Genomic DNA, 115,343 nt, shown 5'->3' on the forward strand with positions numbered 1-115,343 from the left:
GCAAACTCTACATCTGAAACCGGAAGCAAGTATGATGGGAGCCATTCAGGTTTATATTTTCAAAGAATCTGGAAAAATTGTTGAGACTACCACGCTACACAAAACCTACCTGACTCAGGTCTTTGAAATTGATGTACAAAATCTGAATCGTGGACTTTATTTTGTAAAAATGATAAATGACAACACCACAGCAACATTTAAGATGAGTAAAGAATAGTGTTAAAATTGACAAAAGGACATAGCCCCAGGTGAAATCGGGGCTATTTTTTTGTTCAAACAATTGATTTCCAAAGATTAAAACATTTCTGCAATTTGTTCGAAAAAGCCAGAGTAGCTATCTTGATCATCAAACACATTCGTTCAAATCATGGTTAAGAAGGTTTTTTCCATTCTCTTCATTGTAGTATTCTTGAGTATTGTTGGTGTCTACTGGTATACTCAGTCACTTATGCCCAATTATTCCGGAGAATTTAAGTTATCCGGTTTGTCCAACGATACGGAGGTACATTTCGATGCATACGGTATTCCACACGTGTACGCCGACAATGAGATAGATGCCTATAGAGCTTTGGGTTATGTACATGCACAAGACAGGTTGTGGCAGATGGAAGTGGTCAGACGTATTGCACCCGGGAGACTTTCTGAAATCTTTGGTAGCAAACTTCTGAAAACGGATAAGTTATTTCGAGCCTTGGGTATTCAGCAGTACTCAGAACAGTCATTAGCAACCTTTGAAGCAAGTGGTGACCCTAAAATAAAATCTGCGGCAAAGGCGTATCTGGATGGAATCAATACCTTTTTGAATGAAGGACCTACACCCATTGAATTCACCATTTTGGGCATTGAAAAAACACCGTTCACATTGATAGACGTGTACAACACCATGGGTTATATGTCTTTTAGTTTCGCTGCTGCGCAAAAAACGGAACCCATCGTTACCAGAATATTGAATGAACTTGGAGAAGACTATTTGAAGGACCTGGATGTAGCCAGCAATACTTCGGGGGCTCTTATGAATTCTTTTTCGACGGCTGCGGCCATGGATGAGATGGCACTAGCAATAGATGAAATTTTAACCGGTCTACCGGCAGCACCTTTGATTGGGAGCAATAGCTGGGTGATTGGCCCCGATAAGACTAAGTCCGGTAAAGTGATTTTGGCCAATGACCCGCACATAGCCTTTTCGCAACCAGCAGTGTGGTACGAAGCCCATTTTGAAACGGCTGAGACCTCCTTCTATGGTTATTATCTGGCAGGATATCCATTTGCGATAATGGGACACAATAGAAAATATGCTACAGGCCTAACCATGTTCGAAAATGATGATATAGACCTGTATTTCGAGAAAGATAATCCTGACAATGCTGCGCAATATATTTTCAAGGAAGAAATAAGAGACTACGTGACTAGAAAAGAAAACATTCTCGTGAAGGATTCAGCAATGGTGGAAATGGTAATCAAACATACTCATCATGGCCCGGTAGTAAACGAGGCACTTGAGTTGAATGAAGACCTGCCCCCTGTATCTCTATTTTGGGTATACACCCAAAAGCCTGGAGAGATATTGGAAGTTACCTATGGCTTTTCTCACCTCAAAGACTTCGCCGATGCACGAAACAATGTGGCCAAAATCCATGCGCCAGGTCTCAATGTTATGTATGGCGATACCGATAACAACTATGCACGCTGGTCCTCTGCCCATCTGATACAAAGACCTGCGGAAGTAAATTCAAAGTTGATTCTCGATGGTGTCTCAGGTGAAAACGAAATGCTGGGATACTACGATTTTAGTTTTAATCCCAAATCAGAAAATGCACCATGGGGCTATGCATATAGCGCCAACAACCAACCTGATACTACCCAGGGCCTAGTGGTTCCTGGCTACTATTTACCAGAGGACAGGGCCAGAAGAATCAAACAATTGCTAAACGCCGATAAAAAATGGGATGTGGAAGATACCAAGCAAATGATGCTTGATAACACCTCCAACAATTCGCCCGAGGTAGCTGAATCAATATTGGAAGCCATAGACACTAAACTGGTTAATTCTAAGAATGAGGAAGAAGCAATTCATATATTGTCTGAATGGGATGGGGAATATAGATTGAATGCCATTGCACCCACCATTTACAACAAGCTTGTTTATAAAATTCAGGAAGGTCTATTTGTGAATAAACTAGGTCAGAAAGGATTTGAGGCCTTCATGAAGACTCACCTGATGAAAAGAAGTTTCCAGCCACTATTTGCAAACGACAGTTCTGTCTGGTGGGACGATCCAAACACAGAAATGATCGAAACCAGATCCTCAATAATCACCGCTGCATTTTCAGATGGCATGATGGAATTAGAAAAACAATTGGGAGCTGATATCTCTCAATGGAATTGGGGAAGTGTTCACACCCTGGAACATGGACATGTATTAGGTTCGGTTGAGGCATTGAGAAAGTATTTCAATGTGGGTCCCTTTCCCGTTCCCGGAAACAACGAAGTGATCAACAACTATTTATACAAATTCTCAGCCGATGGATGGTACAAGACTTTCGCAGGCCCGTCGACCAGAAGAATCATTGATTTTGCAGACGTAGAAGGCAACAGTTGGAGTATTTTGCCAACTGGCAATTCCGGCAACATCTTCTCCCCGCACTACTGTGACCAGGCGCAGATGTACGTAAATGGGGAATTCAGAAGACAGCTGATGAACAAAGAAGAAATCATGAAGCAATCTAAAGGAGCTTTGGTACTCAAACCATAAGGCGCAGTGTGGAAATCCGATGTGTCACTTCAAAAGCTTGGAACTTTAGTTTTCAGAAATGTGAAAACTAAAGGGTTACGCCATCTATATTAGTTCTACTACAGGATCAGATGAATAATTTGCATCAAGATTTTATACATTTCATGGGGCTAAAGCTTATTCTTGCGACTCAATAGTTTTATCAGTTTTACAACATATCGAATGATGAACAAGTTATCCTTAGCAGCCCTTGCGCTGCTCATCTTTGCATTTGCCTCGCAAGCGCAAAAACACGAAAAAAATTTAAGAACCATTTTTGATGAGGCACTGACCAATGGACAGTCGTATCCGATGCTTGAGTATTTATCTCTGAATATCGGACATCGCCTGAGCGGTTCGCCTTCAGCTGCCGCAGCCGTAGAATACACCAGACAGCAGATGGAGCAATTGGGCTTTGACAAAGTCTTTCTGCAAGAAGTGATGGTACCACACTGGGTACGCGGTCAGAAAGAAATCGGAAGAATTGTAAATGCAAAGACCTTCGGTACAAAAGATGTGAACGTAATTGCATTAGGCAATAGCGTCGGCACAGGTCCCAATGGACTTCTGGCCGAAGTAATTGAAGTACAAAGTCTCGATGAATTAGAAAAACTAGGTAAGAAGAACATTGAAGGAAAAATTGTCTTCTTCAATAGACCCATGGACCCAAAGCACATTCATACCGGTCACGCCTATGGCGGTGCGGGAGATCAGCGTGTAAAAGGCCCGTCAGAAGCCGCTAAGTATGGTGCCGTTGGGGCCATCAACAGATCGTTGACATTGGCACTGAACGATGTACCACATACAGGCTCGCTGATTTATGAAGAAGGTATTCCACAAATTCCAGCTGTGGCCATCAGCACGATTGGCGCCGATTACCTGAGTAAGACTTTGAAGGCGAATAAGGGCCTGAAGTTCTACCTAGAAACAGATTGCGAAATGCTGCCCGACGTGTTGTCGTACAATGTGATTGGTGAGCTAACCGGGTCAGAACTACCTAATGAGTACATTGTAGTCAGTGGTCATCTCGACTCCTGGGATGTAGGTGACGGCTCTCACGATGATGGTGCAGGTTGCGTACAGGCCATTGAGGCGGTCAGGATTTTTAAAGCCACAGGCATTCGCCCGAAGCGTACCCTTAGAGCGGTGATGTTTATGAATGAAGAGAATGGCCTTCGAGGAGGCAAGGAATATGCCCGAGTAGCCAAAGAAAAAGGTGAAAAACATGTGGCAGCTCTTGAGTCTGATTCAGGCGGGTTTACGCCGAGAGGATTTGGTATCAATGCTTCTCAGGAAGCCATTTCAAGGATACAAAGCTGGAGTAGCCTGTTGGCTCCGTTCGATCTGAGAAAAATTGTGAAGGGTTACGGTGGAGCAGACATCAATCCCATGGAAGACCAGGGAGTCGTTTTGATTGGGTTGATGCCAGACTCACAGCGCTACTTTGATTATCATCATACGGCCGATGATACTTTCGATAAGGTAAATAAGCGAGAGCTTGAACTTGGTGCTGCAGCTATGGCTGCCTTGATATATCTTATCGACCAGGAGGGAATCTAGTGATTCATTCCGTCATTGAAAGCGAAGCGCTACGGATTGAATTTTTAACTTGCACTATGGCTCGTGTCCTCACGAGCCATAGTTATAGCCAACAGGTACAACTTATAATCTTGAATTAAAATGCCCCATTTTATCATACACTGTTCAGAAGGAATCACCAGAGTTCACTCCAAAAAAGAAATCATGGAGCAAGTCTACAATCAGGCCGTAGCCAGCGAGTTGTTCGCCAAGGGCGACATCAAGGTTCGTGTGCAGTCGTTCGACGAGTTCATCGCCGGTGAAGGTTCGGATGATTTCATCCATGTCTTTGGCAACATCATGCAAGGACGCACAGACGAACAAAAGTCCAATTTATCCCGTCGAATCGTGTCTGCGCTCAATGGTCTGTTTCCGCAGGTTCCTATTATATCTATGAACGTCAGGGATTTTGAAAAGGCGAGCTATTGCAACAAGGCGATGGTTTAGGCTTTAGAGCCAGACTGTTTTTAACGAACGTGTCAACAATGGATCGCGACCATGGTTGACCCCCAGTAGTTTTTGGATGGTTCCTGCACTTGGTTCCTTCAAACATCTTGTAGGCGTGTCTTAGGGATTGGCTTTTTTGGCAGTAGCTCATTAACTTTCTATTCTTAACTGAGTTACGAACCTCACGATCAATCCAGGGGTAAGTGAAGTTCATGGCACCCACGATGCGCTACGGCAAATGAGTACTTATACCAGAAAAACACAAATAAAAGCCGACTGTCCAATGGAACGGACACTGAACATTATTTCCGGAAAATGGAAACTCGCCTTACTGTGCGAACTAAACAGAAGAAATGCCAGACTAAGTGATTTTGAGAGGAAAAACCCCGAAGCTTCTAAGAGAGCTTTGACTCAGCAGCTTGGTGAATTGGTCAGGGATGGTATCGTCCATAAAAAAGATTTTGAGGTGTACCCAAAAAAAGTTGAATACTCACTTACTGAGCTGGGAAAAGAGCTGATGCCCGTGATTGCTAAATTGGGCGAGTTCGGAGAAAAATTATAAAATCGGCAGAAAGTCATAGGGGTGAATTCACCCCTTATTGCTATTCAACATGGCCAATCATAGTTTTGTTTTCACTATGATTGAAATAATGAATCGGCAACCACTGACTCAAAAAATATTTCCCCTTGTGCTTATCCTCCTCTGGTCTTGTGGCAAGCGCCAAGAAATATCTACTTCTACTGAAAAGGAGCAGGTGACCCATGAACAAGGAGATTACGATTTCGTCATCACAGAAAAAGCACTTTTCCCCGAGGGTACTGCTTTCGACCTAAGTACTCATATGGTTTATGTGGGAAGTATTTACAAACAAAAGATTATCGGGATTTCATCGGAAGGGAAAGTCACTGATTTAATTACGAAGGAAAGGTTTGAGAGTCTCAGCCCGCTGGGCATGGAAATGGACCCTCGCACGAATACGCTGTGGGTATGTGCAGCCGTAGCACCTATCGTGAAGCACCCAACAGGTACTAAACGTCAAGCTGCCATTTTGGCTTTTAACCCTACCACCAACCAACGGCTAAAAAAATATGTGCTAGCGAACAATGAAGATGCGCTGTTGAATGATATCACCATGGACAGCAAAGGCAACATATATGCCACCGAAACAATGGGAGGAAAAATTTTTACGATTGATTCAGTTACTGAACAACTGGTCGTGTTTTGTGACTTAAAAGAATACAGTTTTCCTAACGGCATTATTTATCATCACCCTCAAAAGTGCCTCTTTGTGGCGACGGACGAAGGGATAATTAGAATAGAATTGGCATCGAAAGAAGTCACTTTGATCAAGACTGAAAACGAAATAAATACTTCCACAATTGATGGGCTAGCCATATATGAAAACTACTTCTTAGGCCACCAAAGCACCAAAATCTCCAGGTTTTATTTTAACAATGAAATTTCGAAGATTACGGATGTAGAGATTTTTGATTCAGGAAATGATTTTGATTCGAGTACGACGGGCGAGATTGGCAATGGGTACTACTACTATATTGTGAATTCGCAGATAAAAAGCGGAGTAAACCGAAAATTAAAAACAATTAAACCTCTGGATAGTTTGGAAAATGTGATCATCAGGAGAAAGAGACTCTAATTAGGGTCACTGAGTAAACATACCGGCAATTCAAACAATTTTTATCATGAAAAATCTCATCTACTTTTTTTTCTTAGCGCACCAATTCATCTGTGCAGTTCCAGCAAATAGCCAGGACAATGACATGCAGTCATTAAAGACAACCTATGCAAGTTGGATAAAAGCCTGGAACGACAGCGATGCCGCTGCCGTGGCTGAAATTAGCTGGGGCAATTATGGATTTGGAAGAGACGTACCATTTCTTCGTAAAGGAACTGAAGACAAGGCTATCTACCTTGAAAATATTCGTAGATACATGGACTCAATGACTAAAATCTCATATCAAGAGCATTTCACTGATTATCGAATTATTGATGGTGCTGGATTTGTAGACAGCTATTATGCGCAAACTACCCAGCAATTGAACGGCCCACTAAGATCTGTTTATGGTCGTCAGTCTTTGGTTTTTATTAAGAAAAATGGAAACTGGCGAATGGTGCATTATCACAGGTCTGCCCTGCCCAATGAGTTTATCCGTTGAAACTCATAAAGTGCATTGGACTCAATAGCCATTGACGTCTTCTAAAAAAAAACGGCACCTCCATATGGAACTCGTGTAACAAGTACTTTGTCTTGCGGACTTCTTTGGATGTAAGTGGTTTACTATTAATTTGGCAGTAGAAATAAATAGTACTCAAAGCAAAGCAACACTTCACCAAAAAATGAAAAATCTCCTGAAAGAGCATTTTGATTTTCAAGACCCGGAGATCAAAAAGCTCAATGGCTACCACAATATCAATTATCTGGTGAGTAATCATTCGACAAAGTACATCTTCAAGACGTATCCTTTCGACGAAGAACTACTAGCTATTCTCGAAGCAGAAAACGAAACCCTCAATCACCTGAAAGAGAAAGGGGCTGATCAATTTCCAATCCCTGTTCCATTTACAAATGGTGGGTTTATTGAAGTATTGGATCTGGATGGAAAGCCTACTATATGCAGGATGCTCTCCTTCATAGAAGGTGATTTTTTAGGCGACACTAAGTCCTCCGAAGAACTGCTAAAATCACTCGGGACCTTTCTTGCCCGATTAGACATTCAGCTTCAAGATTTCAATCACTATACACTCAGAGCAAGGCAGTGGGAATGGGACCTTCAATATCTGCATCTCAACAAAAAATATCTCAATGACATACCTGATGAGCACGAAAGAAGCATTGTCAATTATTTCATTCAGCAATTTGAAGAAAATGTAACACCCATCTTACCAGAATTAAGAAAACAGGTCATTTATAATGACGCCAATGAGTGGAACATACTGACTAAAAACGGTAAAGTTTCCGGCTTAATTGATTTTGGTGACCTAGCGCATTCACCTTTAATTAATGAGTTGGCCGTAGCCATCGTCTATGCCAGCTATGAAGAAGAGGCTCCAATGGAGTCGGCATTGGTTGTTCTAAAAGCATATCATGAGGTGCTTCCTTTGATGGAAGAAGAAATTCGGGTATTGTACTATTTGATCGCCGCTCAACTTTGTATCAGTGTATGCAATTCAGCGCATGCGCGCAAAACGGACCCTGACAATCAATACGCTACCAGCAGCGAAAAGCAGGCCTGGTCAATGTTGCACAAATGGCTCGCCATCAGTCCGCTTGCTGCTGAAAATCACTTTAGAAACACGCTTGGCCTTCCTGTTAACCAGGTAAGAACAACCGAAGAAAACATCACTCGCAGGCACCAGTTTATCAGCCCGGTCTTGTCAATGAGCTACAGGCAGCCTATATCCATGGAGCGGGCCACATTTCAATACATGTATGATACCGAGGGCAATACCTTCCTGGATGCCTACAACAATATTCCACATGTAGGTCATTCGCACCCTAAAGTGGTAGCTGCCGGCCAAAGACAGATGGCTCATTTGAATACCAATACCAGGTATCTATATGACCTGCTGCCAGCCTATGCAGAAAAGTTGTTATCGAAATTCCCTGACTCACTCAATAAAGTCTTTTTTGTAAATTCGGGAAGCGCAGCCAGCGATTTGGCGATGCGACTAGCCTATGCGCATACCGGACACAAAAAAATCATGGTCATGGAGCACGGCTATCATGGCAATACCCAGATGTCTATGGATATCAGCGATTATAAGTTCAGTAATAAAAAGGGCCAGGGGCAAAAAGACTACATCCTTAAAACACCAATTCCCGACACCTATAGAGGTAATTATACCCAAAACGATGGCACTGCCGGTCGCCAATATGCCAAAGACGCAGTCCAAAACATAGTGCAGTCCGAATTACACATAGCGGCCTTTATCACCGAGCCGGTTGTCGGATGTGGAGGACAGGTGCCTTTGGCCAAGGGATATTTGAAAGAAATCTATCCTGCCATCAGAAAGCAAGGCGGGATTTGCATCAGCGACGAAGTACAGACCGGCTTTGGTCGGTTAGGCGATCATTTTTGGGGTTTTGAGGCGCAGGAGGTCGTTCCGGACATGGTGATTGTGGGCAAACCCATGGCCAATGGCCATCCAATGGGGGCGGTCATCTGCACAAACGAAATCGCAGAATCATTCAGCAAAGGAGTTGAGTTTTTTAGCTCTTTTGGCGGAAATCCTGTTTCCTGTGCGATCGGATTATCCGTGCTGGAAGTAATAGAAGAGGAGAAGTTGCAGGAAAATGCTAAAACCGTAGGGGACTATTATAGGTCACTTTTTAATGATCTTCGGGACGACTTCCCATGCATCGGGGATGTAAGAGGTTCGGGGTTGTTCATCGGGGTGGAGATTGTGCAGGACAATGCTATGGAACCAGACGTCGAACTGGCTCATAAGATCAAAAACGGGCTTAGAGACAGGCATATACTTATCAGCACCGACGGGCCGCATGATAGCGTCATTAAAAGCAAACCACCGCTCTGCTTCACCAGGGAAAATGCGAAAGTTGTGGTGGAAAACATTAGAGAGGTATTGCACGGGCATTATAGTTCAAAATAGATATCAGAGGTCATTATGAAATTGAGGTATTATCAGGTAGATGCTTTTGCAAATGAGATTTTCAGTGGCAACCCGGCTATCGTCGTTGAAGTGAAGAGCTGGCTTGACGACCAAACGCTACAGAATATTGCCAGGGAAAATTCAGTAGATGCCACTGCATTTTTTGTGGTCGGTGAGTCAGAGATTCAATTGAGATGGTTCACACCTGATCTCGAATTGGATTTATGCGGCCACGCAACACTAGCTGCAGCTCATGTTTTGAAGAAGGAATTGAATTACGCGAAGGATTCGATCACTTTTCAGACTAGCGCTGGGTTGTTGTACGTAGAAGTTGAAAAAGACCTCTATACACTTGACATGCCTTCTCGAAAACCAGTGAAAACCGTGCTGCCGGAATTCATTGCTCAGTCCTTAAGTAAGCAACCGATAGAGGTCTTGAAAGCACGAGATTATATTTTGGTCTATGGTAGTGAAAATGATGTGCGGGACATTCAGATTGACCAGGTATCCTTTAATAAAGTAAACATTGATCCGGGAGGTGTCGCGATTACGGCTAAGGGAGATCGCTCCGATTTTGTTTCAAGATTCTTTGTTCCTCAGGCGACCATCTTTGAAGACCCGGTAACGGGATCGGCACATGCTTCCTTAGTCCCGTATTGGAGCGAGAAACTAGGCAAGCAGGAGCTATTTGCCGTACAATTATCTGAACGGCAAGGGAAATTACATTGCAAGGACCATAAAGGCAGAGTTTTGGTTTCAGGTCATGCGATTACTTACTCAGCAGGTGTTTTAAATATTTCTTTAAAGTAAGACGAGATGTACATAAGCCAGGAGACAAAAGAAGAAACTGAAAAAAGACTCAAGAAAGTCCTGAGAGCTGCAACCTTTAAAGTTTACGCAGAACCCTACTACTTTAGAGAGGTACCTGTTGATGATTTTCAATTTGATTCCAAGGCACTGGCGATGGTCAAAGACGATGAGGTCTGGAGTTTGCTGGTTCCGGTCGAGAAAGAGGGTACGGAAAACTTCAAGATCTTCAGTTTTCACTTTGAGGAGGGGCTGGACAACAGCGGCTTTGTCGGGTGGTTGGCCACCAAAATAAAGGAAAAGTTGGGTTCCGGCATATTTGTGGTTTGCGGGCAGAACTCAAACCAAGGTGGAATCTTTGATTACAACGGATGTCCGATCGAAATTGCCGATGAGGTCATCCATTATATTGAAGAATTGAAAGAATCTAAGAATTGAAAATCTTTAAAAAAGCACTTGTATCCAGCCGATAAGGATATGAGTACTTTTTGTTTTACCTTGAATGGTAATCAATTCTTCAGATATGAAAGAAATCATAACAACACCCGAAAGCAGATTTGAAAATTTACCTGGCTACGATTTTTCACCCAACTATCTGAAAGTAGAAGAAGGATTAAGGCTCCACTATTTGGATGAAGGCCCGGCTGACGGCCCCATCGCCCTGCTGCTGCACGGGGAACCCAGCTGGTCGTATCTGTATCGAAAAATGATTCCGACACTGGTCGAAAACAATTTTCGGGCGATCGCTCCCGACCTGATCGGCTTCGGTAAATCAGACAAGTTGGTCAAGAAAGAAGCTTACAGTTACCAAGCCCATATGCAGTGGATGACCACGTTTGTGGAGCAGCTGGATTTAAAGGACATTACCCTCTTTTGTCAGGATTGGGGCGGGTTGCTTGGTTTGCGACTGGCTACCGAAAAACCCGAACGGTTTGCAGCTATAGTGGCTTCTAATACCTCTTTACCCACGGGACAAATTGCCATGCCCGAAAGCTTCATGAAGTGGAGAGAGTTCTCGCAAAACTCTCCCGATTTTGAAGCAGGCAAGGTCCTCAATATGGCAACGGTGCAGGACCTCAGCCCGGAAGTCATCGCTGCCTACAACGCCCCCTTCCCTTCGGAAGATTATAAGGCAGGGTCCAGGATCTTCCCAATGCTCGTGCCAGTAGATGCCGACGACCCGGAGTCTAAAAACAACCAGGTCGCCTGGAAAAAATTGATGCAATGGGAAAAGCCCTTCCTGACTCTCTTTGCAGACTCGGACCCGATCATGAAAGGCGCAGAAATACCCATGCAACAAATGATTCCCGGAGCGAAAGGCCAAGATCACCAAATCTTGCATGCGGGTCATTTTATACAGGAAGAAAAAGGGGAGGAATTGGCAGAATTGATTGTGGCGTTTTATCAAAAGAATTTTGACAAGACTCATTAGATCACTTTCTATTCAGCCGTATATGACAATTTTACTTTTTGAAGCACGTTCGAACATACAGAAATGACAAGAAAAGAATTTATTAAGATCTGCGGGATTCTCGGTGTGAGCCTCCCCTTTCAAGCGGCTTTCAGCGCCTGCAATAAAGATGACAAAGGCAGTTTTTCCGAAAAGGTAATCATTATCGGTACTGGTGCTGGCGGTTTGTCCGCGGGCTATTTGCTCAACCAGCACGGAATAGAATTTGAAATACTGGAAGCTTCGGCTACATATGGCGGGAGAATGAAAAGGACCACGGACTTTGCTGACTTTCCCATACCACTTGGAGCAGAGTGGCTCCACACAAAAACCAGTGTTTTTCAGGAAATCGTCAATGATGACGCTCAGACAGTAGAAGTGAATACCGTAGGCTACGATAGCCAGGTAGATACCGAAGGCAATTGGGACAATGGCCAGTTGACCGTGAACGAGTTGGTTGATTCCGACCGCAAGTTTATTGATTCCACCTGGTTCGATTTTTTTGACGAGTACATTGTGCCTTCGGTAACCCAGAAAATCGTATATAACACGATTGTTCAGTCCATTGATTATTCTGGCGAACAGATCATGGTCAAGACTTCAAATGGAGAATATACGGCCGACAAGGTGATTGTGTCCGTACCGTTGAAAATCCTTCAGGATGGCGATATCAGCTTTACACCGTCCCTTCCTGAAGATAAATCGGCGGCTATCAATAGCGCCACCGTTTGGGAGGGCTTCAAAGCATTCATAGAATTCTCTGAAAAGTTTTACCACACCGCCACCTCCTTCAACATTACGCCTGAAACCGATGGTCAAAAACTCTATTACGATGCCTCCTATGGACAAGATACAAGTCAAAATGTACTTGGGTTGTTCACGGTTGGCAAACCAGCCCTGGATTATATTTCGCGCTCCGGAGATGAGCTGAGGGACTTTATTCTGAAAGAACTTGATGAAATATATGACAACAAGGCCACCGCTTCCTATGTTAAGCACATGGTGCAAAACTGGAATGACGAACCCTTTATTAAAGCGGGCTATCTCAGCGATCATGAAGACTGGAGAAAAGTGAGAACCCTCGGGGAGTCTGTAGCTGATAAAGTATATTTTGCCGGCGGACCCTATACCGATGGCGAGGATTGGGTTTCAGTACACGCTGCGGCACAGTCCGCCAGGAGCACCGTAGACGAATTGGTGAAATAAACTCAAATGACATTGAAAGAAGAAAATATACCACCGGCTTTCTCACATCTGAGCCCTGATCTTGTTTCCGAAATAACTGCGACAGCTATTCGCAAAGAGATTCCAAAAGACACTGAAATCTTACGCGAGGGGCAGTATGTCAAAGTCATCCCCATTGTGCTGGAAGGACTGATCAAAGTGTTTACCAGGCATGAAGGCAAGGAGTTGCTGCTCTACTACATCCGACCCAATGAAAGTTGTATCATGTCGTTTTCGGCCAGCCTGAAAAATGAACCCAGTAATATCTATGCGGTCACCGAAGAAGATACCAAGGCCATGCTTTTACCGGTTGACAAAGTAGCTGATTGGACCAGGCAGTTTCCCGATATCAACACCCTCTTCTTCCAGCAATACAACCTGCGCTACGGCGAACTGCTGGAGACCATTCATCACGTGCTCTTCGACCGGATGGACAAGCGGCTCTATGACTACCTGCAAGAGAAGGTGAAGCTGACCAACAAAAACCCGCTGAAACTCTCTCATCGCCAGATTGCCAACGAACTCGGTACCGCACGAGAAGTCATAAGCCGTGTCATGAAAAAACTTGAAAGCGAGGGCAAACTACAACAACTCCCCAACAGCATAAAAATCTTGTAGGCCGAGTTTAAATCAACGAAAACGATCTACATAACCGTCATTCAGAGGCTTTTAGGGTGGTTTGCGGGTTGAAGCCGTAAGAATCTTCCTGATTATGAGACGCTCACGCCTCTATTAGCTGCTCGCACAGCTTAAAAAGGACTCAGTGTGACGGTTGATGATGCTATAACGGAACTCAAATTTCTTAACCCGGTGACCAAAGTCACTGCACCACCGATTTCCCGTCCCTAGTTTTGACAAAAAGAATCAACATGAACAAGGCTTTTAAATTCTTATTGGTTTGTGCGACCTGCCTGACGCTGGTTATGGGCGTAGTTCTCTTGGTTCAGTATTTGTCAAACTAAAACTTAATAGTCATGAAAAAGAACATGGGAAATGCAGACCGGGTGCTCAGAATATTGATCGCGCTCGTCATCGGTACTTTATACTTCACTAATATCATATCAGGGGCCTTAGGACTTGTTCTACTCGTGTTGTCGGTAGTATTTGTCCTGACCAGTTTGGTGAGTTTTTGTCCGTTGTATGCGATTTTTGGGATGAGGACTTGTAAGGTGAGGGAGAAAGGTTGATGGTTCTTATGAGCTCATAGGTCTTATTTGATCAAAGTATGATAAGGTGCGTTTATCCTGCCAACGGTAGCTGGATAAACGCACCTTTTGTGTAAATTGAAGGCGATCCGTCATCACGGGTGATAGTGAGAATCACCTAGACGATTCTTGTTATTCAATAGTTACCCTTCCGCAATATCAATACTAAATGAAATCTCAATTACTCATAATTACTTTGTGTCTCGGAATGCTGCTCTCATGTAACCACAACAGCAGGATCAATGACCTTGAAACCAAACTAGCAAGCTCTGCGACATCATACTCGATGAACAACGAAACTCCTGCAAACTCCATTCTGCAAACTCCTATCAAATCCAAAAGAAATTTCTACTTAGTCGAATATGGAAACTTTAATGAATACTTTGAAAAATTGGAAAGTAATATCAAAATGATCCGAGAAACTAGAACGAGCTACCGTAGAGATGGCACTCCGAAAGTTTCTGACGAGCACAATTATTTTTACAACAAAAATGGTGTTCTAAACTTATACACTTTTAAAACACCAGATCATTTTAGCAGGGAGGGGAGGAAAATCTTCCAATATGACAAAAAGGGAAACCTATCAAAGATTATTTCTTCAGATTATGTTAAGTATGGAAAAATCAACGACATACCTATTGACAAACTTGGCAACCTTAGATTTGACACCAGTGAATTTCCAATTTATTTAGAGGTCTACTTCTCATATGACGAACAAGATCGCCTTATTCAAGAGTTTTGGAACGACGATGAAGATAAGGAACTATTGAAGTGTCAATACTTCGAAAACGAGCCATATGTCATTCGAACTTCATACATTAACTCGACTCCTGATTCAATCGGTGACATTGGTTCAATAGACAGTTTGTTTTTTGATGCAAAACTCAATTGCATTCAACATATCCATAACTATTATGCAGGAGAAACATTACAAGAAAAGAGAAAATGGTGGTACGAAAATGGCCTAATAAAAACGTACACAGAACTAGGAGAGTACGAATACTCTAATCCAGATTCAACTATTTATCAATATAATAAATTGGGAAATTGGATCGAAAAGTTAATTTTCCGAAAAAACAGAGACATACAACACACATGGAAAGCAGAATATAAGGTTGACTCGAAAGGAAATTACACAGATGCCAATTTCAAGTATTTAGATAAGATCAGAGAAACAGTTAAGAGAGAAATTGAATATTGGGAATAAACGAAGGAAACAGATGCTAAAAACCCCCAATCGTCCTCGTTTAGCGAAGCGTAACGAGGATGTCTGAGATGGGCGTTTGCAACGCACGTGTTACAACCCATATTTTGCTGAAATCAGCTAACTCACTTCAATTGTTGAAAGAAGTCTTTGATATTAACATCAAGTGAGTTTAGAATACGAACCAGCGTTTTCATGGTTAGATTGACTTCCCCCTGTTCGATATTCCAATAATGCGACCTGCTGAACTTATTCTGTATGGCGAACTTCTCGTAATTCTTGATCCCCTTGGATTCTCTAATTGATCGAATCCCTGCCCCAATTCTTTTTTGTAACACAAATGCGTTGTTCGGTATTTCTGAATTCTCCATTAGAATTCAAAGATTAAGATTACGCTCTTTTTAAAGTACTCTTTATATAGAGTGTTTTTGCTATCTTTGTTTACATTTGATTGGTTAATGAAATTGATATGATAACTGAACAGTCCAAAATTTTTGAAATTCCTAAGTACTCAAATACAACAGAGAAAATGTTGAAAGAATTTGTAGAGCTTATTGACTACCTTGATATTCAAATATTCAGAAGAAAAATGCGGACATTGGTCTTCCACTTTATCTCAGCCGAACCTGGAAATCTAACTGGTGAATTTCAAAAGTTCGCTGAGCAACTTCCAATTTTCTTTGATTTTTTGGACTTGGTCGAAGATGAACTCTCGAAGAAAAAGACGGCATAGGACAATTGCAGATACTTGATACTGAAAGTCAAATGCCATACTTTAGTTGGTATTAGAAATGAAAAGACTCCTATATTCTTTCATACTGCTCTTGCCACTTGTCTCTTATTCTCAAGAAGTATCAACGGTTGTTAACATTGATTCACTTGATAAGGTAATTATCATCGACCATCAAAATTTTAATTATGAATGGTATTGCGGTAGGCGATATGAGATCGTAAGGAATAACCATGGGTTTGAGATGAGGCAGGTAGAACAATATAGTAGTCCCTATTCCTTTGGCCAAACCGACAAGACTATTGAAAATGACTCGCTCGATTTCGATAATATGAAGACCCTGGAAGCTCTGGGAATTTCAGTTGACGAACCAGATACGTTGATTGAATTGGCTAACAAAGTTATTTCAACCAAACAGAGTTATTGGGCTCAGAAAATTACCATGGCGAATTCTATGGATACGGTAAAAATTACGTCATTTGACCCGGACGTTTTCATTGAATTAATCTCGGCTGTCAATGACAAAAAATCCAGAAGTATTACTTCTATCCCGAACAATCTGGGTATTGATTCGATATGGATTTCAAATCATGGAGAAAGGCTATTCAATTTGTACAAGCTGGAAGATGTGGAACCTACACCAGATCAAAAAAAATACTGTTTGTCGTGTTTCCGTGATCCGAAGAAAAGAATGATTGCAATAGCCTCAGCAGTTCATGGTCATCCTAACACCTACGACTATCCATTTGTTGAATTACAGTTTATTGAAAAAAGAGACACACTCTTTCTATCTACCGATATTCCAAATCCGTATAGCATTCCATGGTTGTTAAATGATTCCACTAAATACTTTAATCCTAAAATATCCGTATTGGCTGCCGAACTTCTTCCGGATTTGGAATATTCTAATAAAAAGCGGTTATCAGGTAACTTTAGTAGTTCCCATTTCTTTAATTCTTTAGAGAAGGCATTTGCCAAAAGAATGATCTATAAATATTGCACGGAAATCAACGAAAAGAAAAAGCGGCGAAGAAAAAGGATATATCTCGATCAGGAAAAGACTGAGGTAGTCCAGAAATGAAAGTATGGTGACGTAGAAAACTAAAAACCCATTACATTGGGTGTAATTAAAAAAATCAATAGCCGCATTCTGTATCCGGATGAGATATGGGAAGGCAGCACTTCTGAATCAATGGAAATAGTAGTTTCATCTTTAATCATTATTGGTACAATAGCTGCTATCGCTACGATAATCAAATACCCGAAGGACACATGGAATACGATATTGTCATTTTTTCTATGGCCCTTCAGAAGAGCGTGGGATTACATACTCTTAGTTCTAATACCAATTGGCTTACTCATAATTTTTGTTGAAGACAGACTTGGAATCAACTTCTTAAGCAAGTTTATCAATAAAATTTACGGAGGGCGAACACATAAGACTGAAGGGCGAAAAAATCTAAACTTTAAAAAGTTCAGCAAATTCATTTTGGTGAATTCCACATCAATGGAACTCGAACAACAGCTAAAGGAGGCCGATGAAACTTGTCCAGAAGTAACGATAGAACGATCTCAAGTTTATCGAACTGAAAGCTATTCAATCATTGAACTACCATCAATTGGTTTCTATGGATTCAATTTCATGATTCAGTGGTTAACTGAATTTGTAAAATCTGTTGAGGTCTATGGATTTGCCAATAGTGGAAGAAGCCAATTCTTAACTTTCGTTGATAAGAACAGTGAGAATGATCTAATCGGCCTAACAAATACAGGTAAAAAATTCTTTGTTAGTATGTACGATGACCTTGACAACAAGCAATTTCTGAGATTGAATCAATCCATTGAAGTTGAAACAAAACTAACCACTGAATCACTAGAACAACTGATTGAAAAAGCCATGTGATATGCAGTACTGAACATCCCCTGCTAACCTTATCAAATTTCCCGGATGACGAAAAAGTATAAATATATTCTCTTTGCTTGGTGCGGTACATGGTCCCTGATTATGGGGCTCATGGTGGGATATGGGTTTATATATCATCCGGATTCAAAATATGTTTTTTCAGCCATCGTGTATATCATCTATGCGATTATTATGGTCTTAGGTGTACGAAAAATTTCCGCTAAGTCCCGCCAGCCTCATTGACTTTTAGATTCTTACGCTATGCCAAATAATCATCTTCCGGAAGATGCTCTTTCATCCACTCAACCAGACCCAGTTTGGTGAGATTTTGTCCGTTGTATGCGCCGTTTGGGATTAGCGCTTGCAAGGTGAAAGGGAAGGATTATACGGGCTCCTCGATCTTATTTAATCAAAGTATGATGAGGTGTGTTTATCCTGGTATATCAGAAGGATAGACACACCTTTTGCGTAAATTGAGGACTAGATAAAGGTCATTAATACTTGTTAGCTGCAATTATGAAGAAACTACTGACCCTATTAATATTTAGTCTTACATTTCAATCGGCATTTTCTCAGGATAAAATGATCGTTGAACAATCGGTTTGTGACTCGTACAATACCGACCCTTATGAATTAAAAGAAAGGATAGTTAATAAGGAAGTTAAAAATGACACATTAATCATAGTGCTTGGCAAACGAGAGATTTGTTGCGCAACGTTTACGGCTGACTATAAACTTGAAAATGATACTTTAAAGATTAATTACGAAAATACAGGTGATGAATGTTTTTGTACCTGTTTTTATGAATTGACTTTTAAAATCCCTAACAAAAAACTTGATTCCCTTCAAATAACATTCAACGGACTTCAATTTGAACAAACAGATAGGGGACTAACGGAATATGTTACAAAAATTGACACCCTAGAAAATGGAAATGTTTTAAGGTCAAAGTACGAAAACGATGAATTGATTCTTGAAATTGAAGACCAAGATTCGTTTAAAGTGTATAGACAATATTACAAAGGATTATTACGACAAGAAAACAGAAGAAAATGAGCGATAAATTGACAGAATACATCGATGGCTTTGTATTCCCTGTTCCTCGAATTTATTTGGACGAATACAAAAAGGCGGCTGAAAAAGTAGCAGAAATCTGGAGCGCTTGCTTATTATGAATATGTTGGGGAGGATTTGAATTTAGAGGGAACACGCTCATTCATTGAGGCAGTAGATGTGAAGGATGATGAGGTAATTGTATTTGGGTGGGTTGTATTTCCTTCGAAAGAAACTCGTGATTTAGCAAATGAACAAGTTCCAAACGACTCAAGAATGTCAGACCTGGTTGCTCCATTGACTCAATCTACAAGATTGATTTTTGATGCCAGTAGGATGGTTTATGGAGGATTTCAGCCTCTTGTTCAATTCAATTAATGATAACGGATAGCCCGGGCCGTTGAGATACGTTCATTCAAAAAAATCCCAATCGTCCTCGTTTAGCGAAGCGTAAGGAGGATGCTCAATCGAGCTCAAAACCCATTAATTCTGAAAGCCCAACCTCTAGACAATCCGTGAGCACAATCAGAAAATCCAGGTAACAATCTTCCTTTCCATTTTCCGTATCTGCTATTAAGCGCTCCTCTACTCCGCACACATGAGCTACCTGAGATCGAGATAAATCTTTGGCGATTCTAAGTCGTTTTATGCGATCGCCCAATTTCTTTTGATACAGTTTGAATTCTATTTCGGTCATTATCTTGTGTTAACTATAGCGAACACAAGATAATAAATAATCCCAGATATTCGCAATAGTGAACACGCAAGAAGAAAAATATTTCAAGAAGCTGGGAGATAGGATCAAACAATTGAGAGAGGAGAAGTCTTTTGATCAGAAGGCCTTTGCCTTTTATTGTGACATCAGCAGGACTCAGGTTTTCATGATCGAAAACGGAAAAACAAACCCCCGACTTTTGACAATGATGAAAATTGCGAAGGGGTTGGGTATTTCTGTGAATGAGCTGCTGGATATAAAATAGATGAAATCAGTAAATTAAATTGTTTTAATTCTCTGCTCTCTTACCCTGCGAGCACAGGAATTACTAAATCCTAGTAGGATTGTTGCATGGGGGTAGATTGAAAAGCAGATAAGTATGACCGCCTGTGATGGCAATTAACTTTACTTTTATGAATAGACTAATCCTTACTACTCTTGTCCTGTTATTGCCATCAATGCTTTTTGCACAAGTTGACCCATATGAAAAATGGGACAAGAATTATACTGAAATTGATTTGTCTGAATTGCTAAATTCAGAGCAAATGTATGCTGACAGTATCGAGTCTAATTTTGATGAGACCCAGCAATTATATTTCCGCGCTGAAAAATACCGGTTTGTGGCAACATTTACGGGTAACTGGAGAGCGTTCTCTGACCAGCGCGAATCAATAATGAGCTTCGTCTTTAAAATGATTGGGGTTGATCAAAGTATTACGCGCACAATCAAAAATGAAATTGAATTGGTGTGTCAGTTTGGAAAAATTTGGATGCCTATTCAGCCACAGCTTGAAAAATCATTTAAGAAAGAAGTCAAGAAAAACGCTGATGTTTATCTCTATACCCTTTTTCTGAATAGCCATTCTTCTAAAGGATTGAGTAACATTTTCTTTGTCTCCGAGTTCATTAGTGAACAGAATTGATCACATTTTTTTAACTGTGCGATAATGGCTGAAATGGACGTTAACGATAATTAAAACTTCTATGTTAACAGCAATAAAAAACTACCAATTATTCTTTTTGATTTGTCTTACAATTCAATCGTCATTTGGCCAACAATTGAACTCAGGTCGCATATATACTGGTGCTGAACAGGTAGACGCATATGTAGATTACCTCAGAGGCAAGAAAGTAGCTGTTGTTGGAAACCAATCTTCTGTTGTAGGAAATCAACACCTGGTCGATACCCTGTTGGCACTTGGAATCCAGATTGAAAAAGTTTTCGGACCTGAACATGGTTTCAGAGGAAATGCAAGTAATGGCGAGCACGTGTCCGACGAAATGGATTTGGCAACGGGCCTACCGATAATATCATTGTATGGAAGCAAAAAGAAGCCCTCCGAAGAGGATTTATTCGATATAGATATTGTCCTCTTCGATCTGCAAGATGTTGGTTGCCGATTCTTTACACACATCAATCTGCTGAGAGATGTCATGGAAGCCTGTGCTGAATTCGATAGGGAAATTATGATCTTGGATCGACCCAATCCAAACGGATACTTAGTTGACGGGCCTGTTTTAGATATGACTCTCAAATCAGGAATCGGTCAATTTCCTATTCCTATTGCTCATGGGTTGACCCTTGGAGAATTCGCGAAAATGGTTATTGGAGAAAATTGGATGAAGAATAGCCAACGATGTAGGCTTACGATCATATCATTAAAGAATTACAGCCATGATATGGAGTATATTCCAGCCATTAGTCCCTCGCCCAATTTAAATACAAGCACGAGCATATACTTATATCCATCCACCTGCCTGTTTGAGGGGACCATATTAAACCATGGAAGGGGCACTCATTTTCCATTTACTGTCCTCGGAAGTCCAAAATTTAAAGGCACTTTTGATTTCAATTTCGTCCCTCAAAGTATTCCCGGAATGTCAAGCACTCCTCTTTTTATGGATGAAACCTGTTATGGCATTGATTTGAGAAATACCGACATTAAAAAATTAAAAGAAACGAAAAAACTGAATTTGGAGTGGCTGATCAATCTTTATAATCAGTACCCTGAAAAGGAAAAGTTCTTCGATCAGTCATTTAGCCGTCAGATAGGAAATATTGATTACCTCGCTGGAACCAAAGAGTTTAAACAGCAAATTATTGATGCGGTATCAATAGAAGAAATTCGAGCTTCCTGGGAACCGGAGTTATCCGATTACAAGAAGATTCGAGAAAAATATTTGCTCTATCCTTGATCAATAATTGGTACTCCCGGATCTATTTGATCATAGCATGGTGAAGTGCATGTTATAGTAAGATTTAATTGTCCGCATTTGAATGTGATTATAAAATAAGAGCTTCTTTCAAGTCAACCTCCATCGTTTTGAATTCACAATCTGTCCAACTATTTGGATGCACCACCGCACCGAGCTAAAAGTCCTTTCCAACTTTCGGCCATCTTTCCGTGTCCTATACCTATGAAATCAATGGGCATAGCACTTTTTTTGGCCTTAGGAGTCCTGATGGCTATTTCGTGTAACGAAGAAACTAACGGGATTCAAATCCCACTTACGTTTAGACTTGGTGGTGAAGCCAATGGCCTAAGTGAGGGGAAAAAAGTCAAATGTGAATGCGATCAAATGGGAGAACTCAGTGCTTCGTACAAAATCAAGAATGATACGGTAATATATGAAGGTTCAATGGGAGGATCATTTTCGAGAACAGTGCTGAATGATGACGAAAATGGAATTTCATTAGCGCCTGATACATATGGTGAAATTATTGTGAAGCTACACAAAGATTCTGTTTGGATTTTGACCCCAGTTAATTTCAATACGGGCAGTCGTTTTTATGAAAATCTAGCAGCCTTCAAAGGAGTCAAAAAGGATGGCCAAATTTTTGGACAATGGAATTGTGCACCATTTGACATATTTGAAGGCGGTTGGGTAGACACAGTTGGAACGGTTTCCGGGTCCTGGTATATTGAAGATTCACCATAAACTGATCCCTTTCTTTTCAAAAGAACCCCTGGCATGTTATACAGCCAACTACATGATCTAGTTCCTCTTCCCAGACCAAGACCCTTTTGATATTCATGTGTTAAGGCCCTATTTGTGCGCCAAGATCGACGAATAACCACTTTTGAGGAGGATTCTACCTTGTGGCTGTGTTACGCTCCAATCTAATTTTGAAGCATCAAATGTTAATTAAAAAAAACAATTATTATGACGCAAAAAACAAAACACCTCTTACTAAAAACACTATTGATTGGCTTGCTCATTCAGACGGGATTCTCTTCTGTATCATTAGGACAATCAAAAGAAGAAAAGATAGATCAAGCAGTGAGCCTCTATGCAGACTATGGCAAGTTCAATGGCTCTATACTCGTATCTGAAAACGGTAAGGTCATCTACAAGAAGGGATTTGGAAAGGCCAACATGGAGTGGAATATTCCAAACCAGCCAAATACCAAGCATAGAATAGGGTCCATCACAAAACAGTTCACAGCGATGCTGGTATTACAGCAAGTGCAACAAGGAAACCTGAGTCTGGATGACGTGATTACCGACCATCTTTCTAATTATCCAAAAGCGACCGGTGACAAGATTACTCTGCATCATCTGCTTACGCATACCTCAGGTATCCCCAATTACACGTCGTATGCTGATTTTTTCAAGAATGAAACCCGAAATCCTTATCAACCTGAAGAGTTTATTAAGCTTTTTTCAGATTCTGCCTTGCACTTTACTCCCGGGAAGAAATTTGAATACAGTAATTCAGGCTATTTCTTATTAGGTGCTATTCTGGAAAAAGTGACTGGCAAACCCTACGAACTAGTTTTGCAAGAAAATATTCTAACCCCACTTGGGATGACCAATACCGGGTTTGATCACTACGCTACTATTTTGAAAAACAGAGCAGCAGGATATGAAAAAGAAGGCTCTGGCTATAAAAATGCCGATTACATAGACATGTCGATCCCGTATGCGGCTGGATCCATGTACTCCACGGTAGAAGATTTATATCTTTGGGATCAGGCATTGTACACGGAACAGCTGCTCTCATCAAAATACAAAGAGTTATTATTTACCCCTTTCATACCCGCATGGAGTAGCAGCTATGGTTATGGGTGGTTCATTATGCAACTACCTATTGGTGGAGGAAATGATCCTTTATTGATTCATCAACACGACGGAGGAGTCAACGGTTTTCATACCGTGATATCTCGTATTCCATCGGAGAAGCACATGATTGTGATGCTCAACAACACAGGCCATGCGGCTTTGAATGACATCAATCTTGCCATCAATGCCATACTACATGATTTGCCTTATCAGTTGCCAAAGAGGTCTTTCGCTAAAACACTCTGGGAAGTTGTATCTACCAAAGGTTTTGAAGCCGGACTGCAATGGTTCAATGAAAACAGAAACGCTACAGACTATGAACTCAATGAGTATGAAATCAACGTAATGGGCTATCAATTGCTAAATATGCAAAAAACAAAAGAAGCCATCATCGTATTTCAACTGAATGTAGATGCTTTTCCAGAATCCTGGAATACCTATGACAGTTTAGCAGAAGCATATATCCAAGATGGAAATGAAGAAATGGCTGTGTTATATTATAAAAAGTCGCTGAAGCTAAATTCCAAAAACACCAATGCCAAAAAATACATAAAGGCACACAAATCCTAATCAACTATTCGATAAGGCCAAGCCATGAAAGAGTACCCTGCAAATCGTTGGGCCTCTTTCATGGCTATATTTCAACTTATGGATAGAATCATTTCGGCAGGTGGTTTAATTGTCTTCGTTTAACGAAGCATAACGATGATGTTTGAGATGGGGATGTTGTTGGCATAAGGCACACAGGTGTCGAGTAGATTTGCTATTTTAGAAGGTATTAAGCAAGCACTGGCGCACCTCCTTGTATCTGGACTAACACTAACAAATGAAGATATACTCACTTTTATTAATTACCGTATTAGCCATCTATTCATGTGGTTATGATGAACAAAATATAGCTGAAGATTTATATTATTTAGCAGAGGAGACGAATCCATCCCAATACTTTGAGATATCACCTGATAGCGACACTGTACTGATTGGCTCGTTAGGAACTAAGATTTACATTAAGGCGAATTCTTTAACTTTTGATGATGGAGAATTGACATCTTCTGAAGTTACCTTAAAATTGAAGGAGGTATATTCTAAAGCGGATATGATACTTAACGGGTTGACAACAACGTCAGATGATAACCTTTTGGAGTCTTCAGGAATGATAAATATCACAGCCTCCAGCGAAGGACGGAATTTAGAATTGAATGTAGAATATCCAATTAGAATCCAATTCCAAAAAAAATCAGAACGCTCTATGATGCGTACCTACCTTGGTAATTTAGATTCTACAAGAATGAATTGGATATTGGATACTAACAATGTCTATGACACGATTAAGTATAGCACAAGGGTTGAAATGATAATTCATTTGGATGTTCCAGAGGATGTGGTGACTGTTATGGATGTTTTATATGGCTTAGTCGGCTTGGATACTATTGAAATCAAAAGGACACCTGTTTTTGATAACCAGGATTCCACTTTTTATTATCAACCGTTCTACGAAATACATGCCACCAGTCTTAACTGGATTAACTGCGATTATTTTAATGAATCAAAGAACAATACAAATGTTCTTGTTAAGAAAATTGAAAACACTAAGACTCTTAATTTTTTAGTTTTCAAAGATATTAACTCAGTTATGGGTCCTTGGGATTATGACGAGAACAACATAATGTTTAGGAATGTCCCACACGGCTCTCAGGTAACCATAGTAAGTATAGGTAAAAAGGATGCTGATTATTTATTGGCTACTAAGGATATCATTGCGGGTCAAACGAATCAGGAAATAGGACTTGATTATGAGAAACATAGCTTAGAAGAAATAGACAAAAAAATAAAAAGTAGTTTCTAGATCTAGAATTGCAGCAGGGATACCTTTCTACACAAGCACCTACATTTTTTTTTACTTTGGAGGATAAGCAACAAGGCACTATCTGCGTTACACAATTACCGAAACACGCATGAAGACAACACTACTATCTATAGCATTATTGATGGCTTTCAATCTCTGCTTTTCTCAAACAGCGGTTGACCCAATTGAAATTTCAAAGCATGCTCTTGAATTGACAAAGCAACGCGTGACCTATGACCCCAGCTATTTCGCGATTGACTATCCAAATGGCGATATACCCAGTGACAAAGGCGTGTGCACAGACGTCATCATTCGCACATACCGAAAAGTTGGGGTCGACCTACAAAAGGAAGTGCACGAAGACATGAAGGCCAGCTTCAGTAGTTATCCTGAAATTTGGGGGCTAAAAACAACAGACAAAAGTATAGACCACCGGAGAGTGCCTAATTTAATGACCTACTTCAAACGAAAAGGTGCTGAAATACCAATTTCCGATCAAGGGAAAGATTATTTGCCCGGAGATATTGTTTGTTGGAATCTCGGAGGAGCCACCACCCACATCGGAATAGTCGTTGACAAAAAATCAAAGGACGAAAAGAGGAATTTAATTGTGCATAACATTGGTGGCGGTCAGGTTATAGAAGATTGTCTCTTTGACTATAAAATCATTGGACATTATAGATATTATGAATAAGCTTCTCCAAACATCCTCGTTTATCGAAGCATAACGAGAACAATAAAGAGACACACGCGTTCCTATTGCACTTAAAGCTTAAAGGCGGGTGAACAAAGAATGAATTTTTTTTCTGGAGTTATCCATATCGCACGAGGGGAAAAATATATTTCCCCGAGTTCTCCGCACCGCGAGAGGCTGGAAAATAAAAATCTTTGAGTAATCAGTGCCGCGAGAGCCAAAAAATATTTTTCTTAGAGTTATCCACGTGACGAGAGGGAAAAAATTTGCATTCCTTGAATTATCCACGTGGCGCGGGCCAAAAAATAAATTTCCTGAAGCAATCCATGTGGCGGGAAGGAAAAAATAAATTTCCTGACCTCCTCCGCATGACGAGAGCGAAGATCTGAGGCCTACTGTGGGTTACCAAGCGCAGTCCGACAAGAGATCAATGTATTCTGGTGATATGCCAATGGAAGATTGCCTCCCTTTTTTTAATTTGAAGCTGGTATCGGTTGTTCCACTTAAAATCTGAAATGATGAGAGTATTTATATTTTTAGCCCTCATGTTTATTGGCTTCACTAGCTATGGGCAGAAAGAGGAGAGACTAACGACCATAGGCTTTGTTCAAATCTTAAATGACAACAAAGAAGAAGCGACCTATTATTACCAAAACAATTGGTTGGTCCTTCGAAAGATGGCCATTGAAAAGGGATACATCCATTCTTACCAAATACTAGAGGTACCCAAGGATGAAGGCGAACCATTCGACTTGATGCTCATTACAACCTTCTCTAATGAAGAGCAGTATGCGCAACGCGAAGCGAATTTTAACGAGTTGATCGAAGAGAAAGGACCGGTAAAATTGATGAATGACAAGCAGCCTTCTGAGTTTAGGAAAACGCTATTCAATAAACGGAGGATTCGACAGTGGAAATGAGCAAGAGACCCTCCTTTGTATCGCAATAACCCCCCAATCGTCCAGCCGGTTATTTAAGAGTAAGACTGATGTTTCACCGGCGGAATTCAGACAGTCTTTTAACTGAAGACGGATATGAGATAGCGTATTTGAAAACCTCGCTGCCAGACATATTTCCTCCTCAAAATTGATTAACTTTAGAGTAAACCTTTCCAAAATGAGACCTAACCTGGCACTTCTTCTGGTCTGTTTTTTAGTGACTACCGAATTATACGGTCAGACCCAATTCCTTGTCATAACCAACAAAAAAACCAATGTGACCCGGAAAATTAAAGAAGGAAAAGTGGTTTTTGTGCACGATATCCAGGGCCCTTTTTCAAAAGGCAAACTGGAGATCCTAAACGACTCAACGATAAAGGTGAACCAGATTCATTTTACCTTAGCAAACATCTCAAGGGTAAAACGAAAAACGACACTTTCAAAAGTCGCGGGTGGAATATTTGTGACGGTTGGCACTATTTTTTTTATCCATGCTGCGTCGGGTCAGGCAAAGGGTTATATTGATTTAACTGGAGCCTTTAATTTCTTAGGCACAGTCTCATCCTCTGTGGGCGTCACTGCACTAATTGTTGGTGGAAGATATCACAAGAAAAAGTGGCGATATAGGATTGAATCAAAGTAAAAGCTATTACAAGACGACACATGAATTTATTTCATTCAAAGCCCTGCACAAGCCGCCTCAATTTTACGTTTGCGAAAAGGTAGGTGTTATCCAACCCTCAATCACTAAACCCAAAAGCCTGGATCAGCTAGAATACTAAGAGATTGACTTTTTATACGTAAAATAGATGGAGATGAATCAACGACTTTATAGAATTATCCTACCGGTAAACGATATTGAGAAAGCCGAAGATTTCTATTCTAAAATATTAGAGCAAAAAGGAATAAGAGTTTCACCAGGTAGACACTACTTTAATTTAGGAGGAACAGTTTTAGCCTGCTACGACCCCGTGGTAGACGGCGATGAATGCGGGGAAGGTTGGAAGTTTCATGAAAACCAGTACATATATATAGCTGTAGAAAGCATTCAAAAAGTATTTGACAAAATGAAGGACCTGGACTGCAAATCTCTTGGCGAAATCGAGCAGATGCCTTGGGGCGAAACACTTTTTTATGCAAATGATCCGTTTGAAAACCCGATTTGCTTTGTGGATGAAAAGACCATCTTCACAGGACAGGAGTAAATCTACACTACTATCCATATCAATCAAGACATAGGTAATTGCAGTAGTCCCTCAGGAGAAGATGAACAGCAAAAATGAAGCGGTTTTGCTATCTTGACGGCTGATTAAGATCTGGGAAGGCACATGACCATATCCAGGCCTTCAACATAGCCCATAAACAACATGTTAAGAACCAAACTCTTCTTGCTCACTTTAGTCGTGGGAGGATTGGGATGCCAAAGCCAAAATCAAATAGCGCCCATAAACCTATCAGAACTAACAATAGCCGAAATACATTCAGCGTATGAAAAAGGGGGCTACACCAGCGAACAATTGGTGACTGCCTATTTGGATCGCATAGCAGCATTTGATGGAGAGACCAATGCGCTGACCACGATCAATCCGAATGCATTGTCGATTGCCCAAGAACTGGACCATGAGTTTCGCGATACAAAAACACTTCGTCCGCTACATGGCATCCCTATTATTGTAAAAGACAACATCAATACCAAGGGACTCCCAACCACCGCCGGCGCATTCGCGCTTCAGGATTTTATACCAGAGGAGGATGCCTTTATTATGAAAAAACTAGTGAAAGCCGGTGCAATAATTATAGCCAAATCCAACATGGCAGAATGGGCTTTTTCTCCCATGCACACTGAAAGTTCTACCGGTGGTATCACACGCAATCCTTACAATCTCGATCACGTGCCCGCAGGTTCGAGCGGAGGCACCGCAGCGTCCGTAGCTTCCAATTTTGGAACGGTTGGGCTAGGTACGGATACAGGGAATTCTATTCGGGGTCCTTCCTCTCATTGTTCCCTGGTGGGTTTTAGAACAACCCTTGGCTTGATCAGTAGAAATGGCATTGCTCCGCTTTTTCTCAGAAATGATGTAGTCGGTCCGATGTGCCGTACGGTAGAGGATGCCACGCGAGTCATGGAAGTGATGACAGGTTATGACCCTGAGGACCCAATTACCAAATATGCGGAAGGTAAAATCCGAAATGGCTATCAGCAGTTTCTCATTAAAAATGGACTGGAAGGAGCCAGAATAGGTGTACTAAGAGAACTCAGCGAAGACGGTATTGATCCGGATATAAAGCCCTTATTTGAAAAAGCGATTTTGGATTTGGATTCATTGGGCGCTGAAATCATTGATCCAATCGACATTCCTGACTTTTCTACTTTGAGAAAAAATCAATGGTGTTCCATGTTTAGGACGGATATCGAGTCTTACCTGGCGACTTATGTCAAAAGGGATACTTTAAAAACCCTGGAGGATGTCATTAGAATCGGAACTACTTCCCGGTTTTCAAAAGATCGCTTGGCAGGATCTGCTGAGAAAAATGATAGATGGGGTGAAGGACCAGAGTGCCAGGATGCCTACAATGACGAGTTGAGAATTGCCTTTCGCGAAGCCATCGAAAATGTAATGGATTCTTTGAAATTGGACGCCATTGTATACCCGACCTGGAATCAGAAACCTGCACGAATAGATTTTTTCGAAGAAGAATACGGCGGAGACAACAATCAGGTCATTGCGCCCCATACCGGCCAGCCGGCCTTTACCGTACCTATGGGTTTTGTGCCGGGCAACTTACCGGCCGGACTTCAGTTTTTGGGTAGAATGTACGACGAATCCACCCTAATCAAGTTGGCCTATAGTTACGAGCAGGGAACGAAACACAGAAAAGCCCCAAAGCTCATCCAAACTCAGAAAAATACCGTTAAGTAAATAGGTCTCCATGACTGTAATTATCCTTACCAACTGCTTTTAGCATTTTATGAGCCTGATATTTGAAACACAAAACTTTGTGGTAGAAGCGGAAGAACGACCGCTGGTATCCAGAGAAGATGGCGGGCACATTGCCATCAACCCAAAGGTCCGACTGAACGACCGCACACTGCTGACGCCGGCCCTGGCCATTGAACAAATGTACCTGACCATGCTGATAGGAGAGGCCATGACCACCGGGCTAGCAAACCGCGGCATTGACATTGGCAGACTCAACTACCAGGACAATGGCAACTGGGGGGTGTTCAAACCCGAAGGACCTTTTTTGCATGTGCATATTTATGGTAGAACCAAAAGCGCGAAGATTCAGAAGTACGGAGAGGCTTGTTCATTTCCGTTTCGAGAGACCGGATTCTATGATGACTTCGAACCGTTGAATGCGGGGGATGTTGCTGAAATTCGAAAACAAATTGACCTGCTGCAGAAAACCGAAAAGTATGCCTTAGCTAATTGGTCGCCTGAATTATCATTTTTATAAATGGATACACTTCCTTTCGCCTTAGTGCTGACTTCCATTTTCACTCATGCTTATTGGAATTATTTGATTAAGAGCTCACAGAACAAGCATGTGTTCACGGCCTTGAGCAAACTGGCAGAGATTACGATCTTCTCGATTCCTGCGGTCTACTTCTTAATGACTACCGGGTTCAAAATGGAATTTCTGCTACTCATTTCAGTGGCTGCTTCTATTACTTTTTTGAATTACTTCTTCCTGGCTAGCGCCTACAAACATGGCGACCTTTCTTTGGTTTATCCCGTGTCTCGATCAAGTATCCTTTTTCTGCCCATCATCGCTTTTTACTTTATTGATGAAAGGATTGATATCGTAGGCCTATCTGCTATTCTGATGATTTTGCTTGGGACCTTTGTCATGCATATGGAGTCACTGGACAAACGAGGGATTCAGACCATTGTCAAAAATGTGAATAATAAAGGCAGTGCTTACGCGATATTGGCAGCCCTGGCCGTGGCCGGTTATACACTTTGGGACAAGATTTCTATTTCCAAAATGGAACCCTTTTTGTATTTCTATTTGTATACGTTTCTGGTGGCAATCCTATACAATACAACCACATTTCTCAAATTTGACAAAGAAGAAATTAAAAAAGAATGGAGTCTCAATCGCTCTGAAATTATCCAGGTCGGTTTTTTCAACAGTTTTACATACATCCTTATACTGACGGCTCTGACCATGAGTAAGGCTACTTATGTAGGTGGACTCAGGCAGTTGAGCATTGTAATTGGTGCCTTTCTGGGTTATAAATTGCTGGGAGAAAAAATGGGTTTGCCAAAAGTCATCGGAATAGCCATTTCGGTCGTAGGAGGTAGTTTGATCTATTTGGCGAAATGATTCTTAACACGCTTTGTCCAATACGGTTATTTGGTAAGGGCATTTGAATCAGATAATTTTGAACAAATTAACAAAAACTCACTCGGGTTTTAGATGTGCCTGACCATTATGTAGCAATATGAAATCAGCTTCCTTAACACCAACCATAGCACTATCAATTGTGGTAAACCTTCTTTTTGCTATGAGCGAATCCTTGGCTCAAAGTGGAAAATGGGACGTATATATGGCTCAATATGAAAATGGTTCAGGCTCTACCACGGTTAACATGGATTTAATAAACTCTGCACCTAAGGCTGAATTACCATTTGTGCTCATTACTGGAGTGACAATTGAAAATTGTCGTGATGATGGATTCCCAAATGCTGAAGAATTTAAAAATCTTTATGAGATTTCTGACGCAGTTGGAGAGAGACTACAAGAATTAACAAAAATTGAACTTGCAGGAACGTTTACTTACCGATGCGAACGTTTGGATTATTTATATGTAAGCGATACATCTTTGATTAGAGAAGAACTTATCACGCTGTATCAAACGAAGTTTGCGGCATATAAGTATTATGTTAATATTAAAACTGATGCCCATTGGGAAGCATATCTGCAATTCCTCTATCCAAATGAGGTGACACAAGAATATATGGCCAATGAAAAAGTCTTGATGCAATTGCAACAGGCTGGAGATGACTTAACAAAGTCTCGAAAGGTAGACCACTGGCTATACTTCGCGACTGAAGAGAGCAAAAAAATGTTTCTTAAATACGTCAAAAAGAAAGGGTTTAGGGTAGAAGGAGAAGATAAAATAGGCGGTTCCGAATTGCCTTTTCAACTTCACATATCACGCAATGACCCTGTATCACCAAATGAGATATCCAGTTTGACATTGGATTTAAGAAGAAGGGCTGAGGAATTCAAAGGCGATTATGATGGTTGGGAGACTATCGTTATCAAAGAATAAAATGGTCAGACCAAATCCCAAACACCATGATTAAAAGAACAATAACTACCGCTTTCTTCCTCTCCTTATTTTTCAGCTGCTCCCAAAAGAAGCCTTCAGAAGAGCAAAAACAAACGGTCTTATTTGTGTGCACGCACGGCGCAGCCAGAAGCCCTATTGCCGCTGCTCATTTCAACAAGTTGGCTAAAGAAGAAGGACTGAATTATGAAGCGATTTTCAGAGGGACGGAGCCTGATGAAGTACTTACAGATGGAACAGTCAGTGGTCTAAGTGCAGATGGCTTTGATGTAGACCAATGGAAACCTCAACTGGTCTCCAAAGATGATGTGAGGGAAGCCGATAAAATTGTGACCTTTGACTGCTCTCTTCCTGACTTTGAGGTTCCCGTTCAAGCAGAACAATGGAATGGAACGCCTCCCATCAGCAAAGATTATAATATAGCTCGCAACGCTATCTTAGTGGAGGTTGATCAGTTGGTTAGAAAATTAAAAATCGAAACCATGGCCAACAATTGACATTGGAGCTTTCACTTAAGACCTCAATGATTTGAAAACAGATCATTTTACCATACCCCTGCCTTAAACGAAGACAAGCAAATGAAAATATCGGAGAAGGAGTTTGAGAACCTATATAAGGAGAATCTACCCAAACTTAAATCTTTCATTTACAGACTGGTTACAAACAGAAAGGATGTCGAGGATCTTTCACAGGAAGCTTTCATTAAGGCCTTCAAAAAGATAGATTCATTTAAGGGAAATTCGAGTTTCAGAACCTGGCTATTTGCTATTGCTACTAATCTGGCGAAGGATCATCACAAGGCAAAAAAAAGGTGGGCACGGAATGCTCAAGACAACTGTAGCTTGTCGATTAAGGAATCTCATAAACTTCAAGAAGAGACGATGGAGGTTTATCATAATTCAGGTCTTGGAAAGTATGAGATAAAAAATCACATAGATTATTGCTTTACTTGTGTCATGAAATACCTACCGCTAGAACGGCATATTGCAGTGATGCTTGCTGATATTTACGATTTCAAGGTGGCGGAAATTTCAATCATTTTGAACAAGACCATAGGGTCGGTAAAACATTTGCTGCTCAATGGAAGGAAAACTATGCGGGGTGTTTTTGATGAAGATTGTACGCTTATAAATAAAACAGGAGCCTGTTGGAAATGCACGGAGTTGAGCAATAGTGGTAATTCTAAAGCTGAGACACTACGTAAAGTTAATGAGTTGGAGCTTGTAGCATCGGCCAATGATGTTTCCAAAGAGAAGCTTTATGAGCTAAGAGCAACATTGATTAAGGCAATTGACCCCTTGAATAGTAGCAGCCATCAGCTCCATGACTATTTGCTCCAGCAAACAGACTTTGCACAGGACAAAAATTATCCGCCGACAGAAAAGATTTGCGGTGAGATCGAATAGATTGTCCGACCGTTTTTGATAGCTCAATCGTCTAAAATGATATACATCAAATTAGAAGATTATGTCAAAAAGTTATTCAAAAGTACTGGAAGTCTCTGCAAGTGCTAAATCAGTTTACAAAGCCCTTACGCAAGAGGTCGATAAGTGGTGGACGGTTCATTCTAACCCTACTGAGCAAATCGATGACGAACTAAAAGTTAGGTTTGGGGAGACTACATACAAAACAATGAAAATTACCAAAGCAGAACCGAACAAGGTTTTACATTGGTTGGTTACAGAAGCATTCATAGACATTCCGGAACTCATCCTAAAGGACGAATGGGTGGGAACCACAATGAGTTGGAAAATTGAAACTATCGAAAAAGGAAGCAAGATCACTTTTGCTCATAAAGGGCTGGTGCCTGCATTCGAATGCTACGAGATTTGCCAGAGCGGTTGGGATCATTTTCTCAGCAGTTTGAGTTCTTACTTAAACACCGGAATTGGGAGTCCGCATGGTGTCGAGGATTAACAATAAAAGAGCCCGAAAGGGCTCTTTCTATCATTCTTAATGTGGATTCCTTATTAAGCTAGCCTACGCCTCAGCAATTCTCGTCAGGTTCAGCAATCGAAATAGCTCTGGGTATACCTTTTCTGATTGCATCATATTGTTCTTTTTCCAACGGAATTTCCTTATCAAGTTCTAAATAGTTTTTGCCAAACATGGACTGACTTCTTTCCTGATAGATTTTATTGAACCCTTCTTGTATATAGACCCAATTTTGTAAGTAAGAGCCATATGTATCCGAATCACCAAACTTAGTGTTTACCACATAGTTGGATTTACCTTTAGCCATCTGTTCTTTTACAAAGTCATAGACTTCCTCTTGAATCATTACGTCAGCCTGTTCTCCTAGATAAATCTTTAGAATGTCAATGTCATGCGCCGCAGCATAGGCTTCATCTATATGAGGCAACTGAGGAACTCCTGGGATATTATGCCCTTTCATTGGTGCAAGCAACATGGGAGACTCGACAGTTTGCCCCAGGGCTGACATGCCCAACTGAAGCACTTTACGCCTGTTGATTTTTCTCAGCTCAGTCTGAATCGCACGAATCATATTCATTTTTTGATTTCGATCTACTCTGAGCGCAATAATGCCATTTTGCGTTAATCCTGAAGCAGTGATCACTTTGGCTATTTCATCTATTTCGTGTTTGGCGCCATTTATAGTCAGTTGATTGTCAACAACTGTGAAATTAACAAGGTCTGACTCTGAAGCATAATAGACACCTTCCCGTCCAGCTATGACTGGTAGGTTTACTTCATCTGTCAAACTGTGGGCTACCAAACCTTCTGATGCTATTGAAAGTTGTTCATCGGCTATTGAATTGCACTGTACAACGACCGCACTAAAAGCTGTTGCGCATACAAGGACCAGAGCTACTTTTACTTTGCCCATAAATCCTGATTTTTTGTTTTTCATCATGGTTATTCTCTTTTTTATAAATGATAAATTGAAATTGTGAACCAACCCATATGAGTTGTTGCTGATCAATTGTCTCAAAAGCAAGGTCTGGTACTCAACTAAGGAATAACCCTCATTTATTATATTGTTATCTGCTATATATTCATGTGCTGTTTTTAGAGATTTAATGAGCCGCCAGATCACCGGGTTGAACCAGAGAAAGGCCGCTACTAGTTGAACAATAATTAAGTCTAAAGAATGCCGCTGTCGGACATGCGTACGTTCGTGAGCGAGAACATGATCGAACTCTGACGAGCCTATCATTTCATCAGGCACAAACACATATTTTATGAACGAAAATGGCGCGATTGGACTACCCACCTTCACTATTGTGAGATTGTCGTGGTGCTCACAAGAATTGTCACGAACAAGGCGATAGATCCACTGTATCGTCCAAATCGTCCGAGACAGGCAGACTACCACACCAATCAAATAGATAGAGACGAGGGCCCAAATACCCAATTGGGTTCCGTTTAGATTTGTTATGAGTAAGGTCGTGTCGGCCTCGGACGCGTTGATAAGCCCGGAGTGATTCTGATAGGACCATTCTTCAAAGGCATCATAATAGGACAATCGGGCTTTGCTGATTTCCTCTATCGGCTGTTGTACCACAGCTACTTTGGGAGGATCAAAATCAAAACTCAAAAGAGGGAAAATAAGACTAAAAGCCACGATTGAAAGCAAATAGAATCTGTTGAGCGAAAAGAAGGTTTCCTTTCTTAGCACGACGAGATAACAGGCATAGAGGCAGATGAGCATGACGCTGGATTCCACTAGGTATAATATGATCTTATCCATTATTCTACTTTTTTAATATTCAGACATCTTCAATCTTCACTTAAATAATTCGTTGGGCTGGTTTTATAGATTCTCAAAGAAAATCCAAAGGCGATTGCCATGATCAATATCAGCACCGCCAACATTGGCATAAACAGATGAGGGATACTGAAGTTTACCTGGTAAATAAATTGGCTTCTCCATTGGTCCAGAAAATATAGCGCCACAGGGGTAGAAAGAACCGTTGCTGCCAACAAAACTACGAATTGCTCCTTCATGATATACCTCCAGTTATTTGCTAGTGTGGCTCCTAAGACTTTTCTTATGCTGAAATCCTTTTTCTTTTGATCAACAGTATAAGCCAGATAGCTAAAAAGACCCAGGAAGCTAATGGTTATCGCTATCAGCGAAAAACTTTTGCTCACAGCGGAAAGCACATGCTCTTCTTTTAGCAACTTTTGATTAAAATCGTTTTCCATAAAGTGAGCAACCAGGTTTGTTGGCATATTAAGGTTCTCCAATGTACTATTCAGTAATTCTCTCATCTGATTTTGATTGATTCCTGAATAGCGTATCATCATATTTCTAAGGGCCATTGGATTGTTCAATGTCATCATGACAGGTGAAACCTCTTCTTTCAATGAGCGACTATGAAAATTTTTGGCCACGCCTATGATCCGAACAGGCTTACGTCTAAACTGAAATGTGCTGGCCATAGATTCTTCTCCACCAAGGAGTTCCAGCGCTTTTTCGTTAATGATTACCCCTTGCTTATCAGACTCGAGATCACCATTAAAATTTCTTCCTGAAAGTAGATCAATTTCTAAAGTTGGAATATAATCTTGATCAACACCAATCCAGTAAATGCGATGATTCTCTTGTGAGTCAAGATTCTTCAACGACATAGAATTGTATTCTCCAATGCTAGGGAACACAGCCATTCCGACGGATTGTACAACAGCGTGTTGTAAAAGAGATTGACGAAGGTTTTGCCAGTCATCAAATGCTATATTATCTGGTCGCTTTATGGTCAGGACCTTTTGATAGGAGTATCCAACTTCGGTCTCCTTCAAAAGATTGGTTTGCTGATAAATCACAAGAGCATAGGTGATGGAGAATAACGTAACCATTAGCTGCAAAGTCAGAAGCAATTTTCCCAGGTTAATAGCCTTGTCTCCGGTGTGCCACTTGCCCTTCAAGCCTTTTTGCGTGTCATACCGAAATATTTGAAAGGTAATCATAGATATAAGAATAGCGATGAAAAGAGAAACACCTACAAAGCAAGACAAGAGTAGTACAGGATTATGAAACTGAGATGGATCAAATTCAAAAGAATCATGAATGAGCCCCTTTATTAAATGTATAACACCGACGGATAAAACAGCTGCAAAAATAATTGCCGTTAGAGTCTCTAGAAAAAGAGACTTGATGATGGCACGTTTGGTTGTTCCCAGTACTTTGCGAGTTGTGATCTCCCTGATTCTGGAAAGAACCTGAGTAAAAGAGAGGTTAAGGAAATTGAAAAGAGTGACTAGAAGAATGAGGAATCCTGTCGAGATCAGAATGGTCAAATATGTTTTGTCAAACTTGGCAAAGACGTCAAATTCTGATGCCTCGCTCAAGTGAATGTCAGTGATTCCCTGTAATGTGTAGGCCACCTGAGAATTTTTATCTCGGTTAAGAAATTCGTCAATGACGCGTGTCTCCGACACCGTATTAGTTTTTAGAAAGGTATTGAACACAGTCCACGGACTTTGAACATTCCAGAATATGGTACTGGCTCCTGAAATTAAGTAGTCAAATTCGAGGCTGGCATTTGTAGGATTATCTTCAATAATACCCGTAATGGTCACAGGGACTTTGTTGCGCCCCATCTGTAAGTAAACCGTTTCGCCTAGTTCAAATGCTGAAGGTCCGAATATCTTTTTTGCCAACGATTCTGTGAGTACAAGGGAGTTGGGATGAGAAAGTATTGATCTAATATCTCCTTTTATTGACTGGTAATCAAAAACGTTGAAAAATTCAGTATCCACGCATAATCCACTAGATTCTGTCAATGCGATATCCTTATATTCAAAGGTGATATCAACAGGTGTTTTCATAAAGTGAGTGACAGAAACGTTAGCAAAATTTGTAATGAGGGTTTCTTTGAGTGTTCCTTCCGTTAAAGCAATTGTTCGCCCGTCAGCTTCCGTTCTTAATACTCTATGAACCTTTTGGCTATCAGAGTAAAATGTATCAAAGGACTTATGCAGGCCTACAAATGAGAAAATAATCAAGCTGGAAGAAATACCCAGGATCAAAGAAAACTGACCGATCAGAAAACCTGTTTTATTTCTACTAATTCTTCTGAGTAGTTGTCTCATCGTTTTTCTGCGATTTTAGTTCTTCAAGCATTTTCATTACTTCGTCTAGTTCCTTTTCATCCAGCTCCTTGCTCTCCGAAAAGAAATTGACCACCTTGGTGAGTGAATTACTATAATAATCTGACACCAACCGGGACAGCTGTCCTTTACTGTATTCGTCTTTTGTAATCAGTGGATGATACTGGTGTGAATTGCCATAAGCAGTATAGCCCACGATTTCCTTCTGAACCAGCACCCGCACGATTGTCGAGACTGAATTGTAGGGCGGTTTAGGGTCGGGGTACCGGTCGATGATATCCTTGATAAAACCTTTTTCGATACCCCAGAGGATCTTCATGATTTTCTCCTCTGCCTTAGTTAAAGTGACCATTGCTATATGAGTTTAATTTAATCAGCTATGCAATATTGCAACTTAATATTAAGTTTACAAACTTATTTATAAGTTATTCAACGTAATTATAAGTTATTTCCTTCCCTTACTTGAAAATTCAATGACCGAATGGGAAAAATATTTTTCCTTTCACTAATGGAAACGTTCAAATAATGTCGTCTTCTTTTAAGTTAATTTTGACGAGGCTGTGAAAATGATTATTCTTGAAAATAGACCTAACTCAAATTGTTTTCATTTCACACCTTACTCTCAATTCGATGACACGCGATGAACACCTCAGTTTCTGTAAAAAATGCCATAATCGTAAATTTAATCCTGATCACGGCCTAGTCTGTACACTTACCGACCAAGTGGCTGATTTTGATGGCAGCTGTGAGCACTTTGATCATGATGAATCGGTTATTGAAAATATTGAAGTCGAAAACAAACTAACCACGCAGATTGTTTCAGAGTTACCAGATGAAATTGTCGAAAAGTATCGGGCATATCAAGATATTTCATATGCTATCATAGGAGGGTTTTTTCTATCCATTGTATGTGCCATGCTGTGGGCTGTATTTACAGTTAGTACACAATATCAAATTGTGTACATGGCAATTGGTGTCGGCTATTTAGTAGGACGAGGCATACGCTTCTTTGGTGCAGGAATAGACCCAATCTTTGGTTTTATAGGCTCTTTCTTTGCTTTTCTTGGTTGTGCTCTTGGCAATCTTTTTAGCCAAGTCGGCTTTATTGCCGAAGCAGAATATCTCGGATTTATTGAAACCCTTATGCTTCTTGATGGTGATACAATCCAAGCGATTTATATGGAATCATTCAATCCAATGGATATCCTTTTTTATGCTATGGCCACTTTTGCCGGATACAAATTTGCCTTTCGCCCAATCCCAAATGACGTGCTGAAGTTAGCCGATGTCAGGCCGGAAAAGGTCCAGCTTAGATTACCTCTGGTGTTAGTCTGTCTAGCCGTCATTGGTCTATCCTGGCATAGTTTATCAAAAGGTGTATCTGGCAGGCAACAATATTATTATGAAGATGGCCAAACAAGATCAGAAGGAGAATATATAAATGGGTTAGAAGAAGGTTCATGGTTTTATTATCACGAAAATGGAAGACTCTATCTCATGGCCGAATACAAGAATGGGATTGAATCCGACGAATGGCAATGGTACTATGAAGACGGCACTATAATGCAAATTGGCCACTATAACAATGGTTTATTCGATCAACTGTGGAAGTCTTTCTATCCAAATGGGGTACTTGCAGATTCCTCCGTTTACCAAAATGGAAGAAAACATGGAATTTCTCGTAACTATTTTGAAAATGGCCAAGTCAGCCAAACTGGAATTTATAAAAGAGACAGGCAACAAGGACTTTGGACCATGTATTATGAAAATGGGGTAAAAAGTGCAGAAGGCAATTTTGTTGATGGAAAACCTTCAGGCATTTGGAAGGTTTGGGATGAAAAAGGGAACCAAATACAGGAATTGGAACATCTAACAGATGAGAAATTGAAGTTATGGAAAGTATGGGGTAAGAATAATAATCAATTGGTCAGGGATGGAAATGGGACCTATAAAAATTATGACAATGGGGGAAACCTGACTCAGCAAGGAGAGGTGAAAAATGGAGATAGGACTGGGGATTGGATAAGCTATTTTCCTGATGGAAGTATCAAAGAAGAGGCCATTTTTAAAGATAATGAATTCATCATTCAAAATGCCTGGTCTGAAAGCGAGCAGTTGATCAAAGACGGTGAAGGTAATTATGTAAGTTATTATCCCGAATCAGGAAAAGAAATGGAAAAAGGCCAACTTAAAGAAGGGAAACGTCATGGAAATTGGCAGATCTTTCATCCCAACTCAATTGTGATAAGTCAGGACCTCAACTATAAAAATGGGAAACTTGACGGGAAAGGCACCATCTATTTCGCGAACGGCCTCCCGCAATCTGAAGGAGCCTGGAAAGATGGCAAGCGACTTGGAAAATGGATCTGGTATTATGAATCAGGGGTTAAACAATGCGAGATTAATTACGAAAATGACAAAAAACAGGGTGCACAAATTTTTTGGAGTGAATTAGGAAGAGAGGCTAAAGAGGAAATTTATGAAGATGGAGAACTGATCAGTGAGAGATTATTATGATTTCGATTATTTCAACTCATTAAAAGGTGCTGGAATTGGTAACCTGAACAACTAGAACCTGAAGGTGATCACAGGGTTAAATTGTTTTTGATATGTGCCTGTCAACAATGTCAGCAAATGAGATAAACGCTCTTTTTGATTAACTTAACCAATACCCAGCAACAAACTACTCCAGTTAAACTACGCCTACTTAAAAACATTGACCATGAAACAAGCAGTAATCACCTTTTTAGCATTTCTGATATGTATCAGTTGCACTACCTCGGTCCAAACAGATAAAAACCAGGAAATGAAAACAAACTATCTTGACTATGCCGACCGTGAGGACAAATTAAGCGGAGGGGTAAGGATGATTCCTATCCAAACACCGGCCGGTGAATTCAAGGTATGGACCAAACGTGTTGGAAACCACCCCACAATGAAAGTGCTCTTGTTGCACGGAGGCCCGGGAGCTACGCATGAATACTTTGAATGCTTTGATTCTTTTTTCCCTCAGGCCGGAATCGAATACTACTACTATGATCAATTGGAGTCTGCCTATAGTGACCAGCCATCCGATAGCAGCTTGTGGAATATTGATCGCTTTGTGGATGAAGTGGAGCAAGTCCGGATTGCTTTAGGATTGGATAAAAGCAATTTCTATCTACTTGGTCATTCCTGGGGTGGAATTTTGGGTATCGAATACGCTTTGAAGTACCAGGAAAATTTGAAAGGACTCGTTATTGCCAATATGGTGTCCTCCATCCCCTCTTATATGAAATATGCAAATGAAGTATTAGGGCCACAGCTAGACCCTGACGTACTTGCTGAAATTAGAGCACTCGAAGCCAGCGAGGATTATGCCAATCCCAGGTATGCAGATCTGGTTTTTACCCATTACTATCCTAATCATGTAATCCGAATGCCGCTGGATCAATGGCCAGATCCTGTCAGCAGGGCATTTGCCAAAATAAATACAGATATGTATGTGACTATGCAGGGACCAAGCGAATTTGGGGTAGTAGGTGACGCCAAATTGAAGAACTGGGACAGAACTCAGGATTTGTCGAAAATTTCAGTTCCTACATTGACCATAGGAGGTGCTTATGACACCATGGATCCCAAACATATGGAATGGATGGCTTCTCAAGTTCAGAACGGAAGCTATTTGCACTGCCCTAATGGAAGTCATATGGACATGTACGATGATCAGGAGACCTTCTTCGCAGGCCTGATCAAATTTATTAAGGACGTAGACCTATGAGGCGGTTTCTCTTGATTTCACTCGTAATTTTGGGTACTGCCATGCTCAAGGCTCAAAACACTGATATATTCGATGAGGTCAGTTTTGTCACATCAGACGGGATCAAAATAAGTGCCTCTTATGGCCTGTCGGAATCTGATTCTCCACTCCCAGCCATTATTTTGATTCACCAGGGAGGCTCTTCCAGAGAGGAGTGGTTTGAACTGCCATTAGTAAATAAATTGATCCAAAAGGGATATGCCGTTTTAGCCTACGATGTCAGGATCCATGGCCGGTCAGGCAAGGACAAAGGGAATTTGACTGATCTATTCAATAACCCTAAAAGAGCCCCATTGGACCTGAAGGCAGCCATTCGGTACTTGGAACAGGATCAGCGAATCGATTCAGAAAGGATTGGAATTATAGGAGCCTCTATCGGGGCCAACCTGGCCTGCGTAGCCGCTGCATCAGACCAGTACAACGTCCAATCCATAGTCTCTATTTCCGCGAAGGTAAGTGCTGTGGAAAGCCTAAGCGGCTCGGAAAATCCTTTGACGTACAGCAATGCATTTTTAATGGCGTCCATGGAAGAACAGGGAGGATTGCGCAAGGATTGGGCTAATGAATTGTTTGACAAAACTAAAGGACAAAGAGCCATTAAAATTGCTCCTGGTGATAAACATGGATCCTACATTTTAAGGGAACATCCGGCTATAGGAAAAGAAATTATTGTGTGGTTCGGAAAAACTTTGTAATTAGTACATGTTTTGGGTTTCACCAAAGAACAAGGTATGGACTGTCCTTGAATTTAAGTATTCATTGCATTCCGAATGTGTTCCTGATACTGCATCGCACAGACGATATTCCCTTCCGTGTCTTTAAACTTGATTAACCAACCTACATGAGGAATCTCAGTTTTCGGCATCAGGATCTTACCGCCATGATCTAAAACAAGTTGGGCTACGGCATCGACATTATCGACGCTGATACTACATTCAAATCCAATGACTTTTTCCTCTGTCAGTTGATATTTCCGATCTTGGAGAGCTCCAATGAGCCGGCCATTCTCTCCAGACTCTGAGCTGACTTGAGCAAAGCCGGAAGAGTCATGATTGTTGAAGACCCAATTGAATACATTCCCATAGAATGATATGGCCCGATCCATATCTTCGGTGAAAACTGCAAAATGACTGAGTTGATTGCTCATAATTACCCTCCTCTTTGTTTTTTTGAAGAACTATGACCGACAAGGAATTTCCAGACTCCTTGTTCTTTTTGAAGGAGCACGGTCATTGCCCCATTAATATTGAAACTAAATCCTGATTTCATCTCTGCGACCTGTTCATACTCGGCAAAAAGCATAACAGACCCTTCGTCGAGCACCTCAACTTCACTCTTCAAGATCTCGAGATTGGTGGATTTTAGAGATTGTACCAACCCGGTGAGGGCTACCATCAGTGCCTCCTTATTGGCATACTGAATACGACCATCCTCTACCCAATAAAATCTTGGGTCATCGGAGTAAAACGTCAAGAGTTCTTCCCCGGATAGCTCGTTCATAGACATGACAAACGATTCAAAACGATCAGCTACCTGTATAGCAATTTTCTCTTTATCGTAAGAGTTCTTTGGCTTTTCACAAGCACTCATAGCAAGAATTAATATTAGTGGCAGTGTCTTCATACGTGAATATTTTATATCAAATTTCGATTGTTTTCTTTATCTCAACAGCATCCAGAGAATTACTTATTTCTGTTCGAAGCACATGCAAATTTCCATGTGTGCAGGTTACAATTTTGAGCTCTTTTTCAAAAGCTTTTATTTTGCCGGGCGCCACTCCAAGTAATTCTTTGTAAGAGCGATACATATGGGCGCTGTCCCAAAATCCCGTTTCAATAGCCGTTCGTCCGATTGGATTTCCCTTCAATACCAGGCCTAGTGAATCGACGACTTTCATCCAGAGAATAAAATTCTGTATGGGTTGACCGACCTGCTCTTTGAATATATGCCTCAATCTGCTTTCAGACAAACACACATGCTCGGCCACAGCCTTGACCTTGAATTTCTTGTTTGGTGTACTGGTTATATACCTGATGGCCTGACGAATTCTATCATCCAATTCCTTAGGAGAGTCATCATGAAGGAGCGTTTTCAGTATAAACTGACAGCCCTCTAATAATCTTTTGCAATCATTGTTAACTAAGAGTTTTTTAAAGAACCGGGCACTTAATTTTGATAATACAGGATCGTCAAAGCTTGCTATCCCGACATTCAACAAATACCGATCGGTCAACTCTTTGGCAAAACGGCTGTCCTTATCAAGATAAATGAATAGCTGTATGCTTCCACAGCTATCGAGCTGATGCATATGTCCGTTTTTAATGATTGCAGCGGAATAACTGGTCCAATCAGAAGCAATATCCTTTAGTTTAAATTGCCTGTCAATATCAAAAACTAATTGTAAAGTATTGTGCAAATGAGGATCCGTGTGAAAAGAAGTACCCCAAAACATGGAGAGCCCATTCCAAACATATAGCGCTGAGGTATCGCCTTCGTTTCCTTTATTCATTTAGTAATCAAATACTTTAGGACAAGTTACGGGAATCCTACTTTGTGAAATTGTAAAATCTGGCTGAATATACTTTTTTATCGATACGAGAATAAAACCTCAACCAAAAATTCCATAAATCCCGCTGTCCATGGGATGCTTGCAAACCGTGTTTGAATAGAATACATTTATAGAGATAAACAACGTACCTAACGGCCTAATAAAATGTCAGGAATAATTATCCAGGGAATAAAGTTTGACGAGAAATCGTCCTATCAGAAAGGTCCGGCCTCGGCGCCACCACTTATCCGGGAAGCGTTGTATTGCGGATCAGCCAATCTTTTCGCCGAGAATGGGGTCACAATTGAAAATGACACCATCATCGACAAAGGGGATTTTGATATCTCAGAGTATTTTGAAATTGAGCAAATAACTACTGGCCATTTAGCAACTGATCATAAGATCCTCACGCTTGGAGGGGATCATTCGATTACTTATCCAATCATCAAGGCACATCATAAAAAATATCCAAAACTAGATATTCTGCACATTGATGCGCATGGAGATCTGTATGATTCCTTTGAAGGAGATAAACATTCTCATGCTTGCCCATTCGCCAGAATTATGGAAAATGGCTTGGCAGCGAATCTGGTGCAAGTAGGGATTAGAACGCTGACCACGCACCAAAAAGATCAAGCAGAAAAATTCAATGTAGAGATTCATCAAATGAAAGATCTGGATCTTAGCAAAATTCCAGCATTCGAAAACCCACTGTATATTTCGCTGGACATAGATGCATTCGACCCTGCATTTGCCCCGGGAGTCTCCCATCACGAACCAGGGGGCTTGTCTTCAAGGCAGGTGATAAATTTGATTCATAATTTAAAAGGAAAGGTAATCGGAGCAGATATTGTAGAATACAATCCGAATAGGGACTTTCAAAAGATGACCGCTTTTTTAGCTGCCAAAATGATGCGAGAGATATTAGGTAAGATGTTATAAAAGCGTCGGCGTCAATTTTTTTTTCACCCAGGTGTAATAATCTTTAACCAAAGCCACTAAACAAAACAAAAACGGTGAGCAAGGACTTTTATACCTCTTCTATTTTACCATTTTCGGCGATAATCATAAAGATCTGTCGGGCCTATACCAACTCGCAGGAAGATTTCGAAGATTACTACCAAGAGGTCTGTTTGCAGGTTTGGAGGAGTAGAAAGAGCTTCCGGGAAGAGTCCAAATGGTCCACCTGGATATACCGAATATCACTCAACGTTTGTTTGACTTTATTAAAGAAAAAGAAAAACAGCGAAGTGCACTTGGCTGCTGATTATACCTTGATGGATATATCAGAAGAAAACCCTGCTTTTGCAGATGAAGCTCTTAATCAATTGTATAAGGCGATCAGGCAGTTGTCCGAGGTAGATCGCGCAGTGATCTTACTCTACCTGGAAGAGAAGACCTATCAGGACATTGCTGATATCATAGGCACAAACACCAATAATATTGGTGTACGAATCAAACGAATTAAAGAACGATTAAAAAAATTATTAAATGGAAAAGTCAATTGAAAGCATCTGGAAAGAAGGGTTTTTGGAAAGCAATGCATTGATAGCACCTAAGATCAACGATCTGTACAATCAAAAATCGAAAGATTCCATTGACAAGTTCAAGAGAATGGGAAAGATTAATTTGTACGTCATAGGTGCCACGGCATTTTTTGTTTTGGTTGGATCCTTTTATGTGGATGTGCCCTACGTTGGTGCAATCATGTTTTCCCTGTTCTCCATAATAGTTGCAATTGGATTAAGGCAGGGTCATAAATTGGAAAAATTGGACAAGGGAGAAAGTAGTTATCAATACCTGAAAGCATTTGATCAATGGTTGAAAGCCTCAATTGCAGAATATGCACGAGTCTATAAATATATCTACCCACTAATATTTCTCTCAGCAATCGTAGGAACGATGTATTCCAGCCTATTTGAAAACGCCAAGGGTGAAAGAACAATAGATATAATAATGAATAACCCTGATACGTATTTGATGTATGGGTTTCCTGTTTTTTGGATCTTGGGAGTAATGTTGTTTATTGGGTTGATAGCTTATTTTAGCGACATCCTCTTTAGGTTTGATTTGAATTCAATTTATGGCAGAATATTTAAAAAACTGGACGAATTGCTAACGGAGATGGAAGAGTTGAGAACCTGATTATTAGCTAATTGACAATGCAAACAGATTCGTTTATCTTGTACAAGGGATAACTGCTATATGCATCATGAAACAAATCATTTATCTAAGCCTGATTCTCGTTTGGGCATCTTGTGAAAAAAAAGCAATGCCTTTGGACAAAGAAAAGGTAACTCAAGAGGTCGAACAAATGCTGGCTGACTACCATGACGACATCGCCGAAAGTGGACTCACGGCTGAATTTAAATATCTGGACCAATCCGATGATTTCTTCTGGGTACCTCCCGGTTACAACTCAGCGCTGAACTACGATTCGGTAAAGACTATTTTGGAGAAAAACGCGCTGGCCTTTCAATCGATTTCATTTCAATGGGATACTTTAAGAATTTTTCCGCTTTCATATGAAATTGCTAATTATACTGGAATAGTAGTAGGACAAATGGTTGACACCTCTGGTGTGGCATCTAAGGTTTCAATTATAGAATCCGGAACGCTCATCAGACGGAAAAGTGGGTGGAAATTGTTAAGCGGTCAGTCGGCTGTTTTGGATACGGATTCAGAAGGTAGCTAATCCATATTTAGCTGATTAAAAAGATGGAAATAGTCGCTGCCCATGTATCTGATGCCATTGACTTAACGGATTTGACCATTCGTTCTAAGTCGTACTGGGATTATTCCGCTGAGCAAATAAATTTATGGCGTGAGGATTTGACCATTCATGCTAAGTATATTCTGGAAAACGGAGTATTTAAATTGAGTAATGACAATCAACTCATTGGATACTACTCACACTTTCCCATCATCAATAAAACAGTAAAGTTGGACAATCTTTTTATCGATCCTCAATTTATCAAACAGGGATTTGGCAGGGTATTGCTGTTCGATTTCATGGATAGGATGAAAGCAGTCGGTGTGAACAAAGTTACGTTAGATGCGGACCCTCATGCCGAGGCATTTTACAAAAAGTATGACTTTATTACCGTCGGTCAAAAGAAGACCACAATTAAAAATAGGTTCCTTCCTGTTATGGAGAGGGAGATATAGCCTTCCATTTGCCAGCAATACAAACTTTTAAAATTTTCCGGTAGGGTTACCACACACCTCCCCGTCTTGATAGTGGAAAGAGTCGGCGCAGTTTGCCGATAAATACATAAAAACTACTTTCGCTATGAGATTTAAACTTTTAACCAATTATTTTCTCGCCAGTGCGGTACTTTGGTTTACTGCTTGCGACGAAGAAAAAACGACAGAAAATTCTGCCCCTGGCAGCTTTACTGTAACTGCGGTTGACATCACGTCAACTACAGCCACCGTATCCTGGACCGCACCTGAAGATGCCGATGGGGATGATTTGACCTATGATGTAATGCTTGGAACGGACGTGGTCTCCACGGATCAAACAGGTTTGACTTATTCTCTTACCGGTCTTACCGCTGCCACCGAATATTCAGGTAGCGTGATCGTTATGGATGGTAACGGAGGAGAAGCTTCTGCCAATTTTTCATTTACTACGGCCAATCCAGATGGAAGCCCGAGTGAAAATCAAAACCCCGGATCGTTTACCGTAACTGTATCCAGTTTGACTAACAATTCTGCCGAATTGAGTTGGACTGCGGCAACCGATGCAGATGGAGATGCAGTCACCTATGCGGTGACTCTCGACTCTGACGAACTTGAAACAAACCAAACGGGCATAACCTATAGTTTGACTGATTTAGCTTCGGGCGTTGAATTATCAGGCAAGGTAACAGCCTCAGACGGTAATGGAGGAACTTCTGAAGCCAACTTCAGCTTTACCTCTTATGTGATTGATATATCGCTTTATGAAGCTATGGCTGGATTTGTTAGTGCTACTCTTGTTGACTGTGAATACAGCGAAGGTGGTTCAGGCGAGTGTTATCAAATCAAATTTTCCAGTAATCCTGTAGATGATGACGGACCTTTTTGCCCGGAGACAACTAACGATGTTGGAGGATTTGGCAACTATGATGGAACCACCAATGCTGGCTTCCAGGTCATGAAAGCAGCCCTTTTCCAAGCCATGGAGACCGATGGTTATGATATCATATCTAATACCCCAAATGGAGATGGAAGCTTTAATATCACCATAGAGACAGACGTACCAGGTGGTGGAAGAACGTTGATGGCAGCTTCAGCAGCTTGTCTGGAGCCTACACCAGATGATGGACTGACATTGACTTTCGAAATTCCAGTGGTACCGTCTGCGCTTAGTGCAGTGGACAATATAGAAAGTGTGGAATTTGTAGGACTTGCCCTGGATGGCGTACCAATCAATGGAGCTCCTCCGTCAGTGGTCGACAACAACGGCAAGATACCATCACTCGATAGATGTGGAGGTCATCATGACCCCTCAGGTTATTACCACTGGCATTTTTTGGCTGCTCACATGGACGCTACTTTAGATGCCAATGGATTGCTTGATAAGGCTAATGACATTCAGTGCTCTAAAAAAACGCAAGAAGCAACAGTGCTCATTGGCTATGCCAGAGACGGATACCCTATCTATTCAGGACAGGATACAGAAGGTGTTGATCCTACTGATCTGGATAGTTGCAATGGTCATGTATCTGCTACATCAGATTATCCCGATGGCGTGTACCATTATCATGCCTCAACAGACATAACCAACGTGCCTCCGTGTATTGCTGGCAAACAGTCTGTTAAGTCGTTTGACAAACCCTCTTAAAGAAGCTAGTTATGAAAACGATTCTTGCAATCTTACTTTTCATAGGTGCGACGGCCTTTTCCGCCGTCGCACACAATGCCAAGATCGCCACATTCACCTTGCGTGATACGGGCGCCGGCTGGATGATTGAAATGAACTTTGCCCAAGCTGGTGTTGATGCTGCCATGATTGAAGAGCACGGCAAGCAGAACCTCGAAGGTCTTAGCCAAAGAGTGTATCAGGATTTGGTGGTTGATTATGTAAAATCAAATTTCAATCTTATTGTAGATGGGAAAAGAATAAACCTGGAGACCGGTGGAATCATGATGGGTTCGCATCAGACAGATTTGAAATTTGTTCTCCCCAACTTACCGCTTCAACCAACCAAAGCTTTTGTATATATCCCCATGTTTGGTACCACATACAATCAAACCAACCTGTTCAGGATATATAGAGGAGGGAAGAACATCACGAAGTTTTTTCTAAGTGAAGACAACGACTTCAAGGTCGATCTGACCTTCACTCCCGACGGCGTACTGGCGGTAGAAAAAGAGACTCAGGATAATAAAATTCTAATGCTTGGTAGTGGTGGAATTATGCTCGGGACGCTGCTTGCTATCATGTTAATGTCCAGGAAAAAACTGGGGAGCTAACCCCTTAAAATAACCTTTTCAAGTAGAAACCCACGGGAGGTGCAGAAGGCAGCTACCTGTGGGTATTTTTTTGTAGATTGAAGGATGAAGCCGAACACATGACGCTGATATTATTGCTGAAAAATACGGTAAAGAAAAGAACTGACGATGAATCGCACGCAATACGACTTAGGCATTTATTTAGTTGGGTTATACTTTTTTCTAACCTCCTTTGATAGCCTGGTATATTTCTACCTTGGAACAGCGACCTTTTCTTTGCCGTCGTTTTACTCCTGGTCAATGTTTTTGGCTGCCATAAGTTATATGTGGCAAATCATTGTTTTTAAATATTATCATGACAAAAAATATTCACTGGCATTTGCATCAGGAGTCTTCTCTGTCATAATCTCTCTTTGTTATCTCATTGTTGTTTTCGACTTGTTAGCTATAAATGAATGGCAGAAACTCTTTGCCCCAGCTTACTTAGCTCTTTCCGGAGCAGGCATGTTGCACACTGCAATCCTCATATTTTCTAATACCAAAGAAAGACCTTGGCTAAAGCGGGTCGGGGTCTGTTTCTTCATTAGTTATCTTACTATGTTTTCGGCATTTATCTGGAATCTAAACGTTCATGATGTTTGGTTAAATACCATTTTGGATAAAGTGCTACACTGGACCCCAAGAGTTTCCAACCTATTTTTGGTGTTTTTCATCATGAATTTTCTGAGTGAACTAAAGCAAATCAAATTAGAAAAGGCAAGTGAAACACAGAGTAGGAACTCAAAACGTATAACCGAAGGGGTAGCCATTCTCATTGCCATTGTGGCCTTTTTATTTGTTGGAAAAGTAGTCATTGACAGTTATACAGCCGCTCCTCGGACAAAAGTAGTAGCACGAGGGGTACAAAGACTGGCACAATCATTTGATGCTCGAACCTACGTAAGTAGTCAGAATGACACCATGCGTTATAGATTGCTCAAGCCGCTGGATTATAATCCCCAGAAAAAATACCCGCTAGTCGTATGTCTGCATCACGGAGGTGCGCATGGAACAGACAATATTCGCCAAATTGAAGGGTCGTCGGCAGCTCGCCTACTTTCAAAACAGATAAACAGAAGCAAGTATCCGGCATTTATTTTCGTACCTCAATGCCCCCCTGGGGCTCATTGGGGAGGAATTCCGTATCAACCAGGTGTTGACTATTTAGTTTTCGAAATGATAGACGAGCTGGAGAAGGAGTTCGGAATTGATGAGAAAAGACGATATGTCATTGGCCAGTCCATGGGTGGCTCAGGATCTTGGCATTTTGTATGCAGCCGCCCTGAAATGTTTGCCGCTGCTATACCCATATGTGGATATGCAGATCCGAACCTTGCTGAAAATATGGCTAGTGTCCCGGTCTGGGCTTTCCATGGCGCGAAAGACAAATTGGTACCTGTGAGATTTTCGCGCGACATGATTCAGGCAATCAAAAAGGTAGGTGGAAATCCTTTGTACACCGAGGTTCCAGATGGAGGCCATAACATTTGGTGGCAAGTAAGTAGTACGCCAGGCTTGCTTGATTGGCTTTTTGCTCAGAGAAGGGAATAAATGCGATGTCAAAATTTCTTTAAATCATATGAGTACTAAACTAATTCAAACTGTACCTGTTTTACCCACCTCCGATATCGATCGCGATATCAGATGGTACAAGGAGAAGGCAGGGTTCGAAATGCAATCGAGGGATGATATGTATGCCGTTCTGAAAAGAGAAAATCTTTATATCCATTTGCAATGGCATGCAGATACAGAAGATGATCCCCTACTTGGAGGATCCGTGGTCAAGGTTTTTGTAAAAAATATTCAATCAGTATTCGAAGAATTTGTCAAAAGCGGAACAGTGACTAAAGACAAGTTGAGGTCGCATACCCCATGGAATACCCATGAGTTTGGCTTTTATGATTTGAATAAAAATGCGATTTTTTTTGTTGAAGATGTTTACTAAAAATTGCTTTAGGCCATATCATCTGCAATCAAGCAGTGAGACTCGTCAACCCTACCATATAAGAGTCCTGTTTCTGTCAGTACGATAAGCAGGTGCCGATGTAGTTTATCAGAGCCAAAAGTTCGTTTGTCTTGATAAACAAGGAATTGCACACTTCTTTGTATCGATTAGGATACGCGAAGCGTCAGGTTATTGAAACACCATCACGCCAAAATGCAACTAACAAAATTTATACTACTTGTCCTCATTGGAGTTTTCCAAATTGAATACGCAAATGGCCAACCATTGAGGCTGGCCACTTATACCTACGCTACCAACAATAGAATCGATAACCTAAAACCACTTTCGAATCAACTGGAAAAAACCCTCCAAAGACCCGTTCAGACACGGAGCTATCCTGACGTGGCCTCTTTTATCGAAGGGATAAAATCGAATGAAGTAGATATTGCCCTGATCAATACATTAGGGTATTTATTGCTTTCTCTAGATAACGAGACTATGCAACCTGTAGCCACACTGAAGGTAGAAAAGGATGCCGTGGACAACTATAAAACGGTGCTGTTGACCAACAACAAAGAGATTATTGATTTGAAAACGTTGAGTGTTCAGCCCAACGATCTAACCATGATGTTTGTCAGTGAAGGCTCCACTTCCGGCAACCTGATCCCCAGATTACTATTTAGTTCGATTGGCATTAAATCACCCGAAACACAATTCAAAGCGATTCAATATGGTGGAAACCATACATCCACATTCGAAAAGCTGATGGCAGGAGATACTGATGTATGCGCAATGGGAAGCAATGAATACTTCAAGCAAATCCGGTCAGATTCTACCATTTTGAACTCAACTAACCTGCTCTGGATGTCAGAAGAAATACCCTTGGGACCCGTTTTAATAAACAATGACCTATCCAAGACCGACAAGAAAAAGATTACTCAATTGATCTTGAACCTGGAAGAGAATAACACTGATGCATTGGAATCAATAAAAGCCGGATGGTCTGAAGCCAAACAGGCAGAAAAGTTTTACCCGATTACTGATGCATACTATGACAATTTTCGAATGGTCAATGGAAACCAGACAGACCTATCTGATATCCTGGATCTTTTTACAGAATAGACAGAACAGGTCTACCACGACGTTTTTAAAAGGGTGAATTAGCTTAAAATTGAACTGAGATAGGTTTGTTGCTTCGGATATGATAGTTTAGTTGTTTCTAACTAATGAATTTTATCTTGATTACGAACACTTGGGTTAAGCCATTTACGATTGTGATATTGGCATTTCTTTTATTTGAATGCACGTCAGATCAAAACAAATACAGTCCGATCACAGAAGACTATTGTTCACAAATAGAACGTGGCAGTTTAGATTCATTATCAAAGCATCTTGCCACACTTTCTGACTCTACGGCCGTCAAGACCGGTGTTTACGTTTTGGAAGAGGGGGACATTTCTATGATCTATAGGGCCTGGCTGAGTGAAACGGCAGAGCAATCCATCGACATCCAATACTTTATTTTTTCAGGTGACAATGTCGGACTAATTGCAGTTGACTACCTGCTGAGGGCTGCCGAGCGAGGTGTAAAAGTCAGACTTCTAGTAGATGATATTATGGTAGAGGCAGATGCCGATGATTTGTTAGCACTTGATTCACATCCTAACATGTCAATCAAAATATATAACCCAACAGCTAATATTGGCAAAAACTTGCCCGAAAAACTGTACAGTCTGTCTACCAATTTTCGAGGATTTAATCAACGTATGCATAACAAGACTTTTACCGTAGATGGTAAAGTTGTAATTACCGGTGGAAGAAATATCGCTGATGAATATTTTGACTACGATCATGAATACAATTTCAGGGATAGAGACGTGTTGCTCATTGGTAAAGAAACCCAAAGAATAGTCGACTCGTTTTCACTTTTTTGGAATAGCGACCTGAGCATTCCAGTCTCGGATATCGTAAGTCTTGAAGACTCGAAAATAAACGCAAGAGGTAAGATGGAATACCTCCACCAATATGCCTGCAATCCGGAGAATTTCTGGCCGGAAGTGCGAGAGAAGATAAAATCAGTTCCCTTATCATTTGAGCAAATACAGGATTCAGGTAAGTTGGTTTGGGTGGATAGCGTTGCATTCATTTCCGACCTTCCAGGCAAAAACGACGGAGAAGAGGGCCTAAAAGGCGGCGGAATTAGCACCGATGCTTTGATCCGTTTGATTTCAGAAGCGAAAAGCTCCATCTGCATCCAATCACCATATTTGGTCACCACAGAGTTGAGCCAGCGTCTCTTCCGGGATGCAGTAGAGAGAGGGGTAGAGATAAACATTTTGACCAATAGTCTAACTTCCACAGATAATCTGGAGGCATTTAGTGGTTACAAACGGGAACGAGAAAAGCTATTGAGCCTGGGGGTCAATATTTTTGAATTCAGACCTGACGCAGCGATAAGGTTCGAGGTAATGACCGGAGCACTTCAAAGGACGATGAATTTTACACCCAAGTTTGGATTGCATGCCAAATCAATGGTGATAGATAAGGAAATAGCTGTGATTGGTACATTCAACCTAGATCCTCGAAGTGCTAACCTAAATACTGAATGCATTGCAGTCATTTATGACCGCACAATTGCTGGAAATCTATTCACCACCATGGCCGAAGAATTGAAACCTGAAAATGCCTGGGAAATTACGCCTTCCTTTAACCCGGACACTGAGGCCGATTTTGGCAAGCTCTTTCAGTTGTGGTTACGAGGTGTTGTACCTAAGTCGATCCTTTAGCCATTTAACCACCGGTCACAAAGACAGACATGCAGTGCATGTTTCCCCCAATTAGGAAAGTTCGGACCAATCCGATAAATTGACCTGAGGTTAGCTCTGCTATTCAATGCTACCCCACCAGCCTCTAAAAATCAGAAAATGAAATATATAAACATTAAATTTTTTGTCATTTTGACTATGGCTGGCTTTAACATTTCTTGTTCAGATGACGAGGAATCTGACACAATCGATTTGAGCATCTCTCCTTCTACAAATGCGAATACTGGTAGTTCCTACACTCACGCAAACCATGTGGATATACAGGTGTCTTATTTTTTTGTGCCATCAGGTGATAATACGGGAGATTTGAGAGATGCCATTGCCTATATTGATGCCAATGGAGATGGACATACAGATGTATTTATGGCTACAGGAGAATTTCAACTTCAGGGAGAAGTAAATAGTATTCTTGCGATAAACGATGGGGCGGGAAATTTCAGTTCGTCTACTTCAGAATTTGGTGATAATATGCCTCCTGCCACTCATGCGAGGAAATCCATTGTCAGCGACTTTAACGGCGATGGTTTAGATGACATTTTCGTGTTTGACCATGGTTTTGATAGTGATCCCTTTCCAGGTAGTAATCCTAAACTAATCATACAAAATGCAGTAGGTTCATTTTCATGGTCGAAATTATTGGATCAGACGGGGTTTCATCATGGCGGTGCTTCTGCTGATATCGACAATGACGGTGATGTGGATGTATTTGTTGGCGGAAATGAACCTTTCTTCTACGTAAACGATGGTAATGCAAATTTTGAAATGGTTACAGATCGATTTGATCGAAGTATTCAAAAGATATTCAGTGCCGAACTCATCGATGTCGACGAGGATGGCTTCGTGGACTTATTGGCAGGTGCACACGAACATGATGGGGATGAAACTAGTATCTATTGGGGTAGTAGCACAGGCTCTTATACCAACAATTTGCGGACCGTTGTGCCGGCAACTAGTAACTACGGAACGGTATTGGATTTTGACGCGGAGGATTTCGATAAGGACGGAGACAGAGACCTGCTAATCAATAGAACCGGCGGAGGAAATAATAACTTTTACGTTGGCAGCAGAATCCAACTTCTGATGAATGATGGAAACCGAACTTTCTCTGATAAAACGAGTCAGATAGACAATCCCGGATCGGATACGGATGATTGGTTTCCCTGGTTGAGAGCTCAGGACGCAGATAGTGATGGTGACATTGATTTTTTCCCTGATGATTCAGCTTTTGGCTTTAAGTACCTAAATGACGGAAGTGGAAACTTCACCAGAACTCAATAGTTTGAATTAGTTCTGGAAGTTGTCAACGATTCTTTTTTAATAACAAAACGCCGTACTCTTGTCCTAATTTCAGACCTTCGTTTGTCATAAAAGAAAACAGTATGCAAGAATTTCTATTAATCTTGAGAGGAGATGGCATGAACCATCTTTCACCTGATGAGTTGCAAAACATCATGAGCGAATACAAAAATTGGGTAGAAGAATTAGGTGAAAATTATCTGGGTGGTCAGCGATTGGAGGACAATGGCGCATTGCTTACGTCTAAAACGGCAAGCATTGTGACCGATGGACCCTTTTTAGAATCTAAAGAGATCATCGCCGGCTTTTTCGTAATTCAAGCCAAAGATCAGGACGAAGCCAACCAAATTGTGCAATCTTCACCACATCTGGGTTTGTATGCCATTGAAGTGAGACCCATTGCCTTTCCAAAAATGAAATAACACTGTCTCAGCGCAGCGAACATATCGCAGAGCACCTTTTCCGAACTGAATATGGAAAACTGATCGCAGCCATCGTGCGGATTTTTGGAGCCACCCATATTCAATTGGCAGAAGACATGGTGCAAGAAACAATGATATCTGCCATCTCACATTGGAGTGTTGATGGTGTGTCAGATAATCCCGGAGGATGGCTGATGCAAGTGGCCAGAAGAAAAGTACTCAACGAGCTTAAACGGGATAAAATGAGGCAACGCCACGATTGGGAGCAAGCCACTCTTCAATACTCAGAACAGGACGTAAGCGATGTATTTCTGGAAGGTGAGATAGAAGACAATCAGCTCAGAATGATTTTCACTTGTTGTCATCCCAACCTGAATGTTGAAGCGCAAATTGTGCTTACCTTGAAAACCCTTTGCGGGTTTGGTGTCAAAGAGGTGGCCAATGCTTTGCTCACTACAGAATCAACCATCAACAAAAGACTCTATCGAGCGAAAAAAAGTATTCGGGAGTCCAATGCATCTTTTGATATACCACAAGGGATAGCCCTGAAAAGCAGACTGGAAACCGTATGCCTGACTTTGTATCTATTGTTCAATGAGGGGTACAATTCCAGTACAAGCGATACAATTATTCAGAAAGACCTTTGCCTGGAGGCCATTCGGCTGACCAAGCTTCTGGTTGATCGATTCGAAGAGAATAAAAAAGTATGTGCCTTACTTTCATTGATGTGTTTTCATACGGCCCGCTTTGACGCCCGTATTGACAACAAAGGAGCTATTGTCTTATTTGAAGACCAAGATCGCAAAGCCTGGAATAAAGAGTTGATTGCGGTAGGCATGCAGTACTTGAAAAGATCCATCCATGACAAAGAACTTTCGGCCTATCACATAGAAGCCAACATTGCTGCTGAGCATTGTATGGCCGCAAATTTTGAAGCCACCAATTGGCAGCATATTCATGATCTCTACACCTTATTGGCAAAGTTTAAGCCCAATGCTATCATCCAGCTGAATCTAGCCATTATCAACAGCCAACTTGAAGGAATTGAATCCTCTCTGGAAATGCTGGACCAATTGAAAGGCCACAGCGAACTAAGAAACTATCATTTACTTCCTGCCACGCAAGGGATATTCTGTATGAAACTGGGTCGTTATGAGCAGGCCATTTCCTATTTGGAAAGCGCGCAGGCACTGAATCCGTCTCCTACAGAAAGTAATTTTATCTTAGACAAAATCATAGCATGCAAAGCATTACTCTCAGCGTTATAGTCGATTAGACTCTGAGTTCGACATACTATGAAAACAAAAAAACTAACTACGTCACTCTGAGCCCTTTTTTCAACTTTGTGAAGTTGAGAAAAGGGTGTGAGAGTCTCCATCGGTGAGATTCTCACGCCCATTATTCTATCGAGGCCTTTTTTAAAGCCTTACTATGACGGTTCTTGTAGTTTATAAGTCGAACTCACATTAAGGTTACCAAGGCTGGCCTTCTCCATTTTCACAGTAGGAGACGAGGCTGTACACAAAGTGCTCCCACCGTTGTTTGGTCATTTCAAAAGGCTCCTGACCCTTCCATTTTTCATCAAACCCGGCATGAGAAAATACAACCTTACTTCCGTTTCCAGAATCTGAAATTTCAGTAATGATTTTGGTCTCCAACCACGCTGGGTTTGCATTCTCAATACAAGTCCAAACCACACTTTTGTTGGGTACCAGCGTGTTGGTTTGAAATCCCATTTCAACAATCGTCCCTTGTTTATCAAACTTCAGGAGGGATTTTTCTCCTTCTTTCTCTCCTACCATGCAGTCCTTAGACCACCAGCCGTTGATTCCTTCTTTCGTGGCTACAGCCTGATAAATAGTTTCAGCCGAAGCGTTAATGATTAAATTGTGTGTAATATCCATTTCTATTTTTTTTAAAGATTAAATTATCTTACTGACAATCGAATTTTCGGAATTAGGACATATCGAAAAAATAATTTTCCATGAGTAAGAAACACTACGATGATCATCTCGCAGACTTTTACAGCTGGATGGTTGGAGATTTCCTCGAGAAAAAAGAGGAATTTCAAAAATTTCTGGAAACCAATAATATTTATCCTTCGAACACAAAAGTGGCCATCGATCTGGGTGCTGGACATGGCATTCAAAGTGTTGCTCTTCTGGGTTCAGGCTTTGATGTTACGGCTATCGATTTTAGCGACCAGCTCTTGAAAGAGCTTAGCACAAACAGTGAAGGACAAGTAGCGACAATAGCAGCAGATATTAGATCGATCAAGGAGTATGGACGACTAAACCCGGAATTGATCATTTGCTGCGGTGACACAATTACCCATTTGGAAAGTAAATCTGAAGCAACGCAATTGATAGCGGATTGTGAGCGGATATTAGTAGCTGGAGGAAAGCTTATTTTATCGTTTCGGGACTACTCAAGTGAATTAGCAGACCATCAGAGATTTATTCCTGTCAAGAGTGATGCTTCCAGAATACTCACCTGCATTCTGGAATACGGCAAGGAAAAAGTAAAAGTAACAGACCTGCTTTACGAAAAAACAGGAGACCAATGGAACCAAAAGGTCAGTTCATACGAAAAAGTAAGAGTCAATCCTGTTGAGGTAGTAGAAGCTATTGAAAATTGCGGAATGAGCATACTCTTCAACGAACCAATAAACCGAATGCAAACCATTGTTGCCAAAAAAACGACTAACTCGTGATACAATCAAGCACAAATTCCAGAAAAGCACTTCTTGTCATAGACATGCAAAAAGGATCCTTCACTTCAAAGACACCAAGGTTTGACACCGAAGGTGTAGTGGATAGAATCAATCAATTGGCTGCTCTGTTCAGGCAGCAGGGTCATGCAGTGATCTTTATTCAGCATGATGGTTCATCGGCCAACGAATTTGTCCCGAACTCAGAAGATTGGGAATTGCTGGACGGCCTGCAGGTAGAACAGACGGATTTGCTGGTGAGCAAATATGCCAATGACGTTTTTTATCGCTCCGAACTGCAAGCGGTACTTGCCGAACAGAAGGCGGATGAGTTGTTCATGACCGGTTGTGCCACCGACTTTTGCGTGGAGTCTACCATTCAATCGGCTCTTGCCAAGGATTATAACATTACAGTAGTCGCAGATGGGCATACCACTGGCGAGCGCCCTCACCTTACTGCGGAGCAAGTCATTGAACATTACAATTGGGTTTGGCAGAATATGATACCAACCAAGGGCAAGATCGAAGTTGCCAATTTTAAATCTATCGTCCAACCAATCGAAAATTGAACAAAGGGAAAAAGATATACTTACTCATAGGTCCAAAGGGAAGCGGAAAGTCTTTCATCGGTGGACTACTACATGAGCATTTTGATATTTCATTTTTACGAGTAGAGGATTGGGTAAAAAAGATAAAGAAAGGAAGATCTGTAGATGATAAAACCTATTTGGAGGAGGTTTTTAACTGCATTGAAGAAGGAGTAAAAGCAGGCTTGGTCGAGCACGATTGCGTTACTTTTGAGTCCACAGGCCTTACCAGCTATTTCGATAGTATGCTGACAAGCCTGCGCAAGGATTTTGAGGTGACAACCATAAGAATCAATACCGATCCTGATATTTGTTTGAGTCGGGTGAAGTCAAGGGATCAAAGTATTCATATTAATATTTCGGATGATCAGGTGGCAAGTATCAACCAAAAGGTTTGCGAGAAGAATCTGAAGTGCGATTTTGCCATAGACAACAACTCCAGAAGCGTAGAGGCCTTGAAGCAGGAGCTACAAACAATTTTGAACAGATAGAATCCAAATCAATGAAATTTAGAAAGGCCGTAAGAGAAGATGTCCCTGCGATTATCGAAATGATTGTCGACGATGATTTGGGAAAATTGAGGGAAAACCCGCAAGACCCGTTACCAAAGGAATATTATAGAGCCTTCGAAAGTATCGACTCAAACGAAGATCAGGAACTCATTGTAGTGGAGCAGGAGGGCAAAATCATTGGGACGATGCAATTGACCTTTCTGCAGTATCTCACTTATCAAGGAGGAATTCGGGCACAAATAGAAGCGGTAAGAATTCACAGAAGTCAACGCGGCAAAGGCCTTGGGGAAACTTTTTTGCAATGGGCAATTGATCATGCTAAAGAGAGAGGTGTCCATTTGATACAGCTTACCACCGACAAGAAAAGACCGGAAGCACTCAAATTTTATGAGAAGCTTGGGTTCAAAGCTTCACATGAGGGAATGAAGCTCCATTTTAAATAAGGCAGTCTTTCTTTAAATTGGGTCATCGTAAAGTCAACTCGTCGTTAAAAACAGCATGGAACCCATTTTCAGAATTATCCTTTTCCTGGCAGGAGTCGTAAATTTCATTCCTTCATTACTCACCTTTTTTCCAGAAAGAATCTCCAAATCCTATGGGATAATTTTAGCAGGCGCTGACCTTGAGCTTTTGTTGAGACATCGGGCCATTATGTTTGGCATTATTGGTGGATTAATGATCTATTCAGCCCTTAAAAAGAAATACTATGCAATGGCAGTATCTGTTGGCTTGATCAGCATGGTTTCATTTTTGATCTTGTATTTTCTGATAGGTGGAGTGAATCAGGAGTTGGGAAAAGTCATGCAAATAGATGCAGGGGCCACTTTGCTGTTGATTATTGGTTTTGCATTATTCAAGATTAGACAGAAGCCTGCCTGAACTTGAGCGGTGTTATTTCTGCTCGCTTTTTAAATACACGATTGAATGCGGCCTCAGATTGATAGCCCACCTTAGTGGCAATTTCACCCACAGATTGGTAACTTTCCTTAAGCAATTCCTTCGCCAGTAGCATCCGCCATTGGGTTATGTAATTTAGTGGTGTCTCTCCCATCAAACTTTTGAAATGATTACTAAAACTGGTCCTCGACATGCCGGCCACTTGAGCAAGTGTGTCTAGTTGCCACTCCCTATCCGGGCAATCGTGAATGGATTTCAACACCCTACGCATGCGTTCGTCCTGCAGTGCGGCCAGGAACCCTTTTTCCGAACGGTTATTCAAGATATACGCTCTCAGTGCATGGATAAAAAGTACCTCTCCCAGTTTGTCTACAATGATGTTGCTTCCGGATTGCTCACTATCCGCTTCCTGAATGATCAGATCAGTAATGCGTTCCAGCCAGGAAAGCTCTTTCTTTTCAGCATCTGAGATATGAATGATTTCCGGTAGCTCTTGAACAAACGGATGATCAATAGCTTTGTCAAACTCAAAATGACCACAAACCAATGTGGTTGATATTTTTTCACCCGAAAAGAGAGAATCTCCATTTATTATGGCCTCAACTACATCCTTGCCGTTTTGCCTGTCACTGGATTCCGAGTCTGCAAGCCAGTGACTGGTGCCAAGAGGGAATACTACTATGTCTCCCGTAAACAATTGAATGGCTTTACTTTTTGTTTTCAGCACGCATTGACCTCTTGTCACAATGTGAAATTGGGCAAATGGCCCCTTAGGGATATCCATACCCCAGGGAGAAGAAAAATCAGATTTGAAATACACAGCGCTCGACAATCTGATTTTTTTCAATATGTCACTTAATACATCCATATCAATATTTGTACGAATGAGCAATAATAGTGTATATATTGATACTATTAGTATAAATCTGACAGATATATTTGTCTCATGTTAAAATTAAAAAGTATTATCATGAACACAATTAAATTGACTTTTGCTGTTTTACTTCTGATAGGATGCAGTAGCATTTCAGCGCAAGATGTATTTAAGAATGCCAACAACGTAGCTAACAATGGCTATGATGTGGTGAACTATTTCAATACCAATACGGCTGCCCGGGGGAGCAAGGATTTTTCCGCAGTTCAGAATGGAGCAACGTATTACTTTATGAACGCCGCAAATCTTGAGTCTTTCAAGTCGAACCCTGATAGTTACCTACCGCAGTTCGACGGGTACTGTGCGTTTGCCGTAGCCAAAATGAATCAAAAGGTTCCGGTAGATCCCAATACATTTAGGATTGACGATGGCAAATTGTACTTATTTTTTAATGATTACTGGGAAGGAAAGCCATTTAATACCATAGTTCCCTGGTTGAACAACGAGGCGGCCATGGAAAAAATGGCGGCAGAAAACTGGAAAATATTGCAGTAAGCTAGGTGGAGAAAGGAGAAGCGGGTCGATAGCTCCAGGCTATAGGTCCGCTTTATTACGGGTATTCGCTAGTGAGCCGATAATCCGAAGGCGAACAACCATACTGCTGTTTAAAACAATTGGAGAAATTGGCCAGATCATTGAAGGCACAGGCATAGGCAATTTCAGAAATGGACTGATCGGTAGAAGTAAGCAATTGAGCAGCACGAGCTAACCGCTGTTCACGAATATACTTTCCGGGACTGCAGTCAAAAACTTCTCTAAAACTTCGCTTAAAGCTAGACAGACTCTGTCCGGCAATTTCGGCCAGATCTTCTATAGAAAGATTGTCATACAAATGGGATTCAATGATCGACTTAAAAGAATAGGTCTGAGGCGAGAAAAGGCTGGATAAAATATGGTGGAGTTTGTCAGAATCTTTGGTATTCTCGAGTAAGAGAAGGAGCTCTTTAAGTTTCAAAGACATCAATTCTTCATTGACTAGTTCCGGGTTTGCAAAATAAAACAACAGGCTATCAAAAAACTTCTGAAACAATTCGTCTAATACAATCTTGGTACCTGGTTTTTGTGGCAACGATTTATTTTTCTTTTTAAGAAAGGCCGGCAATTCCCGATCATATATCCTGGAAAGTACCTCAGGATAAAGGTGGACTGCCATTGCTTCATAGGTTCCGTCTTCACTATCTGCAAGCATCTTGTTGAGGTAGCTGCCGCACTTCATCAAGATACCTTCGTTTTCATATGCCGTGATATGATCAGTTTCAGAATAGGCTATTCCTATGCCCTTGCGGATATAAAGAAAGCAGGCCTCGTCCAGCATGGGATTGGGCATGGTGAGAGGTGGTTTGATAACCGCTTTCACAAAAACCTTCTTGCCATACAGATCAAATGTTTTATGCTCTATAATCACAAATTTATATTTAGGAGTGCTGTTAAAAGTAGGAGACTCTTATCAGAATTTTAACCTTTCCAAAGTTTAAAACCTTGGAAAGGTTCTTTAAGCCTTAAATCACTTTTTAACTTTAAAAGTCAACCTATTGTTTTGAAATAAAGGCGTTTAATACAGAAAATCCTTTATCTCTGAATGGAATAAGTAATTTATACTCCTCTGACTCAAAGACCGAATCGAAAGCCTCTTGACTGGGGAACTCGATAGCCGCAGCAACGTCCACTTCCATATCTCCAATAAAATTTTCTGAAATCGGAAACCTGTACAATGCAACGGCACCTGCTGCCTCCTGCATGGCAGTTACTTGCTTAATATAGTTTTCAGCCGCTTCTTTTTCTGCAGGGTTTATACTTGCGATAATGATCAAAATTATTTTTCCCATGATTAGGCCGCTTTTTGCTTGATCAAAGACTCAATGCCGCCAATGCCCATGCCGCCGATCATTTGAAAGGCCTCTTTGGCCGCAGGTTCATTCTCATTAGTTACCTGAAAGTTCCAGGACCAGGTAATTGTGGCCTGGCCAGAGGGGGTAGCTTCTACACGCATTTGTCCATGTATATTTTCAACAGGAATCATATGCTGAGAAGGAATGGCATACTCGAGCACTTTGTTCGCATGATCCACTTTCAGAATGTCTTCTTCAAATGAGCCTTCTTCTGTACTGCAAATACGTTTGTCTCCCTCGACACTACAAGCAGTGATAGGTCCAAGCCATTGATCCACGCCTGAAACGGCACCGATGATGTCCCAGGCTTCATCGGCAGAGACATCTATCGTTTGCGAAATTTCGAAATTTGAATTTTTCATTTTGTTTGAATTTTTGTTTCAAACAAAAGTGACCAGATAACAGCACCATCTTTTTTTGAAAAAGCCCAAAGACTTGTGAAATTAGACCAGATCAAAAGATCGCCGTTTACATAAATCCAGATTGAACTACCTGTGCTTCTTTTAGCTTTAAGCACAACTATAAATTAAGATCAACTTTATATGTACCAAAAGATCAACATTCTCCTCATCTTCTTACTCCTCGGAACAGTATTGCAAGCACAGGACGGTAAAAAGGCACCTTTTAATATTGGCGAGGTCAGAACCATCGAATCTCAGCACCTGGATGAAACCCGAACTCTAAACATTTACCTTCCGAATGACTACCACCCTGATTCGGCAGCCCATCAGACAATTTACTTGCTCGATGGATCCGCTCACGAGGATTTTCTGCACATTGTGGGGCTCGTCCAGTTTTTTGATTTGCAGCTGAATGCACCTCCTACCATTGTGGTTGGTATAGCCAATGTGGATCGTAAAAGGGATTTTACCTTTCATACCGATGATGCCGAACTCAAAGAACAATTCCCGACTACCGGTGGCTCTGCGAAATTTATGGCTTTCGTGGAAGAAGAACTTCAACCCTTTATTCAAGAAAACTACAATGTAAATCAAGAGAGAATTTTGATTGGACAATCGCTGGGTGGCCTGATGGCGAGCGAAATCTTGCTCAAAAAACCACAACTTTTCAGCAAATATCTTATTGTCAGTCCGAGCCTTTGGTGGGATAATGAATCTATGTATAACCAAATGGACACCTTGCTGGCTGATCAAAATTTCGATAATACAGAGGTGATCATATCAGTCGGACAGGAGCATCCAATGATGATCAAAGAGGCTGCCGGACTTTACCAGTCCCTGGCACTGGCTGAGAAAAAGAACCTTAAGGTTCACTATCAATACTTCGAAAAAGAGGACCATGCTACGGTACTTCATGTCAGCATCTATGAGGCATTTAAAATACTCTATCAAAAGGAAAAATAGAGGTAGAGGTAAACACGCTAAACCAATTTACGTTAGGCCAGAGGTAACCTTAACAACCTGAGTCCGATTGATATTATTATTAAAATCCCGTAACCGTCACTCTGAACGCTTTTCCAACTTTGTGAAGTTGAGAAGAGTGCGCGAGAGTCTCCATCAATGAGATTCTTACGTCTTTCACTCCGCAAAAGCTTCTTGAAAGTCTCAGAATGACGGGTTTTAGATAATTTGATAACCGAACTCAGGTTAATTCTCTTAAAAAAGACATGCAAAAAGTAGACATTCAGCAGGTAATTAATGCGAAAAATCGTATTGACAAATACATCAATCAAACACCAATCCTAACTTCTTCTCAACTGAATTCCTGGTTGGGCCATGATATATTTTTCAAAGCAGAATGTTTACAAAAGATCGGTGCCTTCAAGGCCCGGGGAGCAGTGAACACCATTGCATGGTTGGTTGAAAACAACCAAAAACCGGATCGAATCATTGCAAATAGTTCTGGCAACCATGCCCAGGCTGTTGCATGGGCATCCAGTATGTTTGGTATTCCTTCTACTATATACATGCCTGAGTATTCGTCCAAAATAAAAATACAGGCTACGGCTGCTTACGGGGCAGATGTAGTATTGTGTCAATCACGAACAGAGGCAGATGAAAAAGTAAAGCAGGCTGCTACAGTGCCGGGTAACTATTGGATTCCTCCATTCAATCACGAACAGATTATTTATGGACAAGCCACAGCGGCTTATGATGCGATCAAAGAAATAAAAGATGTAGATGCGGTTATTGCTCCATGTGGAGGAGGAGGGCTTTTGTCAGGAACTTACATCTCAACCAAGGCGCTATTACCAAAGGCAGAGGTAATAGGTGCGGAACCCTTAAACGCCAACGACGCGGCTCAGTCTTTACGAACGGGTAAAATTCAACGACTGCAATCTGTTCCGGACACGCTGGCAGATGGAGCTATGACCAATGCTATTAGCGAGCTTACATTTGAGTACCTGAAAGAGTTGAATGAGTTTTACGAAGTGGACGAGACGCAAATGACTTATTGGACACAATGGCTCTCGCATCTGCTAAAAGTACAAGTAGAACCGACTAGTGCGCTCTCTATGGAAGCCGCCAGGCAATGGCTTACAAAACAATCAGGTAAAAAGAGAGTTTTGATTATTCTGTCAGGTGGAAACATTGATCAGGGCACTCATCAAAGACTTTGGGAAAAAGACTTTTTGTCAACACATCCGGCTATTGATGTGGAAATAGCTTCGGCAGTCATGATGACCGACAGATGATTTTTTATTAAATTCTTAGCTGAATTTGACGTTAATCATGTATCCGGAACTTCCTTTCTCTGATGTGCGGCCACTCTTCAGGCCTCTGCAACATAAGTTGATCGAGCTTTTGAGCTCACTAACTGCGGAAGATTGGAATAGCCAAACGGTAGCCAAACAATGGAAAGTCAAAGATGTCGTCAGTCATTTACTGGATGGCGACCTCCGCGTGTTATCCATGCAGAGAGATAAATATTTTGGTCAGCAGCCACCAAACATCAAAGGCTATGAGGATCTCGTGGCCTGGTTGAATCAGCTAAATGCTGATTGGGTTGCCGCTTCGAGGAGGCTGAGTCCGGATGTACTAACACTTTTGCATCAGACTACAGGCCCTCTGGTTTGCGACCACTATGAAAGTCTGGATTTGCAAACGGAGGCCATATTCGCTGTAGATTGGGCAGGAGAATCTACCAGCCTCAACTGGATGCATTTGGCCAGAGAGTATACGGAAAAGTGGCACCACCAGCAGCAAATCAGGGATGCTGTTGGCCTGGAAGGTATCATGACCAAAGCGTTTTTCTACCCTTTTATGGATACTTTTTTCAGGGCATTGCCCAACACATTTCGAAACGTAGCAGCTGAAGAAGGCACACTGATTCAAGCCACAATTACTTCTGAAGCTGGAGGTAGTTGGTTTTTAGTGAAAGAGGAGAAAGGCTGGCTTCTCACTTCAGGTGGTGAGAAGACACCAGACGCAACTGTAGAAATTCCTGCTGAAACCTCCTGGAAGCTATTTTCTAAAAGTCTGCGCCCATCCGAAATCAGGAAGCAAATCAAAATCACCGGAGACGAGGCTCTTGGAGAAAAGGTACTCGAAATGGTTTCCGTGATGGCTTGATTGATCCGTACAAAAAATGAATATTTAATTTCGGATAAACTTATCCTTTATTATTGTTTGATTACCTTTGTCCCAAGTTGACATAGAATGTTTTCAAAAACCTGCGAGTACGCCATTAAGATCATGATATATATTTCCTCGAGAAAAGAGGAAGAGAATATGCGCATCGGCTTGGATGAGATTGCAGAAGCAATTGATTCGCCAAAGGCTTTCACTGCCAAAATACTTCAGCAGCTGGCACGGGCTGGCATCTTGGAGTCGGTACGTGGTCGGAGTGGAGGTTTTTCTTTACCGCCGAAAAAGGCCATTGCACTTTCAGATGTAATTGTGGCTATAGATGGAGATAAGTTGATCAAGCGCTGTGTTTTAGGATTTAGGGAATGTTCAGATGTCACCCCTTGTCCTATTCATCATAGATTCAAACCGGTGAGACTTGCGATGACCGAGACGTTTGAGTCCACTTCTCTTGAAGAGCTAAAAGGCATTATGGAAGAGAATGAAGTATTTCTAATAGAACCGTAAAAATTTTTTTCACTAAAAAGGATAAAAGCATCTTTAAATCCTATTTAATAATTAAAACCTTCTGCTCATGAACTTAAACTTTAAACTTACCGACGACTTCATCGATCAATATCGGAACATCGATCCACTATTTGGTTTCAATGGCCTGGGCCTACTCACCTATTATCGAACTTATTCCAGACTTAAGCCAGATGGTAATAATGAGCAGTGGTTTGAAACAGTTAGGCGCGTGGTAGAAGGCTGTTACAGTTTGCAAAAGGACTATATACTGAATAATGAATTAGGATGGAATGACTACAAGGCCCAGCACTCCGCAAGGGAAATGTACGACCGCATGTTCAAAATGAAGTTTCTTCCCCCTGGTCGGATGCTTTGGGCCTTAGGTACGCCAATCATTCATGAAAAGAAAGTCGGCCAGGCCTTATTCAATTGTGCATTTGTATCTACGGACCTCATTGGCAAATCACTGGAAGATGCCACCCGACCATTCACTTTTATGATGGATATGAGCATGGTGGGCGTTGGTGTAGGTTTTGATGTAGAAGGAGCGCAGGGGGTCCAAATTCATAGACCAAAAGGGAATGATGAATTATATACCATTCCTGACACGCGTGAGGGCTGGGTAGAAAGTCTGAAACGACTGCTCAACAGTTACTTTTCACAAAATTTCAACGCTACTTCTTCCCTCCCCATTCAATTTGACTACAGTCAAATCAGACCTGCCGGAGTGGCGATTAAGGGATTTGGAGGAATCTCTTCTGGCCCGGCTCCATTAGAAAGCCTGCACGAGCAAATACGAAAAACCCTGGACCAACTTGACAACCAATATCTTAGCATTACAGCGATTACCGATATCATGAATATGATTGGTCAGTGCGTGGTCGCCGGAAACGTACGTCGTACTGCACAGATCGCTCTTGGAGAGGTAAACAACAAAGAATATCGAAAACTTAAAGATTATCACTGGGACAGCGAAGGACAAAAATATGTGGGCAGCATGGCACATCGTGCAGCCTATGGCTGGGCTTCCAACAACAGTGTACTGGTCAATACTTCGACTGATTTCGAAGAGGTGGCCCGACAAACTGCTGTGAACGGGGAACCGGGATACATATTTATGGATAATATCCGGTCGCATTCACGCATGTGTGATCCTGCTGATTACAAAGACATTAAAGCCAAGGGAACCAACCCTTGCGGTGAACAGTCTCTGGAAAGCTATGAGCTATGCTGTTTGGTAGAAACTTTTCCATCCAGAGCCGAGTCCAAGGAGGACTTCATGAGAACCTTAAAATATGCCTATATGGTGGGTAAGACAGCAACCCTTGTAACTACTACCTGGCATCAAACCAACAGAGTCCAAAAACGCAATCGTCGAATAGGTACTTCCGTCACAGGTATTACTAATTTTATTGAGGATCACTCACTTGATACCCTCAAAAACTGGCTCGAAGACGGCTACCAGGAAATTCAAAAGTGGGACGAAATCTATTCCTCCTGGCTCTGTGTGCCAAAGAGCAAAAAAACAACTAGCGTAAAACCTTCGGGAACAGTGAGTCTGTTGGCAGGAGTCAATCCCGGATGTCACTATCCCGAATTCGAATATTATATCCGCAGGGTACGTATCGCAAAAACTTCGCACTTATTACCTGCTCTGGAGGCCGCCGGACTTGATGTGGAAGACGATAAAATGGATTCCTCATCTGCGGTGGTCTCCTTTCCGGTGCACAACAGTGGCAAGTGTCTGAAAGACGTCAGCATCTGGGAACAGGTGAGCTTGGCGGCATTTTTACAAACCTATTGGTCCGACAACCAGGTTTCTTGCACGGTAACTTTCAAACCGGAGGAATCCTCTCAGATCGCACCTATTCTCGACTTCTACAAATACACTTTGAAGTCAGTCAGTTTCTTGCCCAAGTTAGAAATGGGCGCTTATGCGCAAATGCCTTATGAAGCGATTTCGAAAGAAAAGTATGAAGAAATGAAAAAGCGAATGAGGCCTTTTCAAATTATGAACATTCAGGAGGACGCAGAGGCTGAGAAATTCTGCAACAACGATGTCTGTGTCATCTAATGAAGAATTATAAAATCGAAGTACACAAATAATAAACAAACTAAATGAACATACATTCTTTTCATATTCCGGTATTAGGACTGGCCTTTTCTGTCGATACTCCTATTAAGGTAGCCCATCTTGGGATAGACTCTGTGATGTCAATTGTGGAGGATTCTCTACTTGAGCAGGTGCGAAAATTTTACTCCGAAAAACATGGATTTAAATTTCAGCCTATTACCAACAAGGTAACGGATGCTCGAGCCAAACGAATTACGCAGTATCTGAACCTAGTAAAAAAGATAGCGGAAGAAAAATTCGCTCGGTTTAAGAAATCTTGTTCGCTGGGTGAAGCCATAGATTACTTTGGTATGCTGCCAGATGCTTCGTCTCTCAAAAAACAGTTTTTAAAACTGAAAGAGATAGGAAATTCTGCCGATCTGATTAACTACGTGCGAAACCACGCCAAAATGGGAAGCATTGATGTCAATATCATGACCAAGCTCGATCGAGTCAATTTCAAAGGCGCTCAACCGCTTGGTAAAGAGTATAACGACGCTCATGCAGCACTGCGAGGCTTTGCCAAAAGCGAATTGCAATCCTCGTTAATTCTATCAGCAGGGCTGAATCCGAGTCTATATAGTTATATGGCTTCGTTCGATGATTTCTTTCCGGATGAACGCGGCGTATTCAGGAAAAAAATCATTCTTAAGGTAAGCGACTATCGTTCTGCATTGATTCAAGGCAAGTTTTTGGCCAAAAAAGGACTATGGGTTTCAGAATTTAGAATAGAATCCGGCCTGAATTGTGGCGGTCATGCGTTTGCCACCGATGGACATTTGATGGGACCAATTCTTGAGGAGTTCAACCAAAACAGGGCCGAACTGCGTCAGACATTATTTGATATCTATGCGACGGCTCTCGAACAAGGCAATAGACCTTCTCAGATTCCAGTACCTGAAATGAAAATTTCGGCACAGGGAGGTGTCGGTACAGCTGATGAACATACTTTCCTGCAAGAGCAGTATGGAATGGATGCAGTAGGCTGGGGTTCGCCATTCCTGCTCGTACCAGAAGCTACCTGTGTAGATCGGGGTACTCGCGAAAGAGTGAGGGCTTCCAAAGAAAAAGATCTCTATCTGAGTGAAATTTCTCCTTTGGGAGTATCATTCAACAACTTAAGAGATAACACAAAAGATTTAGAAAAGGAAGAACTGATCAGAAAGGGGAAACCAGGGAGTCCATGCATCAAAAAATATCTGGCTTTCAATACAGAATATTCGAAGAAACCGCTGTGCACGGCTTCAAGAAAATATCAACACATCAAAATAAAAGAGCTGGAGGAAAATAAACTACCTCCGGTGCAATATCAACGTGAGTACAGGAAAATAACGGAGAAGGCTTGCATTTGTACAGGTCTCAGCACACCATTTTTACTTGAGAATGAGCTGGAAACGGGTCAATCCGGTGAAGGAGTTTCTATTTGTCCAGGACCGAATATTGCCTATTTCACCGAACTGGTGTCTCTTAGAAAGATGATAGATCACATTTATGGTCGAGCCAATATCATTACAAGAAATGACAGACCACACATGTTTATCAAGGAATTAGGTCTTTATATGGACCACTTTAAAAAACTGATGGATGAGTATGCTTTGGATGCGTCCAAAAAAGTTAAAAACCGCGTCAGTAGCTTCGTTAAAAACCTTGAAGCCGGAATAGCCTATTATCAGCAGCTGGATTTAAACCTGAGTAATGAAATGGCCACTGGATTTAGAACGAGCTTAAAAAAGGCACAATCAAAGTTGGAATTATTGTCTCACCAGCTTTGTCTTGAAGCCGTGTGAGAGAGGTTGATTATTTGATATAGATTTGTTATCTGTCCGGACTAAACTTTCGTCCGGACGGATGAACTTCTATGGTAAAAAAATCACTCTTAATAAGTTTGACCCTATGGATGGGTTCCAGTTTACTTTTTGCACAACAAAAGAAACTCTGCATCACCGTGGATGACTTGCCGGTAGTAAGCTATGGGATTCATGATTCCACATTTGTATTTAATCTGACCAGAGATTTAATCCAAACCTTTGACGAATATCAGATACCAGCTATCGGATATGTAAATGAGTCGAAGCTTTACACAAATGAAAAGCCTGATTCCACTAAAATTAAATTGCTGGAATTGTGGCCGGCGAATGGATACGATCTTGGCAATCACACCTACGCACACCTGAGTTATCATCAAACCGCATTTAATGATTATACAGACGGGATCATCAAAGGGGAACAAATAACCAGACCCTTGCTAAAGAAGTATGGAAAAGAACTGAGATACTTTAGACACCCCTATTTGCAATCCGGATTACGGCAAGGTCATACGGATTCATTGAAAAACTTTCTGAAGACCAATAGTTATATCGAAGCTCCGGTGACAATCGATAATGCGGATTACCTTTTTGCCAAAGCCTACAGTGATGCTTATAAGGAAGAGGATAGTGAGAAGATGAAAAAGATCGGAAGCGCCTATGTGAAATACATGGAAGAAAAGGTAGTATATTTTGAATGGCTGGCCGATGAACTGTTTGGACGTCCTATCGCCCAGACCTTGCTTACGCATGCCAACCTATTGAATGCGCACTATCTGGATGATCTTGCCGCGATGTATGTCAAGCACGGTTATACTTTCGTTTCACAAGAAGAAGTACTAAGGGATTCGGCCTATCAATCCGAAATTAGTCGCTACGGCAACTGGGGGATCTCCTGGCTCGACCGATGGGCATTGAGTCAGGGCAAATCAGGAGATTTCTTTAAAGGAGATCCAGAGGTGCCTGCGTTTATTAGGTGATTGTTTTGATGTTGCCAGATTCCTAACACTTTGAGCCTCATGTCCGTACAATGACCAGAAGTTCATCTATGGATAAAAGACTAAACCTTAAGAAGAAAAGAAAATGGCCAAAAATATGGATTACGGTTGTTTTGATTTTTTGCTATGGATTTGGGCATCATCATTTTAAGCTCTTCCAATCGAAGCCTAGATTTCGTCTTTCTTCCAATGTTGGTGGTGCAGGGTTTAGTCACGGCTTGGCGCCAGCTCCCGCTCAACACCCAGAGGCAGTCGTTCAAGTCTACTCGGCGAGAGTTTGGGGAGCGAAAGGAGCATTGGCAGTTCACTCATGGATTGCTACTAAACGCACCAATGCAGACAGCTACGTCGTAAGCCAAATTGTAGGCTGGGCGATTAGTCCGGACGGCGATGTCCTATTTAGTCAGCCTGGTATCCCAGACAAAGGATGGTATGGCAACCCACCGAATCTTCTGCTCGACCAACGAGGTGAGAAGGCCGAACAATTAATAGATCAAATTGAAAATGCTATTTCGAAATATCCCTGGTCGGATACCTACAGTCTATGGCCAGGGCCGAACAGTAACACTTTCGTTTCCTGGGTTGGCCTTCAGGTGCCCGAATTAGGCCTTGATCTACCGGCTACTGCCATAGGCAAAGACTGGCGTCCAATAGAGCAAACCTTGTACAGATCAGCCAGTGGGTCCGGCCTCCAACTTTCTATTTTTGGTATGCTGGGTGCTTCACTGGGCTATCAGGAGGGAATAGAATTAAACATATTAGGTCTTAACTTTGAAATTGATCTATTCGACCTTGCTGTTGAGCTTCCATTTTATGGTCGACTTGGTGATGACTAGTGTCAATTGAAACCTCCATTTCCCGTCCATCAACGATGGACGAAGTAGTTTTATTAAAAGATTAAAAATCACATGCTTGTCCATTTTCCGGTTGTTCGCGATTTGCACAGTCATTTCTTTTGCATAAAAACTTTATGAGGGAATTTAAAAAATTGCACGAACAGGAGGATCCATTATTGATTGCAAACGTTTGGGATGTGCCGAGCTCAAAAACGGCTGAAAAACTAAACTTCCAGGCTCTTGGTACCTCCAGTGCAGCCATTGCAGCCATGCTCGGTTATGAAGACGGAGAAGAAATGCGCTTCTCTGAATTGGAGTACATCGTACAACGAATAGCTGCGAATACAACTCTACCGCTCTCCGTGGACTTAGAATCAGGTTACAGCCGGGAGCCAAAAGAAATTGCAGACCATATCAGAAGATTGGCAAACCTTGGAGTAGTAGGAATCAATATAGAAGACAGCTTGGTAGATGGAGACAGAAGCTTAATGAATGCTAATGCTTTTGCCTCGATTTTATCCGAAGTAAAGGATGAGTTAACTAAGAGTGGCCAAAATGTTTTTCTAAACGTAAGGTCAGACACCTTTTTATTGGGCCTTGCACATGCAGTTGAAGAAACCCAAAAAAGAATACGCCTTTACGAAAAGGCCGGAGCAGATGGAATTTTTATTCCATGTGTCGAAAATGAAAACGACATTGAGGCCATTGTGAAAAGCACCCCCTTACCGGTCAATGTCATGTGCATGCCTGGTCTGCCTGACTTCGAAAGGTTGAAAGCTCTAGGCGTTAGACGTATCAGTATGGGCAACTTCTTATTTGGTGCTTTGCAGAAGAATTATGAAGGTATGTTGGACCAGGTGATCACCCAAAATACGTTCAAATCAGTTTTCGAGTATTCTAAGAACTAAGAGCAGCCAGGCCAATGCAATTCCACAGTCAAGTAGTATTCCCGTTCACGACACCCAATGACCCATTCGCGAAATAATTCCGTTTGAGTGACCTGAGTGGTGTCGAAGTCCGTTGATTTGGCTAAAAACTATGGACAGAGGTACATTCATCAAAAAAGGAATACTAGCTGCAAGTGGACTTGCCGTATTGCCATCACCATCTTTTGCGAGTCCACAAGGTGAGGTCTTTGATAAGCAGGAAATTAAAGATTTCGTCTTTGCAGCCCACAAAGATTTTGAAGAGACCAAAAGAATTGTTGAGCAAAAACCCTTGATTTTAAACTGTACGAACCAGCCGCAAAGAGGAGATTTTGAGACCGCTGTCGGTGGAGCCTCTCACATGGGCCGCCGAGATATCGCAGACCTGTTGGTCAGCAAGGGTGCTCGACTTGACATATTCAACTATGCCTTTTTGGGCTACGATGAGTTTATTATGAAACTTCTGACTGATTATCCGAATCTTCTGAAAGCTCCGGGACCACATGGCTTCACCCTATTGCACCATGCCAATGTTGGAGACAGAGGGAATCTTGCATCGTGGCTTCAGGAAAAAGGGTTAACAGAGACATTCATTAAAGGGGTATTCGGGTGAATTAGATTTCCCATACTGCCTTATCTAGGATATGCGGGAAAGTGAATATCTTGGCAAGATGACCATTGCAGCACCAGAAAGAAAAAAATATCTCTCAGCTCTCCTGATTTGGTTGGCTGTGCTATTTGGTATGGCGCTCTTTCAGAATTACCTACGATATGGCCATTCCGAAAAATACGATGTATGGAATTCGGTTATCTATCTGTGCATTACAATCATACTTTTTTTTCCTTTTGGGCTTTTGGCGATCAATCGATTGTTGAACCTGAAAGCAGAAAAAAGCCTACCGCTTTGGAAAATCGCCTTAATCGCCATTGGCACAATTGCCATGCATTACATTTCGGGCACGGTAGTTATGCATGTATTAGGTTTTTACGACAGCTTTTTCGAGATCAAATTTGCCAGACAGTATTTTGGTCGTGAAGCATTTTTTCATTTGCTGAGCCTTATGGCTTTGACTTATTTTGTTTTCCAGCGTATGGGCAACGTTAGAATGGTCTCAGGTTCAATTGGTCGGAAAGAACTTACACTTCAGGCCAATACAATCAGTTGGATTGAGGCCGATGATCATTATTTGAAAATTTATGCCGGTGATTTCCAGATGGTCAAACGGGCAACCTTAGAAAAAATGACCGAAGAACTAAGACCTGATTTTATTCGAATTCACCGAAGGTATCTGGTCAACCGAAAGCAAATCGTTGGTAAGGAAAAACAGCAACGCGATGAATTTGTCGTCTTAGCCTCTGGCCAACGCCTCAAAGTTGGGCGGTCCTATGCCCCACTAGAGATTTGATTTGTATTTGATTACACCCAGATAGGACAGATCCTTCATTTTAAAAACAGAATCCGGCATAGCTGGTTCAAAACCTGCAGATGTTATCACATAAATAAATCTTTGTATAAATTGATGCGCTATGACTGGCGATGTCATCAATAAAACAAACAAGGATTATAAAATGAAATCAGAACGCAATCTCATACTTTTTTTGCTCACACTACTAATACTTAGCGCTTGCTCTGAAGACAAGAAAGAAAACCCGGGCAGGCCTAATATACTGTTTATCATGGCTGATGATCATGCCTATCAGGCGATCAGCGCATATTCAGATAAATTATTGAAAACGCCCAATATCGATAGAATTGCGAATGAGGGCATGTTGTTCACCAACGCCTGTGTTACCAATTCTATTTGTGCGCCATCAAGAGCGACTATCCTTACCGGAAAGCACACACACATCAATGGGAAAATAGACAACGGTATGCCTTTCGATACCACGCAGGTGACTTTTCCACAGTTATTTCAAAAGGCTGGTTATCAAACGGCCATGTATGGTAAGTTACATTTTGGCAACAATCCGAAAGGGGTTGATGATTTTATGATTTTACCGGGACAAGGCTATTACATCAATCCCAAATTTATTACCCCAAAGGGAGATACTACCATTACAGGATATGTTACTGATATTATAACAGACCTTACCATCGAATGGTTAGACAAAAAAAGAGACAAGGATAAGCCGTTTATGATGATGTATTTGCACAAGGCACCGCATAGACCCTGGTGGCCAAGCCCCGAAAAATTCAAGGCTTTTACAAAGAAGACATTCCCAGAACCTGAGACTCTTTTTGATGACTACTCCAACAGAGGATCAGCGGCCAGAACTGCGGAAATGAATTTACTTCATCATCTCAGGTATGGTCACGACTCCAAGATAAGACCTCAGACCATCGCAGAAATGGGAGGCGTAAGCCCAGATGTCCCGCCAGTGATGTGGGATGGGATAGATGGATTTACAGGGCCCTATGGAAGGGCCAATGCAGAACAAAAAGCTTTATATGATCCTGTCATTGATTCTATCAATCTGTGGTTCAAGAACAACTGGCCAACTATGAGTGATGTAGAAAAGATGAGGTGGAAGTATCAGCGGTATATGCAAGACTACCTAGGTTCAATCTCGTCTGTGGATGACAACGTGGGTAGGGTGCTGGATTATCTCGACGAAAGCGGGTTAGCTGAAAACACCATGGTGGTATATACTTCAGACCAGGGATTTTATCTGGGAGAACATGGCTGGTTCGACAAGCGGTTTATATATGACGAATCGTTCAAAACACCACTGATGATTCGTTGGCCAAACCAAATCACCCCAGGTATGACCAATGATGAGATGGTTCAAAACCTGGATTTTGCGCAGACCTTTTTGGAAGCCGCACGAATCAATGCGCCGGAAGACATGCAGGGAGAAAGCCTGATGCCGCTCCTTAAAAAAGACCGAGCGTCGTGGAATCGTGATGCCGTATACTATCATTATTACGAATACCCGGCAGTCCACATGGTCAAACGACATTATGGCATTGTAACTAAAGAATTTAAGCTGGTTCATTTCTATTATGACGTGGACGAGTGGGAATTGTATGATCGGCTAAACGACCCTCAGGAAATGAAAAATGTCTATGAGGAAGCAGAATATGCGGGAGTTGTAAAGGAGCTAAAAACACAGCTTGCTGAGCTGAGAGTGAAGTACAAGGATTCTCAAACGCTTGATCAGAAGTACATTGAAATGACCGGAATGGAGTAGAAAGGCGCTATATTATTAATTTGGACAATCTATAAAACTAGACTTCCCATCAAGTGGTGATTTACAGATGGCAGGCACCGTAGCATTGTCCGTGTGCTTATCTTCAAAGTTTAGTGCAACAACTATTTCTACTTAAATGCAACAATGTTGCATTTATAGGTTAGCTTTGTTCCATCAACAATATTAATCGGATGGAAGAGACCAATAAGTTTGAAATAATCATAGTAGGAGGAAGTTATGCCGGGCTATCGGCTGCCATGGCCCTGGGGCGTTCGCTCAGAAAGGTGCTGGTCATAGACAGTGGGAAGCCCTGCAATGCTCAAACCCCACATTCCCATAATTTTCTTACTCAGGATGGGCAAGCTCCGGGAGAAATAGCAGCTATCGCAAAAGGGCAAGTAGAAAAGTATGATAGTGTCCAATTTTATGATGGTCTGGCAGTACAAGGTAAAAAGATTGATGAAGGCTTCGAAATATTCACTCAAAGAGGTGACACCTTCACGGCTAAGAGAATCATTTTCGCCACAGGATTAAAAGACATCATGCCGGATATCCCTGGGTATTCCGACTGTTGGGGGATTTCCATTTTGCACTGTCCCTATTGCCATGGTTATGAAGTCAGGCATCAGAAGACAGCCATTCTTGCCAATGGTGAGCATGCCAATCATTATGCTGAACTGATTTCTCATTGGACTAATGATCTCGTGATATTGACCAATGGGAAATCAACACTTACCAGCGAACAGACGCAAAAAATTCGAAGCCATGGGATTGACATCATAGAAACAGAAATTCAAAGCCTGGAACACAAAAAGGGTAAAATACAAAATGTAATTCTCAAGGACGGCTCAAGGGTTGACACCACTGCCATTTATTCCAGTCCAGAGAATGTCCAACATTGTAGTATTCCCGAACAACTGGGTTGTGAGTTTGCGGAAGAGGGCTTGATTTCTGTAGACATGTTCCAAAAAACGAGTGTCGAGGGGGTTTATGCCTGCGGTGACAACTCCGGCCTTAGGGCAGTTTCTATTGCGGTGTCGTCTGGTTCTGTAGCTGGCATTGTTGCCAATAAGGACCTGATTTCGGAAGGATTTTGATAAGTACCCGAAGCCAATGATATGATGAAAATCATTAAATAGTCGGATGAAGGTCTGTTTTTCAGGAGTTGTCTAACGTCCCATTATCTGTAAATTGGAAAGTAGTTAATGCCTTTCAGTTTACAGGTATTTAGGTGTTCAATCGTCAGACCACAACCGAAATGAGGGACAATGAAACTCGAATCAAGTTCATTAAGCATCTGCTCAGCGATATCAAAGCGCTGGAAACCATGCTTAAAGAGGGCATGATAGAAAATGATATCATTCGCATAGGAGCCGAACAAGAGTTTTGCCTGGTCAATGACCAATGGAGGCCTTCCAAATTGTCCCAGGAAGTTTTGAATTCCATCAATGACCCTCACTTCACCACAGAACTGGCCAGATACAATCTCGAGATTAATCTTGACCCTGTAGAACTGAAAAGTAATTGCTTTTCCAAAGTTGAAAGTCAATTGAGTGCCTTGCTAAAAAAAGCTGCGGCAGCTGCAAAAAAGCATCAGAACAAAGTGGTACTTACCGGTATTTTGCCAACCATTGGGAAGAAAGAATTGGGATTTGATTTCATGACTCCTTCTCCGAGATATTGGAATTTAAATGACATAGCGAAAGAACTAAGAGGTGGTGATTTCGAATTGAACCTGAGTGGTGTAGACGAGCTCTCGATCAGGCATGATTCCGTACTTTTCGAAGCCTGCAACACTAGTTTTCAGATGCACTTGCAAATTCCTTCCTTCGATTTCATATCCAGCTATAATTGGGCGCAAGCCATCTCCGGACCTGTCCTAAGTGCATGTACAAACTCTCCGCTGTTACTCGGTCGTGAGTTGTGGAGTGAAACGAGGATCGCCTTGTTTCAGCAAAGTGTAGACACACGTGGCTCCTCCCGAGCATTGAAAGATCAGCAAGCCCGAGTCACTATCGGCAACCAGTGGGCTACCGGAACGGCGGCAGATATATTTAAGAATGATGTAGCGCTTTATAAATTAATCCTAACCAAAGACATAGCCGTTGATTCGATGGATGAGTTGGCAGCCAGGAAGATTCCGTCTCTGGCTGCGTTGTGTCTACACAATGGAACCATCTATCGATGGAACCGTGCTTGCTATGGCGTGGGCAATGGTAAACCTCATTTGCGGATAGAAAACAGATACATTCCGGCTGGACCTACTGTGCTAGACCAGATGGCCAATTTTGCATTTTGGGTGGGACTGATGAAAGGAAGGCCCTCCCAATTTGACGACATGTCCAATCATATGGACTATCGGGATGCCAAATCCAATTTCATCAATGCTGCTCGAACCGGGAGAGACACTTCACTTCATTGGATGGGTCAACGACTGACGGTCGCCGATTTGGTCACTAAAGAATTGTTACCGCTGGCTTATGAGGGTCTGAAGAAAATGAATATTGACAAAAAGGACACTGAGAAATTATTGGGAGTGATTGAGCAGCGCGTAAAAGGACAAACTGCATCGAAATGGCTAATCAAGAACTATCGCAACCTCTGCAAAGAGCTGAAAAAAGACGACGCACTCCTGACCGTCACCAAAGGCATTTATGACAATCAACAGAAAGCAAACCTGCCTATACATCAATGGCCCATGCTTGAAAACAATCATGAAAGACCACCTACGGCACACCTTGTTGGACATATCATGTCTACCCGGCTTTTTGTGGTCAATGAGAATGATCTGGCCGAATTGGCTACCAGCGTGATGGAATGGAAAGACATTCATCATGTGCCGGTAGAGAATCATGCAGGTGATATGTGTGGTCTGCTGACCTCGACACATATCGAGCGATACAAAAAAATGGAGGCCATAGATGAGGACCTTATGGTGGCTGATATCATGACGAAAGATGTGGTAACTGTGCAGGCGGATACCAAGATAAAAAAGGCCATCCAATTGATGAAAAAACTGGAATACGGATGTATGCCCGTCGTTCAAGGCAAGCATTTGGTAGGTATCATAACCATCAAAGACGTAATTCCCTTCGACGATGATTAAAGTGCATAATAAGGCCCTTAATCGAACGATTGAAACAGGGCGGATCATCGGACATATTGAAGGTCGTAAGAAGGGTCCCACTGTCATTTTTTTTGGTGGTATGCATGGCAACGAGAACTCTGGTGTGTTTGCCTTACATCAGGTGTTGGCGGATCTGCAACACAAAAAAAAGCAAATCAATGGCCACATTTACGGCATTACCGGTAATCTACGTGCCCTGGAAAAAGGCCAACGCTATTGCACCGAAGATCTCAATCGCCTATGGACAGCAGATCGCATTAAAATTTTAGAAACCGGTGAAGTAGGCGATCTTCAGGACGAAAAACTGGAGCAATATGAAATACACCAAACCCTGAGGAGTATTATGAGTGAGAGAGAAGGGCCCTTTTACTTTATGGACCTGCATACCACCTCGAGCGAAACCATTCCATTTATTGTGGTCAACGATAGCTTGCTCAACAGAAAGTTCACCGAACAATACCCTGTGCCCATGATTTTGGGAGTGGAAGAATATCTGGATGGCCCAATACTTAGCCACATCAACGAGTTGGGATACGTCTCTTTTGGTTATGAAGCGGGTCAGCACGATGATCTGGCCTCTTATCAGAATCAAATCGCCTTTATCTATCTGAGTTTGGTTTTTTCAGAAATCATTGGTCAGGAAGAGATCGATTATTTTCATTACTACCAGCAACTCGCCAAAACTTCCGCTACCTCAAGGGATATTTTTGAGATCCGTTTTAGATTTAGGATACATGAAGGGGATAGATTTGAGATGCGTCCCGGTTTTGTCAATTTCCAAAAAGTGAAGAAAGGTGAGGAGATGGCCATTAGAAACGGCAAAACAGTGATCGCTTCTCATACGGGAAGAGTTTTCATGCCGCTCTATCAAAGTCAGGGCAAAGAGGGCTTTTTTGAAATAAAAAAAGTTCATCCCTTTTTTCTGCGCTTGTCGGCCGTGCTGCGCAAGACCAAATTGGCTCATATCCTCCCCCTGCTTCCCGGTATCAAGTGGCAATCGGCCAGTTATGATGCCTTAGTAGTCAATTTGAAAATCGCTCGGTTTTTCACCAAACCATTTTTGCATCTGCTCGGCTATCGCAGCAAACAGGTAAACAGAACTCATTTGACTATTAAAAATCGAGAGGCCTCATCCAGAACGGATGAGTACGATGCCGATTGGAATAACTAGACGGTGACGACACAATTCATATGGCACTCCTTTAGTCATTCTCATTTTATTAATTAAACAAAAGTTAATGAAATATGGTTTATATGATATACTTTTGTTAATGATATGGAAACTTTAGGATCACTAGAAGAAATCGTGTTGATGATTTTGCTCAAACACGAGAAATGTAGCGGTGTCGAGATTGGGAGGTATCATGACGAGGCGCTGAACAAATCTATTTCCCTGCCAGCCATTCACGTAGTACTCAAGCGAATGGAGAAAAAGGGCTGGGTCGAATCAGAATTTGGCCTACCAACGGCTGAGCGTGGAGGAAGAAGGCAGCGGATATATCGAGCGACTTCCTCAGGTCGGGTGGTAGTAAAGGAAATACATGAAGCCAAAGTAAAACTTTGGAGCGGTGTTTCACCTGCGTTAGAATATGTCAGTATTTAAACCACCAAATTGGATGGACAGGCTTTTGGTCAGGCTGTGTCCAAATGATTTGCTGGAAGAAATCCAGGGAGATCTACACGAGGCCTTTGTTTGGCGATGCAAGAACCTGTCTGTGGCGTACGCCAAAAGAAAATTCCTTCTGGAGGTCTTAATGGTTTCTAAATTCTATAAACCAAAAATGATGAAAAACTCAAAATTAGCATTACTCAACAATTACCTGAAAACAGGATTGCGCTTTCTATGGAAAACACGAAAGTACGCTGGGATCAACATTATAGGATTAACAGTAGGTATCACTGTTTGCTGGATGTGTTTTTTCTATCTCTACGATGAGATGACTTTCGACCGATTCAATAAGAATCGAGATCGCCTTTATCGTGTTACACAGGAGGTTATGATAGAAGGTGATTTACTCAAATTCGATGGTGGGTCATACATAATGGGGGAGGTATTTCCTGCCAATATCCCACAAATAGATGGCATGTCAAGATTCAAAAGTGCCTATGGTATTGTGAAGATGAATGAAGAAAACATGTTTCAATACATGCACTTTGCAGATGCTGATATTTTCCGAATGCTCGATTTTAATATACTGGAAGGTAGTTATCTGGACTTTGGTTCGCCAGACAATATCCTGATTAGTGCACGCATGGCCAGAACTCTCAACGTAGGCCTGGAAGAGATTACAATTCATTTTAGAAATCAGGATAAGCGCTTCAATATTATTGGCATTTATCAGGACCTCCCACACAATAGTACGGTACGACCTAAATTCATTTTACCGTTTGCCTATTATGCCACACGAGCGGAAAAAGAGCGGCTTAAAAACTGGCATGATTTCAATATGAATGCACTAATAATGCTCAAGGACGCGGCAGATAAAGGCCTGGTGGAAGCGCAAATGACTGCCTTGGCAACGGCCGATGCTGAGGAGGGCAGCGGAGAAAAAATGACTCTCCAGCCCTACTCACAAATACATTTGGATACTACCTATCGCAACGGGAATGGACTGAGACCAACGGCAGATATGGACATTCTTTGGATAGCGGGAATTGTGGGTTTGCTCTGTCTGTTGATCAGTGCAATCAATTATTCCAACTTCTCTTTGGGAAACTATATCGTTCGCTCCAAAGAGGTTGCCGTACGCAAAGTCATAGGTGCTCATCAGCAGTCTGTTTTTAGCCAGTTTATCTGTGAATCATTTTTGAGTACGACGATAGCTGCTATTGTTTCGTTGTTGCTGTTGTTGGGCATACTGCCATTTTTTGCCGAATTCATGAATAAGGGTTATCTCACTTTCGAAGATTTGTTTCAACCCGATCTCATCATTGGTGGTTTGTCAGTCCTATTGGTGATTACCTTGATAGCCGGCCTCTATCCTGCCATCGTACTATCAGGTTTTAAAGTGAACGATGCCCTTCGTGGCAAAGAGAAAATAGGTAAAGGAAGTTTGCTCAGCAGGTTTTATTTGACGATCCAATTCGGATTGGCCATCTTTCTCATCATAGGCATGTTGGCAGCCACCAGGCAATTTGATTATCTGATAGATTTCGATTTGGGTTATGAAGACGAAAATGTAGTCACCCTGGGTGTTACCAATTTCGATAAAGAACGGTTAGAAAGATTTGAAGCTGCCTTGAGCGCCATTCCAGGTGTTCAGCGCTTTGCTTCCAATTCCGGCTACAACGGTACCGATTTTGTCTATCAAGAAAACCGCTATAGCACGCGTCATATAGTCGTCTCACCCGAGTTTGTACCTACATTAGGGATTGAGATACTTCAAGGCAGAAATTTCGACCCGGATCTGGCGACAGACATCAACAACAGTGTCATCGTCAATGAAACTCTGGTAAAAATGCTGGGTTTGCCCGATCCTTTAGGGACTGTCCTGCCATTTAGTTATGGAGAGTTCAAAAATCCAACAATCATTGGAGTGGTCAAAGATTTTCATTTTTACTCCCCCAAGTATGAGAAGATGCCTTTGGTCATGTATCAGTCACCGCAGTATGTCATTCAAAACATTTTGGTCAAACTGGATGCGTCTGCAGGTAGTGATCCTCTCTATCATATAGAAAAGGCATGGAGGGAAGCCTACGATCCGTATCCTTTTGAGGTGATCTGGTTGAATGACCACAATGAGGCCGAAATGGCCGTAGAAGAACGGGTCAAAAAGATCGCCACTACGGGCTCATTAATTGCCGTATTTCTGGCTGCACTTGGGTTAATGAGTATGGTAGGAACGCACGTCAATCAGCGAATGAAAGAGATTAGCATCCGTAAAATCAGTGGCGCTTCACCCGCACACTTATATGGTCAGTATGCGCGGAAATTTGCGGTTTGGATCGTAGGTGGATTTGTGCTGGGTTGCCTGCCTGCGTACTACTATGTGTCTGAGTGGTTGGATGATTATCCAAGCCGAATTGAGTTGTCCTGGGACTTTGCGCTGATCGCGCTTGGTATCTGTACGATGGTTTTTGTGACCACGCTTGTCATCCAACTCACCAAAGTCATCCGTGCGAATCCAGTGGTGTTCTTAAGGGATGAGTAAGTAGAGTTTTCCAGGTATTAAGATGGTCGCTATGATCTTTTGGGTCATTGACATATGTTATGGTCAATTGTGTAAAGCAGCACGCTTATATTTAACCCATGATAATTTGCTCTCACTCTAATTCGTTATCTTCATGACAGTTTCGAATCTGAATCAAATCTATTGTCAGATCCGAATCGTTATTATCCCAATGGATAAAGTAAAAATTACAAGACGTTAATCTTTTTGATCGATGAAACAGATACTCATTAGCCTATTCATTTTGACAAGTTCTTTTTCAACTCATGCCCTATCTGTTGAAAATAAGGAACCAGGTATTCTAGCATCCGATAGTCTGGAGTTTGTACATACCAAACGAAACGAGAAGGTTACGGTCAAAGAAGGGATGAATTTAGATATCCTTACTCATGACAAAGAAAAAATTATGGGAGAGTTTAAAAGAGCATCAAAAGACAGCATCATGCTAAAACAGAGAGGAAATACTATTGCAATAGCAATAACAAATATCAAACACGTTACGGTTTACCCTCATTCCAACGTGATGAATAGTGTGCTGGGAATTGCTGTTGGAGGAGCGAGTGCTACTTCTTTGACTTTAGGTGGCGCCGCTTTGATAGGTGGGATTGCTACTCTTGGTAACAGTGTTGTACTTGGTGTTGGTTTGCTGGGTATTAGTGTCCCGCTGATTTATTATGGATTAGATCTCTATTTCATGCTAAAAAAAGCGGGTCGCAGGAAGATCAAGCTAAATAAAGGGTGGAGGGTGTTGACTCCTGGATCCGGCCAATAATATTCAATGTTGGAAATGTTTTGCTTTTGATCGATTGGACACGTGATTTAACCTCCTTGTTCTCCTCCCTGATTTTTCCTATCTTACTATCTGCGGTTCCTAACCGAACCCTCCCGCCGCATTCCTGAGAAAAATTAAGGCAAAAAGTACTTGATGATATTCGATAACAATGGTTACAAATGACCAAAATCGAATATCTCTCATTTTAAGAGACTTGATTTAAATAATTTGAAAGTTGTATAACAAACATTAATGTGTGTTATACAATTGTAATGGATCACAACTTTCACCGCACATATAAAACTAAGAATCATGTTTGATGGTAAGAATTCTAAAAAAATTGAATACCTAGAGGAAGAAAGATTGAAGATCTGGGAACGTTTAACAATTCTGGAAAAAAGAATTGAGGAAAAGCCTTCAGACATTGAAAAAGACGCAAAACAAGCTTCAAAAAGGGCCGCTGAGTTTAGAAATAAAACAGAGGAACGTTTAAACCAAGCTACTGAGATTCTAGAACGAATTACAAGCACAGAGTTGTTTCTGAATGACAAAGCTGAATCAATCTCAAAAACAAAGGAGGAAATCGATATCCTTAATCAGGGTTCTCTTGAATCTAGTAATATCGTCAACGAGCGAAGTGAGAAACTAATAAACTCACTAAATATAATAACAGAAGTACTAGAAAATCACCCAGAATTAGAAACAGAGGCAGAAGAACTAGAAAGCTTACTTTCTAACATTCAAGAAAGTGCAAGCAAAGCTACCACGACATACAAAGGGATACTTGCTAAGAAATCTGAAATTGATGAGTTACACCGAGAGATTATTGGCTATGAAGATGAAGATGAAGATGGTGAGACAGTAACTGTAGAAGGCTTAAAATCCGAACTCGAAATAGCATATAGTGAGCTGAAAGAAAATGCCAAGATACTCGACACCCAGATAGAAGCCTTAAGAACCTACAGTAAAGAGCAGTACGACAATTTTATCGAAGAAAATCAGAAGGAAATTGACGGTGCGAAGGAAGAAGCCAAGAATGAATACAACGAAATCAATAAGCGAATTTCATCTTTGTTACCAGATGCTTTAACTGCTGGATTAAGTTCTGCTTTTGTTGCTAAGAAAAAAGAAGAAGAAGAACTATTTAAAGAATATAAGGTGAGTTTTAGTAAAGGGATTATGTATTTATCACTGGTTTCAATCCTGCCAATTGCAATAAGTGTATTCTTCCTTTCAACCGGATCAACTTTGATTGAAGTAGTAGAGCGGTCACCAAAAGTAATTTTGTCATTTATGCCGCTTTACATCCCGTTGATTTGGACTACAATTTCTGCAAACAAAAAGGTTAACTTATCGAAAAGACTAATTGAAGAATACTCTCATAAGCAAGTACTTGGCATGACCATTGAAGGACTGTCGAATCAAATAGAAGAAATAGAGGATAGTGATTTATCAGAAGAACTTAGGGTCAAACTTCTTTACAACTTCCTTAGTGTTACCAACGAGAACCCAGGCAAATTGATATCTGATTATCAGAAATCTGACAACCCTATTTTAAACATGCTGGATCGTGACAAAAACAAAGACAAATCAATAGTTAAGACCATAGAAGATCAGACAAAAGACATTATTGAAACAGCGGCCGATGAAGTTGAAGATGGAATTGTAAACTCCGCAAAAAACGCAGCGAATCAATAAGACTCATGCCAAATGCTATGAATGAATGGGGTTTTATCGGTCAGGATAATTTAGTGGGGATTGGAAACTCCCCCACAATTAATAAATTTAAAACAAGGCGTGGCTATGTGTGGCTGGAAAGGTTAGTACTTTCTAACCCCCACTCATCATTATCGGCAAGGCGAATAGACTCAACCAACAGAAAGACAAGTGACTGAATATGATATTTGAAAAGGGACATTTTAGAAGTTCACGATTGGAGAAATCTTTCATTAATGAGTCTTTAAATAAAATCAAGACCTTTAGTGCTAAGAGTACCTATGACACGAAGACAACGTTATTTCTCTCTCATAAGCACAAAGATCTTGAAGAAATTGAAGAAGCAACAGGAGTAATTGAGTTATTAGAAGATTTAGGAGTTAAAGTTTATATTGATAGTATGGACAATAAAATGCCAGACCAAACATCTGGTGACACAGCAGCTAGAATTAAAGAAGTAATTAAATATTGTGACAAATTCATTTTGCTTGCAACAGCAAAAGCAATTGAATCATATTGGTGTAACTGGGAGCTTGGAATTGGGGATGTTCATAAATTCCAAAAACACATTGCAATTTTACCTGTAAAAGAAAAAGGACAGTATAATCATCAATATAAAGGTAATGAGTATTTGCAGATATACCCTCATATTGACTATGAAGGTGGAACAGCGAAATATACAAATGGCAAGATAATTCCCAAAGGTTATTATGTAGCTAAACCGCGAAATAAAGAAGGAATTAGAATCATCACTTCACTAAAAACTTGGCTAAATCAAAGGTAGATGAAAACTAAGTATCAAATAATCAAAATTGGTTCTGACAATCCTTTCTACAAAGAGGTAATGGATACTTTGTATCATCATACTGCTGAACTTGGTTTAGAAAAGGAATCAATTATTGAAATTGATGAAACCAATTTCAATACTGAATACAAGGGTAGTGCTCCGACATTTTGCCTTTACTTCGGAAGCGATTCAGATTCTTTCAAAAACATTGATTTACTTGAAATTTTAATCAAAGATGCCAACTTGATACTACCTATTGCCTCTGACTTAGCAAAGTTTAGTTCTCAAATTCCAACGGAATTAGGAAATGTAAATGGGTTTGAATTGGCGACAAGTAATGATATTGAAAAACTCGTTTCGTGCATATTAGAAGGACTAAGTTTGTTGCGACTTTCTCGAAGGCTATTCATTAGTTACAAAAGAGACGAATCTTCAACTGTTGCGATACAGTTGTTTGAGCAACTAGAAAAAAACGGCTTTGATGTTTTCCTTGACACACATAGTATTCGGCCCGGAGAGCCATTTCAAGAGGAACTTTGGCATAGAATGGCTGATACAGATGTAGTTGTTTTATTAAATACACCTGGATTTTTAAATAGCAATTGGACAACGCAAGAGTTGGCTAAAGCGAACTCTATGTCAATTGGTATTTTGCAGGTGATTTGGCCATCGCATAAACTTGAAAGAGATGCAGAATTAAGTATCCCTCTTCAATTAAGTGATTCCGATTTCGGGAACAAAATCTTTAAAAAAACAACGAGTTATCTGAACCCAATCACAATTTCAAATATCATTAGCCAAGTTGAATCGCTACGGGCAAGAAGTTTAGCGTCAAGACAAGACAATATTATTACTGAATTCATTGCATCATCTAATCGAGTTGGCAAAAAGGCTGACTTGCAATCGGAAAAATTCATCACAATTAAACGAAGTGATGGTAAAGAATTGGTGATTATTCCAACAGTTGGTGTTCCGCAAGCATTTACCTACAACCAATCCGAAGAACTAGTAGTGAGAATTAAATCTAAAAATGTTGCAGGTGCATTCTTACTTTTTGACCATAGAAACATTAGAGAAAAATGGATTAAACATTTGGATTGGTTAGACAATTATCTTCCAGTAAAAACAATTAAAATCGTTAAAGCAGAAGAATGGCTAAAGACAATTTAAATAAAGTGTTTTTGTCTGCAAGTATTCCTTATCCAGACAGAGATAAGAAATTCTATGATACTGCTGATATTGTTTCTATAAGAGATGCAGTTCGCGCATTGGCAACTGTTGTAATTCCGAAAGCTCATTTGATTTGGGGAGGCCACCCTTCTATCACACCCTTAATAAGGTTTGTATTGGAAAGAATGGATATTGATTTGAAAAAGCATGTTACATTATATCAATCATTGTTTTTTGAAGACAAATTTCCGAAAGATAATTTTGCTTTTGAAAATATTGTCTTAACACCAAAAGAAGAGGGCTTAGTCGAAAGTTTGGCAACAATGAGAAAATCACTTATAGAAGATAATGAATTTAAAGTTGGAGTGTTCATTGGTGGCATGGAAGGTATTAATGATGAATATGAAATTTTTGTAAAAGCACATCCTGAAGCAATTATTCTTCCAATGGCAAGTACTGGTGCCGCTTCCAAATTCCTCTATGACAGATTTGAACAAAACCTAGACAAAAGACTTTTGAAAGATTATGCTTATATGGCCTTGTTTAGAGATTTTTTAAAGGATTTCATTTAAGATAAATAGATTAAAAATACAGCAATCAATTAATAAAATAAATATGGCCATTAAAAGACAAATTTTCTACAGTTTCCATTATGGGAATGACGTAATGCGTGTGCAACAAATTAGAAACATCGGAGCATTAGAAGACAATAAGCCTGTTTCAGCCAATGATTGGGAAACAGTAAAAAAAGGAGGGAACAAAGCAATTGAAAAATGGATTGATGATAACATGAGTTATAAAAGTTGTGTTGTTGTCCTCATAGGTGAAGAAACTCATAAAAGACCTTGGGTAAAACATGAAATAAAGAAAGCTTGGACAGATGGCAAAGGATTGGTTGGAATACATATACATAACTTAAAAGACCCAAAAACTGGAAAATGTTCTAAAGGAACAAATCCGTTTGAACAATTCACTTTTAAGGATGGCACAAAATTATCATCTAAAGTGAAATGTCATTCCCCTAGTGTAGCAAGTGCGTATAATGACATAAAAGAAAATATGGAGGAATGGATTGAACAGGCAATAGCTGCGAGAAAATAAAACCCAGCCGATAACAAGGGCTAAGAAAACATAGGAGTTTGGTGGCTATCGGAAGTTCAGTACTTCTAGAAAGTCCGCTAATCCAAAATTTTGATAATGAAAAAGGGAAGTAAATTATAAAAATATTTGGCTTGGCTAATGAGAGAACTGAAAGGGTAGCATTTAAAACTCCCCTACGTTTATTAGCCAGACGTTACTTCCCCGGTTTCAGCTGACTGCGTAACTCAAGGTAAAAATCTAGTGCTAATTCATGGGCGGTTCGGGTATCATAAAGGTCAACTTTATCCGCATAAGAATCCATAATCCTGTAATACCACCCCCATAAATCGTCACTACGATTTTCGAATCCCATAAGAGATAGAATCACAACTCCTAAATCGATGCAGAAAAGCGAGTGATCAAACCCAACACGGTCCAACTCCTTGGTAAATTTTGTTCCTTGCAATTCTTTTTTGATTAGGAATAGGATCAAATCCTGATTGGAGGATAATTTGAAAAATGGGAGATTTCCGACTTCTACTTTCATGACCCTTGAACTTTTCCATCTACACTTTGAACGATCAACGCTTTATACTCCTGTAATAAAGATTCATGTTGCTTAAGAAAATTTGAGTCAAGTAAAAGATGTCCTAAAAGTTTGTAAACTGATTTCAAGTTTTCCTTCAACAACTCATCACAATCATTGATTTGGATTTCTCCTAAAATGCCAAGCAGTCCTTTTTGATAATCATATAATTCACAGATTCCTGGGACTGATATGTTGACTTCTAATGTGTTTTTGTTTTGATTATATGAGACCATGTTTCAATATTTTATTGTCAATTATACAGAATAAATTGACAATAAAAAATAGATTTGAAGAGTATCTTCACATTAGTCATATTAATTCATATAATTATGCAGATTAACATGAAATTGAATGACAAAACTTGGAGTATATTTAGATAGAAAGGCAGTTAATAAATCACATATCTCTCGCAGAACAGGAATTAGCAAACAGAGGCTAAGTGAACTTTCAATAAACGAAGCCACCAAACTGCGAGCGGATGAGCTTTATCTGATAGCTCAAGCAATTGAAGCCAATCCTTGTGAACTACTTGAGCATGTTTGCGGTCATCTAAACTTAAGTGACGAGAGATAAAGGACCCTTATCGTGGCATTACCCCTTTCAACCAATCCTTCGTAAAATTTAATTGACATGCCCCTTTACCTTAAAATGTACAACAACCCTAATACACTTCTCTCATGACCCAACAACACTACGACAAGCTTGAGCGCATGTATCTTGGAGCCAATGTCAACACCCAAATATTTGATACGACTACAGTCCGGATTTCCGAAAGAAAAGCTGAAATAGGCCTTACCGTTACAGAAAAATATTTTCACGCCCTGGGTGCTATGCACGGGTCAGTGTACTTTAAACTTTTGGACGATGCCGCTTTTTTTGCTGTCAATTCTATTGTGACGGATGCCTTTGTGCTGACCACCTCATTCAATATCAACCTCATCCGGCCCGTAAGCAGTGGAAAGATCAAAGCCATCGGTCAGGTACGATTCGAATCCAAAAATATTTACACAGCTGAGTCTACATTATACAATGAGGCAGGCAAAGAAATCGCTTTCGGTACCGGCAATTTTGCGAAAAGCAAGATTGGATTGACAGAAGAAATTGGGTACAAATAGGTTGCTCTGCCTTACTTCTTCAACCAATCTTTGGTAATGCTATTGAGCGTGCGGACTTTGAAGTCGAAGTTGCCGTGTAGCTTTTCACGAATCTTGTTCATGTTTTGAAGCACCTCGTCGATCGTTTCCGGGATGGACTCATTCAGATATTCCTTGATACGCTTGGCCACAGTCGGTGACTTGCCGTTGGTAGAGATAGCGATTTTGAGGTCTCCTTTTTTCACCACAGAGCCGAGATAGAAATCGCACAGCTCAGGCTTGTCAGCCACGTTCACCATGAGTCCTCTGGCCTTGGCCATATCGCGGATCAATTCGCTCGTGCGGGTATTGTCAATGCCAACGATGACCAATTCTATGTCTTCCAGATCGTAGGGTCTGAATTCGCGTTCAATCAGTTTTACGTTCGGGTGATCTTTAGCCAGATCACGCACTTCATCGCTGATTTCTTTGGCCACCAGGCGAATGCTGGTAGAGGGACTATTTCTCAGCACCGAGGTCAATTTCTCAAGACCCACGTTGCCTCCTCCTACGACGAGAAGGTGGAGCTGTTCCAGTTTGAAAAATACTGGAAAAAGGTTATTACCATTTTTCATGATTGTGGGGTTTACTTAGATAAAACGATTTTATCTAATGTGCTGTTTAACTTTTCCTTACCTAAAGCTACTGTTTCTCCGATTACAATAATAGCTGGAGACCCGATATTATTTTTTAATGTTAACGCTTGTAGATTACTGACAGTTCCAATCACCATTTTTTCGTCAGCTCTTGAGCCGTTTTGTATGATCGCAGCAGGTGTTTCAGACTTGCCGTTCTTTGCGTAGATGTCTAATATTTCCGGCAACTTTTTCACTCCCATCAGGATTACACTCGTGGCAGACGACTTTGCGGCATGCTGAATGTCCGCAGACAATTGTCCACTTTTGGTGGTGCCAGTCATCACCCAAAAACTTTCATTGATGCCCCTTCTGGTTAGAGGAATCTGATTGAGTGCTGGCACAGAAATGGCGCTGGTGACACCCGGCACCAAATCTACAAGTAGCCCATGTTTCTCTGCGTACTCAAGTTCTTCATGTCCCCGTCCGAACACATAGGGATCTCCACCTTTCAATCTCACCACATGACCATGTTTGATGGCATGATCAACGATCATTTGATTGATCACATGCTGTTGATAGTGGTGCAGCCCTGCACGTTTGCCTACAAATACCTTTTTGGTATGGGGTAAACAAAAATCCAAAAGTTCTTCATTGGCCAATGCATCGTATAGGACCACATCTGCAGTCTTCAAAGCTTTGATACCTTTTAAGGTTATCAAATCCGGATCGCCCGGACCAGCGCCGACTAGTGTCAATTTTGGAACTTTTGGATTTTCCATTTTAGTTGTGTTTATGCTGGCTCTTCGACCAACTGATTCTTTTGTACTTCTTTGATTCGATCTAGAAACTTAGCCGCATCTTCCCGATAGGCAGTCGCAAATGCTGCTGAAGGTTCGTTTTGATTTATTCTCAAAACAAAATCCTTGAAGGAGCCACCAGTCAATCCATTGAAGTCCTGACCAAACTCTTCATCAAAAGCTTTCATGACACTGACTTGGTTATTTACTGTAATGCCCTTATCTACCAACAAGGCTTTAGCTCCATTGATAAATACAGTGTACGAATGATAAATAGCATCGGCAATATTTCCACCATCGAAAGCTTCCTGCGACCAGGTGTGCTTTTCTTCCGCCTCAAACATCAAGGTAGAGAATAAATCGATAATGACACCAGCACATTCACCCACTTCTGTCTCTACTTCAAATTGCTCGTCCTTACCCCAGTCAATGTAGTCTGAAGGTTGCAAGCTTTCCAGGTCCGCCAGGAATTTTAGCAGTTGATAAAAATAGTCCTTGCCTTGTCTTCTGAAGTAATCATAGTAGTACTCTCCTTCGTTTCCGTTTTCTTCATAATCATTGAATAAGACTCGAAGAACATCGGGCGTTCTCTTACTAGGTACCTTGATTACTTTCTCAGCGAGAAAGCCGTCACCATTGTTGCCTAGTCCGCCACCTAATAACACTTGTACAGCAGGGATTGTTTTTTTGTTTACTTTGTGTCTCAGCGAAGAACCATGGAACCCAATCGAAGCAATCGCATGCTGACCACATGAGTTAGGACAACCACTGATTTTGATGTGGAGATCATTGTTTTTGATCAACTCAGGATATTCTTTTTCAATCACTTTTTCAAGTTCGAGCGCTACTCTTGTGCTGTTGGAAATACCCAAATTACAAGTGTCGGTTCCCGCACAAGCCATGATATCACCTGTACTGTTGAACCCCGGATCAGCCAGATTCAAAGCATCCAATTCTGCGTAAAGCGATTTCAAGCTCTCTTCTTTCACAAATCGAAGGAGATAGCCCTGATTGACTGTCACACGAATATCGTCTGCTGCATATTTCAAAACTACATCACCGAAGGCGTGAGCTTTTTCCCAATTCATATCTCCGTTTGGCAATTTGATAGAAACACCGAAGTAACCTTCTTGCTTTTGCTCGAATACGTTGGTGTTTCTCCATGCTTCATATTTTTCCTGATCTACGATCGCCTTATCGGAGAAGACCGGGTTTTCCGGTAGCCTGGGCTGACCCAGTAAATTTTTAACCACATAAGACTGTGTGCTGAGTGCTTTTCTTTCTTCTTCCACCAATCGCATCACTTCGTCTATTCCGATTTCTGAAATCAAGAATTTGAAACGGGCTTTCATTCTTCTTTTTCTTTCACCAAAGCGATCGAATACGCGAAGTAGGGCTTCGGTGAATGGGATCATTTGATCTTCTGCTAAGAAATCAAAGGCCTTTTGTGCAGCCACAGGTTGTGCACCAAGGCCGCCACCGATCATCACTTTAAATCCTCGAATGTCTTTTCCTCCTTCTTTCTTCAGCTTCGGGATAAATCCAATGTCATGGATAAAAGAAATACCTGTGTCTTTTTCACTGGACGAAAATGAGATCTTGAACTTTCGGCCCATTTCCTGGCAAACCGGATTTCTTAAGAAATACTTAAACAGAGCATGTGCATAAGGAGATACGTCAAACGGCTCATCCTTATCAATGCCGGCTACTGGAGAAGCGGTTACATTTCTCAAGGTGTTTCCGCAGGCCTCGCGCAAAGTAATATCGTCTTGCTCAAGCTTGGCCCAAAGTTCCGGGGTACGATCGAGGCTTACATAATGCACTTGAATGTCTTGACGGGTGGTGGCGTGCAGATTACCTCCACCATATTCGTTGGAAATATCTGCAATTCTTCTCAGCTGCTTCACCGTCATTTTACCGAAAGGTATTTTGATACGAACCATCTGGTTGCCAGGTTGACGTTGTCCGTAGACACCACGTGCCAATCTCAGACTTCTGAATTTGTCAGGATCAATTTTTCCTTCACGAAAAATCTGAATTTTGTCTGCCAGGGCAATGATGTCTTTTTGGACGGTTGGGTTGTCTAGATTTTCAAGTTCCGTTCTAAAACTTTGCATGGTATATTCTGATTTTAGTCCAATAAAAAAGCCTCTCCTGATTTCTCGGGAGAGGCTTTTTAATGTTTTATTGTTATCTAATTAACTTCTTCTTATCAATAATTCATTAAATGTATATCTCCCGCTATATGAAAGCATACAGCAACAACACATCCAACAGATGTTCATTATTGAGATAGTATTTAATGTTGTCTTGTTCATTTCCTTATGTCCGGAAGTGTTTCCTTCAACGAGGTTTATCAATTCAGGGTTCAAAGATAGAAGGGAAATTTCTTTCAACGTCTGTTTTTGACAAAAAGTGAATCGCTCGGTTAATTATTTAACAAAATCGCAACAGAACGTGAGATTTATTACCGAATGTGCAAGCCATGATTTTTTTAAGCTGAGATTTGTATCAAATATCATTGGTACGAGTAGGGTTGATGAGCAACTCCTCGTCCCATAGTTGACATCAGTTAAAATTCGCTACTATGAACCTGAAAGTCTTATTTGTTTTAATCGGTTGTATATGGGGCCAGCATGCATTAGGTCACGAACTCAATTTTGGACTCTTCGACTTGTACGAAAAGGAAAATTTGTTTTACATGGAAATCCGCCTGGACAAAGTCAATACCTTGAAGGCGATTGGTATAGATGACTACAGTCAAAATATACAATCACTGCAGTGCGAGCTGACGGAATATCTTAATGAAAACATCGAGCTCCAAATAAACAACATGAAGACTTGGCTCAAGTACACGGAAATTTCTTCAACTGAGGATGTGGTGGTGATTTTAGCGAAAGTGATTGCCCCACACCAACCCGTATCTGAGATTCAAATCCGTAACACGATTTTGCTATCCGAAGTGGATACACAGACCAATATCATAAAAACATATTTTCACGAAAGAAATAGGTCCTTTCGCTTGAACGCCGACAGGACATCAACTTTAATCAAATATTAGCAATGAAAAATTTAATTAATCAACAGATATTGTATGCTCTTTTCTTACTGAGCATCGCGTTTGCTTGTACTGAGGATGAACCCGGAAGTACGAATAATTCCCCAACCCTCTCAGAGTCACTTGGAAATTTGTCTCTGGCAACCGGATTTGAAACATTTGACATTTTGTTGTCGGACGTGTTTACTGATGAAGACGGTGATAATATCACGCTTACCGTTGAGTCAAGTGATGAAGAAGTAGCGCTGGCTGAAATCAATGGACAAACGCTAACCCTTATCGAGGTGGGAAATGGATCTACTACCATCTCTGTGACTGCAACAGACGTAGATGGAGGTAGCGCTACAGCTCAATTTACTCTAAGTATCGGGGACAATAGTTCTCCTACAGTGGCTAACGCAATTTCGGATCAATCTTTAGATGCCGGATTCAGTGCTGCTACTGTTGAGTTGGCCAATGTCTTTAATGATGCAGATGGTGACAATCTGTCGTATGCCGCTTCAAGTAGTGATCAAGCTGTAGCTACGGTAAGTATCACAGGAACTACGCTTACGATCACTGAGGTGTCTGCCGGAACGACGAACGTGACAGTGACTGCATCAGACCCAAGCGAAGCTTCTATTTCGGATGTTTTCAAGGTGGAGGTTAGTGAGACAATTTCCGCAACTGATATTTTTACTTTTTCCAATCAGGACGGAAATAGTCTGACCATAGACTCATGGACGGCAGTTGATGGTGCAGATGGATATGCAATTGTCATCAATACAGAAGATAGTTTTACTAATCTTACCAATGGTGAAAACGATCCGGCAAGTACCAGCTACAATGGAGTTGGAGAGCAATTAATTTATAATGGAACCTCCATCTCACCTTTGAATATTACGATTTTGGAAGTGGAGAAATCTTACTATTTCAAATTAGTTCCATATACGGGAAGCCACGTCTATGACAATCAATTAGACTCAGAAGAGGGAACTACAACTACATGCTCCTATTCAAGTACCAGCATAAGCCAAGTTTGTTTTTCAATTAGCGGTGACATAAGAACCATATCATCCAATCAATACCCAAGTCATGCTGTGGGTAGCTTCCCTAATGCGGATCCAACGGCCATTGAATCTACTCATGGTATAGATTTGACTCCTGAGAAGGCTGGCAGTATTACTTACGTCTATGATGAAACAGGAGGGCCTACTCCATCAAACGACAAATTTTATCAATTTGGTGTTGCCGTGAATGGGATAGAATTTCATCCTATGGGACTGAAACCATGGGAAAACCCGGATACCGGCGAGGAGAATTGGGAATGGCAAGCCAAAGTAACGGAAGAGGATGATACCGGATTAGATGCGTATGGAGCACACGTCACATCAGCTGGTAACTACCATTATCATGGAGATATTGTAGCGTTGGCCGATGAAGAAGACGGTAGCAGACATTCATTGATTTATGGGTTTGCCGGAGATGGGTTCCCTATTTATTACAAGTATGGTTATACAGATGAAAATGACCCAACATCAGCGATCAAAGAGCTTAAATCCAGTTATCAATTGAGATCAGGAAGCCGACCTGGTGACGGTACTACGGCTCCGGATGGAACCTATGACGGGTTTTATATTCAGGATTTTGAATACATGGCCAATGTCGGAAACCTCGATGAATGTAATGGACGCACCGGTGTGACACCTGAGTATCCTAATGGGACCTATTATTATGTTATTACTGCTGATTTCCCTGTTACCCCAAACTGTTTTGTGGGCACGCCAGATGATGAATGGAAAATAGGAAAATAGGATAAATTAGAGAATAAAGGTTAACCAAGCCACTGCTTAAATGCAGTGGCTTTTTCACTGCTCACTACAATTTGTTCTTCATGCTCAAAATTGGTTTCCACCAGTAGTTTACTCTTTCCAAATTTATGGATTGCCTGAATGGCGGCATAACCTAGGATGTATTGTCTATTAGCCCGGTAGTACTTTTCCGGATCCAGCTCTTTGATGATTTCGTCAAGCGTTTGGTCCATTAGATATTTCTTTCCTCCCTTGGTAAGTAGGTAAACCAAACCAGATTTGGCCATAAAACAGCTGATGTCTTCTGTTTCTACTGACATCATTTTTTCACCCATTTTCACCAGAAATCTTGATTTAAATTTCCGATCGTCCAGGCGAATATTTTTAATCAACTCTTGAATTGAAGGTGGCGGTGTATCGGAAAACTGGGATTTCAAATTTCGATACTTTTCCAAACTACGCAACAGATCTTCTTTGTTGATGGGCTTTAGTAAATAGTCAATACTATTGACCTTAAAAGCCTTCAGCATATACTCATCAAATGCCGTGGTGAATATTATAGGCTTGGTAATCTCAGTCTGCTCAAAAATTTCAAAACTCAAACCATCGCTTAGCTGGATATCCATGAAAATCAAGTCGGGGCATTGGTGATTGTTCAGCCATTTGACAGCTTCTTTTACACCATCAAAAACTTCTACTATTTCGATAGACTCATCTAGTTCTTCCAAGAGCTTTTGCAATCGACGAAAGGCGGGCGCTTCGTCCTCAATGATCAATACCTTCATAGGCTAATTCTTTTGAAAACTCTATTTCTGTTAGCATTTCGATCAAAGGCACTGCTACCATGTAATTTTTTTGAGATTCGATCACGTCAATTTCCCGATTGCCCAAAAATTGATATCTTTTTTTGATGTTGGCCAGTCCGGTTTTCGTGGATTTCTCTAGTGTATTTTTCAATTGCAAATTGTTTTTTACCACAATGACTTCTCCTTTGTCTACATATATTTCAATATGTAGAGGAGCCGTCTTTGAGACAATGTTGTGTTTGATAGCATTTTCAATTAGCATCTGAAGTGTAAGAGGGGCAATGAACAATTTTTCATGTTCTGGTTTGATGAAAAAATCAACATTTAGGTTTTCTGGATAGCGCATCTGCAGCAAAAAGACATATGATTTTGAAAATTCCAATTCTTCCTTAAGACGAACCAGTTCCTTCTCTTTGTTCTGAAGGATATAACGGTATACTTCTGACAAAGTCTGCGTAAAGTCGATAGCCGACTTTTGGTCTTCCGCTATTAATGTGGTGAGGGTATTCAGGCTATTGAAAAGGAAATGTGGGCTCATTTGATTTTGCAATACTTCGAATTGAGTCCGGATTTGTTGGTTTTTGAGTTGTTCGTTGAGTGCGAAAGATTCTTTCCATTTACCAAAAAAATACGTGCCTTCATAGATCGAAGAGACCATAAAAGCAGCAACCATGTTGATTTCTGAATGTGAAAAAATGGTTTTGAGCTGTGCAATTTCAGCCCACGTATGAATGCCTAAGACCAATCGAATAATATTTGGTGCAATAATCAAAAATATAGTTACGACTAATGAGGTGATGATTAGACGCTTGGCGGTCTGCTGAATATCTGGGTACTTTCTCCTCAACGAGAAAATGATCATTGCCGCACCGTTCCATAATACTGCTGTAAATACGGTTGAGACTACAAAATTTTCTAGTAGAGGCTTATTAGCGTGATTACCTGCTTTGACAATAAAGGTCATGATGAGCCCTAAAACAGGAATACCCACCCATCGAATAACTTTTTCACTTGGCCATTTCCATTTCATAGTACAATAATATAAGGTTTTTGATCATGCTCGATACATACGGCAGTTGAACCGTGAATTTCTCTGAATGAACCCGGACATTCCCCAATTAAGATAATAATCAAAACACGAATTTTTCATCCTTGAAATTCCCCGGTTCATATTGAAAATTTCCCAACTCGGTCATATTAAACCCCGAGAATGTTAACCCTCACTCTAATTTCGAGTCTATAATGAAAATTCAAAATCAGAAACCATGAATAAGAAGTTAATCATAGTGCTCGGAATGCTGGTGGCTCTTCTCAGTTTGAAAGCTACGGCTCAAACACAGACCGTAAAAGGGCAAATACTCGATGCCCAGGCGGAGTACCCTTTATTTGGAGCTACAGTTGGCCTGATTGGCTCCGATCCTTATCTAGGAACAGTAGCTAATATGGATGGATATTTTAAGTTAGAAAATGTTCCAATCGGAAGGCAGACGTTGATTGTTCAGTACCTCGGATACAAAAACCAAACGATTCCTAATGTACTGGTCACGACAGGTAAGGAAGTCATACTTAACATCAAACTTGAGGAATCTGTAGAGAAGCTCGAAGAAATAGTAGTTACGGCAGATGCCAATAAGGACTTACCCATCAACGAATTGGCGAAGGTGAGTGCCAGGACCTTCAGTTTGGAGGAGGTCACCAGATTTTCGGGTGGGAGAAACGATGTAGCGAGAATGGCGGCCTCATTTGCCGGTGTAAGTGCGCCAGATGACTCAAGAAACGACATTGTAGTACGGGGCAATTCCCCCAGTGGCTTGCTATGGAGAATAGAGGGTATGCCGGTAGCTACGGTAAACCACTACAATACAATTGGTTCCACAGGAGGCCCCGTTAGTGCGTTAAATACAAACTTGCTGAGAAATTCGGATTTTATGACTGGTGCTTTCCCGGCGGAATATGGCAATGCTAATGCTGCTGTTTTCGATGTGAATTTTAGAAACGGAAATACCGAAAAATATGAGTTTACTGGTCAGTTGGCAGCTTTTTCAGGATTAGAGTTTATGGCCGAAGGTCCTCTCAAAAAAGGAAATAATTCATCCTTTGTAGCTTCTTACCGATATGGAATTGCACGATTTGCTGCCCCAGGCACAAGCGCCATTCCTATTTATCACGACTTTTCATTCAAGGCTAACCTCGGAGATTCCAAGATTGGAAGGTTTGAGATCTTTGGATTAGGCGGCTTAAGCAGCATCGATTTTTTTGGAGATGAAATAGATGAAACAGATCTTTTTGCCAATCCGAATGAGGACGCCTACGTGAATAGCGACCTGGGTGTATTAGGGCTCTCTCATTTGCTTCGACTCAATAAGACGACTTATTTAAAAACGATTCTGGGAGTTTCGGCGACTGCTAACACGTATAATCAAGATAATCTTATAAGAGATTCGGATGGCAATACCGTTTTGAAATATAGGTCGACCAACGTGGACAATACCGAAATCAGATACAATTTATCTTCCACCTTCAACAAAAAATTTAATGCAAGCTGGTCACTAAGAGCAGGGGTTGTAACTGAATTATATGATGCTAATTTCTTTGTGGAAGATAGAGACAATCAGGCAGGGATTCCAGACACAGATGCTGATGGAGTTCCGGATTATTATCGTTTGATCAGAGATTTCAAAGATCAATACACCGTTTCTCAGGGATTTGCTCAGGCAGAATACAATGTAACCGATGAGTTGAGTATCACAGCTGGTCTTCACAGTCAGTATCACAGCTACACGGAGTCTACAGCATTGGAACCACGAGCGGCCATTAGCTGGCAGTTCGATCCACGTCAAAGGCTCAGCCTTGCTTACGGCCTACATGCTCAGGCGGTGCCAAGCCCAATCTTGTTTTATGAAGAAGAAGTAAGTGCCGGGGTCTATGAAAAAACCAATGCGGACCTTGGATTTACGAGAAGCCATCACGTTGTTCTCGGTTATGATAGAAATCTTGGCCCCAGCTGGCGGTTGAAAGCAGAGACCTATTATCAGTACATTTTTGATGTACCTGTGGAACGTACGCCGAGTAGTTATTCGATTTTGAATGAAGGAGCCGATTTTGTATTTGAGGAGAAAGGCTCACTGATCAACGATGGTATTGGGAGAAACTATGGTGTGGAGGTGACTTTAGAAAAGTTCTTTAGCAATAACTACTATATGCTGATGACGACCTCTCTTTTTGATTCAAAATATGAAGGTAGCGATGGGATTGAAAGAAGTACTGCTTTTAATAATCACTTCGTATACAATATCCTTTTCGGAAAGGAATGGAAATTTGGAAAGGGTCAAAAAAATGCCTGGACGTTCGATACCAAGCTGACCACTTCAGGCGGTAAGCCTTATACGCCAATTGATTTGGATGGCACTCGAAACAATGCAGGTGATGAGGTAAGATTTGAAGACGAGGCTTATACCATGAATTATGGCGATTACTTCAGGTGGGATGTGAAATTTGGAGTTCGGATCAACAGTGCCAAGAAGAATGTGTCGCACCAGTTTTTCGTGGACTTACAAAATGTCACCAACCGGAAAAATGAATTTGTGAAAAGATACAATGAAGTGACTGATCAGATCAATGTGGTTGAGCAGATTGGGTTCTTTCCTGACATTTTATACAGAATACAGTTTTGAGGACTAGGTTTATGGATTGGAGCCTGTCGGTTTTGTGCTGACAGGCTTTTTTTATTCTTTCTGGCCGGTAGGGATGAGGCGGGACTGACCTTTTATATATTTGAAGAACAAATATTACATTCAGTTCATTATGAGAGCTACAATCCTACTTATCATAACCTTTCTCATAGTTTTTCCTGGATTCTCCCAGGATAGCTTGGTTTTGCGCAACAATAAACGTATTCCTTACTCAAGGTTGGCCATGTTTAACGGCGAGGTTGAAATAAAAAATGCAGAGACCAAAGCGTTCGAAATTTACCCGTGCGATTCAGTTTACGGATATAGTGAAGGAATGAAAGAGAGAACTTACTTCCTGAAAAAAAATCCGGAGACTGACGAGAAAAGTCATCTATTTTTGAGCCGGCTCGAAGTAGGGAATGTTTCAATATTTGAAGGGACAGGTAACAATCAAAGTCTATATGCGGAAAAGGATGGTAGATTAGAAAAAATACTAAGTGTCACAGATTCTAAATCGCTGAAGGCCGAGAGATTAGAGGGTTTCAAGTCATTTGTTCAGGACGATGATGAGTCTCTTTCTTACATTGCGTCATCCAGTTTCAAATTGAGATGGAAAGATATCATTACCGTAGCGCAGTACTACAACAAGCGAAATTTTAGGGAAAGAACCCCATCCCCCAATGATGTTCTGGGAGCAGTTTATTTATATCGGACTCAATTTCAGAAAACCAAAGAAGGCATAAAAATTCGCCTCAATGGGAAGAGTCATGATTTGTATATTGAAGATTACATCATACTTGATTTGCCCGTTGACTACGCAAGTATGCTCAGCCTTAGAGATTCAGAGGTGAAAAACACACATGTGATTTCGGGAGAGCTGGAAGAACAATTTTTCGAGGTTTTGTATGATTCAAAGACCAACACTTTTAGATTTGATAAAAAGGGAGGAACAGAACTACAATTTGAATTTTACAAAATCAAAGATAAGGTGGGCAAGAAAATCTCACATGATTAATTAGTTTATGATAAAATCAGAGGCACTTATTTATCAGGATCCTACGTCAGGGAATACATTCGAAGGAGTGATCTGCTGGGATGAAGATCTTGCGGGACAGAAACCAGGTATACTAGTTTCCCATACTTTCAAAGGGCAGTCGGATTTTGAAATTGGTAGGGCACAAGAATTAGCCAAACTAGGATATGTGGCGTTTGCATTGGATATGTACGGTAAAGGTAAAAGGGCAACCGCACCAGAAGAAGCAGATGCTTTGATGAAGCCTTTTTTAGACAACAGAGGACTTTTACTAAACAATATTCTACTTGCTCTTGATACTTTAAAAAAACACCCTGAAGTTGACGAGACCAAGGTTGGTGGTATTGGTTTTTGTTTTGGGGGCAAGTGCATGCTGGACTTGGCAAGATCAAGCGCAGAGATCGGCGGTGTAGTCAGCTTCCATGGCATATATGATAAGCCTGGTATGGAGCATCAAGGAGATATCAAGGCGTCAGTGCTTGTGTTGCATGGATGGGAAGATCCACTGGCTGATCCGGAAAGTACGGTGGCTCTTGGTCATGAACTGACTGAGAGAAATGCCGATTGGCAAATCCTGGCCTTCGGACACACAGGTCATGCCTTTACAAATCCGGCGGCTAAATTTCCAGAAAAAGGAATGTACTATAAGGAAACCTCCAACCGACGCGCCTGGCAAACCATGATCAATTTTTTTGAGGAGATTTTTGGCCGTATCTAACTACAATGAACCTGGCCATTTTTGATATAGATGGTACCGTTGTGAACTCGGTATCTGTTGATGATGAGTGCTTCATTCAAACCTTTATGGATTTGTATCAAATTGATTTATCAGGTGCTGATTGGAATGATTTCGAGCATGTGACTGATAGTGGATTGACCAATGAAATTTTTCTTAAACACTTAGACCGGTTGCCAACGGAAGGAGAGGTAAATAGAACCAAGGACTATTTTTTTGACCTTCTCACTTCAAGGGTGAGCGAATTTCAAGAAATTTCTGGGGCCTCAGAATTTATCGCCAGACTAGGCGCACAAAAAAAAGTATTGATTGCCTTTGCCACTGGAGGCTGGAGCAGGACGGCATATTTGAAGCTCCAATGTTTAAATATCAAAGTTATCGATTACATACTGCGATCAGCGGATGATCACTACAAAAGGACTGAGATTACAAAGCTAGCGATCCAAGCTGCCATAGAGCAATACGACATTAGACATGTGGATTCCATTACTTACTTTGGTGACGGTCAGTGGGATCTCAGAGCTTCTAAGGAATTGAATATCGATTTCGTAGGAATTGATTACGAAAACAATGGTAGGCTAAGTGCAAAAGGTGCGAAAAATGTAATTAAAAACTATCTGGATGTGGACGAAAAATTGATCATAAAAAAGGGCGGATTTTAAAATCCGACCTTGATATTAAAGTTATAGAGATTAATCCTCGATCTTCTCAGTAACAATCTCTTTGATATCCATCATCAACTTCTTTGCCATTGCGTCAGCTGTGTTTCTGGAATCGGATTCTGCATAGATTCGAATAATTGGCTCAGTGTTTGACTTTCTAAGATGAACCCATTCTTTGTCAAATTCGATCTTTACACCATCTTCCGTGTTGATTGGCTGCTTTTCGTATTTATTCTTCACCTCCTCTAGTACAAAATCAACATCGATTTCGGGTGTTAAATCAATTTTGTTTTTCGAAATGTGGTAGTTTGGATACATGGCTCTCAAAAGAGACGCTGATTTACCAAACTTGGCCAAATGAGTTAAGAACAAAGCGATGCCTACCAAAGCATCTCTCCCATAATGCAATTCGGGTAAAATTATACCTCCATTTCCTTCTCCACCTATTATGGCATTTGTAGCCTTCATTTTGTTTACCACATTCACCTCACCAACTGCGGAAGCTTCATATTGTCCTCCGACACGTTCGGTTATATCTCTTAGCGCTCTTGTAGAGGACATGTTTGAGACCGTATTGCCAGGTTTATTTTTTACAACATAATCGGCAATAGTAACAAGTGTATACTCCTCACCATAAGGTTCACCATTGTCTCCAACAAAAGCCAAACGGTCCACGTCAGGATCAACAACGATCCCAAGATCGAGATGCCCACTTTCAACCTCGTTGCAGATGTGAGTGATGTTCTCTGGAAGCGGTTCAGGGTTGTGCGGAAACAAACCATTAGGCTCTCCAAAAAAGATGTGATAATCCCTTACCCCAAGTTTCTCCAACAATTTAGGAATGGCAATTCCTCCAGTAGAGTTTACAGCATCCACTCCGATTTTAAAATTTCTATTTCGAATGGCATCGACGTCTACCAAATCCAATTCAAGGATTCGATCAATGTGATAGTCGATATAAGAATCATTTTGTTCGTATTTACCAAGATCTTTGGAGACAGTGAATTCGATTTCATCTGAATCTGCTAATTTTAAAATGTTATCGCCATCGGCCGCAGAAATAAACTCTCCTTCTGCATTCAAAAGTTTGAGTGCATTCCAGCCATTGGGGTTATGGCTAGCTGTTATAATGATTCCTCCACCAGCTTTTTCAGCAGGTACGGCCATTTCTACTGTAGGCGTGGTAGAAAGACCAAGGTCGATTACATCAATACCTAGACCTTGCAGGGTGCCCGCTGCTATTTTTGTGATTAGCTCACCCGATGGGCGAGCGTCTCGACCAATCACTATTTTATTGATTCCAGAATTTTTCTTCGCCCAGTACCCGAATGCTGCAGCATACTTTACTACGTCATTGGGAGTCAGCGATTCTCCTTCTTTGCCACCGATGGTGCCTCTGATTCCAGAAATTGATTTTATAAGTGTCATCTATTGATGTATTAGTTTTTAGGGTGCGCAAAACTAGACAAACCATTGAGATTCGAAAGTGTCTTTCGAAATTTTGCCTATGCTCCCGTGATTACGTTTTTAAATTCTTTTAGAAATGCTGGTTGTCGTTATTATCGACGAATTAAAATTTATTCATGACCTTATCAACTTCATTTTCAGGATTGCCGCATGAATCTCCTATAGCAACAGTCTTGCCACAGAACCCACATGCTTCGCCTTCTTTATTGAGATAAGGATTTTGTGAAGCACAAGTGCCTTTGAATTCCCCATTTTTCAAAAATATGAGACGTACGCTCATAAAAATGAAGAATATTGCCACAAAACCAATTCCTAACAATATTGTAGTCATATTTTCAAATGTTGAATGCAAATTTATACATTAAAGCCAATAGCTTTGTCATAAGTTCCACATTAATGATCAAGATCATTTTTCATGCCCATCGCAAAAAGTAAGCCAGATTCCAATCGTTCAGCCAAATTGGCCGCTTTTGACAGACTTTTGACTGTCATGGACGAGTTGAGAGAAAATTGTCCTTGGGACATGAAGCAAACAATTCAGTCTATTCGTCACTTAACAATTGAAGAGACCTATGAATTGTCAGATGCTATTTTGGAGAACGATTTGGAAGAAGTAAAAAAGGAAATCGGTGATATCATGTTGCACATGGTTTTCTACTCCCGAATCGCTTCGGAGACCAATCAATTTGACATTACTGATGTGCTTCACGGTATTTGTGACAAACTGATCCATCGTCACCCACATATATATGGTGATACTGAAGTCAAAAATGAAAAGGAAGTGAAAGAGAACTGGGAGAAACTAAAGCTCAAAGAAAAGGGAAATGTTTCTGTTCTGGGAGGGGTACCCAAGTCCCTTCCTGCCATGGTAAAAGCCATGCGTATTCAGGAAAAAGCACGAGGAGTAGGTTTCGATTGGGACAATCAGAACCAGGTCTGGGATAAGGTGCATGAGGAATTAGTCGAGTTTAGAACCGAAGTTGAGAACAATGAAAAAGAAAAAGCCAGAGATGAATTTGGCGATCTGCTGTTTTCTTTAGTTAACTATTCCCGTTTTGTAGATATAGATCCGGAAGAAGCTCTGGAGCGTACCAATAAAAAATTCATCAAAAGATTTCAATACCTTGAATCCGAAAGCAAAAAGGACGGTAAAACTATGGGAGAAATGACCTTGGAAGAAATGGACAAGTATTGGGAGAAAGCTAAGAATCAATGAGTCAGTTAAACAATGAGTTAATTGAGCACTGAATTAGTGATATAATGAGGCATTAAACCATTAAACCATTGAACCATTCGATCATTAAACCACTAAATCATTGAAAACATGAAACCGAACATTAGAATAGGCTATGGCTACGATGTGCATCAACTGGCAGAAGGGCAGCCATTTTGGCTCGGAGGTATAGAAGTACCCCATACACATGGAGCGGTTGGCCATTCAGATGCAGATGTGCTGATTCATGTAATCTGCGATGCTTTACTTGGAGCGGCCAATATGAGAGATATAGGCTTTCATTTTGCCGATACAGATCCAAAGTTCAAAGGTATTGACAGCAAAATTCTTCTTAAAGATGTGATGAATCTCCTTCGTGACGAAGGCTATGAGATTGGCAACGTAGATTGTACCATTTGTTTACAGCGCCCTAAGGTCAATCCGCACATCCCACAAATGAAAGCTGTGCTAGCCGAGGTAATGGGAATGGAAGAAGAGGATGTTTCTATCAAAGCCACCACAACTGAGAAACTAGGGTTCGTGGGTAAAGAGGAAGGCGTATCTGCTCACGCGGTGGCTCTAATTTATAAGAATGTCTAACATCAAGGTCATAGAAACCCGGGATGGGTCATCTTCACTCCTTATTCCAGAAATGAATGAGACTTATCATTCTACACACGGGGCAATTACAGAATCGGAGTATGTTTTTCTCAAAATGGGACTCAATCATTTTAGGGAAATGCATACGGATCAGAACGAAATCAGGATTCTTGAAATAGGCTTTGGCACAGGGTTGAATGTTTGGCTCACGGCCTTGGCAGCTATGGATTTTGATTTGAAGATCAAATTCGTATCTATTGAAAAATTTCCCTTGGAAGCCAATTTGGTCAATCAATTAAATTATAGAAACAAGAAGGGAACTGAGGCGGAAGAAATTTTTGACCAGATTCATTCTTCCGGTTGGGGTAAGGAGCAGGCAATCACCGATCAGTTCTCACTGATAAAAAACAAGTCTGATCTATTTGATTTTGATACCCCTGCTCAATCTTTCGATATAGTTTACTTTGATGCATTTGCCCCCTCCAAACAGCCAGAGATGTGGTCTCTGGAAATCTTGAACAAAATGTTCGACTTGCTCGATGAAGGAGGCGTATTCGTAACATATTGCGCACAAGGTCAATTCAAGAGAGATTTGAAATTGGCTGGTTTTGAGACAGAAGAACTGGAAGGTCCGCCAGGAAAGAAAGAGATGACTAGAGGTACTAAAAAGACTTTTGGCGTTTAACTCATCGAAAATAAATTAACAAAACACAGGATTAGTTTCACAACAGGAGGGTTTTTTTATATTTGCTAACACCAACTGGTAAAGGGATAAGCCATATATGAGGATTATAATAGCAGGTGCAGGGGATGTTGGGTTTCATTTGGCCAAACTTCTGGCCTTTGAATCGCACGATATTAACATCATCGATATGGATGATGATAAGTTGCAGTACATTGCCAATCATTTGGACGTCCAAACCACGAAGGGCAACTCCACTTCTTTTCGAACACTGGAAGAAGCTCAAATAGCAAAAGCAGATCTCTTGATTGCCGTCACTGAGTCTGAAACCACAAACATTTCGACTTCTATCATAGGTAAGAATCTGGGAGCTCGCAAGACCATAGCTCGAGTTACTAACACGGAATATCTGCACAAAAAGGAAATATTGGATTTAAAGGATATTGGCATTGATGAGATTATTTCTCCTGAGTCCTTGGCGGCCAAAGAAATTAAGCGTTTGCTTAAGCAAACGGCACTGACAGATTTATTTGATTTTGAAAAAGGAACCTTGTCTTTGGTAGGTATTACTATCGATGAGCATTCCGAACTCAACGGTAAGACGCTTGTCGAGGCCGCCTATCTCAACCCTGACCATAGTTTTACAACGGTTGCTATTCTTAGGGACAGGGAAACAATCATTCCACATGGCGATAACAAGTTTCTTAACAATGATCACGCGTATTTCATTTGTCAGCCAGATGGAGTGGAACGAGTATTGGACTTAGCCAAAAAGCAAAGTGAGGATATTCGGAACATCATGATTCTCGGTGGAAGTAAGATTGGAATTCAAGCGGCACTTCAACTTAGTAAAAGATATAATATCAAGCTAATAGAAGAGGACAGAGATAAGTGTTTTGAGCTGGCGGATATGCTACAAAATACCATGATCATCAATGGAGATGGACGCGATGTGGATTTACTAAAGGAGGAGGGTATTGATGATATGGATGCCTTTATTGCTGTTACTGGAAATTCAGAAACAAACATAATTTCTTCCTTGGTGGCTAAGAATCATGGCGTGGGCAAAACCATATCGCTGGTAGAGAACATGGACTATATCCACTTGTCTCAAAATATTGGTGTGGACACAATGATCAACAAAAAGCTCATTGCGGCTAGTTTCATCTTCAGATATATCCGAAAGGGGCAGGTGGTAAATATGACCACAATTCACGGAGTTGATGCTGAGATATTGGAGTTTGAAGTTACGGAAGGCTCTAAAATTCTTGATCATGAGTTGAGAAATCTGAATTTCCCTCAGTCAGCCATCATTGGTGGTGTCATCAGAAATGGACGTGGACATATTGCAAGAGGAAATTTTCACTTTGAGGTCAAAGACAGAGTTGTTGTTCTGACTCGTTCTGAGTGCATCCGAAAAGTAGAAGCATACTTCAAATGAGATTTAATTATAAAGTCATCATCAATGTACTAGGACTGCTTTTGCTCCTCAATGGTGCCTTTATGATGCTTTGTATCCCTTTCAGCTTACATTTTAAAGATGGAGATTTGATTCCATTATTAAAATCAGGAGGTATTACCATGTTAATCGGGTATATCACTTTTGCATTTACACGAAAGAACAGATCCAAAGAACTTAAGAAAAAGGACGGCTACCTTATAGTCACGCTAGGATGGCTGACCATGTCAGTTTTTGGAACCTTGCCCTATATTTTGAGCGGGTCAATACCCAATTTTACAGATGCGTTTTTTGAAACTATTTCAGGTTTTACCACGACGGGGGCCACGATTCTCACGGATATTGAATCTATAGATAAGGGAATCTTATTCTGGAGAAGCTTGACGCAATGGATTGGTGGAATGGGAATAATTGTGCTTGCAGTCGCCATTTTGCCTATTTTGGGGATTGGTGGTATGCAGCTTTTTGTGGCAGAGGCACCTGGAATCTCCCCTGACAAACTGAAGCCAAGAATTACCGAAACCGCAAAAAGGCTATGGTTGATATATGTAGGATTAACGCTGACGGAAATGTTGTTGCTCTGGATCGGCGGAATGACATTTTATGATGCTATCAACCATGCCCTGACGACTATGGCCACGGGCGGTTTTTCAACAAAGAATGCAAGTATTGCCCATTTTCAGTCACCCTTTATCCAATACACGATAACAATTTTTATGTTCCTGGCAGGCACGAATTTTACCCTTACCTATTTTGGTCTGCATGGCAAGTTCAAGACAGTATATAGAAATGAAGAATTCAGGTTTTATTCCTCCTTTTGTATTCTTCTGACTGCAATTTGCGCAATTAGTGTTTATACTCACTCAGCTCATGGATTGGAGAAATCATTCAGGGACGGACTTTTTCAGGTTATTTCTATTATTACCACCACAGGTTATGTGACAGCCGATTATAGTCAATGGGCGTCATCAATTGTCGTTTTGATATTTGTAATGATGTTTTTTGGCGCATCAGCCGGAAGTACTGCCGGAGGTGTAAAAATTGTGAGACACATCGTATTGATAAAAAACAGCATACTTGAGCTTAAAAGGCAGTTGCACCCTTCAGCAATTATTCCTGTAAGATTGAACAAAAAGGCAGTGCATCGGGATATTACTTTCAATATTTTGGCCTTTATCATGATTTACATTTCCATTTTTGCAATTGGTTCGGCTATTATGGCTTGGGTTGGAGCAGATTTTCTTACTGCGGTTAGTTCTGTTGCCACCTGTCTTGGCAATATAGGTCCCGGCCTTGGAGATGTGGGTCCAGTGGACCATTTTGCCAATATACCAAACACAGGGAAATGGTTTTTATCTTTTTTAATGCTCCTTGGAAGACTAGAACTCTTTACTGTATTGATTTTACTTACGCCATATTTTTGGCGAAAAATATAACTAAGCATGACATCAATTCTTGAATTTATCATCTGGAGCCCAAGTCCAGAAATGTTTACTATTCCTGGTATAGACAGAGAAGTACGTTGGTATGGACTTCTGTTTGCTATGGGATTTATTGTGGCTCAACAGGTCATGTATTGGATTTTCAAAAAGGAAAACAAGAATCCGAAAGATGTTGATCAACTCACTATGTACTTGGTGATTGCTGTGGTGGTAGGAGCAAGACTCGGGCATTGCTTGTTCTATAACCCTGGCTATTATTTGAGCAACCCTCTTGAAATAATAAAAATTTGGGAAGGCGGATTAGCGAGTCATGGAGGAGCGATAGGGATGTTTATCGCACTATACCTCTACGCCAGAAAATATGGAGTGACCTACCTATGGATTTTGGATCGTGTGGCTATTGTCACAGTCTTGGTCGGTGCCTTTATTCGCTTTGGGAATTTTATGAATTCAGAGATCATAGGTCTGCCTACTGGTTCAGATAGTGGAATCGTATTTGCTCGAAGCGTCGAAGACATGTTTTTGAATGGAGATGAGCGAATTGAGGAGGTTTCTTTTGAAGAAGGCGGAAAAGCCGAAAGCGATAGTGCGGGCTTAGTACCAATAACCATTGTATTGGAATATAAGAGGGGTGTCGAATTAGATGACAATGCCTCCAAAAGCTTTTTTGAAAGAAACGTGCCCAATGCTTTTAGTCGCCCCAGTAGATTGCAGAAACATATATACCATAAAAAGGGTACCGTTATGCCTTATGAATTGTATAAGGAAGGAGGTACGCAGTATGCAAGAATTCATATACTCGGAATACCCAGACATCCGGGCCAATTATATGAATCTATGGCCTGTGTTTTGATGTTCTTGATATTGGCTCATGTGTGGTTCTATCATAGGAATCAGCTCAAAACCGGTTTTCTCTTCGGCTTTTTTATGACCATGCTGTGGTCCGAAAGATTTATTGTTGAGTTCTTCAAGGAAAATCAGGAAGCATGGGAAGCCGATATCCCGCTCAACATGGGTCAGTGGCTAAGTATTCCATTATTCTTTTGGGGCGTTACCTTTATGATCAAGTATTGGGGATCTGAAAAGAAAAAGGCCTAAGAAGGCAATTTGTCGGCGTGATTTTATCTCTAACGAAAATAATACTCAAATAAACCGGAGCAAACTTCTGATGCGCCAATGTAAATACCCACACCGTAGGTAATGTGCTTTACCGAGAGCTGATTGATGGCAAAGGGCAATCCGCTAATATTTAAAATGCTAAATCCAATAGCCGTGATTATTCCTCCGGCTATTGACAAGGATAAATCTGGTGAAGCCAGCAATATCATAGCGCCAAGACCAATAATAACCAGACTAGTGATAAGTACCTTTTGTGTGCTCATGCTGGCGACTTTTTTACTAATTGCAAAAGCCAAAACAGCAGAAAGCCCTAGTAGACCGAAGGATATGTAACTCCCCATATCTCCTGATTCGGGAAAGATTGTTTCGAATCGAGCGGGAATATATTCGACCAAAAAGGCTTTTCCTACACCAAGTGCCAGACCTATTGTTAAAATCGCGATATAGCTTTGAAAACTTTGCGGTTTCACTTTTGCTTCCATCAATTCTTTTTTTCTGGATATGACCTCATCCGAGGATATTTTGTGAAAAAGATAACCACTTGCTGAGATCAATACTCCACCAACAATAAATGTAAGTGTATCACCAAAAAACTGAACAAGCCCTACCACCAATGGCTCCAAAGCATAGATTAATTCTGTGACTAAAAATAAAAAACCCATCACAATAGGAAGTTTTTGAGCTGGGGCAAAAGCCTCAATCATCGAATAGGCCGGGCTGATAAACAGATTCATGGATACCAACCAGAGAATTATCATATAAGGCAAAAAGGGTTTGAGTGCACCTACGGGTCCGGCACCAATTATTGAGGCTACGATCATGAAAATCATAGCTGTAGCCCCAATCCCTACCGTGAACAGGGTAAAAAACTTTCCGTTTTTACTCAAAAGATAATCTGCTAAAAGTCCAGCCAGAGCAGGAATAAGCACCAGAATCAACGCTTTTGAAATAATCAAAAAGTCTGACAGGTGATCAAAACTGAAATTTTCTAATAGTATAGGTTGATATTCATGATAGGCTATCCAACTGATGACAACTGAAACATTTAATGCACCTAGACTAAAAATTTCGGGCCATTTGATATCGTCCGCCTTTGCTGTGATGGTACTCATGCTTATTATTTTTTGTTAAAATCGATAGAGATACGAACTGCGAACCCTCCTTGGATTTTTTTAAGTGAAAAAAACTATAAAAAGGACTGGCAATGACTGGTATGCTATATGATTGTTTCAATATACACCGTTATAAAAGCGAGTACAATCTTTGGATTCAAAAATTCAT

At 41.1% G+C, this 115,343-nt stretch carries 120 protein-coding genes and 1 pseudogene; 98 read left to right on the forward strand and 23 right to left on the reverse strand.

Annotation, left to right across the window (positions count from 1 at the left end; translation table 11 throughout):
- The 15 genes from ABJD64_RS01400 to ABJD64_RS01470 form a co-directional block, all read left to right on the forward strand.
- On the forward strand, positions 1-217 hold a 217-nt coding region (locus ABJD64_RS01400; RefSeq protein WP_348176651.1), incomplete at its 5' end, for a T9SS type A sorting domain-containing protein.
- Between the two features lie 150 nt (positions 218-367).
- Positions 368-2,752, forward strand: coding sequence for a penicillin acylase family protein (locus ABJD64_RS01405; protein ID WP_348176653.1), 2,385 nt, complete (start codon positions 368-370; stop codon positions 2,750-2,752).
- A 201-nt stretch (positions 2,753-2,953) separates the two neighbouring features.
- Positions 2,954-4,330, forward strand: a complete 1,377-nt coding sequence (locus ABJD64_RS01410) for a M20/M25/M40 family metallo-hydrolase (protein WP_348176655.1) — start codon at positions 2,954-2,956, stop codon at positions 4,328-4,330.
- A 120-nt stretch (positions 4,331-4,450) separates the two neighbouring features.
- Positions 4,451-4,795, forward strand: coding sequence for a 5-carboxymethyl-2-hydroxymuconate Delta-isomerase (locus ABJD64_RS01415; RefSeq protein ID WP_348176657.1), 345 nt, complete (start codon positions 4,451-4,453; stop codon positions 4,793-4,795).
- A 283-nt stretch (positions 4,796-5,078) separates the two neighbouring features.
- Positions 5,079-5,357 carry a helix-turn-helix domain-containing protein gene (locus tag ABJD64_RS01420; RefSeq protein WP_348176659.1) on the forward strand — a complete coding sequence of 93 codons (279 nt, stop codon included), beginning with the start codon at positions 5,079-5,081 and terminating at the stop codon, positions 5,355-5,357.
- Positions 5,358-5,445: 88 nt separating this feature from the next.
- Positions 5,446-6,450 (forward strand): hypothetical protein, encoded by a 1,005-nt coding sequence (locus ABJD64_RS01425; RefSeq protein ID WP_348176661.1) that lies wholly within the window; start codon positions 5,446-5,448, stop codon positions 6,448-6,450.
- Between the two features lie 46 nt (positions 6,451-6,496).
- Entirely contained in the window at positions 6,497-6,970 is a 474-nt protein-coding gene (locus ABJD64_RS01430) for a nuclear transport factor 2 family protein (protein WP_348176663.1), read from the forward strand.
- Between the two features lie 181 nt (positions 6,971-7,151).
- The gene (locus ABJD64_RS01435) at positions 7,152-9,425 is read left to right on the forward strand and encodes an aminotransferase class III-fold pyridoxal phosphate-dependent enzyme (RefSeq protein ID WP_348176665.1); all 2,274 of its coding nucleotides are present in this window, start codon (positions 7,152-7,154) and stop codon (positions 9,423-9,425) included.
- Positions 9,426-9,440: 15 nt separating this feature from the next.
- A complete protein-coding gene (locus ABJD64_RS01440) occupies positions 9,441-10,235 on the forward strand; it encodes a PhzF family phenazine biosynthesis protein (RefSeq protein WP_348176667.1) in 795 nt (264 codons plus the stop codon).
- A 6-nt stretch (positions 10,236-10,241) separates the two neighbouring features.
- Positions 10,242-10,670: a DUF6196 family protein gene (locus ABJD64_RS01445; protein WP_348176669.1), complete on the forward strand. Its 429-nt coding sequence runs from the start codon at positions 10,242-10,244 to the stop codon at positions 10,668-10,670.
- Between the two features lie 85 nt (positions 10,671-10,755).
- Positions 10,756-11,664, forward strand: a complete 909-nt coding sequence (locus tag ABJD64_RS01450; protein ID WP_348176671.1) for a haloalkane dehalogenase — start codon at positions 10,756-10,758, stop codon at positions 11,662-11,664.
- Between the two features lie 63 nt (positions 11,665-11,727).
- Positions 11,728-12,888 carry an FAD-dependent oxidoreductase gene (locus ABJD64_RS01455; RefSeq protein WP_348176673.1) on the forward strand — a complete coding sequence of 387 codons (1,161 nt, stop codon included), beginning with the start codon at positions 11,728-11,730 and terminating at the stop codon, positions 12,886-12,888.
- A gap of 6 nt (positions 12,889-12,894) precedes the next feature.
- The gene (locus ABJD64_RS01460) at positions 12,895-13,524 is read left to right on the forward strand and encodes a Crp/Fnr family transcriptional regulator (RefSeq protein ID WP_348176675.1); all 630 of its coding nucleotides are present in this window, start codon (positions 12,895-12,897) and stop codon (positions 13,522-13,524) included.
- A gap of 356 nt (positions 13,525-13,880) precedes the next feature.
- Positions 13,881-14,093: a DUF2892 domain-containing protein gene (locus ABJD64_RS01465; RefSeq protein WP_348176677.1), complete on the forward strand. Its 213-nt coding sequence runs from the start codon at positions 13,881-13,883 to the stop codon at positions 14,091-14,093.
- A 304-nt stretch (positions 14,094-14,397) separates the two neighbouring features.
- Entirely contained in the window at positions 14,398-15,318 is a 921-nt protein-coding gene (locus ABJD64_RS01470) for a hypothetical protein (RefSeq protein ID WP_348196151.1), read from the forward strand.
- A gap of 122 nt (positions 15,319-15,440) precedes the next feature.
- On the opposite strand, the gene ABJD64_RS01475 is transcribed toward ABJD64_RS01470, so the two are convergent.
- Positions 15,441-15,686, reverse strand: coding sequence for a helix-turn-helix transcriptional regulator (locus ABJD64_RS01475; protein WP_348176681.1), 246 nt, complete (start codon positions 15,684-15,686; stop codon positions 15,441-15,443).
- 158 nt (positions 15,687-15,844) lie between these two features.
- On the opposite strand from ABJD64_RS01475, the gene ABJD64_RS01480 reads away from it, so the two are divergent.
- From ABJD64_RS01480 to ABJD64_RS01505, 6 genes and pseudogenes are all read left to right on the forward strand, one after another.
- Positions 15,845-16,048, forward strand: a complete 204-nt coding sequence (locus ABJD64_RS01480) for a hypothetical protein (protein ID WP_348208189.1) — start codon at positions 15,845-15,847, stop codon at positions 16,046-16,048.
- Between the two features lie 58 nt (positions 16,049-16,106).
- Positions 16,107-17,126 carry a hypothetical protein gene (locus ABJD64_RS01485; RefSeq protein ID WP_348176685.1) on the forward strand — a complete coding sequence of 340 codons (1,020 nt, stop codon included), beginning with the start codon at positions 16,107-16,109 and terminating at the stop codon, positions 17,124-17,126.
- Positions 17,127-17,162: 36 nt separating this feature from the next.
- The gene (locus ABJD64_RS01490; RefSeq protein WP_348176687.1) at positions 17,163-17,948 is read left to right on the forward strand and encodes a hypothetical protein; all 786 of its coding nucleotides are present in this window, start codon (positions 17,163-17,165) and stop codon (positions 17,946-17,948) included.
- A 45-nt stretch (positions 17,949-17,993) separates the two neighbouring features.
- A complete protein-coding gene (locus ABJD64_RS01495; protein WP_348208190.1) occupies positions 17,994-18,191 on the forward strand; it encodes a hypothetical protein in 198 nt (65 codons plus the stop codon).
- Positions 18,192-18,464: 273 nt separating this feature from the next.
- Positions 18,465-19,004, forward strand: a complete 540-nt coding sequence (locus ABJD64_RS01500; RefSeq protein ID WP_348176689.1) for a hypothetical protein — start codon at positions 18,465-18,467, stop codon at positions 19,002-19,004.
- Positions 19,001-19,379, forward strand: a pseudogene (locus ABJD64_RS01505) (DUF1428 domain-containing protein). The gene ABJD64_RS01500 and the pseudogene ABJD64_RS01505 overlap by 4 nt, the downstream one beginning before the upstream one ends.
- 85 nt (positions 19,380-19,464) lie before the next feature.
- Here ABJD64_RS01505 and ABJD64_RS01510 read toward each other — a convergent pair.
- Positions 19,465-19,698 (reverse strand): helix-turn-helix transcriptional regulator, encoded by a 234-nt coding sequence (locus ABJD64_RS01510; protein ID WP_348176691.1) that lies wholly within the window; start codon positions 19,696-19,698, stop codon positions 19,465-19,467.
- A 58-nt stretch (positions 19,699-19,756) separates the two neighbouring features.
- Here ABJD64_RS01510 and ABJD64_RS01515 point away from each other — a divergent pair, with 58 nt between their 5' ends.
- The 17 genes from ABJD64_RS01515 to ABJD64_RS01595 all read left to right on the forward strand — a co-directional run bounded on the left by ABJD64_RS01515 (position 19,757) and on the right by ABJD64_RS01595 (position 34,478).
- Positions 19,757-19,981, forward strand: a complete 225-nt coding sequence (locus ABJD64_RS01515) for a helix-turn-helix transcriptional regulator (RefSeq protein WP_348176693.1) — start codon at positions 19,757-19,759, stop codon at positions 19,979-19,981.
- A 148-nt stretch (positions 19,982-20,129) separates the two neighbouring features.
- On the forward strand, positions 20,130-20,639 hold the full coding sequence (locus tag ABJD64_RS01520; protein ID WP_348176695.1) for a hypothetical protein: 510 nt from the start codon (positions 20,130-20,132) through the stop codon (positions 20,637-20,639).
- A gap of 61 nt (positions 20,640-20,700) precedes the next feature.
- Complete coding sequence (locus ABJD64_RS01525) at positions 20,701-21,912, forward strand: DUF1343 domain-containing protein (RefSeq protein WP_348176697.1); 1,212 nt, start codon at positions 20,701-20,703, stop codon at positions 21,910-21,912.
- Between the two features lie 231 nt (positions 21,913-22,143).
- On the forward strand, positions 22,144-22,656 hold the full coding sequence (locus ABJD64_RS01530) for a hypothetical protein (RefSeq protein ID WP_348176699.1): 513 nt from the start codon (positions 22,144-22,146) through the stop codon (positions 22,654-22,656).
- 225 nt (positions 22,657-22,881) lie between these two features.
- A complete protein-coding gene (locus ABJD64_RS01535) occupies positions 22,882-24,351 on the forward strand; it encodes a serine hydrolase domain-containing protein (RefSeq protein WP_348176701.1) in 1,470 nt (489 codons plus the stop codon).
- Positions 24,352-24,607: 256 nt separating this feature from the next.
- Positions 24,608-25,627 carry a hypothetical protein gene (locus tag ABJD64_RS01540; protein ID WP_348176703.1) on the forward strand — a complete coding sequence of 340 codons (1,020 nt, stop codon included), beginning with the start codon at positions 24,608-24,610 and terminating at the stop codon, positions 25,625-25,627.
- Between the two features lie 109 nt (positions 25,628-25,736).
- Positions 25,737-26,321 carry a DUF1287 domain-containing protein gene (locus ABJD64_RS01545; protein ID WP_348176705.1) on the forward strand — a complete coding sequence of 195 codons (585 nt, stop codon included), beginning with the start codon at positions 25,737-25,739 and terminating at the stop codon, positions 26,319-26,321.
- 515 nt (positions 26,322-26,836) lie between these two features.
- Positions 26,837-27,241, forward strand: coding sequence for a hypothetical protein (locus tag ABJD64_RS01550; RefSeq protein ID WP_348176707.1), 405 nt, complete (start codon positions 26,837-26,839; stop codon positions 27,239-27,241).
- A gap of 196 nt (positions 27,242-27,437) precedes the next feature.
- Positions 27,438-27,902 (forward strand): hypothetical protein, encoded by a 465-nt coding sequence (locus ABJD64_RS01555; RefSeq protein ID WP_348176708.1) that lies wholly within the window; start codon positions 27,438-27,440, stop codon positions 27,900-27,902.
- Positions 27,903-28,074: 172 nt separating this feature from the next.
- On the forward strand, positions 28,075-28,464 hold the full coding sequence (locus ABJD64_RS01560) for a VOC family protein (protein ID WP_348176710.1): 390 nt from the start codon (positions 28,075-28,077) through the stop codon (positions 28,462-28,464).
- Positions 28,465-28,626: 162 nt separating this feature from the next.
- Positions 28,627-30,180, forward strand: coding sequence for an amidase (locus tag ABJD64_RS01565; protein WP_348176712.1), 1,554 nt, complete (start codon positions 28,627-28,629; stop codon positions 30,178-30,180).
- A gap of 49 nt (positions 30,181-30,229) precedes the next feature.
- On the forward strand, positions 30,230-30,718 hold the full coding sequence (locus ABJD64_RS01570) for a hypothetical protein (RefSeq protein ID WP_348176714.1): 489 nt from the start codon (positions 30,230-30,232) through the stop codon (positions 30,716-30,718).
- Positions 30,719-31,591: an EamA family transporter gene (locus ABJD64_RS01575; protein WP_348176716.1), complete on the forward strand. Its 873-nt coding sequence runs from the start codon at positions 30,719-30,721 to the stop codon at positions 31,589-31,591.
- Positions 31,592-31,772: 181 nt separating this feature from the next.
- On the forward strand, positions 31,773-32,543 hold the full coding sequence (locus ABJD64_RS01580; protein WP_348176718.1) for a DUF695 domain-containing protein: 771 nt from the start codon (positions 31,773-31,775) through the stop codon (positions 32,541-32,543).
- A gap of 26 nt (positions 32,544-32,569) precedes the next feature.
- Positions 32,570-33,058: a hypothetical protein gene (locus ABJD64_RS01585; protein ID WP_348176720.1), complete on the forward strand. Its 489-nt coding sequence runs from the start codon at positions 32,570-32,572 to the stop codon at positions 33,056-33,058.
- 81 nt (positions 33,059-33,139) lie between these two features.
- Entirely contained in the window at positions 33,140-33,967 is an 828-nt protein-coding gene (locus ABJD64_RS01590; RefSeq protein ID WP_348176722.1) for an RNA polymerase sigma factor, read from the forward strand.
- Between the two features lie 61 nt (positions 33,968-34,028).
- The gene (locus ABJD64_RS01595) at positions 34,029-34,478 is read left to right on the forward strand and encodes an SRPBCC domain-containing protein (RefSeq protein ID WP_348176724.1); all 450 of its coding nucleotides are present in this window, start codon (positions 34,029-34,031) and stop codon (positions 34,476-34,478) included.
- A 70-nt stretch (positions 34,479-34,548) separates the two neighbouring features.
- On the opposite strand, the gene ABJD64_RS01600 is transcribed toward ABJD64_RS01595, so the two are convergent.
- From ABJD64_RS01600 to ABJD64_RS01610, 3 genes are read right to left on the reverse strand one after another with little or no spacing between them, the layout of a single operon-like run.
- A complete protein-coding gene (locus tag ABJD64_RS01600; protein WP_348176726.1) occupies positions 34,549-36,273 on the reverse strand; it encodes a M56 family metallopeptidase in 1,725 nt (574 codons plus the stop codon).
- 29 nt (positions 36,274-36,302) lie between these two features.
- Positions 36,303-38,618, reverse strand: a complete 2,316-nt coding sequence (locus ABJD64_RS01605) for an FtsX-like permease family protein (protein WP_348176728.1) — start codon at positions 38,616-38,618, stop codon at positions 36,303-36,305.
- Complete coding sequence (locus ABJD64_RS01610) at positions 38,593-38,988, reverse strand: BlaI/MecI/CopY family transcriptional regulator (protein ID WP_348176730.1); 396 nt, start codon at positions 38,986-38,988, stop codon at positions 38,593-38,595. Before ABJD64_RS01610 ends, ABJD64_RS01605 begins: the two co-directional genes overlap by 26 nt.
- 224 nt (positions 38,989-39,212) lie before the next feature.
- On the opposite strand from ABJD64_RS01610, the gene ABJD64_RS01615 reads away from it, so the two are divergent.
- From ABJD64_RS01615 to ABJD64_RS01625, 3 genes are all read left to right on the forward strand, one after another.
- A complete protein-coding gene (locus ABJD64_RS01615) occupies positions 39,213-41,153 on the forward strand; it encodes a toxin-antitoxin system YwqK family antitoxin (RefSeq protein ID WP_348176732.1) in 1,941 nt (646 codons plus the stop codon).
- 289 nt (positions 41,154-41,442) lie between these two features.
- Positions 41,443-42,396, forward strand: a complete 954-nt coding sequence (locus ABJD64_RS01620) for a proline iminopeptidase-family hydrolase (protein WP_348177977.1) — start codon at positions 41,443-41,445, stop codon at positions 42,394-42,396.
- Entirely contained in the window at positions 42,393-43,130 is a 738-nt protein-coding gene (locus tag ABJD64_RS01625) for an alpha/beta fold hydrolase (RefSeq protein ID WP_348176734.1), read from the forward strand. Before ABJD64_RS01620 ends, ABJD64_RS01625 begins: the two co-directional genes overlap by 4 nt.
- 53 nt (positions 43,131-43,183) lie before the next feature.
- Here the strand turns inward: ABJD64_RS01625 and ABJD64_RS01630 are convergent, their stop codons facing one another.
- From ABJD64_RS01630 to ABJD64_RS01640, 3 genes are read right to left on the reverse strand one after another with little or no spacing between them, the layout of a single operon-like run.
- On the reverse strand, positions 43,184-43,582 hold the full coding sequence (locus tag ABJD64_RS01630; RefSeq protein ID WP_348176736.1) for a VOC family protein: 399 nt from the start codon (positions 43,580-43,582) through the stop codon (positions 43,184-43,186).
- Between the two features lie 2 nt (positions 43,583-43,584).
- Positions 43,585-44,058 (reverse strand): nuclear transport factor 2 family protein, encoded by a 474-nt coding sequence (locus ABJD64_RS01635; RefSeq protein WP_348176738.1) that lies wholly within the window; start codon positions 44,056-44,058, stop codon positions 43,585-43,587.
- Between the two features lie 16 nt (positions 44,059-44,074).
- Entirely contained in the window at positions 44,075-44,944 is an 870-nt protein-coding gene (locus ABJD64_RS01640; protein ID WP_348176740.1) for a helix-turn-helix domain-containing protein, read from the reverse strand.
- A gap of 204 nt (positions 44,945-45,148) precedes the next feature.
- On the opposite strand from ABJD64_RS01640, the gene speB reads away from it, so the two are divergent.
- From speB to ABJD64_RS01710, 14 genes are all read left to right on the forward strand, one after another.
- Positions 45,149-45,925, forward strand: a complete 777-nt coding sequence (speB, locus tag ABJD64_RS01645; protein WP_348176742.1) for an agmatinase — start codon at positions 45,149-45,151, stop codon at positions 45,923-45,925.
- Positions 45,926-45,999: 74 nt separating this feature from the next.
- Entirely contained in the window at positions 46,000-46,491 is a 492-nt protein-coding gene (locus tag ABJD64_RS01650; protein WP_348176744.1) for a sigma-70 family RNA polymerase sigma factor, read from the forward strand.
- A complete protein-coding gene (locus tag ABJD64_RS01655) occupies positions 46,475-47,128 on the forward strand; it encodes a hypothetical protein (RefSeq protein ID WP_348176746.1) in 654 nt (217 codons plus the stop codon). The genes ABJD64_RS01650 and ABJD64_RS01655 overlap by 17 nt, the downstream gene beginning before the upstream one ends.
- 67 nt (positions 47,129-47,195) lie before the next feature.
- Positions 47,196-47,678: a hypothetical protein gene (locus tag ABJD64_RS01660; RefSeq protein ID WP_348176748.1), complete on the forward strand. Its 483-nt coding sequence runs from the start codon at positions 47,196-47,198 to the stop codon at positions 47,676-47,678.
- A 23-nt stretch (positions 47,679-47,701) separates the two neighbouring features.
- Positions 47,702-48,151, forward strand: coding sequence for a GNAT family N-acetyltransferase (locus ABJD64_RS01665; RefSeq protein WP_348176750.1), 450 nt, complete (start codon positions 47,702-47,704; stop codon positions 48,149-48,151).
- 124 nt (positions 48,152-48,275) lie between these two features.
- A complete protein-coding gene (locus ABJD64_RS01670; protein WP_348176752.1) occupies positions 48,276-49,814 on the forward strand; it encodes a YHYH protein in 1,539 nt (512 codons plus the stop codon).
- An 11-nt stretch (positions 49,815-49,825) separates the two neighbouring features.
- On the forward strand, positions 49,826-50,446 hold the full coding sequence (locus tag ABJD64_RS01675; RefSeq protein WP_348176754.1) for a hypothetical protein: 621 nt from the start codon (positions 49,826-49,828) through the stop codon (positions 50,444-50,446).
- Between the two features lie 147 nt (positions 50,447-50,593).
- Positions 50,594-52,015 carry an alpha/beta hydrolase-fold protein gene (locus tag ABJD64_RS01680; RefSeq protein WP_348176756.1) on the forward strand — a complete coding sequence of 474 codons (1,422 nt, stop codon included), beginning with the start codon at positions 50,594-50,596 and terminating at the stop codon, positions 52,013-52,015.
- Positions 52,016-52,043: 28 nt separating this feature from the next.
- Complete coding sequence (locus tag ABJD64_RS01685) at positions 52,044-52,409, forward strand: glyoxalase/bleomycin resistance/extradiol dioxygenase family protein (protein ID WP_348176758.1); 366 nt, start codon at positions 52,044-52,046, stop codon at positions 52,407-52,409.
- 213 nt (positions 52,410-52,622) lie between these two features.
- On the forward strand, positions 52,623-53,531 hold the full coding sequence (locus ABJD64_RS01690; RefSeq protein ID WP_348176760.1) for a PhnD/SsuA/transferrin family substrate-binding protein: 909 nt from the start codon (positions 52,623-52,625) through the stop codon (positions 53,529-53,531).
- A 104-nt stretch (positions 53,532-53,635) separates the two neighbouring features.
- The gene (locus tag ABJD64_RS01695; RefSeq protein WP_348176762.1) at positions 53,636-55,195 is read left to right on the forward strand and encodes a phospholipase D family protein; all 1,560 of its coding nucleotides are present in this window, start codon (positions 53,636-53,638) and stop codon (positions 55,193-55,195) included.
- A 138-nt stretch (positions 55,196-55,333) separates the two neighbouring features.
- On the forward strand, positions 55,334-56,512 hold the full coding sequence (locus ABJD64_RS01700; RefSeq protein ID WP_348176764.1) for a VCBS repeat-containing protein: 1,179 nt from the start codon (positions 55,334-55,336) through the stop codon (positions 56,510-56,512).
- Positions 56,513-56,613: 101 nt separating this feature from the next.
- Positions 56,614-56,952 (forward strand): YciI family protein, encoded by a 339-nt coding sequence (locus ABJD64_RS01705; RefSeq protein ID WP_348176766.1) that lies wholly within the window; start codon positions 56,614-56,616, stop codon positions 56,950-56,952.
- A 23-nt stretch (positions 56,953-56,975) separates the two neighbouring features.
- A complete protein-coding gene (locus ABJD64_RS01710; RefSeq protein WP_348177979.1) occupies positions 56,976-58,220 on the forward strand; it encodes a sigma-70 family RNA polymerase sigma factor in 1,245 nt (414 codons plus the stop codon).
- A gap of 204 nt (positions 58,221-58,424) precedes the next feature.
- On the opposite strand, the gene ABJD64_RS01715 is transcribed toward ABJD64_RS01710, so the two are convergent.
- Positions 58,425-58,856: an SRPBCC domain-containing protein gene (locus tag ABJD64_RS01715; RefSeq protein ID WP_348176768.1), complete on the reverse strand. Its 432-nt coding sequence runs from the start codon at positions 58,854-58,856 to the stop codon at positions 58,425-58,427.
- An 80-nt stretch (positions 58,857-58,936) separates the two neighbouring features.
- Between ABJD64_RS01715 and ABJD64_RS01720 the strand changes: the two genes are divergently transcribed.
- The 5 genes from ABJD64_RS01720 to ABJD64_RS01740 are packed head-to-tail and all read left to right on the forward strand — an operon-like array spanning position 58,937 to position 61,640.
- Complete coding sequence (locus tag ABJD64_RS01720) at positions 58,937-59,665, forward strand: methyltransferase domain-containing protein (protein ID WP_348176770.1); 729 nt, start codon at positions 58,937-58,939, stop codon at positions 59,663-59,665.
- Positions 59,662-60,231 carry a cysteine hydrolase family protein gene (locus tag ABJD64_RS01725; RefSeq protein WP_348176772.1) on the forward strand — a complete coding sequence of 190 codons (570 nt, stop codon included), beginning with the start codon at positions 59,662-59,664 and terminating at the stop codon, positions 60,229-60,231. The genes ABJD64_RS01720 and ABJD64_RS01725 overlap by 4 nt, the downstream gene beginning before the upstream one ends.
- Positions 60,228-60,740 (forward strand): AAA family ATPase, encoded by a 513-nt coding sequence (locus ABJD64_RS01730; protein WP_348176774.1) that lies wholly within the window; start codon positions 60,228-60,230, stop codon positions 60,738-60,740. Before ABJD64_RS01725 ends, ABJD64_RS01730 begins: the two co-directional genes overlap by 4 nt.
- Before the next feature lie 11 nt (positions 60,741-60,751).
- A complete protein-coding gene (locus ABJD64_RS01735) occupies positions 60,752-61,204 on the forward strand; it encodes a GNAT family N-acetyltransferase (RefSeq protein WP_348176776.1) in 453 nt (150 codons plus the stop codon).
- A 55-nt stretch (positions 61,205-61,259) separates the two neighbouring features.
- Positions 61,260-61,640, forward strand: a complete 381-nt coding sequence (locus ABJD64_RS01740) for a hypothetical protein (RefSeq protein ID WP_348176778.1) — start codon at positions 61,260-61,262, stop codon at positions 61,638-61,640.
- On the opposite strand, the gene ABJD64_RS01745 is transcribed toward ABJD64_RS01740, so the two are convergent.
- Positions 61,621-62,526 (reverse strand): AraC family transcriptional regulator, encoded by a 906-nt coding sequence (locus tag ABJD64_RS01745; protein WP_348176780.1) that lies wholly within the window; start codon positions 62,524-62,526, stop codon positions 61,621-61,623. The two genes, ABJD64_RS01740 and ABJD64_RS01745, sit on opposite strands and share 20 nt — an antisense overlap.
- A gap of 102 nt (positions 62,527-62,628) precedes the next feature.
- On the opposite strand from ABJD64_RS01745, the gene ABJD64_RS01750 reads away from it, so the two are divergent.
- On the forward strand, positions 62,629-63,087 hold the full coding sequence (locus ABJD64_RS01750) for a YHS domain-containing (seleno)protein (protein ID WP_348176782.1): 459 nt from the start codon (positions 62,629-62,631) through the stop codon (positions 63,085-63,087).
- 55 nt (positions 63,088-63,142) lie between these two features.
- Here the strand turns inward: ABJD64_RS01750 and ABJD64_RS01755 are convergent, their stop codons facing one another.
- The 3 genes from ABJD64_RS01755 to ABJD64_RS01765 all read right to left on the reverse strand — a co-directional run bounded on the left by ABJD64_RS01755 (position 63,143) and on the right by ABJD64_RS01765 (position 64,843).
- The gene (locus ABJD64_RS01755; protein WP_348176784.1) at positions 63,143-63,997 is read right to left on the reverse strand and encodes an AraC family transcriptional regulator; all 855 of its coding nucleotides are present in this window, start codon (positions 63,995-63,997) and stop codon (positions 63,143-63,145) included.
- A 124-nt stretch (positions 63,998-64,121) separates the two neighbouring features.
- The gene (locus ABJD64_RS01760) at positions 64,122-64,418 is read right to left on the reverse strand and encodes a DUF1330 domain-containing protein (protein ID WP_348176786.1); all 297 of its coding nucleotides are present in this window, start codon (positions 64,416-64,418) and stop codon (positions 64,122-64,124) included.
- A 2-nt stretch (positions 64,419-64,420) separates the two neighbouring features.
- The gene (locus tag ABJD64_RS01765; RefSeq protein ID WP_348176788.1) at positions 64,421-64,843 is read right to left on the reverse strand and encodes an SRPBCC family protein; all 423 of its coding nucleotides are present in this window, start codon (positions 64,841-64,843) and stop codon (positions 64,421-64,423) included.
- A 180-nt stretch (positions 64,844-65,023) separates the two neighbouring features.
- Here ABJD64_RS01765 and ABJD64_RS01770 point away from each other — a divergent pair, with 180 nt between their 5' ends.
- The 23 genes from ABJD64_RS01770 to ABJD64_RS01880 all read left to right on the forward strand — a co-directional run bounded on the left by ABJD64_RS01770 (position 65,024) and on the right by ABJD64_RS01880 (position 91,248).
- On the forward strand, positions 65,024-65,845 hold the full coding sequence (locus tag ABJD64_RS01770) for an alpha/beta hydrolase-fold protein (RefSeq protein WP_348176790.1): 822 nt from the start codon (positions 65,024-65,026) through the stop codon (positions 65,843-65,845).
- Positions 65,846-66,108: 263 nt separating this feature from the next.
- Positions 66,109-67,137: a serine/threonine dehydratase gene (locus ABJD64_RS01775; RefSeq protein ID WP_348176792.1), complete on the forward strand. Its 1,029-nt coding sequence runs from the start codon at positions 66,109-66,111 to the stop codon at positions 67,135-67,137.
- Between the two features lie 37 nt (positions 67,138-67,174).
- Positions 67,175-68,014, forward strand: coding sequence for a maleylpyruvate isomerase family mycothiol-dependent enzyme (locus tag ABJD64_RS01780; protein WP_348176793.1), 840 nt, complete (start codon positions 67,175-67,177; stop codon positions 68,012-68,014).
- A gap of 87 nt (positions 68,015-68,101) precedes the next feature.
- Positions 68,102-68,536 carry an Rrf2 family transcriptional regulator gene (locus ABJD64_RS01785; RefSeq protein ID WP_348176794.1) on the forward strand — a complete coding sequence of 145 codons (435 nt, stop codon included), beginning with the start codon at positions 68,102-68,104 and terminating at the stop codon, positions 68,534-68,536.
- Positions 68,537-68,603: 67 nt separating this feature from the next.
- The gene (locus ABJD64_RS01790) at positions 68,604-70,610 is read left to right on the forward strand and encodes a hypothetical protein (RefSeq protein WP_348176796.1); all 2,007 of its coding nucleotides are present in this window, start codon (positions 68,604-68,606) and stop codon (positions 70,608-70,610) included.
- Positions 70,611-70,654: 44 nt separating this feature from the next.
- Positions 70,655-72,436: a hypothetical protein gene (locus ABJD64_RS01795; RefSeq protein WP_348176797.1), complete on the forward strand. Its 1,782-nt coding sequence runs from the start codon at positions 70,655-70,657 to the stop codon at positions 72,434-72,436.
- A 110-nt stretch (positions 72,437-72,546) separates the two neighbouring features.
- Positions 72,547-73,434, forward strand: coding sequence for a polysaccharide deacetylase family protein (locus tag ABJD64_RS01800; RefSeq protein WP_348176799.1), 888 nt, complete (start codon positions 72,547-72,549; stop codon positions 73,432-73,434).
- Between the two features lie 68 nt (positions 73,435-73,502).
- Positions 73,503-74,288, forward strand: a complete 786-nt coding sequence (locus ABJD64_RS01805) for a DUF3750 domain-containing protein (protein ID WP_348176801.1) — start codon at positions 73,503-73,505, stop codon at positions 74,286-74,288.
- 134 nt (positions 74,289-74,422) lie between these two features.
- The gene (locus ABJD64_RS01810) at positions 74,423-75,196 is read left to right on the forward strand and encodes an isocitrate lyase/phosphoenolpyruvate mutase family protein (protein WP_348176803.1); all 774 of its coding nucleotides are present in this window, start codon (positions 74,423-74,425) and stop codon (positions 75,194-75,196) included.
- Positions 75,197-75,326: 130 nt separating this feature from the next.
- Positions 75,327-75,827: a hypothetical protein gene (locus ABJD64_RS01815; RefSeq protein WP_348176805.1), complete on the forward strand. Its 501-nt coding sequence runs from the start codon at positions 75,327-75,329 to the stop codon at positions 75,825-75,827.
- Between the two features lie 58 nt (positions 75,828-75,885).
- Entirely contained in the window at positions 75,886-76,620 is a 735-nt protein-coding gene (locus tag ABJD64_RS01820) for a LytTR family DNA-binding domain-containing protein (protein WP_348176806.1), read from the forward strand.
- Positions 76,621-76,783: 163 nt separating this feature from the next.
- Positions 76,784-78,406 (forward strand): sulfatase, encoded by a 1,623-nt coding sequence (locus tag ABJD64_RS01825; protein WP_348176808.1) that lies wholly within the window; start codon positions 76,784-76,786, stop codon positions 78,404-78,406.
- Between the two features lie 191 nt (positions 78,407-78,597).
- Positions 78,598-79,503: an NAD(P)/FAD-dependent oxidoreductase gene (locus ABJD64_RS01830; protein WP_348176810.1), complete on the forward strand. Its 906-nt coding sequence runs from the start codon at positions 78,598-78,600 to the stop codon at positions 79,501-79,503.
- A gap of 161 nt (positions 79,504-79,664) precedes the next feature.
- On the forward strand, positions 79,665-81,512 hold the full coding sequence (locus tag ABJD64_RS01835; protein WP_348176812.1) for a CBS domain-containing protein: 1,848 nt from the start codon (positions 79,665-79,667) through the stop codon (positions 81,510-81,512).
- Complete coding sequence (locus ABJD64_RS01840) at positions 81,505-82,704, forward strand: succinylglutamate desuccinylase/aspartoacylase family protein (protein ID WP_348176814.1); 1,200 nt, start codon at positions 81,505-81,507, stop codon at positions 82,702-82,704. Before ABJD64_RS01835 ends, ABJD64_RS01840 begins: the two co-directional genes overlap by 8 nt.
- Positions 82,705-82,809: 105 nt before the next feature.
- Entirely contained in the window at positions 82,810-83,136 is a 327-nt protein-coding gene (locus tag ABJD64_RS01845) for a PadR family transcriptional regulator (protein ID WP_348176816.1), read from the forward strand.
- The gene (locus ABJD64_RS01850; RefSeq protein WP_348176818.1) at positions 83,123-85,684 is read left to right on the forward strand and encodes an FtsX-like permease family protein; all 2,562 of its coding nucleotides are present in this window, start codon (positions 83,123-83,125) and stop codon (positions 85,682-85,684) included. The genes ABJD64_RS01845 and ABJD64_RS01850 overlap by 14 nt, the downstream gene beginning before the upstream one ends.
- A 232-nt stretch (positions 85,685-85,916) precedes the next feature.
- On the forward strand, positions 85,917-86,474 hold the full coding sequence (locus ABJD64_RS01855; RefSeq protein ID WP_348176820.1) for a hypothetical protein: 558 nt from the start codon (positions 85,917-85,919) through the stop codon (positions 86,472-86,474).
- Between the two features lie 312 nt (positions 86,475-86,786).
- Positions 86,787-88,172 (forward strand): hypothetical protein, encoded by a 1,386-nt coding sequence (locus tag ABJD64_RS01860; protein ID WP_348176822.1) that lies wholly within the window; start codon positions 86,787-86,789, stop codon positions 88,170-88,172.
- A gap of 199 nt (positions 88,173-88,371) precedes the next feature.
- Positions 88,372-88,974, forward strand: coding sequence for a toll/interleukin-1 receptor domain-containing protein (locus ABJD64_RS01865; RefSeq protein ID WP_348176824.1), 603 nt, complete (start codon positions 88,372-88,374; stop codon positions 88,972-88,974).
- Positions 88,975-90,147 carry a toll/interleukin-1 receptor domain-containing protein gene (locus ABJD64_RS01870; protein ID WP_348176826.1) on the forward strand — a complete coding sequence of 391 codons (1,173 nt, stop codon included), beginning with the start codon at positions 88,975-88,977 and terminating at the stop codon, positions 90,145-90,147.
- Positions 90,129-90,719, forward strand: a complete 591-nt coding sequence (locus ABJD64_RS01875) for a hypothetical protein (protein WP_348176828.1) — start codon at positions 90,129-90,131, stop codon at positions 90,717-90,719. Before ABJD64_RS01870 ends, ABJD64_RS01875 begins: the two co-directional genes overlap by 19 nt.
- Positions 90,720-90,762: 43 nt before the next feature.
- Positions 90,763-91,248, forward strand: a complete 486-nt coding sequence (locus ABJD64_RS01880; protein ID WP_348176830.1) for a TIR domain-containing protein — start codon at positions 90,763-90,765, stop codon at positions 91,246-91,248.
- A gap of 193 nt (positions 91,249-91,441) precedes the next feature.
- On the opposite strand, the gene ABJD64_RS01885 is transcribed toward ABJD64_RS01880, so the two are convergent.
- Positions 91,442-91,774 carry a hypothetical protein gene (locus ABJD64_RS01885; protein ID WP_348176832.1) on the reverse strand — a complete coding sequence of 111 codons (333 nt, stop codon included), beginning with the start codon at positions 91,772-91,774 and terminating at the stop codon, positions 91,442-91,444.
- Positions 91,771-92,049 carry a hypothetical protein gene (locus ABJD64_RS01890; protein ID WP_348176834.1) on the reverse strand — a complete coding sequence of 93 codons (279 nt, stop codon included), beginning with the start codon at positions 92,047-92,049 and terminating at the stop codon, positions 91,771-91,773. Before ABJD64_RS01890 ends, ABJD64_RS01885 begins: the two co-directional genes overlap by 4 nt.
- A gap of 118 nt (positions 92,050-92,167) precedes the next feature.
- Here ABJD64_RS01890 and ABJD64_RS01895 point away from each other — a divergent pair, with 118 nt between their 5' ends.
- Positions 92,168-92,389, forward strand: a complete 222-nt coding sequence (locus tag ABJD64_RS01895) for a helix-turn-helix transcriptional regulator (protein WP_348176836.1) — start codon at positions 92,168-92,170, stop codon at positions 92,387-92,389.
- Positions 92,390-92,493: 104 nt separating this feature from the next.
- Positions 92,494-92,931, forward strand: a complete 438-nt coding sequence (locus tag ABJD64_RS01900) for a PaaI family thioesterase (protein WP_348176838.1) — start codon at positions 92,494-92,496, stop codon at positions 92,929-92,931.
- 11 nt (positions 92,932-92,942) lie between these two features.
- On the opposite strand, the gene ABJD64_RS01905 is transcribed toward ABJD64_RS01900, so the two are convergent.
- The 3 genes from ABJD64_RS01905 to ABJD64_RS01915 are packed head-to-tail and all read right to left on the reverse strand — an operon-like array spanning position 92,943 to position 96,441.
- Entirely contained in the window at positions 92,943-93,524 is a 582-nt protein-coding gene (locus ABJD64_RS01905; protein WP_348176840.1) for a bifunctional precorrin-2 dehydrogenase/sirohydrochlorin ferrochelatase, read from the reverse strand.
- Between the two features lie 11 nt (positions 93,525-93,535).
- Positions 93,536-94,306, reverse strand: coding sequence for a uroporphyrinogen-III C-methyltransferase (cobA, locus tag ABJD64_RS01910; protein WP_348176842.1), 771 nt, complete (start codon positions 94,304-94,306; stop codon positions 93,536-93,538).
- A gap of 11 nt (positions 94,307-94,317) precedes the next feature.
- Positions 94,318-96,441: a nitrite/sulfite reductase gene (locus ABJD64_RS01915; protein WP_348176844.1), complete on the reverse strand. Its 2,124-nt coding sequence runs from the start codon at positions 96,439-96,441 to the stop codon at positions 94,318-94,320.
- A gap of 470 nt (positions 96,442-96,911) precedes the next feature.
- Between ABJD64_RS01915 and ABJD64_RS01920 the strand changes: the two genes are divergently transcribed.
- Together ABJD64_RS01920 and ABJD64_RS01925 are read left to right on the forward strand one after the other, a co-directional pair.
- A complete protein-coding gene (locus ABJD64_RS01920) occupies positions 96,912-97,385 on the forward strand; it encodes a DUF6702 family protein (protein ID WP_348176846.1) in 474 nt (157 codons plus the stop codon).
- A gap of 2 nt (positions 97,386-97,387) precedes the next feature.
- Entirely contained in the window at positions 97,388-99,175 is a 1,788-nt protein-coding gene (locus ABJD64_RS01925) for a YHYH protein (protein WP_348176848.1), read from the forward strand.
- 20 nt (positions 99,176-99,195) lie between these two features.
- On the opposite strand, the gene ABJD64_RS01930 is transcribed toward ABJD64_RS01925, so the two are convergent.
- Together ABJD64_RS01930 and ABJD64_RS01935 are read right to left on the reverse strand one after the other, a co-directional pair.
- Positions 99,196-99,957 (reverse strand): LytTR family DNA-binding domain-containing protein, encoded by a 762-nt coding sequence (locus ABJD64_RS01930; RefSeq protein WP_348176850.1) that lies wholly within the window; start codon positions 99,955-99,957, stop codon positions 99,196-99,198.
- Positions 99,938-101,008 carry a histidine kinase gene (locus tag ABJD64_RS01935; protein ID WP_348176852.1) on the reverse strand — a complete coding sequence of 357 codons (1,071 nt, stop codon included), beginning with the start codon at positions 101,006-101,008 and terminating at the stop codon, positions 99,938-99,940. Before ABJD64_RS01935 ends, ABJD64_RS01930 begins: the two co-directional genes overlap by 20 nt.
- Positions 101,009-101,243: 235 nt before the next feature.
- Here ABJD64_RS01935 and ABJD64_RS01940 point away from each other — a divergent pair, with 235 nt between their 5' ends.
- The 4 genes from ABJD64_RS01940 (at position 101,244) to ABJD64_RS01955 (ending at position 106,080) form a co-directional block, all read left to right on the forward strand.
- Positions 101,244-103,652 carry a TonB-dependent receptor gene (locus ABJD64_RS01940; RefSeq protein WP_348176854.1) on the forward strand — a complete coding sequence of 803 codons (2,409 nt, stop codon included), beginning with the start codon at positions 101,244-101,246 and terminating at the stop codon, positions 103,650-103,652.
- 130 nt (positions 103,653-103,782) lie between these two features.
- Positions 103,783-104,664, forward strand: a complete 882-nt coding sequence (locus tag ABJD64_RS01945; RefSeq protein ID WP_348176856.1) for a hypothetical protein — start codon at positions 103,783-103,785, stop codon at positions 104,662-104,664.
- Positions 104,665-104,671: 7 nt separating this feature from the next.
- Positions 104,672-105,400 carry a dienelactone hydrolase family protein gene (locus ABJD64_RS01950; RefSeq protein ID WP_348176858.1) on the forward strand — a complete coding sequence of 243 codons (729 nt, stop codon included), beginning with the start codon at positions 104,672-104,674 and terminating at the stop codon, positions 105,398-105,400.
- Positions 105,401-105,405: 5 nt separating this feature from the next.
- Positions 105,406-106,080, forward strand: a complete 675-nt coding sequence (locus tag ABJD64_RS01955) for an HAD hydrolase-like protein (RefSeq protein WP_348176860.1) — start codon at positions 105,406-105,408, stop codon at positions 106,078-106,080.
- A gap of 30 nt (positions 106,081-106,110) precedes the next feature.
- Here the strand turns inward: ABJD64_RS01955 and glmM are convergent, their stop codons facing one another.
- A complete protein-coding gene (gene glmM, locus ABJD64_RS01960) occupies positions 106,111-107,508 on the reverse strand; it encodes a phosphoglucosamine mutase (RefSeq protein ID WP_348176862.1) in 1,398 nt (465 codons plus the stop codon).
- Positions 107,509-107,650: 142 nt separating this feature from the next.
- Positions 107,651-107,878, reverse strand: a complete 228-nt coding sequence (locus ABJD64_RS01965) for a hypothetical protein (protein ID WP_348176864.1) — start codon at positions 107,876-107,878, stop codon at positions 107,651-107,653.
- 84 nt (positions 107,879-107,962) lie between these two features.
- Here ABJD64_RS01965 and mazG point away from each other — a divergent pair, with 84 nt between their 5' ends.
- The 6 genes from mazG to ABJD64_RS01995 all read left to right on the forward strand — a co-directional run bounded on the left by mazG (position 107,963) and on the right by ABJD64_RS01995 (position 114,041).
- Positions 107,963-108,763 (forward strand): nucleoside triphosphate pyrophosphohydrolase, encoded by an 801-nt coding sequence (gene mazG / locus ABJD64_RS01970; RefSeq protein WP_348176866.1) that lies wholly within the window; start codon positions 107,963-107,965, stop codon positions 108,761-108,763.
- Positions 108,764-108,871: 108 nt separating this feature from the next.
- A complete protein-coding gene (gene ispF, locus ABJD64_RS01975; RefSeq protein WP_348176868.1) occupies positions 108,872-109,360 on the forward strand; it encodes a 2-C-methyl-D-erythritol 2,4-cyclodiphosphate synthase in 489 nt (162 codons plus the stop codon).
- Complete coding sequence (gene mnmD, locus ABJD64_RS01980) at positions 109,353-110,045, forward strand: tRNA (5-methylaminomethyl-2-thiouridine)(34)-methyltransferase MnmD (protein WP_348176870.1); 693 nt, start codon at positions 109,353-109,355, stop codon at positions 110,043-110,045. Before ispF ends, mnmD begins: the two co-directional genes overlap by 8 nt.
- 97 nt (positions 110,046-110,142) lie before the next feature.
- Positions 110,143-111,483 carry a Trk system potassium transporter TrkA gene (trkA, locus tag ABJD64_RS01985; RefSeq protein ID WP_348176872.1) on the forward strand — a complete coding sequence of 447 codons (1,341 nt, stop codon included), beginning with the start codon at positions 110,143-110,145 and terminating at the stop codon, positions 111,481-111,483.
- The gene (locus ABJD64_RS01990) at positions 111,480-112,937 is read left to right on the forward strand and encodes a TrkH family potassium uptake protein (protein ID WP_348176874.1); all 1,458 of its coding nucleotides are present in this window, start codon (positions 111,480-111,482) and stop codon (positions 112,935-112,937) included. The genes trkA and ABJD64_RS01990 overlap by 4 nt, the downstream gene beginning before the upstream one ends.
- A 6-nt stretch (positions 112,938-112,943) precedes the next feature.
- Positions 112,944-114,041, forward strand: coding sequence for a prolipoprotein diacylglyceryl transferase (locus tag ABJD64_RS01995; protein ID WP_348176876.1), 1,098 nt, complete (start codon positions 112,944-112,946; stop codon positions 114,039-114,041).
- A 29-nt stretch (positions 114,042-114,070) separates the two neighbouring features.
- Here ABJD64_RS01995 and ABJD64_RS02000 read toward each other — a convergent pair whose 3' ends face one another.
- Positions 114,071-115,174 carry a hypothetical protein gene (locus ABJD64_RS02000; protein ID WP_348176878.1) on the reverse strand — a complete coding sequence of 368 codons (1,104 nt, stop codon included), beginning with the start codon at positions 115,172-115,174 and terminating at the stop codon, positions 114,071-114,073.
- Positions 115,175-115,343: the final 169 nt, after the last annotated feature.

The organism is Reichenbachiella sp., assembly GCF_039944555.1.
Taxonomy (GTDB): Bacteria; Bacteroidota; Bacteroidia; order Cytophagales; family Cyclobacteriaceae; genus Reichenbachiella.

Coding starts and splice junctions, on each gene's coding strand:
- ABJD64_RS01405 (WP_348176653.1), top strand. CDS start 368: ATGGTTAAGAAGGTTTTTTCCATTCTCTTCATTGTAGTATTCTTGAGT.
- ABJD64_RS01410 (WP_348176655.1), top strand. CDS start 2,954: ATGATGAACAAGTTATCCTTAGCAGCCCTTGCGCTGCTCATCTTTGCA.
- ABJD64_RS01415 (WP_348176657.1), top strand. CDS start 4,451: ATGCCCCATTTTATCATACACTGTTCAGAAGGAATCACCAGAGTTCAC.
- ABJD64_RS01420 (WP_348176659.1), top strand. CDS start 5,079: ATGGAACGGACACTGAACATTATTTCCGGAAAATGGAAACTCGCCTTA.
- ABJD64_RS01425 (WP_348176661.1), top strand. CDS start 5,446: ATGAATCGGCAACCACTGACTCAAAAAATATTTCCCCTTGTGCTTATC.
- ABJD64_RS01430 (WP_348176663.1), top strand. CDS start 6,497: ATGAAAAATCTCATCTACTTTTTTTTCTTAGCGCACCAATTCATCTGT.
- ABJD64_RS01435 (WP_348176665.1), top strand. CDS start 7,152: ATGAAAAATCTCCTGAAAGAGCATTTTGATTTTCAAGACCCGGAGATC.
- ABJD64_RS01440 (WP_348176667.1), top strand. CDS start 9,441: ATGAAATTGAGGTATTATCAGGTAGATGCTTTTGCAAATGAGATTTTC.
- ABJD64_RS01445 (WP_348176669.1), top strand. CDS start 10,242: ATGTACATAAGCCAGGAGACAAAAGAAGAAACTGAAAAAAGACTCAAG.
- ABJD64_RS01450 (WP_348176671.1), top strand. CDS start 10,756: ATGAAAGAAATCATAACAACACCCGAAAGCAGATTTGAAAATTTACCT.
- ABJD64_RS01455 (WP_348176673.1), top strand. CDS start 11,728: ATGACAAGAAAAGAATTTATTAAGATCTGCGGGATTCTCGGTGTGAGC.
- ABJD64_RS01460 (WP_348176675.1), top strand. CDS start 12,895: ATGACATTGAAAGAAGAAAATATACCACCGGCTTTCTCACATCTGAGC.
- ABJD64_RS01465 (WP_348176677.1), top strand. CDS start 13,881: ATGAAAAAGAACATGGGAAATGCAGACCGGGTGCTCAGAATATTGATC.
- ABJD64_RS01470 (WP_348196151.1), top strand. CDS start 14,398: ATGAACAACGAAACTCCTGCAAACTCCATTCTGCAAACTCCTATCAAA.
- ABJD64_RS01475 (WP_348176681.1), bottom strand. CDS start 15,686: ATGGAGAATTCAGAAATACCGAACAACGCATTTGTGTTACAAAAAAGA.
- ABJD64_RS01480 (WP_348208189.1), top strand. CDS start 15,845: ATGTTGAAAGAATTTGTAGAGCTTATTGACTACCTTGATATTCAAATA.
- ABJD64_RS01485 (WP_348176685.1), top strand. CDS start 16,107: ATGAAAAGACTCCTATATTCTTTCATACTGCTCTTGCCACTTGTCTCT.
- ABJD64_RS01495 (WP_348208190.1), top strand. CDS start 17,994: ATGACGAAAAAGTATAAATATATTCTCTTTGCTTGGTGCGGTACATGG.
- ABJD64_RS01500 (WP_348176689.1), top strand. CDS start 18,465: ATGAAGAAACTACTGACCCTATTAATATTTAGTCTTACATTTCAATCG.
- ABJD64_RS01510 (WP_348176691.1), bottom strand. CDS start 19,698: ATGACCGAAATAGAATTCAAACTGTATCAAAAGAAATTGGGCGATCGC.
- ABJD64_RS01520 (WP_348176695.1), top strand. CDS start 20,130: ATGAATAGACTAATCCTTACTACTCTTGTCCTGTTATTGCCATCAATG.
- ABJD64_RS01525 (WP_348176697.1), top strand. CDS start 20,701: ATGTTAACAGCAATAAAAAACTACCAATTATTCTTTTTGATTTGTCTT.
- ABJD64_RS01530 (WP_348176699.1), top strand. CDS start 22,144: ATGGGCATAGCACTTTTTTTGGCCTTAGGAGTCCTGATGGCTATTTCG.
- ABJD64_RS01535 (WP_348176701.1), top strand. CDS start 22,882: ATGACGCAAAAAACAAAACACCTCTTACTAAAAACACTATTGATTGGC.
- ABJD64_RS01540 (WP_348176703.1), top strand. CDS start 24,608: ATGAAGATATACTCACTTTTATTAATTACCGTATTAGCCATCTATTCA.
- ABJD64_RS01545 (WP_348176705.1), top strand. CDS start 25,737: ATGAAGACAACACTACTATCTATAGCATTATTGATGGCTTTCAATCTC.
- ABJD64_RS01550 (WP_348176707.1), top strand. CDS start 26,837: ATGATGAGAGTATTTATATTTTTAGCCCTCATGTTTATTGGCTTCACT.
- ABJD64_RS01555 (WP_348176708.1), top strand. CDS start 27,438: ATGAGACCTAACCTGGCACTTCTTCTGGTCTGTTTTTTAGTGACTACC.
- ABJD64_RS01560 (WP_348176710.1), top strand. CDS start 28,075: ATGAATCAACGACTTTATAGAATTATCCTACCGGTAAACGATATTGAG.
- ABJD64_RS01565 (WP_348176712.1), top strand. CDS start 28,627: ATGTTAAGAACCAAACTCTTCTTGCTCACTTTAGTCGTGGGAGGATTG.
- ABJD64_RS01570 (WP_348176714.1), top strand. CDS start 30,230: ATGAGCCTGATATTTGAAACACAAAACTTTGTGGTAGAAGCGGAAGAA.
- ABJD64_RS01575 (WP_348176716.1), top strand. CDS start 30,719: ATGGATACACTTCCTTTCGCCTTAGTGCTGACTTCCATTTTCACTCAT.
- ABJD64_RS01580 (WP_348176718.1), top strand. CDS start 31,773: ATGAGCGAATCCTTGGCTCAAAGTGGAAAATGGGACGTATATATGGCT.
- ABJD64_RS01585 (WP_348176720.1), top strand. CDS start 32,570: ATGATTAAAAGAACAATAACTACCGCTTTCTTCCTCTCCTTATTTTTC.
- ABJD64_RS01590 (WP_348176722.1), top strand. CDS start 33,140: ATGAAAATATCGGAGAAGGAGTTTGAGAACCTATATAAGGAGAATCTA.
- ABJD64_RS01595 (WP_348176724.1), top strand. CDS start 34,029: ATGTCAAAAAGTTATTCAAAAGTACTGGAAGTCTCTGCAAGTGCTAAA.
- ABJD64_RS01600 (WP_348176726.1), bottom strand. CDS start 36,273: ATGGATAAGATCATATTATACCTAGTGGAATCCAGCGTCATGCTCATC.
- ABJD64_RS01605 (WP_348176728.1), bottom strand. CDS start 38,618: ATGAGACAACTACTCAGAAGAATTAGTAGAAATAAAACAGGTTTTCTG.
- ABJD64_RS01610 (WP_348176730.1), bottom strand. CDS start 38,988: ATGGTCACTTTAACTAAGGCAGAGGAGAAAATCATGAAGATCCTCTGG.
- ABJD64_RS01620 (WP_348177977.1), top strand. CDS start 41,443: ATGAAAACAAACTATCTTGACTATGCCGACCGTGAGGACAAATTAAGC.
- ABJD64_RS01625 (WP_348176734.1), top strand. CDS start 42,393: ATGAGGCGGTTTCTCTTGATTTCACTCGTAATTTTGGGTACTGCCATG.
- ABJD64_RS01630 (WP_348176736.1), bottom strand. CDS start 43,582: ATGAGCAATCAACTCAGTCATTTTGCAGTTTTCACCGAAGATATGGAT.
- ABJD64_RS01635 (WP_348176738.1), bottom strand. CDS start 44,058: ATGAAGACACTGCCACTAATATTAATTCTTGCTATGAGTGCTTGTGAA.
- ABJD64_RS01640 (WP_348176740.1), bottom strand. CDS start 44,944: ATGAATAAAGGAAACGAAGGCGATACCTCAGCGCTATATGTTTGGAAT.
- speB (WP_348176742.1), top strand. CDS start 45,149: ATGTCAGGAATAATTATCCAGGGAATAAAGTTTGACGAGAAATCGTCC.
- ABJD64_RS01655 (WP_348176746.1), top strand. CDS start 46,475: ATGGAAAAGTCAATTGAAAGCATCTGGAAAGAAGGGTTTTTGGAAAGC.
- ABJD64_RS01660 (WP_348176748.1), top strand. CDS start 47,196: ATGAAACAAATCATTTATCTAAGCCTGATTCTCGTTTGGGCATCTTGT.
- ABJD64_RS01665 (WP_348176750.1), top strand. CDS start 47,702: ATGGAAATAGTCGCTGCCCATGTATCTGATGCCATTGACTTAACGGAT.
- ABJD64_RS01670 (WP_348176752.1), top strand. CDS start 48,276: ATGAGATTTAAACTTTTAACCAATTATTTTCTCGCCAGTGCGGTACTT.
- ABJD64_RS01675 (WP_348176754.1), top strand. CDS start 49,826: ATGAAAACGATTCTTGCAATCTTACTTTTCATAGGTGCGACGGCCTTT.
- ABJD64_RS01680 (WP_348176756.1), top strand. CDS start 50,594: ATGAATCGCACGCAATACGACTTAGGCATTTATTTAGTTGGGTTATAC.
- ABJD64_RS01685 (WP_348176758.1), top strand. CDS start 52,044: ATGAGTACTAAACTAATTCAAACTGTACCTGTTTTACCCACCTCCGAT.
- ABJD64_RS01690 (WP_348176760.1), top strand. CDS start 52,623: ATGCAACTAACAAAATTTATACTACTTGTCCTCATTGGAGTTTTCCAA.
- ABJD64_RS01695 (WP_348176762.1), top strand. CDS start 53,636: ATGAATTTTATCTTGATTACGAACACTTGGGTTAAGCCATTTACGATT.
- ABJD64_RS01700 (WP_348176764.1), top strand. CDS start 55,334: ATGAAATATATAAACATTAAATTTTTTGTCATTTTGACTATGGCTGGC.
- ABJD64_RS01705 (WP_348176766.1), top strand. CDS start 56,614: ATGCAAGAATTTCTATTAATCTTGAGAGGAGATGGCATGAACCATCTT.
- ABJD64_RS01715 (WP_348176768.1), bottom strand. CDS start 58,856: ATGGATATTACACACAATTTAATCATTAACGCTTCGGCTGAAACTATT.
- ABJD64_RS01720 (WP_348176770.1), top strand. CDS start 58,937: ATGAGTAAGAAACACTACGATGATCATCTCGCAGACTTTTACAGCTGG.
- ABJD64_RS01735 (WP_348176776.1), top strand. CDS start 60,752: ATGAAATTTAGAAAGGCCGTAAGAGAAGATGTCCCTGCGATTATCGAA.
- ABJD64_RS01740 (WP_348176778.1), top strand. CDS start 61,260: ATGGAACCCATTTTCAGAATTATCCTTTTCCTGGCAGGAGTCGTAAAT.
- ABJD64_RS01745 (WP_348176780.1), bottom strand. CDS start 62,526: ATGGATGTATTAAGTGACATATTGAAAAAAATCAGATTGTCGAGCGCT.
- ABJD64_RS01750 (WP_348176782.1), top strand. CDS start 62,629: ATGAACACAATTAAATTGACTTTTGCTGTTTTACTTCTGATAGGATGC.
- ABJD64_RS01760 (WP_348176786.1), bottom strand. CDS start 64,418: ATGGGAAAAATAATTTTGATCATTATCGCAAGTATAAACCCTGCAGAA.
- ABJD64_RS01765 (WP_348176788.1), bottom strand. CDS start 64,843: ATGAAAAATTCAAATTTCGAAATTTCGCAAACGATAGATGTCTCTGCC.
- ABJD64_RS01770 (WP_348176790.1), top strand. CDS start 65,024: ATGTACCAAAAGATCAACATTCTCCTCATCTTCTTACTCCTCGGAACA.
- ABJD64_RS01775 (WP_348176792.1), top strand. CDS start 66,109: ATGCAAAAAGTAGACATTCAGCAGGTAATTAATGCGAAAAATCGTATT.
- ABJD64_RS01780 (WP_348176793.1), top strand. CDS start 67,175: ATGTATCCGGAACTTCCTTTCTCTGATGTGCGGCCACTCTTCAGGCCT.
- ABJD64_RS01785 (WP_348176794.1), top strand. CDS start 68,102: ATGTTTTCAAAAACCTGCGAGTACGCCATTAAGATCATGATATATATT.
- ABJD64_RS01790 (WP_348176796.1), top strand. CDS start 68,604: ATGAACTTAAACTTTAAACTTACCGACGACTTCATCGATCAATATCGG.
- ABJD64_RS01795 (WP_348176797.1), top strand. CDS start 70,655: ATGAACATACATTCTTTTCATATTCCGGTATTAGGACTGGCCTTTTCT.
- ABJD64_RS01800 (WP_348176799.1), top strand. CDS start 72,547: ATGGGTTCCAGTTTACTTTTTGCACAACAAAAGAAACTCTGCATCACC.
- ABJD64_RS01805 (WP_348176801.1), top strand. CDS start 73,503: ATGGATAAAAGACTAAACCTTAAGAAGAAAAGAAAATGGCCAAAAATA.
- ABJD64_RS01810 (WP_348176803.1), top strand. CDS start 74,423: ATGAGGGAATTTAAAAAATTGCACGAACAGGAGGATCCATTATTGATT.
- ABJD64_RS01815 (WP_348176805.1), top strand. CDS start 75,327: ATGGACAGAGGTACATTCATCAAAAAAGGAATACTAGCTGCAAGTGGA.
- ABJD64_RS01820 (WP_348176806.1), top strand. CDS start 75,886: ATGACCATTGCAGCACCAGAAAGAAAAAAATATCTCTCAGCTCTCCTG.
- ABJD64_RS01825 (WP_348176808.1), top strand. CDS start 76,784: ATGAAATCAGAACGCAATCTCATACTTTTTTTGCTCACACTACTAATA.
- ABJD64_RS01830 (WP_348176810.1), top strand. CDS start 78,598: ATGGAAGAGACCAATAAGTTTGAAATAATCATAGTAGGAGGAAGTTAT.
- ABJD64_RS01835 (WP_348176812.1), top strand. CDS start 79,665: ATGAGGGACAATGAAACTCGAATCAAGTTCATTAAGCATCTGCTCAGC.
- ABJD64_RS01840 (WP_348176814.1), top strand. CDS start 81,505: ATGATTAAAGTGCATAATAAGGCCCTTAATCGAACGATTGAAACAGGG.
- ABJD64_RS01845 (WP_348176816.1), top strand. CDS start 82,810: ATGGAAACTTTAGGATCACTAGAAGAAATCGTGTTGATGATTTTGCTC.
- ABJD64_RS01850 (WP_348176818.1), top strand. CDS start 83,123: ATGTCAGTATTTAAACCACCAAATTGGATGGACAGGCTTTTGGTCAGG.
- ABJD64_RS01855 (WP_348176820.1), top strand. CDS start 85,917: ATGAAACAGATACTCATTAGCCTATTCATTTTGACAAGTTCTTTTTCA.
- ABJD64_RS01860 (WP_348176822.1), top strand. CDS start 86,787: ATGTTTGATGGTAAGAATTCTAAAAAAATTGAATACCTAGAGGAAGAA.
- ABJD64_RS01865 (WP_348176824.1), top strand. CDS start 88,372: ATGATATTTGAAAAGGGACATTTTAGAAGTTCACGATTGGAGAAATCT.
- ABJD64_RS01870 (WP_348176826.1), top strand. CDS start 88,975: ATGAAAACTAAGTATCAAATAATCAAAATTGGTTCTGACAATCCTTTC.
- ABJD64_RS01875 (WP_348176828.1), top strand. CDS start 90,129: ATGGCTAAAGACAATTTAAATAAAGTGTTTTTGTCTGCAAGTATTCCT.
- ABJD64_RS01880 (WP_348176830.1), top strand. CDS start 90,763: ATGGCCATTAAAAGACAAATTTTCTACAGTTTCCATTATGGGAATGAC.
- ABJD64_RS01885 (WP_348176832.1), bottom strand. CDS start 91,774: ATGAAAGTAGAAGTCGGAAATCTCCCATTTTTCAAATTATCCTCCAAT.
- ABJD64_RS01890 (WP_348176834.1), bottom strand. CDS start 92,049: ATGGTCTCATATAATCAAAACAAAAACACATTAGAAGTCAACATATCA.
- ABJD64_RS01895 (WP_348176836.1), top strand. CDS start 92,168: ATGACAAAACTTGGAGTATATTTAGATAGAAAGGCAGTTAATAAATCA.
- ABJD64_RS01900 (WP_348176838.1), top strand. CDS start 92,494: ATGACCCAACAACACTACGACAAGCTTGAGCGCATGTATCTTGGAGCC.
- ABJD64_RS01905 (WP_348176840.1), bottom strand. CDS start 93,524: ATGAAAAATGGTAATAACCTTTTTCCAGTATTTTTCAAACTGGAACAG.
- cobA (WP_348176842.1), bottom strand. CDS start 94,306: ATGGAAAATCCAAAAGTTCCAAAATTGACACTAGTCGGCGCTGGTCCG.
- ABJD64_RS01915 (WP_348176844.1), bottom strand. CDS start 96,441: ATGCAAAGTTTTAGAACGGAACTTGAAAATCTAGACAACCCAACCGTC.
- ABJD64_RS01920 (WP_348176846.1), top strand. CDS start 96,912: ATGAACCTGAAAGTCTTATTTGTTTTAATCGGTTGTATATGGGGCCAG.
- ABJD64_RS01925 (WP_348176848.1), top strand. CDS start 97,388: ATGAAAAATTTAATTAATCAACAGATATTGTATGCTCTTTTCTTACTG.
- ABJD64_RS01930 (WP_348176850.1), bottom strand. CDS start 99,957: ATGAAGGTATTGATCATTGAGGACGAAGCGCCCGCCTTTCGTCGATTG.
- ABJD64_RS01935 (WP_348176852.1), bottom strand. CDS start 101,008: ATGAAATGGAAATGGCCAAGTGAAAAAGTTATTCGATGGGTGGGTATT.
- ABJD64_RS01940 (WP_348176854.1), top strand. CDS start 101,244: ATGAATAAGAAGTTAATCATAGTGCTCGGAATGCTGGTGGCTCTTCTC.
- ABJD64_RS01945 (WP_348176856.1), top strand. CDS start 103,783: ATGAGAGCTACAATCCTACTTATCATAACCTTTCTCATAGTTTTTCCT.
- ABJD64_RS01950 (WP_348176858.1), top strand. CDS start 104,672: ATGATAAAATCAGAGGCACTTATTTATCAGGATCCTACGTCAGGGAAT.
- ABJD64_RS01955 (WP_348176860.1), top strand. CDS start 105,406: ATGAACCTGGCCATTTTTGATATAGATGGTACCGTTGTGAACTCGGTA.
- glmM (WP_348176862.1), bottom strand. CDS start 107,508: ATGACACTTATAAAATCAATTTCTGGAATCAGAGGCACCATCGGTGGC.
- ABJD64_RS01965 (WP_348176864.1), bottom strand. CDS start 107,878: ATGACTACAATATTGTTAGGAATTGGTTTTGTGGCAATATTCTTCATT.
- mazG (WP_348176866.1), top strand. CDS start 107,963: ATGCCCATCGCAAAAAGTAAGCCAGATTCCAATCGTTCAGCCAAATTG.
- ispF (WP_348176868.1), top strand. CDS start 108,872: ATGAAACCGAACATTAGAATAGGCTATGGCTACGATGTGCATCAACTG.
- mnmD (WP_348176870.1), top strand. CDS start 109,353: ATGTCTAACATCAAGGTCATAGAAACCCGGGATGGGTCATCTTCACTC.
- trkA (WP_348176872.1), top strand. CDS start 110,143: ATGAGGATTATAATAGCAGGTGCAGGGGATGTTGGGTTTCATTTGGCC.
- ABJD64_RS01990 (WP_348176874.1), top strand. CDS start 111,480: ATGAGATTTAATTATAAAGTCATCATCAATGTACTAGGACTGCTTTTG.
- ABJD64_RS01995 (WP_348176876.1), top strand. CDS start 112,944: ATGACATCAATTCTTGAATTTATCATCTGGAGCCCAAGTCCAGAAATG.
- ABJD64_RS02000 (WP_348176878.1), bottom strand. CDS start 115,174: ATGAGTACCATCACAGCAAAGGCGGACGATATCAAATGGCCCGAAATT.